Below are 112,951 nucleotides of genomic sequence, written 5' to 3' on the forward strand. Positions count from 1 at the left end.
CAAGGTGCTGGAAATCTTCGAAAGGAAATAAGCGAAGCGCCGTCGAAGAATTCCAGTGCCGCAGGGCCCCGGAGTTTACGGAGGGGTCAGGAGCTTGAGCCGGAGCGGAACCGTATGATCCGCAGGAATCTCAATGATGTTGTCAACGGATTTTTGCGGCTCTTGCCAGACCCGAGGACCCGTCAGCGATACTTGGGCCAGGCAGGGAAACGAGGCCTTCTTTCACGCCGGCGTTCTGGTCCTACTGGCCATTGCAGGGACCGTAGAGCATACTCAAGAAGACAGCCGCACGCGCTGCTCCGCCGTCCTCTCGTGCCCCCAGCAAGGGTTGTTGTCAGGGCCCGAATGAGGAATGAGGCCAAGGCATGGCCGACGAAACACGTCCACAGTCCGCTGAACTCCTCGTGGACCACTTGCAGGACCTTGTCCTGAAAACCGAGGACGTCAAAGACATGCTGGACGAACTGGCCCAGTTCTCCGCCGTCACCCTGGCTGACCCTGCCGTCGCCTTCTGCAGCATCACGCTGATACAGCGGAAGAAACCCGTGACCGTGGCCCGCAGCGAAGAGAGCGCGGTCCGTCTGGACGAAACCCAATACAGTGCCGGCGACGGGCCCTGTCTGTCCGCGATCCGGGAGCAGGCTGTGGTGCATATACCTGACTTGGTGAACGAGGATCGGTGGCCCGCCTTCACCGCCGCCGCGCTGGAGGCAGGAGTGGGATCCAGCCTGTCCGTGCCGCTCATCCTGGAGGGGGAAGCCGCAGCGGGACTGAACCTGTATTCCACGCGCTCCCATGGCTTCAGCGGTGACGATATCAGCATGGTCGAAACGTATTCGTACCATGCGTCGAAGGCCCTTCGCCTGGCCGTCCGGATCAGCCAGCTGACCGAGGCCAAAGCTCATCTGATGGCTGCGATGGAATCCCGAACCACCATCGACCTCGCCACTGGCGCCATCATGGCGCAGAACCGCTGCAGCCAGGAAACGGCCATGAAGATCCTGAAGATTGCTTCCAGCACGCGGAACGTCAAGCTCCGCGACATCGCCGCATCAGTAGTCGAATCCATTTCCCAGGACTCAAAAGTCAGGACGCACTTCGACGCGTAAGAAGCTTGCCGGACAGCGTAAGAGAACTCGTCCGCTGTAGGTGGTGTTCGAGTAGTGCCAGGGACGCCGAAAGACCTCGCTCCAACTGCAGGTACTTCTCAGGCAGCAAACCGCGCGGCTGGAACCGGCACCCGCGTGCAGGTGTAGGTGGTTTTTCCTTCCCGGCGTTTGCGGTCGTAATAGCTGCGGGAGGCCGGACATGACTTCAGGGCCGAGAGCCCGGAGAGGTAAAAGACGCGGAGGAGCCGCCTGTCATAGCGTCTGGGTCGGTGATGGTTGCCGCTGATCCTTCCGGAGTCTCTGGGGGCCGGGGCCAGGCCGACAACGCCAGCGAACCGGTCCGCCGTTTGAAAGACGGTCAGGTCGCCGCCCGTAGCGCCGAGGAACTCCGCAGCGAGGACAGGTCCGAAGCCAGGCATGCTCAACAGCACCTCGGTGTGCTGGTGCTCGGTAACCTTCTCACTGATCAGCGCATCGAGTGTGGCCAGTTCTTCGTTCAAGGTGATGATTTCCTGCGCGAGGGCTGCAACGATTCCCTCCCCCACGTGCTGGGCCGCGACGATGGTGTGCTGGGACTTTGCCGCCGCGACTGCCGCTGCGGCCACCGCGGCGGAGGAGCGGGTGCCGTGTGTCTTCAGCCAGGCGTGGAGCCTGGCCTGACCGGTGCGGCGGATCCCGTCCGGGGTCCGGTGTTTGGTCAGCAGCAGTAGGGCGGCTTTGGAGCGGCTGTAGTCGAAGGCGCGCTCCAGGGCGGGGAAGTATTCGAGCAGTTGGGCCTGCAGGCGGTTGATTGCCCGGACCCGGTCCGCGGATTTGTCGGCCCGGCGGGCGGTGAGGAGCCGCAGACCGGTGCTGATCTCATCCCCGGCCCTCAGCGGCTGTAAGTCACGCCGCATCCTGGCCTGATCCGCGATCACCGCGGCGTCTTTCGCGTCCGTTTTGCCCTCACCGCGGTAAAGCTTGGAGGCATGGTGGACGACCCTGCCGGGGATGTAGAGGATGTTCTGTCCGTGGGCGACGAGGATGGCGATCAGCAGCGCGGGTCCGCCGTGGTTCAGGTCTGTTGCCCAAATGATCTCGTCCCCGTCCCCGAGTTTGAGGACGTTGGCCATGAGCTCGAGCAGGGCCGGTTCGTCGTTGGGGATTTTTTGCGAAAACAGACGGTTTCCGTCGGCGTCGATCACGACGCAGTGATGATGGGCTTTGCCGGCATCGATACCGGCCCACAATTTCGCCAAAACAGCCTCCAGTTCTGTCGTACGGGTGGAACTCGGCAGATAACCGCGCCGTCGTGTCCTTATCCGGCGATCATGTCGCGTCTCTCAATCAGCGGTCGGGTCATCGCGGGGCGGCGGGCGGCCAATCCTACGAAGCCGTCACGCTCGAATCGTCCGGCCACAGCAACAAAGCCATACCCGCCTCCCCTGGGTAGCCACGACCCTACAACGGCCACGAAAAACCACCCGGCAACAACATAAGGACAGCCACAAAAAACGTCGTAGACAAACAGGACCGGGCACGGCGGAGCTCTGCGACGTCGGGACCGGGCCCAACAGCCGGCCACGGAGCGAAGCGGAGTGGACGCCCAAAAGGGTGCGAGCCCTGCGAGCATGCTCCCGTCCTGAGTCTTGTCAGACTGGGTTGGTACTGTGAACGTGTCCCGCCTGGTTTCCCCCAATCCCAGGCGGGACACTTATGTCAGAAGGAGAGGTGGACAGTGGGACTGCGAAACATTCTAAGCAGGCGCCGCAAAACAGTTGGGCCCTCCATGGCTGTGCCGGCCGGCAAATCCGCTGAGCTGGAGGCGGCCTGGGCGGAGCTGCGGCAGACGGTCGATGAGTCCAACGTGACCTCGTTCCGCGCCTGCAGCCGCAACGGGCGCTCTTGGGCCGAAGACCCCGAGGCAGTGCGGGCGATCGCTGCGACGATCGGGCACATCTTGAACGACACGGCCGAAGGTCCGAAGGACAACCCAGCCCTGTAGGGCGGGCCTGACGGGCTAGGCTGGCCGCAATCTTTAGGATGGGATACCTGAATCGTGGAGCTACTCATTGGAAGCTTTTTTGCGGGAGTCGCCGTACTTATCGGTGTTCTCTTGATCGTAAAGCGCAAAGCGCTCAGCAAATTGATGGAAGACTCTCAGCAAGCAAGGTTTGGTAAAACAGGCACCAAGTTGATGGGTCGGCCAGAGCCTGGGTACATGGTCGTCGTCGGGCTAGGTGCCGTCCTCATTGGAGTGGCAATAGCGATTGCGCTGTTCACTCGCTGAATTCGTAGAACGGCTGTTCACTCTGGAGGGGGCTGACGGGGCTTCTTCCCCGAAGAACGAATAGCGGATCTACTTCGAGCCTTACCCGGACGGCGCGGCAACCATAGGAGAGTCGATGGCCGAGTCCATTCCAGTAGCTTTGCAGCCACCTGTTGCCGTCGCCTTGGCCAAACTGGTCAAGGCTTTTCCCGGTCCGGGTGCGTTGCCGGGTGGGGTTTGGATGGAACCCAAGTGGGATGGGTTTATTCACTGGACATTGTCAAGCATTGGGGCCGGGGCCGGGCGCCATGCTTCTCGGCTCCGGCGCCTCAGGGCCGGATGCTGGCCGTCCCGGCCCCTCCGGCATGGTGACGTAAGCTCGTCAGAGCGTAGGAAGGTTTTAGTTGTTGGCAACGTTCGTTCTCGGGCAGAGCTGTAAGCGCCGGTATTCGGGAGCGAAGATGTTTTCACCGTGCCGGCACGCTGTCAGAGTGACTTGCTGAGTTGTTAGGCCATGAAAGCTGTGCCAGATCCGGTTTCTTTGGCGATGTCGGGCCAGTGCTCGCGTAGCTCGCGCCCTATTTCGTCATGAAAGTTTGCGGCGTCCTCGCGAAATCGTGCCGACCACCGCCGGTTTCTGTCTTGCAACCGAATTAAGAGGCGTTGTCTCCTCCTGCGGACGTGCCAAGGTACTGCGGGCAGCAACACAAGTCCTAAGAAGATGCAGAGCGATGCGTAAAAGTCCATTACGTGAACCTTATTCGTTTCCGTTTGAAACTTTTGAACCCACTCTCGCTTCACCTTGCGGGTGGCGGCCCGGAGGTACGCGTCGAGCGTAGAGAACGGCTCGTCCAGGGACATAGATTGGGTTCGCGGGGGCTTAGGCGCGCCAGTCACGCGTTGTTGCCGGCCGCCCGTCGAGCTTTCCGGAATACAGGCCCAGGGCGGTGTTTCATTACCCGTCAAGTGCGGGAACGGCGGTGCGCCGTCTTCAGCGCCGTGTCCAGTGTATGAGCGGGAATCCGGTCAGCGTCCACGGGACAGTAGACCCGTTGAGACTGATGACGCAAGTTGTCGGCGCACTGACCGGTGCTCTTGAGGCGCAGTGTCCTGGAGCGGCGGCTGTCTACGGGTGGCGGGAGTCGCTTTCCTGGGCTGGTCGCCGTGTACGTCGGCGGCGCGCTTTAAGGATTTCGATGATCATCGGCAGCACCGAGAGGAGCACTACGGCGATAAAGATGATGTCGATGTTCTTGCCGATCCATTCGTACTGGCCGAGCCAGAAACCGAGCAGCGTCATCCCCATGCCCCAGAGGAGAGCTCCGACGGCGTTGAAGAGAATGAATGTCCGGTAGCTCATGTTCGCTGCTCCGGCGATGACGGGGGTGAAGGTCCGCACGATTGGAATGAACCGGGCGAGGATTACGGCGCGTCCGCCGTAGCGGAGGAAGAATTGGTGGGCCTTGGTGAGGTGTTCTTGTTTGAACAGTTTCGCGTCGGGCTTTCTGTACAGGGCTGGCCCTGTTCTTTTTCCGATCAGGTACCCGGTTTGGTCGCCTGCGAACGCGCACAGGAACACGATAATCCCCAGAAGGAAGATGTTGACGTTCAGGGTCCCCGTTGCCACCAGCAGGCCTGCGGTGAACAAGAGTGAATCCCCTGGAAGGAAGAACCCAACAAGCAGCCCGGATTCAGCGAAGACGACGCCACCGATGATGACCAGGAGCCAGGGTGCCAGGGCGGGCTGGTGAAGAATGACAGTAGGGTCTGCCCAGTCCGGGAGCAGTCCCCTCCCGGTGCTGCCGGCCCCGAGGGAGGAAAGGGTTCGCGTGATGTCCATGGGGACAGGCTATGGCGGCGCTCCTGAGAGATTCCTGTGGAATTCTCAGGTTCCCTCATGGCCGCCGGCCAGAGGGGCGTCCAGGGAGGTGGCAGTCCCGGGGACCGGCGGTGCTGCTTTCGGGGAGTCCCCACCTGGGGGTGGCGGGGTCTTCCGGGATTTTCGCGTTTTGGACAGTACAGATCGGAGCAGGGTCCCGGCGAGGGAGATTCCTTGTCCGAAGCGCACCTCCGGCAGGTAGGCGCGGGTGACAGCGCTTCCGATGGCCGGCAAGGCTGCGGGGTCGGGGTAGAGCATGTACAGAGGGACGTACCGGGGCTGGAATTTGGCTTTGAAGCCCAGCAGTGACCGGAACCCGTAGACGGGTTCAAGGGTGGTTCCGAGCTGATCAAGCAGCCGGTCCACGGCGGTCGGGACCGGTGGCGGGGCGGCGGTGCGGTCACTATGGGGCGGTTGTGCCAGCGGGGCCCCTGAAAGGCTGATGAATTCGCAGCCTTCCTCTCTGAGGGTGATCGCCGCGGAGGCAATGAGGAACTCGGCGCTGGCGCGCAGGCCCGTGGTGCGTCGGCGGATGAAGTCCAGCGTCCAGCCGATAACGGCGCCGTTGCGATAGACCGGCAACCATGAGGTCACGGCGTGAACTTTCTTGTCGTTGTCGATGGCGATCAGGCAGCGGACTTCGGGGTCGGTGAGTTCATCGAGGCTGCCAAGGGTGAAGCCCATTTCGGGGATTTTTTTGTCGGCGACCCATTCTTCGGAGATTTCCTGGATTTGTGCCTGGACCGGTAGAGGCGCTGCGGGGTAGCTGGTCCATTCGGCCCGGACCCCGGCCTTGGCGGCGTTATTCATGGCCGTGCGGATGTCCTGGAATTTCTTTCCTTTGAAGGTCAGGGTTTCCAGGTCCAGGATGGTCTCTTGGGCTACTTGCGCGCTTGCCCATCCGCTGGCGGTGGCGTGCTCTTTCAGTTCCTGTGGGACGGAGTAGAAGCACGGGCTCCAGCCGTTCAGGGCGCAATGTGCGGTGAATTCGTCAAAGGCCTCTTCCTGTGCTCCGCTGGGTCCGACGGGCGGTCCCAGGGTCAGGGCTATGCCACCGATGACCCGGTAGGCGACGAAGCTCTGGCCGGACGAGGCGAACCAGTAGCTGTTGCCGGGCCACGTTGTCATCCAGGACAGGGAGCCGCCTTCGTGGGCTGTGATGATGGCCCGTGCCCGGGCTTCATCAAGGCTGTACCGGTCGTGGGCCGGGCGGAGGAAGGTCCTGAGCAAGACAGCTCCGGTGATGGCCCAAAAAACAATGCCGACCCCTTCATACAGAACCACCGCCGCAGTGCTTTGAGGAACGAACGCCGGCGACAGGTCGAACATGTACCCAAGCGGCAGGAACCGATCCGGGATGTCAGCCAACAGCTCGCCCAACCCGGGCGCGGGGGTGAAATCCCTGGCCGTGGCCAGGCCTGCCCCGAGATAGACCAATCCCAAGACTAGGGCCAGCGCTACGATCAGGGCCGCCGGGCGCGGGTAGGTCCCGTGCGGGGCGTGGACAGGGAACAGTCTTTGTCTGCTCAGCAGGAGGACCGAGAGCATGACCGGCACCAGCAGGGGCAGGGCCAGGGTGAGGGGATGGCCGTAGACGGCGGCGTCCATGGCCGCGAGGCCCTCGGTGGCGGCGGTGTCCGGGGCAGTGGGTTGCAGAACGCTGATGATGGTGACCAGGGCCATGGCTGAGAGCGCAACTTGGATAAGCAGCGTCCCGGCCCAGGCAAAGCGGCGGCCACGACGGAGTCCATCGGCGAGCAGAAGGAGCAGGAACGAGGGAAGGACTGCCATGAACGTTCCACCCGCCCCGGCACGTAGCTGCAGTTGGGCGGACGCGCAGTCTTTGGCTTGGGCTGGGTCCGTGCACAGGGTTTGCAGGGTTTGCGGGTCAACGGGCTGGATGTTCGTGAAAAGAAACCGCAGCACCGACAACGGGCCGACTGCGTGAGGGGCCAGGCCGGCAACGACCGGTCCGATGGCCGTGATGGCGACCAGCAGGGCGATCAGCACCCGCCCCTCGTGCCGGGAGCTGACAGGATGCGGTGTCCGGGGCTTCCGGCCGGAGAGCACCGGCCCGGCGAGGGCACCCGCGATCGCGGCGAAAAGCCGGACCAGGTCGGCGAAACCGCCGTTGTAAAGGGCAAGCAACCCCAGCAGCGCAAAAACCACGAGCCTGACGCGGCGCCGCCACAGCGTCGTCATGGACGTCGTCGAGGCCATCAGTGCCCCGCAAACCAGGGCGGTAGGTCCCATGAAAAGGTGCCCGCTCATTTGCCGGGTCCAATCACCCATAACCCCTGCAGCAACGGCCACGAAGCCCGTCGCAGCAGCCACTCCGAGCACTTGGCCGGTCACGGCGGCCGCTGCGAACCGCCGGCTGCCGATGCGTCGTTCGACCAGCACCCCCGCCGTGAGCAACAGCATGGTACCGAGCAGGTAGCCTGCCAGGTTCCGGGCCCAGAAAGCCGAGCTGAACAGCACCCACCAGTGCTCCGGGAATGCACGGCCCGTCGCGGCCAGCGGGACCCGGAATCCATCAGCGAACCCGGCCACAGCAGCCCCCACGACCCAGAAAACCAGCACGCAACCCATGCTCACCGGCGCCGCGGCAACGTTGCCCAGGACCCTGCGCCACAGACGCTGCCGTTCCTGGGCCGCGTCCGGGCTGTCCAGATGCGTTGTCACTGGCTTTCCTCTCCGGAGGTCCGGGTGGGGTTATTGGTCCCGGGGCAGTCGACGCTCGGGACGACTCATCAGCGCGGTCCGGGCAAGGCGTGGTGCTATCAGATTGTTCCACAGCGGCAACCACGCCAGGATGGCTGCGGTACTGATGACCACGGACCCTGCCACATCGCTCAGATAATGGACCCCGAGGTAGAGCCGGGAGAAAGCGACCAGAGCCACACCCGCTGCTCCGAGGCCAACAGCAATGATCCTCTGGGCCCGGGTGCGTGCCACAACGATCACAAAGGCCAGGGCCATGGCCATGGCAAAGGCCGTGTGACCAGAAGGAAAGCTATCGAGCCGTGTTTCCGGTACAAGGGCGGTCACAGCCTCACCAGGAGGCCGGGAGCGGGAGACGAGGATTTTGCCGGCAGTTGAACTCAGCCATCCGACGGCAACGACCGAACCAAACGCCGCAGCCTGCAGCGGCCTGCCTTTGCCCCACCAAAGCCAGGAACACAGCAGCAACGACAGGATGATCGCTCCCGGCGGGCTGATCCCGAAATTGATCAGTTCGCTGATGCCGACCAGGGCGGCGCTGCGGCCATGACTTAAGGCGATGTCGAGCCCGAGCTCCGGCGTGAAAGGACCAAAGGATTTGGCGGTCAGTCCCCCGGCGACGGCGGCCGCATAGATGACGATGCCCGCGGGGATCCACCACCAGGACCGTAGTCCCAGGGATGTCCCCGGTTGGCGGGAGGCGGCAAGGTCCACGGCGTAATCCAGACTCTTAGAGGTGTAGGAGGGTGTTGCCTCCACCTTGGCGGCCCGGCGCTGAGAAGATGCTGAGAGAACCTTCCCCGTTTGTTCCTCAGGTTTGGCTCAGGTGGGGTCCGTGATACTTCCTTCCAACGAGGAAAGGAGCCAGGAGATGCGAATCCTGCTGGTAGAGGATGAAAAAATGCTGGCTGAGACCGTCCGCCGGGGTTTGACCAACGAGGGTTTCGTGGTCGATGTCACCCATGACGGGGTCAGCGGGCTCTGGGCAGCGACCGAGAACCCCTATGACGTGATCTTGCTGGATTTGATGCTTCCACTGAAAAACGGCTACGACGTCCTCAAAGAAATCCGGGAACGCAAAATTTGGACCCCGGTGCTGATGCTGACGGCCAAGGACGGCGAGTACGACCAGACGGACGCTTTTGATCTGGGCGCCGATGATTACCTGACCAAGCCCTTCAGCTTCCTCGTCCTGGTGGCCAGGATCCGGGCGCTCATGCGCCGCGGCGCCCCGGAACGGCCAGTGGTGCTCACACTGGGAACGCTGAGCCTGGACCCGGTCAGCCGCAGTGTCCGACGCGGCGACGAACTGATCGGGCTCACGCCACGGGAATACGGGCTGTTGCAGTACCTGATGCGCCGGCACGATCAGGTGGTGTCCAAAAACGAAATCCTGGACAACGTCTGGGACCCCGCGTTCGAGGGCGGCGACAACGTCGTGGAAGTTTACATCGGCTATCTGCGGCGCAAAATCGACGGGCCTTTCGGCGTGCAGACCCTCACCACGGTCCGGGGCATGGGGTACCAGATCACCGCGGACAAGCCCGGCAGGTCAGCGGGCACATCCGGGACCTGACGCGCCCCGGAGCGGGGCGCAGACCACTTTTGAGAGTTTCCTTTTGAGTGTTCGCGGCCCCGGTGCCGGTTACGTTGCGCCGCGGTTCGGGGCACTTTCCGCAGTCAGGACCTGCGGGTGGGGTCGGGTCCGGAAGGGTCGGCCGCGGGGGGCCATGTGAGTTCAAAACGGCAGTTCCCCTCCGTTGTTTCGGTGGCCCGGACCGTCCCATGATGTGATGCCATGATCCCGGCGGCAATGGCCAGTCCGAGTCCACTGCCGCCGCTTTCCCGGGAACGGCTTTCATCGAGTCGGACGAAACGCTCAAAGACCCGTTCCCGCTCCGGCAGAGGGATCGGGGGGCCGTCATTGTCGATAGTGAGCACGGCGCCGGCGGGTCCGGCGGCCAGCCCGATGGCGATGCAGGAGTGGGCGTGGCGGTCGGCGTTGTCCAGTATGTTGCGTACTACCTGGCTTAGGCGTCGGGCGTCCCCGCTCACCCGGGCAGGGCTCAGGTGAGCGGTGATCCGGTGGCGGCTGGTGGAACGGAGTCTCCGGATTTCCTGGTCCATCACGTCATCGAGGTCAACATCGGTGTGCTTTGCCGAGAACGTCCCGTCATTGGTTTTGGCCAGGGTGAGCAGATCCTCGACCAGGTACCGCATCCGGGCTGTTTCCCCGGCCAGGACATCTTTCATTCCGTTCCACGTTTCCCCGGAGGGGTCGGCGGCAGCGATTTCCACCCCGGCGCCCAAGGTCGCCAAGGGACTGCGTAGTTCATGGCTGGCATCGGAGACGAACCGGCGCTGCTCACGGTCGGAGGCTTCGAGCCGCTCAAGCATTTCGTTCATCGTCAACGCCAGGGCATGGATCTCATCTCCGGTCGGTGGCACCTCCACCCGTCCGTCCAGGCGCTGGGCGTTGATTGCTGCGACCTGGCCCCGGATCCGCTCGACCTGACGCAGCGACCGGCCCACGAGCATCCAGACTGCGGCGCCGACAACGGCGAGCAGCACGGGGGTGGCTCCGAGCACGAACCATCCCACTGTCGCGACGGTATCCGCCTGAACCTGGACGGTGGCTGCCACCAGCACGGTATAGGTTCCGGTGCCGTCCTGTGCCCCGCTGGCGATGATCAGGAATTCATCCTCATCACCGATGCTTTGCAGGCTGGTCACGTCCCGGGTCAGGGTTTGTCCGGGGCCGGGCCGTAAATCCGACAGCGGTTCTTTCGTCGCCGCCGGAACAGAGGCGGCCAGGACTTTGCCGGCCGGGTCCAGGATCTGAACAATCTGGCCCGAATGGGCCGTTGAGGCAATGTATTGGGCCGCTTCGGAGACATCCTGATCATTGATCTGGGTAATCACATCCTGGGCCTTTTGCCTGGCCGCGCTCTCCGTGGCGGCGATCAACGAGGTCTGCAGCAACACGAGCAAAATGATTCCCCCCACCGCCAAGGCCGCTGCAACAACTGCCATCGCGGTTGCGGTGGCGCGTTTACGAATGCCCCACCGTTTCCGGGGTTCTGCGTCCCCGGGTGCAGCGGGCGCGGAGCTGTCCTGGTTCATGATCCAAGGATCGGTCACCCCCGTCGTTCGAACAACTTGCGCACAGCCCTCTCTCAGCAAAACCACGAAAGGGTGGGGGTATGAAGAAGCTCCGTGCGACTCTGACCGCCGCTTTGACCCTGGCCGTTGTCTCGGCTCTTGGAATCGGGGCTGCCGCCGGGGCCGAACACTCCCACCACCGGGCCTCATCCGCGGCTCCGGTTTCCGCGACCGCGCCGGTACTTGCCCCCAACGGGGGCCGCGGCCCGGCAAGCCTAGCCCATGGACCTGCTGATCCGGTCATTCCGCAGGGCTTCCCGCAGGAACTGCACCGCGAGGAACGGCTGGTCGATGATGAGCGCGAACATCTTGAGGCGGCCCCGCACACTCTGGGCCGCTTCGACTCCGGAAGCATTTGAGCCCTGGCCTGCGGTTCTCTCAGGGCGCTCTTAGCGGCCCGGTTTTACGGTTGCCGCATGGACATGGCAATCGAAACCACGCAACTGACCAAGAAGTACGGCAGGGACACCGCGCTGAACCCCCTGACCCTTCGTGTCCCCGAGGGCGAGATTTTCGGTCTCCTGGGTCATAACGGAGCCGGCAAAACCACGACGGTAAACATCCTCACGACGCTGCTTCCAGCGTCCTCGGGGTCCGGGCGGATTTGTGGGTATGACATCGACAAAGAAGCAGCCCAAGTCCGCCGGAACATCGGGTACCTACCCGAAAACGTGCAGTTCTACGGAAACCTCACCTTGGAGGAGAACCTGCTCTTCTTCGCCGGACTCTCAGGTGTCGACCGGCCACGGCAGATGGTCGCAGCGGCACTGGAGGCCGTGGAGTTCACCGGTCACGGCCGGGAGCGACTGGGAACCTTCTCCAAGGGAATGAGACAACGTGCAGGGATCGCCCAGGCCATCCTGCACACACCCTCGGTCCTGTTCCTGGACGAACCCACCTCAGGCCTTGACCCGCAGGGCGTGGCGAAACTGCGTGAAATCATCATCAACCTGAACCGGGAATTCGGGATCACAATTTTCATGAACACCCATTTACTAGCCGAAGTGACCAAGACCTGCACCAGCATCGGCATCCTCAGCTCGGGCAACCTGATCTACCACAACTCCGTGGCCGCGACCTTGGATGCCTTCCCGGACCAGGAATCGCTGGAAGACATCTACCTGCACATCGAAGCCGGTGCCCGGCCGTGAACATCTGGACGGTGACTCTCCGACAGGAAATCACCGCGATCTCCCGTGAGCGGCTGCCCCGCGGTGTCCTGGCGGTGTTTCTGGGCATGACCGCGGCGTCGGCGTTCATCGGCTCAAGCGCCAAGACCACCGTCAGCGACGTCTACCGCGAAGTCGCCGCCCAGGGTCTGACAACGGCGCACAACCCCTTCGACGGGCTGCCGGCCCTCTACTACGCACGAAACAACGTCATCTACATCATTGTGATCGGGGCGCTGCTGGCCATCATCACCGGCGTTCAGTCCACCACCCGGGACCGGCGTGCCCGCACCGCCGATCTGGTCCTGTCACGCAACATCAGCCCGGCCACCTACCTGGGGGCCAAACTCACCGGTCTCGCGGCGTTGTTCGCCCTCCTGTTGGCGGCAGCTGCCATCCTCACCTTCACCGGGATCGCCATCGTCACAGGCGCCCCGCCGACCTGGGATGAATCCCTGCGGCTTGCGGGCCTCTACGCCCTGGCGTGGCTGTTCCTGATGCCCTTCCTTGTACTGGGAATGCTCAGCGGCCTTCACACATCATCGACCACCACGGCGCTGCTGGCCCCCATTGTCCTGTGGAGCATCGTGATCTTCATCCTGCCTCTGGCCGGGACCGCAGCGTTGCCGGTGTCTTTGTTGAACCCAGTCCCGGCCCCGGCTGCTACCCCGATGGGTTTCTTCGCGGTCACCAGCGGCTTCACCGGCCCTCTGTCCGTGGGTGAGCAGTTCAAGCACGCCGCCGCGATCATTCTCCAGGATCAGGCCGTGTCCGGCTCCGTGGCGGCTCAGGTGCTGATCCTCGGAGCCGTCCTCGCCGTGGTGTGTGTGGTGCTGTTGGCCACGAACCGGCAACGGATCAGGAGCGAACTTCATGCCTAAGTCCCTGATTCTGTGCGGGAAGGAACTCAAAGACCTCACCCGCAGCCGCGCCCTGGTCTCTCTTATCGTGTTCCTCGCCGCCGTTGTTATGCTCTCGGTCCTGGTCGCAGCAGCGGATTTCCGGATCAAGATCGATGACTACAACAACTATGTGGCCGCGCTGCGCAGCAGCGGCGGGACGGCCGGGACCGCCCCGCCGCAGCTGGCGGCCCTGCAAATGCTCCGGGGCGGCATGGAATATCTGGAAATCGTCGGCAGCCTGTTCGCGGTGATCCTCGGGTACGGGCTCGTGGCGAAGGAAAGGGGCAACGGGACCCTGCAGTTGATCTTCAGCCGCCCGCTGGGCCGCTACACCTTCGCCGGAGGCAAGATCCTGGCCGTTGGCATCCTCTGGACAGCGGTGGCCGGGGCCTTGTTCGCTGTGATCACGGCAACTCTGCTGCTGCTGGCCAACGCGCCCCTGCAAGGCGATGACTACGTCAGACTTGGTGTTGCCGCGGCCCATACCGCCCTGTACCTGACCATGTGGTCGCTGCTGGCATTCACCGTCGCAGCATTAACACGGACCCCTGCCTCCGGCCTGATCCTGGCCCTGGTCATCTGGCTCGTCGTGGTGCTCGTGATCCCCCAGATCGGGGACACCATGGACCCTGACAACCAGATCCCCGGAGGCCTTTTCGCCAGCCTGCAGGTCGATAAGACCCACGAACAGGCCATCATGGCCAACTTCAGCGGATACGAAACAGCCCGGGACCTCATTGAGCAAACCTCCATGACCAAACAATTCGAACGCCCGCTCTTCGCCTGGCTCGGCATCAAAGACCAATACAACGGGCAACCCTTCAACCTAATCTGGGCCGGGACGTTCAACAACACCCTCTGGCTCATGACCGGCTTCATCACCGCACTGACAGGATCCTTCCTCGCAGCCACCCGCACCAAACTACTCAGAAAGGTCACCTGACCATGAAAAAAGCACTCCTCAGCCTGGGAGCCTTCGTCGCGGTGCTGGTGGCCGCCGTCCTGATCATGCAGGCCACCATCACCGGCCCGGCACAGCCCGGAGCAGCGCCCTCGGCCACCCCCTCCGCAGCCACTGTCCTGCCTGTCACCACCAACCCCATCACCGCCACGGGAACCAAAACCGGGCTGACGATCACGGACGTCATGGCCGAAAACAACGTCGATCCCACCACCAAGGCAGCCCTTGCAGACCGGCTCCAGTTCACGCTCACCAACACCAGCACCGCCCCTATGACCGGGCTGGAGGTGTACTACACCATGAAAGACACCACCACCGGCACCACGGAGTCCTACTACCAGAAACTTGACGGGCTCACCCTCACCCCCGGACAGGCCACGACCATCTACTTCGACAACGGCACCGGCACCGGGCACTACCCGGAGAACAAATACAGCCTCTACCGCAGCTCCGCCAACGAAGTGAAGATCAGCATCGAAGCCGCCGCCAGCGGCTACGCCCCCGCCCAAGGAACAGCCACCAAAGCCCAGGGCACCGGCGAAAAAACAGACTGAACCTGAACCCCGGACCCGCCCCCTGCCGGGCCCCAGCCAAAGCAACAGGCGGAACGAAACCGGTGCACGGTTCCCGAGCCGGGGCACAGAACCGGCCGCCACTCTAACCATGAACTCCACGTCCGAAAACGGGCGACTGAAAGGTAGAACCATGAAAGGCAGTCTCAACCTCGTCGGCTACGGCCTGTCCGCCATCGGCGGGGGCATCGGTGTCGGGCTCGTGTTCGCGGCCTATATCAACGGCGTGGCCCGCCAGCCGGAAGCACAAAAAATTCTTCAACCCATCGCATTCCTCGGACTTGCCCTGACAGAAGCACTTGCCATCCTCGGCCTCGTCTTTGCGTTCGTCCTCTGATCCCGGCGACATCGCCCCGACACGGGTACCCGGCGCAGCAAAAAAGGAGACCGCCTGGACGGTGCGGTGACACCAGCCTCTCCTACTGAGCCAGCGCGCTCCTGGCCTCTCATGCGGTTGCCGGCCGCGTGTCCTGAGTACTCTCCGCATGTGTCCGGCTGCCGGGAATTCTCAGGACCCCTCAGCGTCCTCTAAGGGCCCGCGGTCGAGACTGGCTGTAGGCGCCGAAGAAACCACCCGGACCCGGGCGGCGTTGATTACGACTCTCCGAAAGGCACGATCATGGACAACACCTCACCCAAACGCAAGACCCTCATCGGGGCACTTGCCGGGTTGGCACTCGTTGGCGGCACCGCGGTCGTCGGGCTTTCAGCGGCCAACGCCAGCACCACACCATCGCCTCCGGTCACGTCGCCGGCCACCGGCAGCACAGCCGATGGTGGGAAGTCCGATGCCGGCCAGCAGGAACCACAGCTCAAAGGCTCCATTACCGTCCCCGAAACGGCAGGGGAGCAATCCGACGCCCAAGAATCCGGGAACCTGACCGCACTGGCGACCATCGATGCCAAGGCCGCTGAAACGGCCGCTGCGGCTTCCCTGCCCGGTTCCACTGCCACGGCCTCCCACCTCGGTGACGAAAACGGATCCTTGGTGTACGAAGTGACGGTCAAAGACAGCACCGGTGCCGTGCACGAAGTGAAGATCGACGCCGGCAACGCCACCGTACTTGCCACCGAAACGGCCGACTCACAGGAGAACGGTCAGAAGGGTGCCGAAAACACTACCGAAACGGAGTCCAACGAAACACCGGACACCAGTACTCCGGGCACCAAGTAAGGCCTCCGGGCACAGGAAATTGATGAAACCAAACGATGTGGAGGAAGGAAGCGGGGGCGGGCCGGTCTCTGTTCCTTCCTCCACCGCCAGGTACCCAAAAACGACATTGCAGGAGCAGGCGCGGGAACTTATCGATGAAATCTTGGCCGACACCACGGCCGGGGCCGAACGAAACCGGGAGCAGTTGGAGGAATGTGTTTCCCGGAACCCCGACCGGCCCGAAGCAGCGCTGCTGGAGCACCTGATGAACCGCACCGCTTCCTCCGGAGAATAACGACCCTAAACCTGACGGGGTACCGGTTGCCCCATTCCCGACGCCGGCTTCACCTGCCGGTGCCGGATACCCCACTTTCCTGTTGCAGGGAATCCCCTGCAGCACAGTCACAGGGACGGACTTGATGACACACACCCCAGATTCCGCTGGCCCCCGTGGGCCTCATCCGGCGCAGTCAGGCCCCGGCCCTGACCCGTGGGTGTACCCGGGTCAAGGTTCCATCCCGTGGGATGACGCGGCCCATGCCGATCCCTCCCAGTTCGCCCCACCGGTCACTAACCTCCGTCCACCGACGCCCCCGGCTCCCGGCCCGACCGGCAGGAAATGGCGCTGCAGCACCCCCGTCTTCGCCGCCTCACTGGTCATTGCCGCCCTCGTCGGTGGCACGGTCGCAGCCGGCGCCGACGCGCTGTTGGACGGCCCGGCAACGGCCGGGGTGTCCACCTCGCCGGGAACATCCCGGATAGTGGTGAACAACACCGGTACCAGCGATACCGTCGCCACGGCAGCACAGAAGGCCACACCGAGCGTCGTCACCCTCGCCGTCAGCTCAGGCACCACCCGCGGCATCGGGTCAGGGATCATCCTCGACGCCAAAGGAGACATCCTCACGAACGCACACGTGGTCACTCTTGACGGCGCCACAAGCACACCGGTCATTCAGGTACGCAGCAGCGACAACCACGTCTACGCCGGGACCCTGGTAGGCGCGGACCCGCTCGCGGATCTCGCCGTGATCCGCATCCAGGCCCCCTCCCTGATCCCGGCAGTCCTGGCAGACTCGTCAAAAATCAATGTCGGCGACACCGCCGTTGCGATCGGAACACCGCTGGGCCTGTCCGGGACGGTGACGAAAGGAATCGTCGCGGCCCTAAACAGGACCATCAGCGCGGCACCACCACCACCGGCGCAAACCGCCTCGGGAAGCACCGCAAAAATCCCCTCACAGGCGTCCGGCAGCAACCCCAGCCTGGAAGTGATCCAAACCGACGCGGCCATCAACCCGGGCAACTCCGGCGGAGCCCTGGTCAACGCCCGGGGCGAGGTCATCGGCGTAAACGTCGCCATCGCATCCCCCTCCGCCGGCACTGCCGGCACACAGGCAGGCAACGTCGGGATCGGCTTTGCCATCCCGATCGATAATGCCAAGAGAATCGCCCAGGAGATCATCGCATCCGGGACCGCAACCCATGGTCAGCTCGGCATCAAAGCCACCACGGACGCCGCGGCGAAGGGCTCCGTGTTCTCCCGTGGCGCCGCCGTCACCGAAGTCACCTCCGGATCAGCAGCAGAAAAAGCAGGCATCCGGAAAGACGACGTCATCACAGGAATCAACAACCACCCGGTCCAGGACACCGCCGAACTCACTGCAGCAGTGCACGAACAACCCGCCGGCGCGTCGGTGACCGTAACCCTCATCCGGGACAGCCACGAACAGAGCCTGACCGCCACGCTCGAGCCCGTACAGCCCTAAGCCTCAACACCCCCAAGACCCGAAAGCGGCGGCTGTACCCGGCCGATGATCCACGCACTCGAAGCGTCTTCGCCGATGGGAAAAGGCTGTAGGCGGCCTCCCACGGTGGTGCCAGCGGTTGAAGCAGATGTGCCGCAGGCAGCCCCCGGACGGGAACCTCAGCCGGTTCCAACGTTGAACCAGGTAGAGGAAATCACGAGAAAAGGACGTCCGGTGTCCCAGTTTGTCGACAGCATTCTGAACCTCAGCCCGGTGCTGGCGGCGCTGTTGATTTTCGCTCTGGTCTTCGCCGAGGACGCCTTTTTCCTGGGCTTCGTGATCCCGGGGGAAACAGCGGCCATTCTCGGCGGGGTCCTGGCAAGCCACGGGCGGCTTCCGCTGTGGCTGGTGATCGTTCTGGTCGTGGTCGCGGCCATCACCGGCGACACTGTCGGCTATGAGATAGGACGGTTCTTCGGACCTGGAATCATGCGCCTTCGTATGGTTGCACGCAAGGAGCCGCAGGTGGCCAAAGCCCAAGAGCTGCTGCGTCGAAGGGGCGGTACGGCCGTGTTCATCGGCCGCTTCACGGCGTTCTTCCGCGCCGTGATGCCCGCTCTGGCAGGGATGGCGCGCATGCCTTACCTGCGGTTCCTGACCTTCAATGCAGCTGGCGGGCTCATCTGGGGAGCCGGCGCGGTCATGCTGGGATTCCTCGCCGGTAACTCGTACCAGAGCATTGCCCGGCTGGCCGGGCAAGGAACCGCGCTGGCCATGGCGGTGATCGTTCTTGCCGGCCTTCTTCTATGGCACGCCCGCCGGCGCCGTTCCGCCAAGGACGTCTCCGCACCCAAAGAATAGAACACGGCGTGTGCCTGGGGTGCTTGGCGGCGTTTTGTTTGTCGCTATGTGTCGTGACTGCCTATCCGCTGACCGCTGACACTAGTCCGTCCGTGCAGGGGTCATTCGGGGCTGACGTGTCGGGCTAAGGGCCAGTGTCCACCCCGATTATGTGGTCTTTGCCGCGCATTCGAACGGCGACCACCAGGCCGGAGGCGGCTGTGAGTGCAGCGACGGTGGCGATGGCTGAGGGAATCCCATACAAGTCAGCGAGAAGACCTGACAAGAGTGCCCCTACGGCGAAGCCGCCGTCACGCCAGAGCCGGTAGATGCCGACGGAACGGGCCCGCCACGTGGGGTTGGCTACGTCCCCGATGGCGGCAAGGAGTGCGGGATAGACCATGGCCGTTCCGAGCCCGAGGAGGACTGAGGCGATGAGCCAGGGCCCGAAACTGCGGGAGGCGGCGACCAGCGCGAGTCCCGCGGCTTGGACGATCATGCCGGCCACAATGAACCATTTGCGGCCCCACCGGTCTGAGGCGGCGCCGGTGAAGAGCTGCCCGGCTCCCCAGACCGCGGGATAAACGGCGGCAAGGATCCCTATCTGGTTCAGATTTAGCCCGGAGCTGACGAATAAGACAGGAAACAGGCCCCAGGCGAGGCCGTCGTTGAGGTTGTTCACCAGTCCTGCCTGGCTGGCTGCGGAGAGTGAGCGGTCTTTGAAGCTGGTGAGGGTGAAAACCTGGCCTGTGGTGAGGCCGGCATGGGCACTGCTGTGTGCACTGACGTGCTGGGAGGCTTCCGTCCTGGCGTGGTGGTGTGTCTCGCGCACGTTCAAAACTGACAGGCCTAACCCGAGGGCAATGTAGGCGGCTCCGAAGAGGAACGGGCCTGGCCGGAGCCCGTACGCGGAGGCAATATACCCGGTCGCTAGGGCAGTGACGGCGACTCCGAGGTAGCCTGCCGCTTCGTTCAGACCCATGGCAAGGCCGCGCTGTTTCGGGCCGGTCAGGTCCATCTTCATAATCACGGCCGTGGACCAGGTCAGGCCTTGGCTGACACCGAGGAACAGGTTTGCCGCAACGATCCATCCCCACGACGGGCCGAAGATGAGCATGAGCGGGACTGGGATTGCTACAAGCCAGCCCGCGACCAGGACGGGTTTGCGGCCGTACCTGTCAGAGAGCGTTCCCGCGAAGTAATTCGTCGCGGCCTTGGACAGGCCGAAGGCGAGGATGTAAGTCAGAGCACTGGTGTACAGGTCCAGGTTGAATGTCTGGGAAGCGAGCAGGGGCAGCACGGTGCGCTCCTGGCCCAGCGTGCCGCCCACCAAGGCGTTGACTGCCACCAGAAGCATGAACTGTGCCAGGTTTTGCCGAAGGCCCAGCACAGCATCGATGGAAGCGACACTGTTTGCCGCCATTTTTCTGGTCATTCCGGAGCACTCCCTTTCGTGCCGGGGCATAAAGGTGCCCGGGCAGGTGGGGCCCTGCCCGGGCGGTCTTGAGGTGTTCCGGCTGGTCAGGCCGTGGCGACTGAGTTCTGCTGAGCAATCCAGGCTGCGTAGCTGCCGGCGAGTTCGACGACGTCGTATCCGGCCCGGCGCAGGGCACTGGCTGCGACAGAGTTCCGGACGCCTGACTGGCAGTAGGTCACGATGGTTCCGTCAGTGGGGATCTTGTCCAGGTGCCACATGACACGGCCACCGCTGAGCTGGTACGAGCCCGGGATGTTTCCGGCGATGTGTTCGCTGCGGTTGCGGACGTCCACGACCATGGCGGCGTCAAAACCCTGAAGCTCTTCTGGCTGGATCAGCTTCGGCGTAGTCATCGGGAGCCCTTCGATGCTGGTGACGTAACCGGCGATGTTGTCGATGCCGACCCGGACCAGGTGGTCCCACATGTCCATAGCTTGTTCCTGGTCCTGTGCCAGCAGTACCAGCGGGTTCTTATCCGTCTCCGGGTTCACTACCCAGGCGCCGTAGCTGGCCACGGCCTTGGCTGCCGGCACGTTCAGGGAACGGGCTACGGTGCCTTCGTGGACCTCACTGTTGGAGCGGGTGTCGATGAAGGTCAGGGTGTCCTCTGCCAGGCCTGCAGCGAGGATGCCGGTTGCGAGTTCGGGCAGCGGCGTGCGCTCACCCATCACGACGGGACCTTCACGGTTTTCCCGCTTCATCCGGCCGAAGTAGGCGTGCGCGTCGGGCTGGCCGTCGAGGAGCTCATCGATGAAGCCCTGTTCGTCATTCGCGGCGAGGTACGGCCCCCACCAGGAGTAGAGCCGCTCGTAGCCCACGGTGGAGGACGGGATGGCGCCCAGGGCCTTGCCGCAGGCACTGCCGGCACCGTGAGCGGGGTGGACCTGCACGTAGTCCGGCAGAGTCAGGAACTTGTCCCGCAGACTGGCGAAGAGCTGCTTTGCACCTTCGAAGCGGGTGTCGATGCCGCCGGCTGCCTCGTCCAGCAGGTCCGGCCGGCCGAGATCTCCGGAGAAGACGAAGTCCCCGGAGAGCAGGTAGCCGGGCTGGTCACTGAACGCGCCGTCGGTGACCAGGAAGGACAGGTGCTCGGGGGTGTGGCCCGGGGTGTGCACGGCCTGGATGCTGATGTTGCCGATGGTGATCGTGTCGCCGTCGTAGAGGCGTTCGCCGTCGAATTCGTACTGCCAGTCCGGGCCGCCCTCGCCGGAGACGTAGATCTTCGCGCCGGTGGCGGCGGCGAGTTCGCGGGTGCCGGAAAGGTAGTCGGCGTGGATGTGGGTTTCAGTAACGGCACTGATCTTCATGCCGTTCTTCGCGGCCAGTTCCTGGTAGACGGCGATGTCGCGGCGGCCGTCGACAACCACGGCGGTGCCGTTGGCTTGGCAGCCGATCAGGTAGCTGGCCTGGGCGAGGTCTTCATCGTAAATACGCTCGATAAGCATCTGGTGATCTCCTTCGATTGATAAGGCTTGGAGGTTGTTCTAAGTCCAGCATAGATACCCCTGGGGGTATTTTGCAACGAGGCTGCGGCCCCTTCCCCGATCTTCTGCGGAACAGCCTGCAGGAGACTGTGCGGGCCCGCCGGGGCATGGCCCGGCTGTTGCCGTGGCGGGACTGCAGGGGTCAGGTGGTGGGGAGTCCGGCGCGGGTCCAGGCGATCATGCCGCCGGCCATGGTGTCTGCCGAAAAACCGGCATCGTTGAGGGCGTCGGCGACGCGGGCTGAACGGTTTCCGCTCCGGCAGACTGCAATGATGGGGACGGCAGGGTCCAATTCGGACAGGCGTGCCTGCAGCTGGCCCATGGGGATGTGCAGGGCGCCCGGGATCATTGCCTCGGCGACTTCGAAGTCCTCGCGGACGTCCAGGATCCGAGCGGTGGAGCGGCGCTGCGCGGTTTCGGTGATGGTGATTTCAGCCATGGTGGTTCTCCTTCGAAATGGTTTCGGCTGGTGGTTGGGGGTGGTGCCGTCTAGCGGACGGGTTCGCCGGCTTGGCGCCAGGCGGCCATGCCTCCACGCACCGAGTAGGCGTGGTAGCCCTTCGCGGCGAGGAGTTTGGCGGCAGAGGCGGACCGCACTCCCGAGGCGCAGATGGCGATCACGGGGCGGGACTTCTGGATCCCCGCGGTACTGACCTTCAGTCTGTCCAGGGGGACGTGCTTGGCCTGCGGTGCCCGGCCGGTCCGCCATTCCCGGGTGGACCTGACGTCGATGAGTGTGGCGCCGGAACCCAGGAGTTCCTTGGCCTGTGCAATGGAGACCGTTGTGTAGGGCTTGCTGAAGGCCTTCTTCAGCGATTCGATCAGTCCCATGGTGTGCTCCTGTTCTGTGGTGTCAGGCGGTGACGGTGCTGGCGGTGACCCACGCCGCGACGGCGAAGATGAGTACCGCGAATGAGATGCGGATGTGCTTGTCGTGCAGGCGGCGGGCAAGCCGTGCCGCGACGATGGATCCCAGGATGGCCGGGACCGCGAACGCCAGGGTGGTGGCCCAGTCGATGGTGTAGCCGGCGGCGTGAGCGCTGAATCCGGCTGCGGAGTTGATGACGATGATCGCCAGCGACGTTCCGACGGCCTGTTTCATGCGCAGGCCCAGGAAGATGGTCAGCGCGGGGGTGATGAGGAAGCCGCCGCCCACGCCAAGCAGCCCGGTGAGGAATCCGACGAGCAGTCCAACGCCCACCGCCTTCGGGGCGCAGGACCGGAAAGCCCGGTTGGGTCCCGTGCTGCAGATTCCCTCGATTTCGCGCGGTTTGCTCAGCATCCGGACGCCCGCGGCCACCATGATTACGGCAAACGCCAGCATCAGGACGTTCGGATCCAGGAGTTTGCCGACGGCTGCGCCGGCCCAGGCCGCCGGAATGCCGGCGGCCCCTACCAGTGTGATGACGGGCCAGTTCAGGCCCTCCCGGATCCGGGGAAACAGCGCTGCCAGCGACGAAATGCCCACCACCAGCAGCGACGTCGGGATGGCCTGGACGGGGCTCATGCCCACGCCGTACACCAGCGCAGGAACGGCAATGATGGAGCCACCGCCACCCACCACACCCAGGACGATTCCGACGACAAGCCCTAGACCCAGGGCCGGGATCATGCCGCGGCGTCCTGTTGGGCCGGAACGGGAAGCTGCAGGAAGGCGCTTTCGCGGGTGGGCTCCTTGGCAGCCTTGTTCCACGGCATGGCCGAAAGGGCCTTACCCATGGCGCAGGTGTTGGTCGCGGCCGAGAAGGTCAGACCTGTGCCGATGGCGCCGGCGAGCATCCGGACCTTGGGGGAGACAAACTTGCCGCCTGCCAGACCCAGCATTACCAGTGAACCGGCGGCCAGGCGGACCTGGCGCTCCAGGTCCCAGCGGTCGTTGCCCTTGACCACGTCGCCTCCAGCAGCGGCGAAGCCGGGTGTGCCGCCGCTCAGAACATAGGCGGTGTCGATCCCGGCCTTGGCAAGGCGCTGGCGGGCCTGCTCGGCGCGCACGCCGGACTGGCAGACAAGCACAACGCGGGGACCCAGCCGGGCGGCGAGTTCATCGGTGTGCTCGGACAAAAGCGGCAGCGGCACATTGTAGGAGCCGCGGATGCGCAGGGACTCGAACTCGGCGGCGGAGCGGACATCGATCACCACGAGGTCCTGGTGCTCTTTGAACCAGGACGTGAGGGTTTCAGGGGCGAGTGCGGTGACGGCCGGCGCCGTGGAAGGGGGAGTCATGATGGCCTCTCGGAAGGGGGTGGGTGGATACCCCACCGAGTATTTCAGATACCCCCGGGGGTAGTCAAAACACCCTAGGGGGTATACGATGGGGGCAAGCCCCCGACACTTGGAGAATCCCGTGGAACTCAATCCCTCAGAACTCACCCCTGTCATCAATCGTCTGAAGCGAGCCCAGGGCCAGTTGGCCGCTGTCACCCGCATGCTTGAAGAAGGCCGGGACTGCAAGGACGTCGTCACTCAGCTTGCCGCCGTATCGAAGGCGCTGGACCGGGCCGGGTTCGCCATCATCGCCACGGGCCTTGAGCAGTGCATAGTCCAAAAAGACGCAACGATGGACAAGAAGGACCTGGAAAAGCTTTTCCTCTCCCTCGCCTGACCCGTCCCACTTCCGAGCTCCCCAAGGAGAACCATGACGTACACACTCAGCACGACCACCGCTCTTCCGTGGGCCGAAGCCCTGGAAAGTACCCGGAAGGCCCTGTCGGACCAGGGCTTCGGGATCCTCACGGAGATCAACGTCCGCTCCACCTTCGAAACCAAGCTAGGTGTCGAAGCGGCTGACGCTGTCGGTAACTACGTCATCCTCGGCGCCTGCAACCCTGCCCTCGCCAGCCGCGCCCTCGCCGCCGAGCCGGAAATCGGTGCGCTGCTGCCATGCAATGTGGTGGTGCGCCGGAACAAGGATGCAGACGTGACCACAGTGGAAGCCATCGACCCTCAGACCATGGTCCAGCTCAGCGCCGCCCCATCAATCAAAGAAGTAGCCGACGACGCCGGCACCCGCCTCCGGAAGGCCCTCGCCGACCTGGGCAAAGCGTCGAATTAGAGTGTCCTTGCAAACAACGGATCCAGAGGTTCCTCGAGTATGCCGCGGAGGGCGACACTGTCGTTGTTTGGCGGGTCGATCGGCTGGGCCGGTCATTGATCGACGTACTGAACACCGTGAACCCGCAGAGGGAACGCGGCGTCCAGGTCCGATTCATCTCAGAAGGTATTGACCCGGCAACCTCGACGGTCGGCTGATGCTGAACTACCCGCCACCTTGGCCGAGTATGAGAGCGAGCTGACCGTCGAGCGCGTCAAAGACGAGCTCCTCTTCGTTCTGGACCGACACGGGAAACGCCTCGGCCCGCACCCTCGACCAGGCTGACGTCACCGACGCCCAGGCAATCGCCGCAGTAGAATCCATTACCCGTGGCAACTTCCGGCTCCTCGAACGGCCATTCCGACAGATCACCCGGGTCCCAATACCAACCAACTCGAAACCATCACCGATGACGTCCTAGAAGCAGCAGCAAGCATCATCGTCATCGGCACCTAACGACACAGAGCGAACACAAAAAGCCGCCACCTAACGCCAACATCCACGCATGAGACCCGGCCGGACGCTTCGCTGATTACACGCAAGAATGTGGCGTGGGCGTCTTCCGGGCCAGGTGGGTGTCAGTTTTTCCCTAGTCGTTCCCGTTCCGCCAATACAGGGCCCGTGCAGGGCAGTACCGCAACGCCAGTTCCGAGGTGTGGGCCCGCGGGATGGGTCCGTGCAAAACCGGGTATCCCCAGTCATCGAGTGTGATGTGTTCGAAGAGCATGGTCGCACACACCCCGTGCCCGGTGCAGGTGGTCCGGTCCACGGCCAGAACCGGGTACTCCGGAAGAACCTGTCGGCGGAAACGAAGGATCATCTCCGGACCCGGCTCTCGTGGCCAGGGCAGTAGCCTGCGGCATGGGCGCTGAGGTGATCGGTGAAGACCTCCAGCGCGGAGTGCGTGAACACTGCGATCCCGTCAGGGAAGTGACAGGCTCCTCTGCCAACCAGGAATCCCAACCGTTGACGCAGGGCAGTTGCTGCACTGGGTCTGCCGGTGCCTGCGGCCAGTTCAGCGAAGTCTCGGGCAACTGCGGGGAGCCCGAACATGCAGGGCCCGCATTGCCCGGCAGATTCCCCGGCGGCATAGTCAAGCATGTCCTTCACCGTATCCACCGGGCAACGGGAGCGGTCCAGCAGGTGCATGACGCCGGGCCCGAGGGTTGCGCCGACGGTGGCCAGGGATGCAGAGCTGTAATTCAGAGAGTCGATCCTGGATGCGTCGATCCAGGTGCCGCTGAGTCCGCCGATGTTCATCGCCAGGACACCCGGAAGCGGGCCTCCAGCCAGTGAAACGACCCGGCTCAGTGGCAGCCCGGATTCGGTTTCATACACTCCCGGTGCCTTGACGGCGCCAGTGATGGTGATTAGGCGCGGGCCGGGTTCGACCTGGGTGCCGAAGGAACGGAACCAGGCGGGGCCGAAGACCTCGATCTGGGCGATCCGGAGCACGGTTTCGGCGTTCAGGACCAGAACGGGGCGGGTTCTCTTGCCATCGGGGGTGCGTCCTCCCTCGATCAGGCGGCGGCGTTTGGTCATCGGGCGGGCATGAGCCCCGTGATGCAGCGATACCAGAGCACTGGCTTCGGAGGCGACATAGCGGGCCGGCACGGGCAGCACAGAGAGACCGGCGGCGCGTAGGCGCTCCTCGGTCTCTGTTCCGGTGTGGGCTGCGTAGGTCACGTGCCTCAGTCCGGTCAGGGCAGCCCCGTGCCGGACCCATGCCAGACGGTGCCGGATAACATGGGCGTCTTTCAGGGCACTGATTTCCCCGTCGCAGGCATTAACAATTAGTTCGGCACCGTTCTGTCGAGCCGCACCGACTTTACGTGCCGTGCTGAATGCCGAACCGCTGCGCCCGGTCAGGCCGGCCGCTTCCAGTGTCCTGAGGTTCATCGCCATGGTTCTTCCCCGATGGCGCCGCGGCGGGTTTCGTCGGGCTGCCGGTTCATTAGCCGGTAGGCGATGGCCGCCGCCCCTGCGATCAGGCACGCCAGGCCAACGCCCCGCAAGATCCATGCGCTCCCGGTGCCCATCATGATGCCGTGCACGATCGCTGCAGGCCACAGCACGTAGGTCAGGGCGTGGACCGGAGCCCACCACCGTTCCGGGATGCGGTGGCGCAGCACAGAGGTCAGGGTCACGGCCAGCAGGAGATCCAAAGCGATGGCGCCGAGCCCGGTCCAGGCACGTTCGTAGCCGGAGGTGAAGGGCAGCAGGACCGCGACCCATCCGATGTCGACGTAGCCATCGGCCACGGCGGTGAGAACATGGAGCACCAGAAGGAGCATCATCCCCAAAGCCAGGTTGCGGTGAAGGCCAGTCACGACGGTGCTGCCGATGCCTTCTGGGCGGCGCCGTCCTGAGGTCATCACTCCGAGGATGAAGGTCACGGTCAATAAGACGGAGGTCGTGATCCCGCTCGCGCGGGAAAGGAACCAGAAAACTTCGTTGACCGCAGGCATCAGCGGGCCCCGGCGACATGGTGGTCCGAGGGCCAGTTCCCGGTCATCACGGTCGAGCCGTCCATGCCGTGCAGCCGGGCGTCAATGCCGTGAGCGCGCAGCCACGCCGGCGCTCCCAAACCCATGATGACCGCGGCAGTGGACGCGGCGTTCGCTTCCAGGGCGGTAGCCCCGAGGCAGGTCACTTCGGCCCAGATCCGCTCCGCCGGGGCCCCTGTCTGCGGATCAATGATGTGGTGTGCGACCCCGGACCCGCTGGCCCACACCCGGTGCCGGGTGGACGAGGTCGCCAGTGCCTGGTTCGTGAGGGTAATGACCTGGGCGATGCGGTCGCCGTCATATTCAATGCCGACCTGCCAGCCGCCCTCCGGTACGCTGCCGGCCACGGCAATATCCCCGCCCAAGTCGATCAGGAAACCACCGGGCAGGGTCTCGGCCAGCAACCCGGCGATACAGTCGGCGGCGTAGGCCTTGGCGCTGGAGCCAAAATCGAGGACCGTCCCGGCGGAGAGGGTCAGGACCCTCGTTTCCGGGGTGTAGCTGATGTGCCGCCAGCCCGGTGCCGGTTTGGGTTCACCGGCCATTGTCCACCCGTCCCGGTTCTGGACGACGTCCAAGTCATCGTCGTAACCGGCGTGAAGCAGGGCAGCGCCGACGGTGGGATCGACCAGGCCGCCGGTCAGGGCCGCCGTGAGAAACGCAGCGTCAAGGACTTCGCCGAGCAACGGGCTCAGGAGAACAGTCACCGGTTCACGGGCCGAGCGGGTATTGATTGCCCGGAGCTCAGAATCGGGTCGGAACCGCGAAGCGGCCCGATCCAGCCGATCCAGCCACTGCCCGGCGGTCCTAACCGCTTCGTCAAAGCTTCCGGGTTCCGTCGCGTGCACACCGGCAGTCGTGCCAATCGCGGGAAACCATGTGGCCTGGACCGCGTCCATGGCTAGGATGCCCTGGTCGTGGTATGCGGGAGGGCGCCGGCCGGGGCGTTCCGCGCCGGTGCGACGCTCCCGAAAGCCCCTCCCGGGGCCGGGACAACGGGTGCAGCCGGGTTTTGTTGCACGCTCACCGTCTGAGCGGTGGAGGGATTCTGCGCGGAGGCCAGACCGGCACTGATACCGGCGGTCGTCAGCCCTGCCAACACCATCGCCGTCACCGTCCACCGCCGAACCGCATCCACCGCCCGGACCCGTGAATTCACTGCCCTGTCCATGGCTTCTCCCTTCCGTTAGGACCGAGTGTCCCACCGGAGGGATAAGAGCCAGCTGAGAGGAACCCCTGAACCAACACTGAAAACGAATCCGCAGCCGCGGCCGACCTCATTCGGGCCAGCGCGCTGCTGGGCAGGGTTTCGCTTGTCCCGCACTAACCGGTTCCGGAGCCCTTTGCGCCGGCAAGGCCGGCCGTTCGGTGCGGACTTGGGTTGGCTGTTGAGCGTTCCCTGCGGCACAGCACTGCGAAGGCTGCCGCGCCGGCCAGGACCAGCAGGCCTGCGACCCAGGTGTTCACCCGCAGCCCCAGAATCAGGTTGGCGTAATCGGAACGCATCAGTTCGAAGGCGAAACGTCCGGCCGAGTAGCCTGCGACGTACAGGGCGAACACGCTCCCGGCGCCGAGCCGCGTGCGCGAATCAACGGCCATGATGACCAATCCGACGAGCAGGCACCACAGCGACTCATAGAGGAACGTTGGTTGGAAGTACCCCAGCACAATGGGCGCTCCGGAGGGATCCGTTGCCGCCGCGGCAGTCGCGGGGTCCATCCGGTGGATCTGAAGTTTCCACGGCAGCGTTGTCGGATCCCCGTAGAGCTCGTTGTTGAACCAGTTTCCCCACCGGCCCAGAGCCTGGGCAAAGAGGACTCCAGGGGATACCGCGTCCAGGAACGCCACGAAGGATACTCCCAGCCGGCGGCACCCGATCCACGCTCCGAGACAGCCAAAGGCGACGGCGCCCCAGATCCCCAAACCACCGTCCCAGATCGCGAACGCGTTCCAGGGATTCCGGCCGGGAAGGAAGTAGAGTTCCGGGTCCGTGATGACGTGATAGATCCGTCCGCCGATGATCCCCGCCGGCACGGCCCAGAGACAGATATCAAGCACTTGGCCCGGCTGGCCGCCGCGCTGCTGCCATCGCCGGGAGGTAAGCCAGATCGCCAGGATGATGCCCGCCAGGATGCATAGGGCATAGAAATGAATGGTCAGCGGCCCCAGGTGCACGGCGCTGAGGGTCGGTGAGGGAATAAACGAATCAGTGGGGACCAATGCAGCCATGGGATCCTGCCGGAAGAAATGAACGAAGGGGTGCAACAATCTGCCAAGCCTACGGCCCCTTCCTGGCAGGGGCCACAGCCTCGTTCGGTGGCCCACCGGGGCATCAACGTCAAGGAAGTCCGGACCCCGGCGAAGCTCAATGCCGGGTAGAGGCGCCGGTGAAGAAACGGTCTCTTAGAATGGCCGGAGGAAATGGGGGCGGAATGAGCACACGCGGTGCATGTCTGGTCATCGAGGACGACGCCGATATTCAAGGATTAATCAGTCTCATCCTTTCCACTGAGGGGTTCGAGGTCCACACCGTGGAAACCGGGAGCGCGGGGCTGCTGGCCGCTTCACGGCAGCAATTGGCGCTGATTACCTTGGATCTTGGCCTGCCAGACGTCGACGGCCGCGAAGTAGCACGGCAACTGCGGAGCGTGTCTTCCGCGCCGTTGCTCATGATTACCGCGTTCGCCGAGGCTGCAAATGAACTCGCCGGAATTGCAGCCGGCGCCAGCGGGTACCTGATCAAACCATTCCGCCCTACCGAACTCCGGGCGCTGGTGGCCGAACTCTGTCCGCTCCGGCAGGCCAGCGGTTATGCGGGACCTGCCGCACCGGCCCGGCGGGGGAAACCAGGCTCGTGACCGGATCGGATACTTTCGCTTTCACCTTGGTTTATTGCACGACGTTGGGAATTTCCTTTCTGATGTTCCTGCTCCTAGCCCTCGCTGCCCTCATCGTTTTGGCCTTGGCTGGAACTGCGGGCGTCCTGTACGGGATGTTCAGGTCCGCGGTGGCCGTCGCGGCACACCACGGTCCGCCCAGGGAGCCACAGCCCGGGAATGACAGGCCGGCTGCCTGAAGCAGTGCGCGCCTACCCTAACCAGCGCCATCCGGCAGCTCGCGAGGGAGACGGGCACGTAGCTCGCGGGCCGTGACGGCCCCGGTGTGGACAGCTCCCAGGATGATGAGCAGTGGTGGCAGAAGGGTGCCTTAATCGTGGGCCGGTTCTCCGGTCATCAGGTGGTCGGCGTGGTTCATGGTTTCGCGGATAAGCCGGACCAAGTGCCCGTCATGGAGGGAATAGATGATGTGGCGGCCGTCCTTGCGGGTGTCCACCAGTCCGCTGAGCCGGAGTTTGGCCAGGTGCTGGCTGACCACGGTCCGTGGAGCCCCGGACAGGTCAGTGAGTTCGGTGACGGTTTTGGGGCCGTTGGAGAGTTGCCAGAGCAAGTGCAGCCGGGTGGGTTCGGCCAGCATCCGCAGCGTACCGGCAGCCGTTTCGAGCAGCTCCGGATCCGGGGTGATCGGGTGGACCAGGGACGGTTCCCCAGAACCTGCGCCCTGTATGCTGCTAGGGCTCAACGCGCTGCCGGTCCTGCTGCTCAAGGGTCTGCTCCTCAGTGGCTGGGTGTCGGAACGCCGCGGCGGTGCGCGGCGACCAGGACAGAAATGCACCTGCACTACCTATCATCGCAATAAATGTCAGAGCAAGCGCAGCCCAGCCCAGTCCCGCGGCTGCACCGATCCACCCTGCCAGCGGGTAGGTGAGGATGTAGCAGGCATGAGACAGGGAAAACTGCGCAGTGAAAACGTAGGGCCTGGTCTCCTCGGTGGAGGCATCGCGCAGCAGCCGGGATGAGGGTGTGAGGATCGTCGAATTCGCGGCACCGAGCAGGAACCAGAGCGCCAACAGTAGCCACCATCCCACCCCACCGACCCCCAGTAAAGGCAGAAACACCGCGCCGGCCAGCACAGCTGGGATCACGGCGGCACCTGTGAGCATCACGGCCCGGTCCCCGAACCGGTCCAGGACCACGGGCGCGGATAACGCGACAATCATCGACCCGACGCCGAAACAGGCCAACGCAAGGGCCAGATCGGTGTCGGGCCGGTGCAGGACCTCACGGACGTAGACCACAGTGTTGACGAGCACCAGGGCCGTGGGGGCTGCGACCACCAGATTCAGTGCCAGCAGTGAACGCAGGCGCCGGTTCCGCCAGAAGATCCGTGTACCCAAGGTGGTCCGGTGCCACAGGGAGCTCACTGGACCGGCGGGGGCGACAAGGCGGGGCAGGGCCGTGATCGTGACCATGAAAGCGGAGAACACGAACCCGGCAACCGTGCCGAGGAACAGGTTGTTGTAACTGATCAGCGTCAGTAACAGCGCCGCAGCGGCCGGACTGATCAAGGCCTCCATGTCATAGGCCAGCCTTGAAAGGGACAATGCCCGGGTATAGTCGCGTTCACTTTTCAAAATGGTGGGAATCAGCGATTGGAAGGCCGGGGTGAAAGTAGCGGAAGCGGACTGCAGCAGGAAGATCACCACGTAGATCTGCCAGGTTTCTGTGATGAACGGCAGACACAATGCCATCGCGGCCCGGATCAGGTCAGCCCCGATCAGAACAGGCTTTTTCGGCAGTCGGGCCACCAAGGCATTGATCACCGGGGCCAGACCGACGTAGGCCAGCATTTTAATCGTCAGGGCGGTGCCCAGCACAGCCCCGGCGTTCCGGCCGGCCAGATCGTAGGCCAGCAGTCCGAGAGCCACGGTGAGCAGGCCGGTACCGATGAGAGCCACGACCTGGGCGGCGAACAGCCGTCGATAAGTAACATCCCGCAAAACAGATAACATCCCACCACACCCTTTAGGTACATACGTGCACTTATATGCACTAATAATAGGCGACTCTTTCCGTCATCTTCAAGCTCCCGCCTCCGGCAGTACCGGCGGTCGGCTCCGCCTCAGTCCTCCGCCTCAACGGAGGGAATCCGGGCAAAGGGCTTCCATGGCTATAATCTTCATATGAGCGAAGATAAGAACACTTGCAGGCTTAGTGTGGACAGCCAGTATGTAGAGCTTGCGGTCGAGGTATTTGCCATGCTCGCGGATGCTACGCGGGTGCGGATCATCCTGGCGCTCAGGGAGGGCGAAATGTCCGTAAACCATCTCGCGGACATCATCGACAAGTCCCCGACGGCCGTCTCACAGCATCTGGCAAAGCTTCGTCTGGGCAGGTTGGTGAGCGCACGGCAGGACGGCACCAGGGTCTTTTACCGACTGGCCAACGAGCACGCGCGCAAACTGGTGGCCGATGCCGTGTTCCAGGCCGAGCATTCTCTGGGAGGCGAGCCGGCCCATCACAGTATCGATATGACGGTGGAGACACCGGCCGCGGAAGCGACGGTGCGCTCGTGAGCCAGGTGCTTGCCTCTCCTGGCAAGGCTGCTCCGGGCAGGCTTCTGCCCAAGCCGCCGTCGATCTTCCGAACCGGCGCGCGGCTGCCTGAAGTCCGGTGGGCCGCGCTTGCTTTAGTGCTTTTCCTGGCGGGTGGGGTTGCGCAGCTGGCTGGGGCACCGGAGCTTCTGTGGTGGTGCTTCTATTTGGCCTGCTACGTGGCCGGCGGCTGGGAACCGGCTTTGTCAGGTTTGCGGGCGCTGCGGGAGAAGACTTTGGATGTGGATTTGCTGATGATCGTCGCAGCAATCGCTGCCGCGGCCATCGGCCAGATTTTTGATGGGTCCTTGCTGATCGTCATTTTCGCAACCTCGGGCGCCCTGGAAGCCCTGGTCACTCAACGAACCGCTGACTCCGTCAGCTCCCTGCTGGGTCTGGCCCCGGAGCGGGCGACCCGGATTTTGGACGGGACCGGCCTCGAAGAGGAGGTTGACACCGCGGAACTGCAGGTCGGCGATATGATTCTGGTGCGCCCGGGTGAACGGATCGGCGCTGACGGCACCGTCATCCGGGGAGTCAGTGAGGTCGACCAGGCGGCGATGACCGGGGAATCGACTCCGGTCATCCGGCGCGAAGGCGACGAGGTTCTCTCCGGAACTGTCAACGGTAGCGGCGCTCTGTCTGTCAGGGTAGCCAAGGCCGCCAAGGACTCGGTGGTCAGCCGCATCGTGACCCTCGTGGAGGAAGCCTCCGCCACCAAGGCCAAGACCCAGCTGTTCATTGAAAAAGTCGAACAGCGCTACTCCGTCGGTGTCATTGTGGCTACCCTGCTGGTGTTTTTCCTGCCCGTGTCCTTCGGCGAGAGCCTGGAGGCTGCCCTGCTGCGGGCCATCACGTTCATGATCGTGGCCTCTCCGTGCGCCGTTGTCCTGTCGACCATGCCGCCTCTTCTGGCTGCCATCGCCAACGCCGGACGACACGGCGTCCTGGTCAAATCCGCCACCGTGATGGAACAGGTCGGCCGCACCACCGTCGTCGCCTTCGACAAGACCGGTACCCTCACCGAGGGAACCCCGAAGGTCACGTCCGCCGAATCCCTGGACGCCGACCCCAACCCCGCACAGATCCTGGGGATGGCAGCCGCCGTCGAGCAGTACAGCGAGCACCCGCTCGGACGGGCCATCGTCCGTGACGCACGGGAAAAGGGCCTCACCGTGGAGCCAGCAGCAGAATTCAAGGCCGTCCCCGGCCAAGGAGTATCCGGCATCGTCGACGGACGGCAGGTTCGGGTGGAACGGCCCGCCGCGGAGGCCGATGCCACCGTGGCCGGAACCGTCGTTTACGTCATCATCGACGGGGCCACGGCAGGGCGGATCACCCTTCCTGACCGGCTCCGCCCGACCGCGGCCGCAACCGTCACACGGCTCCGGCAGACCACGGGCAACCCGGTTCACCTGCTCACCGGAGACAACCACCGGGCGGCAGCCCAGATCGCCGCCGAAACCGGCATAGACAACGTCCGCTCACGCCTGCTGCCCTCCGACAAAGCGACAGCGGTGCACAAACTGGAACAGGTCGGCCACCGGGTTCTGCTGATCGGCGACGGCGTCAACGACGCCCCCGCCATTGCGGCTGCGAGCACCGGAATCGCGATGGGACGGCACGGCTCCGACCTCGCCCTGGAAACGGCCGACGCCATCATCGTCCGCGACGAGCTCCAGGCCCTGCCGTCACTGATCGCGATCTCAAAACGGGCCCACCGGTTCGTCCTCGCGAATCTCGCCATCGCGGCCACCTTCATCACCGTTCTCGTCACGTGGGACCTGGTTTCCAGCCTGCCACTGCCGCTGGCCGTCGCCGGACACGAAGGCTCCACCGTCATCGTCGCCCTTAACGGCCTGCGGCTTCTACGCTCCCAGGCATGGAAAAACTGACCGGCCGCCACACGCCGGCCGCCCCACTGCTCCTGCTGCCCGGGGAGCAAACCCCAAGGACTCCATGAACACCTTCCCCACGAAGTCACTCACAACTGTGACGGTGCCAGGACACGGCCGCTTCCACGCCACCGCCGAAGCCCTTGAAATGATTGCTGTGTTTGGCGGCTCCCTCCATTGCTACCTGGGTTCCGGCGGCTGCCGCACCCAGGGACTCTACTTCTCCAGAACACGACCAAAAAAGTTCATCGGATGCACGCTCGAAACCCTTGCCGAGGCGCACGGGCCGGCGACCATCTCCGTCAGTTACGAACTAGCTGACCGGATCAATGGCGCAGTCCTGGACTTCGGAAACTACAACCGCATGCAACGTTTCGTCTGGACCGGCCTTCCGGCGGTCAAGGGACCCCAATGCACCTGCCTGCGGTCTATGGGAAAACCCGCTGGCAAACGCTCGCCCTGCCTGGACGACGCCGGCATGGGCATTACGGACCTCTGACCGGGAGCAGTTGCCCTGAACCCGCGGGCTCCGCCCTGGACCCTATCGCATCGACTCCTGACGGAAGAAAGACAATGGGCCACGTGGTGGAAATGTCGCTGCCGGCGTGGTTCACGCGTAGCCCGGCGCGACGCCGGACAGTCACGCCCAAAACTGCAGGCTGCCCCTCCCCCGCCTGCCGAATACCGACCCTTTGCGCACCCCATCCGGACCAACTGATGATGGTTCACTACTTGACTTGCATACCCCCCAGGGGTATCTTTTCATTGTTGTCAGTGAGTGGTATGTCGCGGAGGACCAAATGACTGTTGGCCTCTTTACAACCGTTCAACCACAGCACCCGTCGCATTTTCTGCACATAAGGGAACTGACATGAAAACACCTTCACGCACCGAACTGCCCCTTACTTCTGCGTCCTCCCCGGGCTGCAGCTGCTGCTCCACCGAGGCCAGCGCCACTCCGCCCGCCAAAATGGGTGTCGAATACGACGTGGAAGGACTGACCTGCGGCAGCTGCGTGGCCAGCGTCGAAAAGGCCGTCAAGGCCGTGGATGGCGTAGACGGCGCGGCTGTTGAACTCGTCCCAGGCGGTGTTTCCCGCCTGGTCATTACCGGCTCCGCTGGACCTTCCGCCATCCGGGACGCCATCACGTCAGCCGGCTACAGCTTGACCAACAGCTAGCCCAAACACGTGCGTCCGCACCGCCTCAAGCGATGCCGCGGGCCGCACCTGGAGGAGCACACCATGACAGAGCACACCCATCACCACGATCACCACCTTTCGCCGGTCACCGAAGCAGACCCCGGCCAAGCAGCACCACACCAGACTCCCGGGACGCCTGAATCACCGCATGAGCACCAGGCGCATGCTCAGGGACACAACGCCCCGGACGATCATGCCGTGCACAACCACGGTCAGCACGCCGGACACAGCACGGCCATGTTCAAGGACAGGTTCTGGCTGACCCTGGCTCTCTCGGTCCCGGTGGTGTATTTCAGTCCGATGTTCGGGCACCTCCTGGGGTACATGCCGTTGGAGTTCCCGGGGTCCGCCTGGATCCCGCCCGTTCTGGGAACGGTGATCTTCTTCCACGGGGGCATGCCCTTCCTCAAGGGCGGCATCAATGAACTAAGATCCCGGCAGCCGGGCATGATGCTGCTGATCAGCATGGCCATCACCGTCGCGTTCGCCGCGTCCTGGGCCACAACCCTGAAGATCGGGAACTTCGATCTGGACTTCTGGTGGGAGCTGGCGCTCCTGGTGGCCATCATGCTGCTCGGACACTGGATCGAAATGCGCGCGCTCGGCTCCGCGCAGGGCGCCCTCGACGCCCTGGCGGCTCTGCTGCCGGACGAGGCCGAACGCGTCACTGATGCCGGCGTCGAAACCATCCAGGCCTCTGAGCTAAACCCCGGGGATATTGTTCTCGTCCGGTCCGGGGCGCGGATGCCCGCCGACGGCACCATCGCGGACGGGCAAGCCGAGTTCGATGAGTCCATGATCACCGGGGAGTCCAAAACGGTGCTCCGCGCAGTGGGTGATCCGGTCGTGGCCGGGACCGTGGCCACCGATAACACCGTCCGGGTCGCCGTGACGGCAGTCGGTGACGACACGGCCTTGGCCGGCATCCAGCGGTTGGTTGCTGAAGCGCAGGCCTCGTCCTCGAAGGCCCAGGCCCTCGCGGACCGGGCGGCGGCGTTCTTGTTCTACTTCGCCACCATCGCCGGTGTCATCACCTTCATCGCATGGATTCTCTTGGGTAGCCTGCCCGATGCCGTCACCCGTACGGTTACAGTGCTCGTGATTGCCTGCCCGCACGCCCTGGGCCTGGCCATCCCGCTGGTGATCGCGATCTCCACCGAACAGGCCGCCAAAGCCGGGGTGTTGATCAAGAACAGGATCGCGCTCGAGCGGATGCGCACCATCGACGTCGTCCTGTTCGACAAGACAGGCACCCTGACCAAGGGCGAACCCGAGCTCCGGAACACCGCCACCACCGATGGCAGGACAACCGATGAGCTGCTGGCTCTGGCAGCAGCCGTTGAATCCGACAGCGAACACCCCGTCGCCCGGGCCATCGTCCGGGCAGCGAAGGAGAAAAGCCTCACGCTGCCGCAAGCGACGGGTTTCACGTCCATGACGGGCCGTGGCGTGCAGGCCACGATCAATGGCCGCACCGTCCAGGTCGGCGGCCCTGCACTGCTGCGCGAACTCGGAATCACCGAGCCTGAGACGCTGGCGGCCTCGACCCGTGAGTGGATGGGCCGTGGCGCAGCTGTTTTGCACGTCATCGACGGCGACCGGATCCTGGGGGCAGTCAGTCTCGAGGATGCCATCCGGCCCGAGTCCCGGCAAGCCGTAGCAGCCTTGCAGAACAGAGGCGTGAAAGTCGCGATGATCACCGGGGACGCCACCCAGGTAGCCACGGCGGTCGGTGCGGAACTGAACATCGACGAGGTTTTCGCCGAAGTGTTGCCTGCGGACAAGGACAAGAAAGTCGCCGAACTGCAGGCCCGCGGCCTGAAGGTGGCGATGGTCGGGGACGGCGTCAACGACTCCCCGGCGCTGGCCCGGGCAGAGGTTGGCATTGCCATCGGCGCCGGCACCGACGTGGCCATGGAATCAGCCGGGGTCATCCTTGCAGGCAACGACCCCAGGGCCGTGCTGTCCATGGTGGACCTGTCCAGGGCAAGCTACACCAAGATGTGGCAGAACCTCGTCTGGGCCACCGGATACAACGTCATCGCCGTACCCTTGGCCGCCGGTGTGCTGGCCTTCGCCGGGATCGTCCTGTCCCCCGCCGCCGGGGCGGTCCTGATGTCCATCTCCACCATCGTGGTCGCCCTCAACGCCCAGCTGCTCCGCCGGGTGAAACTGAACCCCAGCCAAGTTCGTTGACCCAACAGTGAACCGGCACCGCTGCCCCCGGAAAGGTATGGCGCCGGGTGCCGGTAGCCTAAAGACAGCAGACCCACAGGGAGGAAGACCCGCATGGCCGCACAACGCACCATGATGAGCTCCGCCCTGCTCACGGCCTCTTTGCTGACAGCGGTCTTGGCCCTCATCACGGGAATCCTTGGCATGCACGTCATGACAGGGACGCACTCTGCACACACGGCCGCCATGGTTTCCGTCGGCATGACGGATACGACCGGGTCCTACCCGGCAATGTCCGAACACCCAACACCCGGACTCCCCGTGTCCGGGCACGCCAGCCATTCGGTCTCACCATCATCGGGACCTGCCGCGCTGCAAAAGCTGTCCGCGGTGAATGCTGCGCCCTCCCCTGCGCAGTGCTCCTGCTCCGGGAATTGCTCAAGCCAGCACTCCATGAGCGCCTCGTGCATCCCCACGGTCGCGACCGGCGCCCTGGCGGCGCCCGTACCGGACGACACGGTCTCCATCACGGCCCAGTCCGCAGCCTCGACAATCGCAGCTCCCGTTCCCTGGTCCTACCGCCCCGGCAGTCCGTCACCGGGTGAGTTGTCCATCAGCAGAACGTAATCGTTCCGCTTGCCCGGGCCCAGCCCAGGGCATTCCTTCCTTTGCGCCCCAGCCCCGCCGCGGCTGATCAGCGCCCTCCTGACAAACCTCACCCCGTTCTGAGGGCGCCTTAGCGCCCCCAAATCCTTAGAAGGACCTGATGAAGATGAATACGAAAAAATTCTTGCCTGTCGCCGCAACAGCGATCGCCGCGGCCATCGCACTGGCCGGCTGCGGTTCCTCCGGTGGTTCCGGTTCCTCCGGGACGCCAATGCCGGGCATGGACCACGGCAGCAACTCCTCCAGCGCTTCAAACCCAGCCGCGGCAGCGGACCATAACGCCGCTGACGTGATGTTCGCCCAGATGATGATCCCGCACCACGCCCAAGCGGTCGAGATGAGTGACATGATCCTCAAGAAGCAGGACATTCCCGCCGATGTCACAGCCCTGGCCACCCGGATCAAGGCCGCGCAGGGACCGGAGATCGAAAAGATGACCGGCTGGTTGAAAGGCTGGGGCGAACCCACCCAGATGTCTACCGGGCACAGCATGGACGGCATGATGGGCGCCGACGACATGACCAAACTGGAGGCCGCCCAGGGTGTTGAGGCCGCGAAGTTGTTCCTGACCCAAATGATCGTCCACCACCAAGGTGCAGTGGCCATGGCCAAGACAGAAACCACGGACGGCAGGGATGCGGAGGCTGTCCAGCTCAGCAAGGACATTGTGAGCGCCCAGGAAGCGGAGATCAAAGAAATGCAGACGCTGCTGGCCGCTCTCTAAACAAACCCTGCGTGGTCCCGGGCCTCTCCCCCTGACGGGAGGCCCGGGGCTTCCGCGTACCCTTCTGACCCAATCTGGAGCTCTCCCATGCAAACTTTCACTTCCGCACGTACGCGCACCGGAGCCCTCGCGGCCGGCGCCGCGGTGCTCCTCGCCCTGTCCGCCTGCACCCCGGCCAGCCCCCCGTCCTCGACGGCTCCGTCTATCGAACTGAGCGACAAGGCCCTGCCCAGCAGTCACGTCCACGGGTTAAACGTCAACGGCGACACCAACCAGGTGCTGCTGGCCACCCACGACGGGCTGTTCGACATCACCAAACAACCAGCCAGCAAGATCGGCGGCACGAACGACCTGATGGGTTTCACCGCCGGCAAAGACGGCGTCTTCTACGCCTCCGGGCACCCCGGCCAGGGCTCCGATATGCCCAACCCCCTCGGACTCATCAAGTCCACCGACGGAGGACAAACCTGGGAGAAACTCTCACGACAAGGCCAATCCGACTTCCACGCCCTGACCACCACCAAATCCGGGATCATCGCGTTCGACGGGCAACTGCGCAGCAGCCCCGACGGGAAAACCTGGAACACCGTGGCGGCCATATTCACCCCGGCCATCCTGGCCGGGCACCCCGACAGCGACACCGTGCTAGGCACCACCACCGAGGGAATCCAGCGCTCCACCGACGGCGGGGCAACCTGGGCACTGGACAAGACCGCACCGGTGGTCCAGTACGCCGCCTTCGCCACTCCGGACGAAGCAGCAGGCGTGGCCCCCGACGGGACCACCTACTACTCGGCCGACGCCGGCAAGTCCTGGACCAAGAAAGGACGAATCGACAGTGAAGTACTGGCCATAGCCGCCCTCAAGGGCGCCGACGGGAACCCCTGGATCTGGGCTGCCACACCCGAAGGGATCATCGTCTCCACCAACGGCGGCACGAGCTACCGCCCGACAGATGTCCTTTGATTTCCTCCGCCTCCGCACAAAGGCTGAAACCGTATCTCGCGGTGAGAATAAATGGCGAAGGCCACCGCCTCCTCGGGCGGATGCGTTAGGTTACGCTCCAAACCGATGCCGAGCCGGAGTGTCCTGTGCACGGAATCAGAAATCAGGAACAGCCCAGCCAGGACTCCGAGTACGGACGTGGCAGGAACTAGCCAACGGGCGCGCAATGCTTGTCCGACGCCACGAAGGGCCGACCACCGGCTTAGCATGGACCAGAATGCACCGAGGACTTGCGCGGCCACGACAAGCAGGAGGACAAGCATCACCATCCGAAAGAAGCTGCCCTGCTTGGCATGGTCTTTGATGAATTCCAAGGCTGGCCGAACATTTTCCAACTGTTCCCTGCCTCTGCGGTCAGAACGGCCAGCAGGACCATACAGAGCCAGCACCACCAACGGCCCCGCAAGGCAATTCCGACTAGTCCGACAGGGCACGAGGGCGACTGCCATCAGCCCCGACAGGGGCGCAAGGACAACAAAGCCATGGATCGGGAGGATGTGGGCTGGAAGGCCGCGGATCTCATCATGGAGACACTCCTGAACAGTGGAGTTCGAGCTTCGCTGGTCCCTAGTTAAACGATCCCGGTGGTGCCTAGCAGCAGGCCAACACCATAGGTGAAGGTCATGGCAAGGACACCCCCGATAACCAGCCGTAGGGTTGCTCTTCTCTTGGAACTACCACCAATGTTCGCACTGACCGAGCCGGTGATCGCGAGGGCAATGACCACGGCCACAAACGTCAGCGGAATACGCACCTCCGAAGGGAGTAGAAGGATTGCCAGCAACGGAAGAATGGCGCCTACGGTGAAAGCGGTAGCGGAGGCAAACGCTGCGTGCCAGGCGCTGGCAACTGCCTCCTCGTCCATCCTGAGTTCGGCGTCCAAATGCGCCTTTAGAGCATCGTGGTCCGTCAGTTCCCGGGCGACTGTGCGGGCGGTCCCCTCGGTCAGCCCTTTTGCCCGGTAAATCGCCGCCAGTTCTTCCAACTCGCCTTCGGGATCTTCCCGGAGTTCTTGGCGTTCCTTCTCGATCAAGGCGCGTTGGCTATCACTCTGGCTGCTGACCGAAACATACTCGCCCAAAGCCATGGAAACTGCGCCGCCCACCACCGCCGCGGCACCCGCCACCAAGATGGGCGCGACATCATTGGTCACGCCGGCTACGCCTACGACGGTTGCGGCCACTGAAACAATTCCGTCGTTGGCCCCAAGAACCCCGGCCCGCAACCAATTCAGCCGGGCTGCAATGCTCTCGTCATGGGGCTCGTTCGGGTGCTGCTTCAGCAATTCAGACATATAGGAAGTAAAACACCGGACCACCAACCCCGCTACGCAGGTTTGCATACCCTACCCTCCCGTAGCGCCGCGGTTCCCCTGGTCACACAGACCTCAGAGCCGTATGACAGTGCCCTGGCCGGAATTGAAGGGATCACACTAGAGCGGAGATAAAACTGAGCGCCGCATGGGCTAAATACCGAACCCGCGTAAGGCCTGACCTCGGGTGCGCATGTCGCTCACGACACATACTGCAACCGCAAAACGCCACCAACATCCACAACGGATGACCACTGCGACGTGCCCACAGTTCTGGTACGCCCGGGTGTCCCACTTCCTTAGAAGTGGGACACCCCCCCCAGCGGCACGCTCCCCCACACATCCGAATTGTCATTTTCAGGAGTCCGCTGCACCAAATACCCCGTCAGATAGCGGTCTTTTCACAGAGCTAGATGATGCGCCTTTGGAGCTCGCGGTACACAGTCGTCCGGACATGTCGAACAGAGCCTGCGGCGCCACACCGGCGGGCGCCACCACCTCCATCTACGATGCGAACGGCCACACAACAGCAGCCGGCGATCTCGAGCTTCATATCCGACGGCGGCTGGTCCACTCAGTATGTTAGACCGGGTACTTTCCAGGGCTATGAGGTCGAGCTCTTGACCTGCTTGGGGGTGCCGGCATGCTGGGCTGTGCCGCACCTCCATATACGCCCCACGACTACAGGAAAGTTAGGGAACTCGCACACGCAACGACCACGGGAAAGTTAGGGAATGTTTGTTGTACACTGAACGTGAGCTTCCATCCCGAGGGGTGGAAGAAGTGAAGCCAGGACCCCCGCTGTTCATAACGGGACCTGGCTTTCGCGTTCACTAGAGATTTATCCGCGAGATTTTGACGTCATCAAGAATGGTTTTGAAGTATCTGGGCTCTCCAGCTTCAGCGTCCCCTATGGCACCTAGGACTTGATCGGCGATCCAAAGCATTGGGTCCTCGGAGCCCCTAAGCCAATCGACTCGCAAGCCGACGGGCAGGGCGCCTTTGCCCCTCAATTTGGGGATCAGTTGCCGATCGCGTTGGTTCAGCGATTGGGTCCGCGCTTCGAACGTCACGCTCGTACCGCCCAGGTCCTCCACCTCCCAGCAGAGCCTTTCAATGCACTTGGCACGTGCGCGCTCCTGCCGGCGAGGATCCAGAGGGCTGGCGATAACAACAATATGGTCCAGGCTCAGCGATGCGACAGCTTCGACAGACAGCGTCTTGGCTCGTGGGTCCAGATCTCTCCAATGGAGTTTCGGACCCTTCTTGTGAATCCCTAGCATGGCCTCGCGAGCTTGAACTGCCGTCACCTCGTCCGCAAGGGCGGCACCAAGCAAGTACATGGGTGAAGGCACCTTTGTAAGGCGCATACTTTCATCTCCCCATGCCCCAATGTTTTTCGATTCGCCTCCCGTCACCCCACCCACGCGCTTTATACCCTCCCTGCTGCAGCCACCCCGCCTCACAGCAGGCTTCTAATCACCATCGAGAATAGCATGATGTGTACCAGTGAAACATAATGCCGTATATTGTGTTTTCATGACACAAATTTCGATGGGGATCGGTCGGCGTATCGGTACTTTCCGTAGGCGAGAGGGTCTATCAGCCCAAGATCTGGCAGAAGACTCAGGAATGTCCCGGTCGGTCATAGCCAATATCGAGACAGGGCGGCGCGAAGACATCACGGTTAGCGAGCTGATGGCCCTATCCAAGGCCTTGCGGGTACCCCCCGTCGCTATTCTCTTTGACGTAACGCGGCCGCTCGCACCAGTACCAGCTTCGAGCGATGGTGAGCCTGAGATTATGCCTATGAGAACTATCGATCTCGTGGACTGGTTTGCAGGCATAGACGGTCCGGCGGAGTGGAGCTACGATCGTGCGGCCATGGAGGAAGAACTCGCAGTTAATGGACCGGCGGTGATGCCGGTGACCGGTCTGGTCTTGGAAGCCACCTATAGCGACAGCGGGTGGGACGCAATCCGGCTCTTAACGGTCGGGCGGCAGCTTCGAACCGCCAGAGAGACCCATGCCGAGCTGATCCGGGACTTCGCATTTGATGTAAAGACGGGGAGTTTCGGTTGGGAACCCGCCCCGGACGAGCATCGGCATCTAATGGACGCCGTGAGTGATCTGGTTGATATCGAAGTGGCCATCCCGCTGGAAGAATTCGTGAACAAAGTTAAAGAGATTGCTCCCGGCAAGGCCTCTGATGCTGAGACAGCGGTGCGACGTCTGCGCTCCTCCGCCCAAGACCTTCGCCGCTTCAAGGGTCTACTGAAATCCCTGGGCGGAGACGCGGGCGAGTCCCCTCTAAAGACAGATGACGAGCACTCGTTTCCCTCCTTCGGCCGAGAGCAGATCCTCACGCTGTGGACCCGGATGAAGTTTCAGTTCATGCGGGATCTCGTGGACGGCGACTTCAATCCCAAGAAGCACCGGACATACGATCAAATCCAAAGGGCAATCAAGACAGGAAAGCTACGCCGCAAACCGGAACAATCCCAATAGTCAGATCCTTCAGGTGAGATGAGATCTAGCCTTCTTGCGCCAGCTCAGCCCCGGGGAAGCTGCCCATCAGCCAAAGGTACGGTTCTTTCGAACTCCACCCACTGCCTTGTGATGGGCTCGAGAAGCTGCGGAGGGAACCATACTGCCGCGCGAAAAGCGGCGCCATCCATCGGGTCCATCGTTGTGATGTCAATTCCTCCCTCACTGTAGGCGGCACTGTCCATCAGTTCCATCGTTTTCCGCACGAACTTGCACGCCTGGTCGTAGTCGGCAAATACGATTTGGGAACGGTTGAAGTTCAGTAAGGGCTCGTGGGCGGTGTAGTGGTCAGCGTCTCCCTGGCACGAAAACTGCGTCTCCAGCCCCAAATCCCAAAGTGCTCGAAGTAAGGGTGCCATCAAATGGTCGACCTCAATGCCGTCAATCTCCGACTGCGGATGACCAGCAAGCCCTGGTTTCGAGGATTTCGTCAGTCCCCGGGAACCATGATCACGCCCAATGCTGTACCCGGAGTCGAACCCTGCGCGGAACCGACGTCGACCGTAACCGTCGAGTTGGAGTTTCGCGAGCTGCATGTTGAAAGAAACAGTTTGGACCAGTTCACTGGCGAGTTTTTGGAACACCGAACCATAATGCCAGCCGCATACGACATTTTAAGGAAACTCTGCATCCTCGTGACTTGCCGGTGCGATACTGTGCCCGTGTCATCGCTGCTGGAGATAATGGGCCGCTACCAGATGACGGCTTCAAGAGGCGCGGCCTGCTCGCCAAAGAAGCTATTCAGACGCTCGATGCGTCCTTCCCCGGGTGGCTGGACGGCATCTCGCTCAACGTCGAACGCCACTGGCAAAAGCGGGCCACCGACTATATCGAATGGGTCAAGGAGAACGGAAGGCGCCCGCACCGCAGCGCCTGGGACCCCAAAGAACGGGCACTGGCCGGTTGGGTCGCCAGACAACGGCTCCATGCAAAGAAGCGCCAATACCCTCACCGCATCAGGGAACTCAACGCACGTCTGCCCGAATGGAACTGCCCACCCTAGATCCGGACGACACCGTGCAGGGTTACTTCGCGGCCCAGCGTTCGTGCGCAGCTTGGCGGCTGATCCCAGCGGCCCGGCCAATGTCGGTCCAGGAGGCACCGGCTGCCTTCGCGGCCGCGACAGTCTTATCCAAGCGGAGTCCGGCCTGTCGGTGCTCCTTCGCAGCTGCCTCAACACCGAGGATCGCCTCAGACGGTGCGATATGGACAAGCCATTCCTCTCGGACGGCTTCCTCCACCTCGCCCGAAACGTCGGCAAACTCGCCGCTTGGAACGTACTCCTTGCGGGTAGCAAGGTCAGCGTCGGCAGCCGTAGGAACTCTTTGCCACAGCTCTCCTTGCCAGCCGCATGTGCAGGCGCCGCGCCAGCTCATGATCAGGTCGTTAGGAACGATCTCCTCATCAGGATTGAATTCCCCTGCATGCGGGTATTCGCCGGTGATCCCGTGGAAAAGTACTCCTGCTCCGGTCGAACTCCCTGAGAGCCGCCCGTCGGGTGCGACAAAAGCCACCCAGCCCTCATGGTTGTAGTCGTTGGATGTCCATCCCATGCGCGTACACCTTCCTGTCAGGGTTTCCTGACAGGAAGTCTTTCAGGGACCACAGACAATAACCAGAGCCGTCCAGTTGACTCCACCAATGAACGCGGCGACCCGGACTATAAACGGGAGATGAGTATCCGTTCCCGTTGGTTGGCTGGCCTCTAGGGGCTACCTCAGTGTTGTACGGATCTCGATTTCCTGTTCCGTTCCCGCGCAGCTGAGGGTAATCCTGCCCCAGTTGTCCTCAATGTTGTAGTGCCGCGATTGCAGAGCCATTGGTGGGTTTAGGTATGGCGAGGTAAGCATGGCCAGCAGCTCGTCAAACTGGTCCAAGGAGAACGCCTCAAAGGAGAGCTCGACGCAAATTCCACCCGGAAGGTTGTGCCAGGTTCGCACCGACTTGGGATTTTGGACGCCAAAGAGGCAGATACGGCGAAGCAAGGCACTTTCAACGGTAGAGGCAGCGCCAAGAGTGGAACCGTAGTAGGCCGCAAACGTGCGCTCCTCCATTGCCCACTCATCAGGCATGGCCGTGGCGGCGCAACGCACCTGGCTGTGCGGCACACTAAAGCCCGCATGGTGAGCTTGTTCGAACTCTTCCGCGGTAATTCCAGCGAGGACAATCCTTGCGTCAATTCCGGGACGATAGAGACAGAGCCCCAAAGGATGTGCGGTAGCGCGAAGTCCAGGGATCCCGTGGACCTCAGCGTCGGCGCCCGGTGAGGTGATCACAGGTAGAACCTGGACGGCGAGATGCGTCAGGCTGGTTGACGGGCTAAGGAAGACGGTCAACTGCTTGGTTTCGGCGTGAAGGCGCTTGACGCCAAAATTAAGCCGATTCCAAGCCTTTTCGCTGCGTTCGACATACATGGTTTCCAGCTTGTTGATGAACAAGGCCTCCAGTTCCTGCTGTGCCGGGGAGGGAATAGCAGGCAATAGCCCCGAGCTGGGATTGCGCTCGACTAGTTGGTGGAGAACAGCGTTGTAGCTGTGACCGGTGGCTTTCGATTGGATTCTGGCGATGTGGGCAATCCGGGACGCTGGCATGATGCTCCTTCGTAGACCCCGCCGACTCGGGATTACTGGCAACATGACACGCGCACAACAAACACAGCTACAGCGCCACGAGTCAGAGCCAAGCTCTTTCACAGTCAGGGATCCAGTCGGTGATCCCTGCCATCGGATAACTCGCGTACCCGCCTGAAAAGATCATAGGCCATGACGGCGGACACAGGATTCATTTATTTGTCGGTTGCTTGCTGATGCTGAACGAGTACTTTCGGTGCTTCCTCGGCGAGGTTACTTGCCCCTCGCCCACAGGGGCACGGCAAAAGCTCAACCCTTCGGGCTTTTCCCGCACCCAGGTGGACGACGGGACCCACCTGACCGCCTGCACCCAAAGCCCACCCTCACCTTGAGTTCTTCGTCCCACCACTGGTGAGCGGACAATGGGCACAGCCTTGTGCAGCGGAGGTGGCCTACTGCACCTCACCGGCGCTGGCGTGCCGCCCGCACGTTTCGGCCACTACATTCAACGCCGCCGTCTTCTGCGAATTTGAAACCACGAGCCCAGGCCCTGCTGGGCTCCAAGATCCGACCAACCTAGGCAAAGTTGAGCCTTCCGGGGACATACCCTGCGTCGGTTAGCTGAGTCCTGCCCGCCTCCGCAGCTCGTCGTTGGAGTGCTGGACCAACCGTAAACGTTGCTCCTGCGTGGTTCTTTCCTGTTCTTCCCATTCCCGGTGACGGTATTCATTGACGACGTCCCAGAGAGCCCTTCTGCTGCGCGGCGGAACCGCTCGCCATACTTGCCCGCCGTCGATTCTGATTTCATCGGCGCCCCCGAGAAGGGCAAGGACCTGGGTGGCGTGCCTGTTCGGAAGAACAACTAGTGAGATCTGTCCGTGAGGGCGGCGGACTTCAATTCCGGCGCCAACTGCCGCCACCTCTAAGGGAGGTGCAAGCGCCCCGCGTGCGGTGCGGACGAAACGCGCTCTGCCGATGTAGCGGCGCCAGTTGGTCGCGACTGCACCCGGGAGAGCGGGAAAAACCAGACAGAGCAGACATACCAGCAGGACGACAAGCAGTGCTGCGGTCACCGCAGGAACCATCGCGTCTTCCAACGCTTGCATCCGAGCCCTTTCTTCCCAGAGAGTCACCGAACTGCCCCGTCACTCGCGGCTATAGCTGCCTCAATCTGGATTGTTTGCTGGTGACGATAGAGGGTCGCCCGGCTCCACCCCACCAGGCCAGCGGCTTCTGCAGCTGTTTTACCCTTCGCCCGGGCCTCCTTGACGATGGCCAGCTTGTCGGCCACAACCGCAGGGTCCATCACTGGCCGGCCGAACCTCGTCCCCCCGGCCCGGGCAGCGGCAATGCCGGCATTCACCCGCTCGGTGATCAGTTCGCGTTCGTATTCTGCCAAAGTGGCCAGCATATTCAGCATCAGCCGGCCCGTAGTGGTTGCCGGGTCGATGCCATCAGAGATCGAGCGGAGCTCCACTCCCCTGTCGCGCAGCAAATCCACCGTGTTCAATACATCCACCAAGGAACGCCCCAAACGATCGACCCGCCACACCACCACAGTGTCTCCAGTCTGAGCGTACTCAAGGAGTTTCTTCATCCCCGGCCGTTCCCTTGCGTTCTTGCTGCCGGAAGTCACATCAGAGAAGATGTCACGTCGTTGCACACCCGAGGCGGTGAGCGAGTCCAGCTGCAGCTGCGCATCCTGGGACGCCGTGCTTACCCTCGTGTACCCCAGTAATCTCATGCGCCTCATTCTGCCTTGAAAATACCCCTACCTAGCGGAACTAAGACGTTTCACGGTGAGGCATCTTTAAGAGACAAAGCGCGTCCTGAGTTTCCGGCATTCATCGATGACGTTTCCCGGCATCTACGGCTGTCTCGGAAATCTTTAGATTTCCAAGACAACAGTCCGCCCGCGTTGCGCCGAGAAGACTTGGGTCGCTGTCAGGATATCCTGACCGCAAGCAACAGTAGGAGAACATGCAGTGCAGTGGGACTTAGGCGATGGCCGCCACGAGGGTACGGCCTCCATGGTCGCGCCAGACGGACGTCTGTCCCATGAAGTGGGAGAATCTGGCCTTCTCGTTTCAGGCATCACCGGAAGGTTTCCAAGAGACGCCGAAAAGCGCGACCATGAAGTTATCGATGACGACCATGTTGTTGGATGGCAGGCGTCCTGCAATTGCGGGTGGAAGGGCAGGTTCTGGACGAGAGTCGCGACCAAGTCGGAAGCGAATCTGGCTGATCACAGAGCTTACGTTCCATTCCTGGGATTCGCCACTCCCCCGGTCGCCGCCGAAGATGCCATGAAGGTGGAGTGGCGGGCTCACGCTGAAGCGTCGTCGGTCATCGATGAATTGCTGGCTGCCCAAAGGTCTATTCGAACGGCCAAAGCAAGGCTGGACAACGCTGTGAGCAAGAGTCGCGCCGTGGGACTTCCTTGGTCCGCAATTGCTTCCACTCTGGAAATCACCCGGCAGTCGGCTCACGCCAGATGGGGAAAGACGGACCCCTGAGTCCAAGTTGGATCCTCACAGAGAGAAGACGGCTGTCTTTCACTACCCAAGAATTAATGGGCAGGTATGGAAAAGCGGCCCCCGATCCGTTATGCCATAACACGTGCCATAAAGACTATGGGAATGCTCGCCTCGCGCCTGAGCGAGGTTCAGACTAATCGGGGGCCTGCCTTGCCCATCGACTGATCTGGATCGTCTCTAGGGAGTCAGACCTCTCTTCCTGGCACCCGAAGCGGCCTTACTGACTACGTAGCCTGGCAGGCCATCCGGGTGTACATGAGCAGTCATGCCATAACGACTGCCATAATTCTTATGGGAACCCTCGCTTTTCCTCGAACGTAAATACTTGCAGTTAAATAAAGTGTTAGTGTCAGCCAGCAACCTATGCGGTGAGCAATGGGATCTATAGATGACCCTAAAACGAGTTCTACGGCATGTCATCCCACCGAAAAAACAGCATAAAACTGAATAGATTTACCAGCTTGTCGTGCAACTAAAGAATCCATTTATAAATCCACGTTGCACAAAATGAGTAAGAGTACGGAGTGCATCACGTGATGCAAGGTAGTGCTGCTAGCTTTTGACATCGCAGGAGCAACAACCGAACGACAGACTGGGTAAAACGCGTGTGTCACTGCCCTGCCGAACAGGGTGCAACCCATAGAGTGGAAGGCAGAGTGCCAGACCAGTAGGAGAGTTAGAACAAATGCCACGATCTTCGCTACACGCACCGGCAAACTTCACACAGAATCGAGCACGGGCAATTGAACGTGTGATCTCTTTCGCCAACGGCAAGGGGGGAGTAGGCAAAACTACTACCGCGGCCAACGTTGGTGGCTACGTAGCGCTTGCAGGCTCAAGAGTCCTAATGGTGGACCTGGACCCGCAGGGAGATCTGGCCAGGGACCTTGGATATGAGCGACAGAACGGACGCGAGCTGTTCCAAGCGTTGATCGCAGGCACCACTCCGCTTGTACTTCACAACGTCCGAGAGAACCTCGACGTTATACCGGGTGGTCAAGAACTAGAAGACATCCAGGGTCTAATGGTTTCCCGTTCCAGTCGCTCGGACGCAGCCGACTTCGGTGACATGCTCTACGCAGTGTTGGCGCCGTTGGCCGACGATTATGACCTTATCCTGATTGACACCCCACCGGGGGAGAGGGTGTTGGTCGAGGGAGCATTCGCCATCTCAAGCGCCGTCGTGATTCCAACGAAGTCAGATGACGCCAGCATTGACGGGGTAGAACGTATCGCACGGCGGTTCATGGCCGTGCGGGACCGGAACCCAGCGCTGCAGCTAGCCGGCATTGTGCTCTTTGGCGTCGGACCACGGTCGATGAGACTTGAGCGCAGTGTAAGAGACACCCTCGCTGAGATGCTTGGAGAAGTAGCCCCAGTATTCGAAACAAGGATCCGTAGTCTTGAAAGTGCAAGTGCAGACGCCCGGCGTAAGGGGTTACTTTTCCACGAACTTGAGGGAGCAGTTACGGATGCTCAAAAGAAACGCCTCAAGGCACTCCGGGCGGGGGAGAAGCCCACGGATGGTTTCTTTTCCCGTAATGCTGGGGGACTGGCAGAAGAGTTCGAGCAGCTGACAGGCGAAATCCTGGCACGACTGAACACGATCGAAAGCGAGGAGCTCGTATGAGCAGCAATCGGCCAAACCTCGCAAGCGCATTCGCGCCCTCAGCACCTCGCGGCGCGAAGCTCGAAGGAATCCTCGCCCCTAAGCGGCGGAAAGCTCCGGATACGCCAGAAATTCCAGACCGGTCTCTGGAGTCGACGCGCATTTCGGTAGTTCCCGAACTAGCCCAGGAGTCCGAGGCCGAATCAACCGCTCCTTCCTCGGAATTCATGTCTACGGATCATGTCGGTGCGATCGAAGGAATGAACCGGACCCAAGAACCAGCATCCAAAACAAGCCAGGCCTCGACGAGTCAACGCAAGGACGTCTCATCAAGTTCAGGTACCAAAGCCTCCGAGGTCGTTTTGGGCGCCCTGCGCAATGTGGGCGTATATCTGGCCCCGGATCTCCTAGCCACCGTGAAAGAAGCCTTGCACTCACAGCGAACAACATACGCAGATCTTCTTCTGGACGCCTTCGACTCTGTGTCGGAAGCGAGTATCGCTAAGGAGTTCAGGCCTGAAACTACTCCGTCGCTGTCAGGCATGCCCCGCCGGGTGCCTCGCCGACGCGGGGAAGCCGGTATCCAGATCCAAGTGCGACTGGATGGGCATCAGACTGCTTGGCTTGATGAGAAGGTCGTCGAGTTCAATGCGCCGTCTAGGAGTGCACTCGTTTCCACCGTCTACAGACTCTATCTCAAAGACTAGCTTCATGGCCGGTCGCCAGGGAAGGGACAACCCGCTCTGCCGACCGGCCTACGTTTCTATCCTGCTTCGATTATGGTATGCATTCCAATGGAATTTATGGCGTCCCTTATGGCGCGAAAATACTGGGGTACGAGTAGCTTTACCGTCTTGTTTTCCTGAACAGGAGCCGATTCCTGCGTCACGTCGCTCTCGTGAAGGCCATGTCGGCTAGGCTCCACTCATCTGGTGGCCCTTCAAAGGTTTCCCATGGGTAATCGTCCGTGGGGGAGAGGAACTCCGCGACTGTGTTCACGTTCTTTGAGAGCCACTCCCGCCAAACGATTCGTTCAATACGATATCTCTGAAGTTGGGCAGCTACAGCGTCCACCACACCGAAGCATTCTGCAAGCTCTTGGAGAGAGGTCGTGGCAACGATCATCCAGGCTCGGGCGCCGTTCCTGGAAATCATGTTCCAAGCTGCCAGGACCTCGAGGCTTTCGCTCACGGCAGTTCTGGACAGCTTTGTCTGAACGACCAATTCCGTCGTTGTGAGCCCTGGCGTGCTCTCCAGCGCTTCGTAGACGAACGCTGCGGGCAAGCCCAGCTCCCTGAAAACCGGCCTGAGCGAGTGAATCTTTCCTTTTCGCCACGTTAGATCCTCGGCTGCTGCACGGAGGCCTTCAGGGATCGTCAACATGTACAGGTCACCTTTGGTTCCCCGGCCACGTTCTACCAACGTCACCAACGGATCACTCTCAGCACGCAGAGCCCTCAAATGAGAGCCGACGGTCGTATGATCCAGCCCTGTCGCCACGGCAATTGAGCGGTCACCGAACTCAACAAATCGGGATGCTGTCATATGGGCTGCCGCTCCCAGAGCTCTTAGAACCATTCGACGTGCCAGACCAGTTCGGGAGCTAGCGTAGGCGGGCTCCCGCAGTAGCAGGGCGTTTCTCCAGGATCGCAAGTAGCGGTGCTCGCTGCCGGGATCTAAGTCTGTCGAGGTTCCTAGTGGGGGCTGTGTACTTGGCTGGCTTGTGGGGGATTTACGGGCATTGTTATTCCCTGTCCTTGAGCCTTGGTTTTTTCGTAGGTAGTCGACCGCGTTGTTCCAGTCCCGTTTCAAGGATGGGAGACGGTGATGGGAGGTGTAGCGGGCGTAGAACGATGCCAGTCCGGGCCAAACACCTTGGAGGACCCGTCGTTGTACGTCGACGAGTTTCATTCCTGCGGCGGCCGCGGCTGTCAGGATAGCCTGACGGGCTTCTGAGTCGGAGGCGTACCGGTTCGCGTCGTAAAGGCCCGACAGCGCCATCTGCTGCATTGCCCTGGACATCCGCCCGATCATCTGCGGTGCTCCCGGATCTCTATTGTCCGGGGATGACGGCCGCTCCAGTCTCAGGGCCCGTACGCTGGTGATTTCATCGTTCAAGTCTTGGCGTATTGCTTCCCAGACCTGAACCTTGTTTGGGCGTCGGGCAACGTCGTACGCCATGCTGAGGCTCATGGCGAGTTCTTGGTGCCCGCCACGTTTGTGGGGTGATCCTGGTGTGCGCATGCACCCGTGGAGAAGGTTTTGGTGTGGTGATTTATCCAATGTCCGGTATCGCGTGCCAAGTGCCTCGACAACGTCACGGGCCTCGGAAAAGGAAACCTTTGTCTCCAGGGGTATGTAAACGTGCCGGCCACCATTGGGGGAGTGATCTTCAATCCACCGGGCGCCACAGTTGTGAAGCCACGATTGGAGGGACTTCACATCCGCTTCTACCCAGTCGATTCCTGCAATAGAGGAGTCGAAGTCAAGGAAGATGGCCGAGCAGGTGCCGTCTTTTCCGAAGATCCGGACCGCCGCAGGAAAAGTGGGGAGCGTCTCAGTCAGCGCGCGTTCGTGCTTTTGGGGATAGGTCTTACCGCCGTCTCGGGACAGCCGAATACGGGGTTGACCTGCGAGAAGAGGCGCAAGCGCGGCCCACGCTTGGGCGGCTTCGGAGGCCAGGGAATGGTCGCGGGACACGCCAGCAGGTTTGCCTGCTGGCAGCACGCGAGCGTGCTGTTGTACGATGAGAACAATCCTTTCGAGGAGGTCCTGTCAGAGGGACAACAAAGGGCCGGCCCGCCAAGACCGGTTTCATAGCAAGACAAAGGTAGATCTGAAAGGATCAACCTTCACGATTTACAATCTGAGCGCCGGGAAGCAATCCAGAATGTAAATCACTAGCTTCGAAGGCCCGCCTAGTGCGGGCCTTCCTCGTTATGAGGCTAAGCGCCCTAGCGGGAACTCCTCCTGCTGGGGAACTGCGTGCAGCTTGGTGTTGGCCAGGCGTTCCTCAACCAAATCGGACAGCCAGTCGCTTACATACTGGTAACCCTCCGCCTTTGCAATCTGGTCCATTGCATCCGCTTTGGGAGTTGCGATGCGGAATCCGACGAATTTGCGGTCGCCTTTGGAGCGTCTGCCTGTACGTGTAACTGGAGCCATCATCCCTGTCCTTTGAACTGGGCCGCGGAAGCCGCCGCTACTTCAATAGATTGGTCGAACCAAGTGCCACCTGGCCCTAAGTTGGCGGCTGCTGTACAACCGGCCATCTCTGAAACTGAAACTACCATCGCGCGCCTTCTGGCAGTGGCATTGAAACAGAAACACCCTCCGGCGTGTTGAAGAAACAGAGTTAAGTGGCGGAGCCCTTGCATGGAGGTTTGCCATGACGCCAGAGCGTCGGCGTGCCCGATGATGGACAGCTTGGGATGCGGACCCGCATTGGGCATGCCACCGCCAGCTTCCATGCGCCGGAGCGCGTGACGGTGACTAAACCGCGGTCGCCGACGATCGCTGATGCTAGCAATGCATGCCCATTGCCTTTCATGTGAGGCGTGCGGCGCGTGGTGGCCACTCTGCTAGCTCGAAAAGCTGGCAAACCCATACGCGTCAATCCAGCCTGCTTTTGCCGTAGTTAGGATGTGACATATGTACTTCCTCATTTCCATACTAAGTTGATCATGATTGTTAAGAGTTAATCATGCTCAAGACAAATCCTATTGCATCATCCAGTCAGTTTGCAGAGCGGCACCTTGGCCGCCTCGGGAGATTCGCCTCCTCTGGGCTGGATAGGCGTCGAGCAGCCCGCAGAGTATCCGCTTTCACCCGGATACTGGAACTGCCGTCGCCTCTAAGCCTGGACAAGCTCCTGCGGTTTGTTGAACTGGTTACGGAGAGGCCCATCCAGCTCTCGCGGAGGGATGACCTGCTGGATGTGGACATGTCAGGTTTTTGGCATGAGGGCGAGGACGTAAACCGTCTATTTCATGTGGGCGACCGATCAGAATTCGCCGGCGAGATGAACATCCTGCACGAGATCTCGCACGTTCTGCTTCAACATGATCCTGAGCCTCTCACGGGGGAGGAATTGGCTGTCGTTTTCCCGGATCTAGACCCGCGGAAGGTGCTCCATGGATGGAGGCACACCAAGCTCCGGACCGGGATCGAAGCAGAGGCGGAGCTGCTGGCGGACCACCTCTATGCCCAAATCCGCTCCGGAAAGAGGGAAGAAGAGATCTTGGGCTTTGGAGATGTAATCGGTTGACCCTCGCTGGTGTTGTCCTGATCATTGCCGCCTTCGTTCTTCTGCTGTCGTCCGCGGCGATGTATGTTTCCCGGGGTCTCCGGATGCATGGTTCGTGGATCTACGGCAGCTTCTTTGGCTCGCTCACCGCCATCTTCCTTGTCGAGCCGATTTTTTATGCCGTGGATGCAGCCCTGGGAGGTGTGAACTACCTTGCCTTGGCCCAGCGGGCTTTCCTGACGGCGACCCTGCTCTCAATGCATATAGGCATCTGGCGGGCCATGGCCCCTTCGCAACTAAAGCGTCCCGTCATTTTTGCTTGCGTCATAGCAGCGGCCAGCTATGGCGGCCAAGTGATGCTGTTCATCCTGGCAGCTCCGTCGTTTAGCAGTTCGGGTATGCGGCAATACGAAAGCAATCCGTTGGTCGCCACCTATAGCCTTCTGATGCTTGCGCACCTTGCCACAGTGGCCTTTTCCGCGATGCGCCTGAGTGTGCGCTACAGACCGCGTCTCAAGTCTTTGCGCCGGCGTCGGTCGCTGGCATTCGTAGCCCTTGGGTCCGGCTTTGCCCTAGCCGTCGCGCTGATCCACGCCACAATCACCTTGACCGATCTGGTTGGATCCCCACCCGACATCCTCGGAACGCTGGAACGGATCTTCACAGCCAGCGCCGCCATTGTTTTCGCTTTGGCCATCGGGATCCCCACGTTTCCCCGGTGGCTGGGCTCCGCCAGGAAGGACTTCATCGCCCGGCGGGAGCTCTGGAACCTCTGCCCGGTGTGGGCCAAGCTGCAACCGGAAATTGACCAGTACGTCATCTGGCCGTACCGCGGCCGGCTGATGGAAATCATGAGCCGGGACCCCGCCATGCGAAGGCATCGAAGGGGCGTCGAAATACGTGACTGTTTTGAATCGGATGCAACCCTAGAAGGTAGACTCTCTGAAGCCGAACTGGCGACAATTCGAACGATGGAAGTTAACACACATGCTTGACCAGCAAACCAGCCCAGGACCTGCGGCAGAAGCCGTTAGCCGGATTCTCCACCCTGCGGTCTTGCTCCTGGCGGCAGCGGTTGCAACGGCCATCAGCGCTCCAGGATCCGTTCCCGCCCTCGTCTCCACCCTGGCGGCACTGGCAGTCGTGATCCTCCTTGGCGTATTGGTCTTTCCGCGGATCGGCAAGTCCTTGGGCTGGCCAGAAGAGCGCAGGAAGACGAGGAGCTTCATGGCTTGCGCGGGCGTGCTTGGCCTTGGCCTGATCGTGACGGCCCTGTTGGGAGCCCCTGCGCTGCTCATCGCCAACGGCATCGCCTTCTTCGTCGGAGCAACGCTCATCGCTCTGGGCCGGTCACGGTGGAACATTTCTGTGCACACCGTCATCTTCACCGGCATCGTGCTGGGCCTCGGAACATCGCTGTCTCCACTGTGGTTCGCGGCTTTGATTGTGCTGCCGGCCCTTATCTGGTCACGAGCAGCCTTGAAGCGCCAGAACGTTGCCCAGTCGCTCTGGGGAAGCGCCATTGGAGTCGTCGCATGGCTCGCATACCTGCTTAGCCTGTCGTTGCTCGGAGCATAACGGTGGCGCCCAACCTCAACGAAGCGCGGGACGCCTGGCGTCAGACCCTGTCGGAGCGGCTGAATCTCCTGCTCGACGTGATGGTGGCCAGTGGGGGAGAGCCCTACGAGTTTGAAGACATCCGGCGAGGCCTGCAAGAGCAAGGCGTGACTCTGTCTCGCTCGCGCTGGCTGTACATGCGTGACGGCACCGGAGCCACCGTGACGGATGAACGACTGCTCACGGCCTTGGCCAACTTCTTCGGGGTGAACCCCGCGTACCTCAACGACTTCGAGACCGAGATTCCCGAACGCATCGAAAAGCAGCTCAAGTCGCTAAAGACGCTCCGCGAGAAGAGAGTGAAGAAATTCGCTGCCCGTAGCCTCAAGGGCGTCTCACCTGAGAAGTTCCAAGCGATAGCCAGAATCCTGGACGAAGACGACTAGAACACTCACGGCACACTCATGTTGAGCATGCTTTTTTATCTTGAGCATGCTCAAGGTAGGCTATTGGCGTGCCTACGATCCAGCAATTTGATTTACCCCCACCCGGCGGTCAGGGGGCGGCGCTCTCGCGCGAGCGGATGCCTTGCCTGTGGTTGGGATTCGCTCGCGCCGCTAGTCCTCAGGTTGGACTTCGTCGAGGCCAAGTGCCCGACCCAGGATGGAGTAGCGTCGGGCCACCTCATCGGCGTCGACGGTGTACCTGACCCGCTGGCCATTCCGCTCTTCTGAGGCCGGCGGATCCGCCATTAGTACCCCCTCGGCCTCCAGTTGCACCAGGTTGTTCTGTGCCGTCGGGACCCCAATTTCCAGCCCCTTGGCCACTTCACCCCTGGTGGCCGGCCCCGATTTAGCAAGGTAGCCAACAATGGCCACTTTTGTTGAGTTGCTGAACACGCTAATTGCCCGCTCTGTACTGGATGGGATTTTAGGGCGGGAGTAGCGGGGCATGGTTCTTATTTTGCCGCATCCCCACCCAAGAGACCTCATCAGATTAGCGGTTAGTTAAACTATTCGCTAGTCTGGAGCTATTCACCCACATTCATCTCCGGCCCTCACCACTAAGGAGGCGTTATGCGGCCCACTGTTCACTTGCTAGATCCCAGGCACCCGTTCGACGGCGTAGCTGTAGAGATGCCAGTGAATGGGAAGCGCGCCCAGGCTCCTTTACGAGAACAAGAAATACAAGCCCGGCCACGGCATCCCAACTGGGCAGTTTGACAGGCGCTACTAGTGCAGCTGGGGGCAGTAGATATGGAAGCAGTACCCAGGGGATGGATTGTGAAGAACACGTTCGGTGCAGTGTGGACCGTGAATGCTTTGCTGTTTACACACGACGAGGACGGCCTGGAGCACTTCCGTCTCTGGATGCCTGCAGCTGGAGCCCCTGATGCGGCGTAAGTCGCTGGGTCTCCTGGCTCTTATTGCCGTCCCCAGCCTGTTCTTTGGGCTGATCTTCTCATTCGTCCTGCTGCTGGCACCGGCGAAACCTGCTGCAGCTGATTGCGGCCCGGTGTCGGTTGTCGTTGACGGCAACACGAAGGTTGATGGGTATTCAGCGGAGCAGTTGAAGAACGCCGCCGCTGTCATGGGAGCAGGCAAGGCGCTGAACCTTTCAGTGAAGGGCCAGACCATCAGCATCATGGTTGCCCTGGGGGAGTCGGGGCTGCGTGTCCTGGACTACGGGGACGGTCCCGGCCCGGATTCCCGTGGCCTGTTCCAGCAGCGCGACAACGGCGCGTGGGGCTCCTACAGGGACCGCATGGACCCGACCATCAGTGCCACGAACTTCATCAAGGCCCTGCAGGCTGTACCGGGCTGGGAGCTGTTGGAACCGACCATCGCCGGTAACAAGGTCCAGCGCAACGCCGACCCGTACCACTATCAGAAGTACTGGCCCGAAGCGGTCAAAATCGTCCAGGCCCTCTCGGACGGGAAGTTCTCCGTTGAAGGAAGCGACTGCGGGATCCCGGGCAAGTCCGGAGCCGGAGATGACTACCCCTGGAAGGACTCTCCGACCTGGTTGCAGGTCGGGGCAGGCTCAGCTGCTGCCTCGCCTTTGGGCATGTTCTACCGCGAGTGCGTGGACTTCGCCTTGTGGCGGGTGAACCAGCAGATGGGTTCCACCAGTGCACCGTTCAAGTTCCTCAACGGGACCTTCCGCCCGGACGGGCAGGGTCTCGGCTCTGCTTTGACGTGGAAGGCCGGCTGGGATGCCAAGGGCTGGCCCTCCGGTAAGACACCCCGCGTTGGCGCTGTCGTCTGGTACGCCCCGGGCACCGGGGGATCGGACCCGACGTTCGGCCACGTGGCCGTGGTCAAGGAAGTCAAAGACGACGGGACCTACGTCGAGGAAGGCTACAACGGCAACCCGCCCCCGGATGACCACAACTACTACACCCGGACCGTCAAAAGCAGTGTTCCCTCCGCGTTCCTGTACCTGCCCAACCAAGAGGAGAAGAAGTGAAAAAGCCCCTGGCCCTCATTGCAGCGGTAGCTCTGCTGTGCGCCGGATGCGCACCAGCGTCTAACACCACACCGGCACCGACGGAGACCACGGCCACGCCCTCAGCTCCGGTCTCATTGAGCGTCGACAGCGGCCCACAAGCACCGGGCGGGACCGTCCCTCCCACCATTGGCATCTCCTGGGATCAAGCCAGCAAGGATCAGGCCGTGGACGTCGCGCAGAAGGCCATGGCCGACTTCGCCCGCCCGACGGCCAAGGAACAACAGTGGGCCAATGATCTTGCCCGCTGGCTCACCCCGCAGGCCACCGCCGACTACTCAGCGGTGGATCCGGCGAACATTCCAGCCAGCCGCGTCACCGGCCCGGCCAAGCTGACCGTCGATGAAGCCAACGGCTACGGCGTCATCGCCACTGTCCCGACCGACGCCGGGACCTACACATTGCAGCTGCTCCGCACGGGGAAGGACGCCCCGTGGAAGATCAATCGGCTGACACCACCAGCGTCCTAGAGGTAACCCCTCTTCACCTCTCACACGTAAAGGAAGAAAGTTCATGAGTACTGCATCAACTGAGGTCCTGGCCTTTCCCAACATCAAGGCCATCGTCCGCGACAACGGAACCGCCGAAGTCGTCGTCGCCGGTAACTCCCGCGTCGTCCCCGACGGGGATACCCTGCAAGACCTCCGGAACAACGCCCTCGCCCTCGTCGTGGGCGAAGCACAGACGCTGCAGCGCCCGGTACGGGTCCAGATCGAGGATCCCGAAGGACACGGCGAACTGATCGTGCACCCGGACAACAAGATCGAATCCGTCTCTTACGAGCCGCGCCCGGCACGCCGCCGGGCCCAGGCCCCCGCGACCACGCCCGAGACCGTATCACCGGCCGTCATTGAAACAGTCCCCGTAACGGCCCCGGAACCGATCCCTGCTCCCGCACAGCCCGCCACCGTCGAAGCTACGGCAGCGGCAGTGGACCGCCAGCCGTGGCCGCCCACGCCCGTAGAAGCCGATGTAACGACGGATATCCAGGTCAGCTCCGGGCCTGCCAGCTCAACCACGCAGCGGATCATCGATGCAAAAGAACCGCAGGCCGCTGTGACCGGTCCTGAGGAACCGGCAACACGGCGCAGCTTGAAGGAAACCTCGTTCCTGGTCAGCGCTCCGGTCCTGGAGCCAGCCACACAGGGCTGGCGGGGGACACTGACCCGGCTCGGTTTCCGCATGGACCCCTCTCCTGAAGAGCTGTCCGAACGCGAAGATATCCGCACCGTGAGCCAGCACTGGCCCGGTCCCCGGACCATCGCCGTGGTCAACCGCAAGGGCGGGGCAAACAAGACACCCACTGTCGTGATGCTCTCTGCCATCCTTGCCCGCTACAGCGGCGCGGCCACCGTCGCCTGGGACAACAACGAATCCCAAGGCACCCTGGGCTGGCGCACGGAAAAGGGCGCGCACAACCGCAGCGTCCTGGACCTGATCGATTCCTCCACGGAACTGCTGTCCCCGTCCACGAACGCAGCCGAAATCGCTAAGTTCGTGCACCACCAGACGGCAGACAAGTTCGACGTGCTGCGCTCAGATGAGAACGAAGAAGGCGACCACGAAGTCACCGCCGAGGAAGTCGACATCGCCCACCAGGTGCTGACCCGTTACTACCGGCTGGTGGTCATGGACTCCGGTAACACCGCCCGGGCTGCGAACTGGCGTCGGATGATCGACCACACCAACCAGCTGGTCGTTCCGGTCACCGCTATCGAGGACCGCGCAGAGGCCGCCAGACTGACACTGCAGACTCTGGAATCCCGTGGTGGCCACGACGCTGAACTGGCCCGCAACGCCGTCGTCATCGTCTCTGAATCGACCGATGCCAAGCGCAGCATGACCGGCGACGCCCTCAAGCGAGCAAAGGCCGAAGCCCAACGGATCGCTGACGGATTTGAGCCGTTCGTCCGGACAGTCGTCCGAATTCCCTACGACCCCGCCCTGGTCAACGGCCCCATCCGCTACGAAGCCCTCCAGCCCGCAACCCAACGGGCATGGCTGGCCGCAGCTGCCGCCGTCGCCGAAGGCTTCTAAACAGTCACTACCGAACGGAAGGAAGGAGGAACCATGCAACTGTCCCTGAACCCCTGGGTCACCAGCCCGGCCGAGAGCATCGAAGAAGAAACACCTGACGTGCACGTCCCGCCGGCTGCCGTGATCAGCACACCGCTCAAGGGCATGGTCGAACCTGACACCGCAGATCGTCTGGCCAGCCGCACCATCACCGGCACCGCCGCTCTGTGGGTCGTCGGGAGCCATGGTGGAGCCGGTGAAAGCCGCACCGCTGACCTGCTCGAGGGAGCACGCCCGACCGGGCACTGCTGGCCTGTCCTGCAGGACGGCAGCAAGCCCCGCGTGCTGTTGGTTTGTCGTGCAGACATGCGCGGCCTCACCGCCGCTCAAAGCGCTTTGACGCAATGGGCCTCCGGTGCCGCCCCTGCTGTGGAGTTGCTCGGCCTCGCCGTCCTCGCGGACGCGCCGGGAAAGACACCCAAAGCGCTCCGCGATTTCACGGCCATCGTCGGCGGGGGAGCGCCCCGTCTCTGGACTCTTCCCTGGGTCGAGGCATGGCGGCACGGAGACTCCACCACAACACCAACGGCCCGCGAATACCAACGCTTCATCACCGACGTAACCGCCCTGGTTACCGAAACCAGCCCAAGCACCAACCACTGAAAGGTCACTCATCATGAACTCGATCACCGCAATCACCACCAGCACCATCCCGAACCCGACACCGGTCGTACCCGCTGAAGCCGGCGGACTGCTCACCGTCCTGAACTGGGCCTCCGGTATCGGCCTCGTCCTAGGTGTTCTCGGCGTCATCATCGTCGGCATCACCATGGTCATCCAGCTCCAGCGCGGAGAAGGCGGCCAGTCCCTGGCCAAGCTTGGCTGGGTCCTGCTGGGCTGCATCATCATCACCGGTGCCGCAGGCATCGTCCGCGCCTTCGTCTAATCCAGCACCAACAACGGGAGGTTCACTATGAGCCAGTCAACAGAGAGCACCACCGAAAGCAATCCGTTCACCAAACCCGGTTTCATCATTGCTGCCGCGCTGGTGGTCGCGCTGATCGCAGCAGCCGTCGTGATCTTCCTGCTCCCCAAAGGACAGGGAAACGCCCTACCAGCCCCGGCAGAATCCAGCAGTGCCGCCACAGCTGAACCCAGCGTATCCGCCGTGTCCGGCAAGAGTGTCTGCGGACTGCCAGCGTCCGCCGAAACGGCATTGGGGAAGGCTCCGGCGAGCAAGTGGGAACTCGTTGGAACTATGGCGGCCCCGACAGATCCCAAAGTCGGCCCGGGCAAGACCGATGACCAAGGCATGAGGTCTTGCTTCGCCCACTCTCCGCAAGGGGCGCTATACGCCGCAGTGAACCTCTGGGCCCTTGGCAGCGATCCCTCAAAAGAACGCGCCATTGCTGACCAGCTCGCAGCTAAAGGTCCTGGCCGAGACGCAGGCATGAAGGCTTCGCAAACGGCCGCGCCGCCGACAAACGTAAAGGTTCAGATTGCGGGGTTCAACGTTTCATACACAGCGAACCAAGCGGTGGTAGAGCTCGCATTCAAAGCTGACACCGGCGCTCTTGCATCCGTCCGTACAACCCTTCTCTGGCAGGACGGGGACTGGAAGGGCGTCGTCGCTGACAACGGTGCACCCCTGGAAGAACCGCGCCAGATCCGCGATCTTTCAGGATTCATCCCTTGGAGCGGCGCATGAGGCCGGTATGGAACCCGGTTGGAGATTGGATCTCCGGTCTCACTGATGACGCCATGGGCAACATGGCCAAAGCCATCCTTGAGGGCATGAGCCAGATGGTCACAACTCTGTCCACCTTCTGGGTTTCAACTCCAACGGTGAACCTGACCAGCCAAGATGGCTCTACAGCCAGTCCTGTTGTTTCAATGGTCAACAGCGAGTTGATGCCATGGACGTTGGCTCTGGCAGTCCTGGCCGTCATCCTCGGCGGTATCAGGCTGATTTGGGAGCAGCGCGGAGCACCCCTAAAGGACCTGCTCCGTTCCTTGGTCACGCTCACCTTGGTATCCGGCCTGGGCCTAGGAGTGATTTCGATCCTGGTGATCGCGGCGGATGCCTTTTCTGCCGCGATCATCAACCGTTCCACGGACGGCAAGGGCTTTGCCGAGTCGATGCAGCTGTTGATCTTGACGAATCAGACAGGTGTCGGGGTTTTCATCCTGATCGTTCTGGGTCTCATCGGCCTGCTCGCGTCTCTCGTGCAGATCGTACTGATGGTCGTTCGCAGTGGCATGTTGGTGATTCTGGCGGGCATTCTTCCGACCACATCCGCGTTCACGAATACGGAGATGGGAAGGCAGTGGTTCCAGAAAGCAGTGGGCTGGACCATCGCTTTCATCCTCTACAAACCAGCCGCAGCCATCGTCTACTCCGTCGCATTCCTGCTCATGGGCGGCAAGGGCCAGGACGCCTTGATCGGCTCCATCACTGGTTTCACGTTGATGATCGTGGCGTTGTTCGCGCTGCCTGCTCTGATGCGATTCGTTACTCCCATGGTCGGGGCCGTAGCCTCCGGCGGAGGTGCCGGTGCGGGAGCAGCCGTCGGTGCCATTGCCACAGGGGCCGTCTCCCTTGGACGCGGGGGCAGTGGCAGGGGCAACGCGTCCCCAACCCCTTCATCGTCAACAAGCACATCGAACACCCAGAGCACGCAAACCGGCAGCTCGCCCAAGGGCAGCGATGGAACATCCGGCCCACGAGGAGGGGGAGGGCAACCTACCCCGGGCGCTACGGGACCGGGCGGAGCTGCTGGAACTGCTGGAGCAGCCAAGGCAGGCACGGCAGGAACCGCTGGATCCGCAGGAGCGGCAACTGGTGCCAGTGCAGGGACGGCCGCAGCCAGTGGGGGAGCAGCGGCAGCTGGCCCGGCTGGTGTGGCTGTAGCTACAGGAGCAAAGGTGGCGTCCGCGACGTCACAGGCAATCGAAAAGACCGCGCAGGATTCAACCGGGGAGGGCCCCAGTGGCAGCAATTAACACCGAATACAAAGAACCGTCCTACGGCAACTGGCGCGTACCGCGCTCAGCCGGGCTGGCCAACCTCAGCGCGCTCAGTACAGTCATCTTCTTTGGCGGGTTGTTGGCGGGCATTATCAGCTTCGCTATTTGGGGCCTGTTCGTCGGCCTGGGCGTCCTTGCCTTTGCCGGTCTCAGCTTGCTGTTGCTGACAGTCAAGGACAAGCATGGCCAGTCCGTTGTTGACCGTGCCGGCACTCGTTTGGCTTTCAAGATCTCCCGTTCCTCGGGGACGAATCTCTACCGTTCGGGTCCGCTCGGCGTAACGCCGTGGGGCATGTACCAGCTCCCCGGGTTGGCCGCGAAGTCGACCCTGTACGAGTTCACTGATTCCTATAAGCGCCCGTTCGCACTGCTGCACGTACCCACCACGGGCCACTTCACCGTGATCTTCTCCACCGAACCTGACGGGGCATCACTGGTTGACCCTGAGCAAGTCGATGCGTGGGTCGCGAACTGGGGCGGCTGGCTCGCCGGACTGGCCGATGAGGCCGGGCTGGACGCCGCAGCTGTCACGATCGAGACCGCCCCGGACTCGGGGTACCGCCTGCGCAACGAAGTGCTGATGAACATCGACCCGGAAGCACCCGCGTTCGCCCGGGAGATGCTGAACGAGGTTGTGGCCACCTACCCGGAAGGATCGGCCACGGTCCGCGCCTGGGTGTCGTTGACCTTCAACGCCGCGATCCGTACAGGTGCGAAGAAGCGGACGCCGGAAGAAGTCGCCCGTGACCTGGCCTCCCGGATCCCTGGCCTTTCGGCACGGCTGCAGTCCACCGGGGCCGGGATCGCCCGTCCGACGACAGCGCAGGAGCTCTGCGAGGTCGTAAGGATCGCCTACGATCCTCCCGCAGCGCTGATCATTGATGAAGCCCATGCGGCCGGTTCCCCGGTGTCCCTGACCTGGGGCGAGGTTGGCCCTACCGCGCACCAGTCCAACTGGGAGAACTACCGGCACGATTCCGCGTTCTCGGCGTCCTGGACCATGACAGGTGCCCCGCGTGGATCGGTGAATTCCTCGGTCCTGTCCCGGTTGCTGGCCCCGCACGGGGACGTTGACCGCAAGCGCGTGTCCCTGCTGTACCGTCCGATGGATTCGGCTCGGGCCGCTGCCGTGGTGGAACAGGATCAGAACAACGCCAACGTTCGTATCACCTCCGGAACCCGGCCATCAGCCCGTGCCTTGGTGGATGCCCGGTCAGCGGCACAGACCGCGCAGGAAGAAGCCCAAGGTGCCGGCTTGGTGAACTTCGGTGTGGTCGTCACCGCGACCGTGACGGATCGGGAACGCCTTCCAGACGCTGTGGCTGCTGTGGAACAGAGTTCCGGTAGCGCCAGGCTGTTGCTGCGTCCCGCGTACGGTGCGCAGGACACTGTGTTCGCCGCGTCCCTGCCTTTGGGCTTGGTGCTGCCCGAGCACAGCATGGTCCCGTCCGAGATTAAGGATGCACTGTAATGGCCCTCCTGAAACTCTTCACCCGCTCTTCAAAGCACAGCACTACTCTGGTCAAAGCTGAGCCGAAGAAGGCTGAGAAGTCGCCTCGCCCTGCCGGTCCTGGTGCCCGTGGCTGGCCCGGTCGCGGCGGTGGCATGGCCCAGCTCGTCCCCTCCGTGAAGCAGTACCGGGGAACGACGGTTCAGGTCTGCGGCCTGTGGCCGTTCTCCTCCGGTGCGTCCTCGCCCATGATCGGCGTCCCGCTGGGGCGCCACGAAGAAACACAGGCCACGGTCTGCTGTGACCCGATCAGCTGGTTCCAGCGCGCACGGCTGATTTCCAACCCCTCGGCCTTCATCCTGGGCAAGCCCGGGTTGGGGAAGTCCACCGTGGTGCGTCGGATGTTCATCGGGCTATCCGCACAAGGTGTTCACCCTCTGATCCTTGGTGATCTCAAGGGCGAGCACGTCAAAGCCGTCCGGGCCCTCGGTGGGCAGGTCATCCGGCTCGGTCGCGGTGTCGGGTACCTGAACATCCTTGACCCGGGCCAGGCTGTTGAAGCCGCCCAGCTCCTTGAAGACAACGGCCACCCTGAGGACGCCGCGCGCGTCCGTGCCGACGCGCACGGCCGCCGCCTGACGATGGTCGTTTCGCTGATCACGATCAGCCGCAACAACCCGCCCACCGATCAGGAACAAACGATCCTGGACCGGGCCTTGCGGGTCCTCGATGACCGCTTTGACGGTATCCCGGTGTTGAAGGACCTTCTGGATGTGATTGTCTCCGCTCCTGACGAGCTGCGACAGGTCGCCCTGGACCGTGGCGACATGAACATCTACCTGCAGGAAACACGGGCGCTGGAGGCAACCCTGCTCGGTCTGACCGGTGGCGGGAAGCTGGGAGAAATCTTCTCCCGCCAGACCAGCCAGCCAATGAAGCGAGACCGTGCCGTGGTCTTCGACGTCTCCAGCATTGACGAGACCGAGACAGACCTGCAGGCAGCCGTCCTGCTTGCGTGCTGGTCCTACGGTTTTGGCACGGTCAACGTTGCCAACGTTCTCGCGGACGCCGGTCTGGAACCGCGCCGGAACTACTTCGTGGTCCTGGACGAGCTGTGGCGGGCGCTTCGTGCCGGTAAGGGCATGGTCGACCGTGTGGACGCTCTGACCCGGTTGAACCGCTCCGTAGGTGTTGGGCAGATCATGATTTCCCACACCATGTCTGACCTGCTGGCCCTGCCGGCAGAAGAGGACCGGATGAAAGCGCGCGGCTTCGTCGAACGCTCCGGCATGGTCATCTGCGGCGGCCTCCCTGCCTCTGAGATGCCGCTGCTGACCTCGGCCATTCCGCTGTCCCGGCAGGAGCAGCAGAAGCTCATTGGCTGGCAGGACCCGCCCGCGTGGGACTCTCGCGGCGTCGACGTTGAACCTCCGGGCCGGGGAAAGTTCCTGATCAAGGTCGGTGGCCGTCCCGGGATCCCCGTCCAGGTCGGTCTCACGTCCTTGGAGAAGGGCCCGGAAGGCGTCAACGACACCGACGGCAAGTGGCATGCTGCCCCGGAAACCCTGCTGGAGACGGCAGCACCAATTCTGCCCATGGAAGGAGGCGCCCTGTGAGCGCACCAAACCGCAAAGGGATGGGCATGGGTGAAGCACTGCTGGTGTGGCTGGCCATCGGGTTCATCGTCGTCTTCGGCGGCGGAACCTACGGTGCCTTGCATCTCGGGTCGTGGATGGCAGGCATCGCCGCCCCGCCAGCCCATCCCATTGATCTGATCGCCGGATTGGCCAAGGGCCGTGTGCCGTGGCCCACGGAGGCTACGGTTGTGGTCTGCTTGCTGGCTGGCGTGGTTTTGGCCCTGACCATTGTTGTCCTGGTGGCCTGGCGGAAGGGTGCGTCCAAGCGTGCCCGGGTCGATAAGGCCGCCCGGTACCTTGGACGAGGTAAGTCGCTGGCCGCGTTCTCGGAGAAGGGAGCGAAGGCGACCGCTGAGCGTCTGGGTGTCACTGATACTCCCGGCATCGTGGTCGGCAAGGTCGTCTCCACGGGGCAGAAGTTCATCCAGTCCTGGGAAGACCTGTCCCTCGATATCTGGGGTCCCCGTACCGGTAAGTCGACCTCACGGGTCATGCCCGCCATTCTGGACGCACCCGGTGCCGTGGTTTCAACGTCGAACAAGCGCGACGTCGTGGACGGCACCCGTGGCGTCCGCGAGGCCGTCGCCCCGGTGTGGGTGTTCGATCCGCAGAAGATCGCCCAGGAAGAACCGAACTGGTGGTGGAACCCACTCTCTTACGTCACCGACGAGGAGAAGGCGTACAAACTCACCCAGCACTTCTCGGTCGGCTCCCGCGTCCCCGGGTCCAAGCCCGACGCCTACTTCGACCCCAAGGCCGAAGACATTCTGTCCTCGTACTTCCTCGCCGCCGCACTCGGCGACCTGCCCATCACCCAGGTCTACATCTGGGTCACCGAACAGGTGAACCGCGAACCGATCAACATCCTGAAACAGCACGACTACGAGCTGCAGTACAAGGGCCTTGAATCCACACTTGAACTGGCTGACAAGCAACGTGACGGTATCTTCGGCACAGCCGAGAAGATGATCCAATGCCTCAAGAGCCGGAACACGCTGCGCTGGGTCGCTCCGACCGGCGGGACAACCGTGGCCACGGATGCCCGCCGCCAATTCAACCCACATGCTTTCGCTGCGTCGCAGGAGACGATCTACATCCTCTCCAAGGAAGGTGCCGGCTCAGCCGCACCGCTCACCACAGCGCTGACGGTGGCCATAGCTGAGGCCATGGAAGAGCGAGCCGAGCGGAGCGGCGGCCGGCTCCCGAAGCCGGCGCTGTTTGCTCTCGATGAGTTGGCCAACGTCGTCCGCTGGGCATCCCTGCCGGACCAGTTCAGCCACTACGGCTCCAAGGGCCTGATTGTCATGGGGATTTTGCAGTCCTGGTCCCAGGGCGTGGAGCTGTGGGGAGAGGCGAACATGCGGAAAATCTGGTCAGCGGCGAACGTGAAGGTCTACGGCGGCGGCGTCGCAGAAGAAGGCTTCCTCCGTGCTCTCTCGGACCTGATCGGAGACTACAGCTACATCAACGTCTCCACTTCCTCAGGCAAGTCTGGTTCCAGCCGCTCCCGCCAGGAGGGCAAGGAACGCATCTTCGACGTTTCCAACCTCGCCGAACTGGACCGTGGCCGCGCCGTCGTCCTCGCCTCCGGCGCACCCGCCACGCTCGTCCGCACGACGCCCTGGTACACCGGACCCCACAAGGAAACGGTGGAGGCATCCATAAAGAAGTACAGCCCTCGGCCCGAAGAACCCGCCGACCTAGTGCCAGCTGCACCGGCAGCCAATCCCTGGGTCACGAAGTAGGAAAGGGCACCCCACGTGGCAACTGATTTTGACCTCTACGACACGGACACACCGGCCCCGGCTGCAGCTGCAGCTGACCAGAGCGCGGAGAAAGAACCGGAGCTCGTCTACGGCTCAGCCGAAGAATTCCTCCATGAGCAGCTGCTACCCACCTATGTCCGCAGCGTCACGGGAAAGTCCGCCAAGTGGTGCATCGACTGGTATTTCCACCCGGAAGCCGTCTCCCGTGTAGCGGCTCTGTGGCGTTCATGGGAGCACCTGCGCCTGGATCCAGCGACCGGTATGAGTGTCTGGTGGAGGGATCATGCAGATCACCACATGCGCGTCCTTCTGGACCCGCAGGGACCCTTCTACAACTGCGACATGAAAGAACACCGAGACCCCGAACACCTCGAACCCCGCAAAGCACCCCACGGCTGGTTTCCCGACGTCAGAACGACCCAGCCATAACCCTCAAAGCTCCATCGCTGGAAGATGAGCATCCCGTCAGGACAAGGAAGTGATGCGAAGCCCATAGTGCCACAAGCTGCGGCACATTGGCCGAAGCAATCGTCCAAGGAACTTTGGACTATGACGGCAAAAATTGAAGTCGCAGGGGGGCATGGGACGCTGCTGCCGGTCACCGGCTACCAGGGAAAGATCCTGTTGCGGCCCTGCTGTCGACTCGCCCGCCAGGAAAGCTTTTCCAGATAGACAGGATCCCTCGGGGTTACGATGTGCTTGCTGGGACACGAGTCGAGTAAACGGCCGTTGGTTTGAATCATGGGAAAGGTCTCCCGTTTCCCTCCATGATCAAGCGCATCTGACGGCGGCTTACCCGACTCATATTTATTGTGGGCAGTTGCAGGAGCGGACACAACAGAGGGGTCGCTCGGGCAGCTGTTCTTCTCAGCCTTGGGAGGTAGTTGATGAGCAACAAACCAAACCCCTTCATCCGTTGCACGGTTGTCACGTCCTTGAGCCTATGTCTTTGGGCTACAGGCTGCACTAACGGATCCGGCACGTCCCCGCAGACATCGCCGCCGACAAGCACCGTTCAACCCACTCCGCCCACCGAAAGCGCACCGACCACCGCAGCAGCGACAAGCACAAGCGCCGCCCCGTCACCGAGTGCATGGCCTGATGTCGTTGCTGATGTCCAGCCCGGCGTGGGCCAGCTCTCTGTCACGACGTGTGAATCCTGGCGTACAGGAACTGGTTTTCTTATCGAACCTGACTTGGTGGTTACTGCAGCGCACGTTGTCCAGGATGCTACCTCGATCAGCGTAGCCTTCGGGAGAACATCGGTGAATGCCACCGTTGTTGGCACGAATGATGTAGCGGATATCGCTCTTGTCAGAACCGACCGGCCGATCCAAGGCCATCAGTTTCAGCTCAGAAGCAGCGAGCCCCCGGTCGGGACCGATGTAGCAGCCCTGGGGTTCCCGTTGAGCCGCCCGTTCACCTTCACCAAAGGAACAGTCAGCGCCCTCGACACCGAACAGGACATAGGGGACCGGGTTCTCCGAAACCTGATCCAAACAGACACTGCTATCAACCATGGCAACAGCGGAGGACCACTCATCACCCAAGACGGCCAGGTAGCCGGCATTGTTGTAACCATCGAATTTGATGAGTACACCAGGGCCGAAGGCATCGCCTACGCGGTAACCGCACCCCGTGTTGCCGCGGCCGTCAACGAGTGGAAATCCAGGTCCACCCCTGTGGCGTTCAAGGATTGCGGAAACGCTCCGGCGCCAGGTTCCGGATTCTTTCCCTTTACCGTCTCGGCAGACCATGACCAAGCCCGCAGCGTAGGCCAAAGCCTGCTCCTTCACGGTCAAGGCATCAATCGAGCCGCCTACACAGCAGCCTTCAAACTCCTCACGCCCGAGCTGCAGGCCACTTTCGGGGACGCCTCGACATGGAGCAAGGACCTCGGTTCCTCCTACTGGACGAAAGCTGAGGTCATTGATGTCACCGGCACGCCGTCAGCCGACGATCTGAACGCCGATGTGAATCTTCAGACCATCCAGAACGCGGCCGATGCCTACCGCGGGACCGGCCAAACATGTTCGAACTGGAAGATCCGGTACTCAATGCACTGGGACGGAACACATTGGCTCATCGCCGGCACCTCCCTGCCTTTCGGCGACCCAACCGCCTGCTAGAAACCCGTAGGCTCAATTGTCCAGACAGCGTCTGGACAATTGAGTCCACCGTGCCTGTCGGTGGCTCGCATTAGGGTGGAATGATGACAGACTCGCGCGAACTGGACCTGCCCGCTGGCTACGTGGAACTGCTCGAGGACCTAAAAGCGACCGTCAAGGCAGCCAGGACGACGGCGCTCCGAACCATTAACACCCAGCTGATCGAGCTGTATTGGACGATCGGCCAGGGCGTCCGGCGGCAGCAGGAACAGCAGGGCTGGGGGAGCGGAGTTATCAAGAAGCTGTCCGAGGACTTGCGCAGAGAGTTCCCGGAGATGAAAGGCCTTTCGCCGCGCAACATCCAGTACATGACCACGTTCGCCGGAGCCTGGCAAGGCGGACCAATTGCGCAACAAGCTGTTGCGCAATTGCCGTGGGGCCACGTCACTGTCCTGCTGGACAAGGTGGACACACAGGAAAAACGTAATTCGTACGCTGCAGCAGCCGTCCAATACGGGTGGTCCAGGAATGTCCTGCTGAACATGATCATGAACCGAACCCTTGAAAGGACCGGTGCAGCTCCGTCCAACTTCGCGCAACAGCTTGTTGCGCAAGACACCGAGCTTGCCCAACAAATCGCGAAGGACCCTTACAACTTCGAATTTTTGGGCTTGTCGGGGGAGGTCGCTGAACGCGAACTGGAACTGGCTCTGACCAGTCGAATCACCGAAACCCTGCGCGAACTCGGACCAGGATTCGCTTTCGTTGGGCGGCAAGTCCACTTCGACGTCGACGGCGACGACTACTACGTCGACATGCTGTTCTTCCACATGGACCAGAACAGATACGTCGTCATCGAACTCAAGACAGGGAAGTTTCAGCCAGAGTTCGCCGGCAAACTTAACTTCTACGTCGCCCTCGTCGATGACATGCTCCGCCGCGAGCACCACAACGAAACAATCGGCATTCTCATCTGCGGCGCCAAGAACGAACGCAGCGTACGCTACAGCCTCGGCCGCTCAACCTCACCGATGGCGGTCGCTGCCTACACCTACGACAAACTCCCGGCAGACGAGAAGCGTGTCCTGCCCAATGAAGGCCACGTCGTGGCAGCACTCGAATGGGCCGAACCCGGCATAGAACCAGAAGACTGAGCTTTCCGAACGCCCGCAACGCCGATAAGCACCCATATGTTGGGTAGTAGTCTGCGTACGTCAGCAGTCAGAAACGGATGGCAGATCAGGAACGGTCGGCCTGGCGGAGGTATTGATACACCGTTTCCCGGCTGATTCCATAGTCCTTCGCGAGGACCGATTTAGGTGTTCCATCGGCTGCCCTCTGCGCCAGCTCGGTGGCCCGCTCGGGTGTAAGCGTCTTTTTGCGCCCGCGGTAGGCACCTCGCTGCTTGGCTAAGGCAATGCCTTCTCGCTGGCGTTCCTTGATCAGGGAGCGTTCAAATTCAGCGAAGGCCCCCATGACCGAGAGCATGAGATTCGCCATAGGGGAGTCCTCGCCACTGAAGAGCAGGTGCTCCCTGACGAACTCCACCTGCACGCCTTTTCCGGTGAGCGCTTTGACTACGGAACGCAGGTCATCCAGATTCCGTGCCAGCCGGTCCATGCTGTGCACTACAACAGTGTCTCCCTCACGGGCGAAGCGCAACATTTCTGTCAGCGCAGGGCGGGCGGTGTCCTTGCCCGAGGCCTTATCAAGGAAGATCCTGTCGAGAACCGCTCCATCGAGCTGGCGTTGTTCATTCTGGTCCAAGGTGCTGACTCGTACATACCCGATTCGCTGTCCAGCCATGGCATCTCCTACTCCGTGTCAGGTTTGAATCTAAGAACCTCCACACCGAGTGTCAAGAAAAGCGGAACCGTAGCCTATTCTGACGAGTATAAGCCAGCCGTCTGACGTCAGATTGGGGTGTACGGTTTTCTGCGCACGATTCGGCCGGAAAGCTCCTCATCTTGCAAATACGGATTGACCATCGTCTTCGGTGCAGGCGCACCAATAGGCAGGGGCAGAATCGCGGAGTCCCGATACTGGCTTTCCAGGGCTTTTAGCACTCACTTGTGAGGTCACCCCGGAAGTTCAGCCCGAATGGTCTTTGTGGACTTGCCACCTGGGATGCCGCACCGTCTCCGCTACACGCCGAACGCTTACTTCCCTCAATTGATCCGCGTTGCTGTGAGGCCAAACCAGAACGGTCCAACCGGGCGACTACCCTCATGGGACCGCTACGGCATTTAGAGTAGACCTGAGTCCAGGGGCAAGGAGACAAGTTGCGTATTTCCACGGTGGATCGTCGCCAACAGCTCATCGACGCAGCTATTCGTGTAATTAGGCGGGATGGAGTCGAAAGTGCCAGCCTAAGAACGATAGCCAGCGAAGCGAAGGCTTCTCTAGCAGCCGTGCACGTTTGCTTCACGAACAAAGATGAGCTCATGCAGGCAGCTGCCGCAGAGCTGCTTCAGCAACTGGTCCGGTCCATTCCGCGCGTGGTCGACGGCTCGGAGGACGTTCGAGCTATCGCGCATCGGGTCATGGACTTGTTTTGGGCCCAGATGGTTTCAGACGAGTTGAATATCCTGGCCCAATTTGAAATAGGGATCTGGGCGAAGCGTAACCCGCATCACGGTGATCTGTCCCGCACCGTTTACAGCGACTACGAAAAGGAAATCTCAAAACTGCTGGTCGCCGCCGCAAAGCGACAGAAGCAGACCATAGCTGCTCGAAACGTTGCTAGGGCGCTGATTGTGATCATGGATGGATGCAGTCTTCAGTACTTTGCCGACCCATCCGACCCTCGCCACAAGGACCTCTGCGACAACCTCGTAGATGCATACCTCGATCGGGTAGGACTATAACCCTTGCTCCTTATGGGGATGCGCCCCTTTCTGCCGACGTCTTTTTCCGCTCAGGCTATTGGGCCGAGTGCCTCTTGTAATCAGCAACTTTAGTTGCCTGGAAGCGCCACCGGACCCAGTAAAACAGGCCGCCGAGAAGAAGTAGGAGGAGGGCGATGAGGATTTCCATTCCCTGGCCACCGGCGGCAAGACCCGGATTGAATGCGCCGGCTATGAGGATGGTTGCGTTGAAAGCTGTAACCGCGACTGCGACAGGGACCCAGTAACGTCCCAGTTTGATGGGGCGCGGAATGTGAGCGTGAGTTTTGCGCATGATCAGGAAGCCGGCCGTGGCAAGGGTAACGGAAATCATGTAGCCAAGGTTGGCGGCGATAATAATTGCCACTATGTTGCCCACAAAGAAGAGCACAACGAGGTTTACGACCAGTGTGAAGACCAATGCGCCAGATGGAGCACCCCGCCGGTTCGTGTGTGCGAGCTGACTGATGGTCAGCTTCTCCTGGGCAAGGCCCTTCAGAGCGTGGGAGGCATCCGCCGAAGAAGACAAGAGTGCGGCAAAGGTGGCAACAACCAGAATGACCGCTACTACTCCGCCTGCGGGCTCACCGAGCATCTGCGAGTAGAAATTGACACCGAAGTTCACCGGATCGGTGACGACTCCCTGCTCCCCAATCGCGCCGGCGGTGATTACCGGTACAAGTGCGTAGACCAAAATATAAATCATCGCCATGGTCTTGAGCGCACGCTTGACATCACGCACGGGCCGGCGGTACTCGGGGGCAAAAGTGGCGCATAGCTCGCTGCCGTAAATCGACCAAGCACCCACGTACATCCAAACCAGCACGGACACTACGCTGCTTCCTTCGCCGAGAAGATTAAAGCTGAAGCTCGCTGTCGACCATTCAGTGAAGAACACCGGCAGTACGAGCAATCCCGCCAGGACGAAGACCATGGCCGCGGCGACCACCTTATTCAGGTTTACGGTTGCGTTCAGTCCCAAGAGGTTGGCACCCACGGCCGTGATCATAACTGCTGCCGCCAGTATCTGGGGTAGACCTATGGAGGCAATACCCAGATTAACGTCGAGGTTCGTGGCTGCGGGGAACCATTGCGCTGTGACAATTTGACCGATCTGCAAAGAAGCCAGAGACAGAGACAGCCCCCAGCCGCACCAATAGCCAAACGCGGCAACCGATGCAAGCAATGGAGAGAATTGTTTCCAGGCTTCCGCTGCGAACAGAGCGACCCCACCTGGTTTGCCGGGGAACATTGCAGCCATTTCTGCAAAAAGATAGTTCTGCAACAGTGATACCACGGCAAGCACAATGCACACCACTGCGGCGCCCCAAATGCCGAGTGCCCCGGCCGTTGACCCAGCGACGACAAAAACGACGTTCAAGAGGGGTGTACACATAGCAACGGTGTCGCGGGCCCGCAGGCCCTTCCGCCCAGGAAGAGTTAACGAGGACTCAGACATAGGTATCACCTTCTGTATGTAGAGGGGAAAGCTTTTGTTTAGTCAGCTCAAGTGCGACGCGCCATTCGGCGGCAGGGCTTACCCGCCGCTCACCCGCATGGAGGCCTGCCGTCAGTCGTAGAAGACAGGATCTGATGCACGGTCCCTTTCACAAGACGAGCCACCAGATCTGAAACGGCGACATCTGCGGCCGGGCTCTCCATGCTTCTAAGGTCAGACGCTGCTCAGATGCCAGAACGCTACAGCTTTTGGTAGCCCGTTCCGTGCAGGTTGTGCCAGGGGTAATGAAGCCTGAACGGCAAAGTTAGCCGGCACTATGGCTTACCTTCAGTGAAGGTCGCTCCTCGCGCTTAAATGATCACACTAGCTAGGGCGTTTCAATGGTGTGCATGGCCAGCGGTATAACTGCGTTCAGCATCGCAGGAGACGGCATAGTTTTCCCGTAGCTCCCACTTCTTCTTAATCCGTCAAAGCACCCGCAGTCAGTGCAGTGGCGGTGGGGCTGTTTCAAGATCCCTCGGGATCTATATTGTAGTTGTGACGAAAACGGTTCTCAGGGTCGTATTCACCTTTGACTGCCGCAAGACGACAATAAACTTCCGGCTTATAAACTTCGGCGACCATCTCTGCTGTGACCTCTGAGTTGTTGTTTAGCAGTCCAAACCCAGAAGTCGTCACGCCTGCGCGAAGGAGCGCGGCGTCCAGTTCACGTGCCAACTCGGGGTACTTTTCACTTCCAGGAGCCGCCCCGCTCCATTCCGCCAGGGCCAGCACGCCCATCGCATCGCGATGTCGAGCGGGCGTCCCCTTGGGGTTTCCGAACGGCATTCCCTCGATCTCCAGTTTGACGGAGCCTCCGCTTGCGGGTTCACTAACAAACTTGTCAAGATTGCCTGCAATCGCTTCGGCGAAACGAGCGTTCGGCATCGCGATCTCCCGGTCGATCCAGAGATTGGACATTCCGTCCTCGAAACTGCCCACCTCAGCGTTAAGAGCCACTACCTCGTCATATGATCGGACGGCGATCGAATCGGACACCGTCCGACCCAGACTCCGAAGCCGTGCTATGTCCCGTTCAGCGATATCGAGCCCTCCGAGGTGCCCCACGCATACTGTAACGGAAGGTGCCCTGTTTTCGTCCACGCCGACAAAAACGCTGGGGTAGATGTGATCCGCCATTTCATTGAGCGCATCAAGGAGGGATGTCAGGAGCCCTGCGAGTTCGCTGACCGAGGGGGCCCAGGTAATGAATCCGGCGAGCATCTTCCTCGGTAGCTCGTAGAGCTGGACCTCGACCTCTGTGACGACACCGAAGTTGGGGCCCGCACCTCTGACCGCCCAGAACAATTCCGGGCGTTCATCATCAGAGCAGTAGATAACGTCACCAGTTGCGGTCACCAGAGTCGCTCCCAAGATATTGTCACTGGCGAGACCATATTTGGGGGTGAGGAAGCCGACGCCCCCATTGAGCGCTAGTCCACAGAACCCGACCTTGGGATGCATGCCGGTGACTGCCGCTAGACCGAATTTGGCCGCCTCCTTCACGAGATCGCCAGCGATTACGCCACCCCCGATCCGCGCGCGACTCCCGGCGGTGTCGATGTGGATGCTGTTCATGAGTCTGAGGTCCAAGACGATGCCACCGTCGTTGGTCGCATAGCCATTCGGATTGTGGCCACCGGATCGAACCGAGATCTCCAGGCCGTTGTCACATGCGTAGCGGATGGACTTTGCAACGTCGCCCGCACTCAGACACCGGGCAATTAGCGACGGCCGCTGCAAATGACGGCCGTCCCAAATATTCGCGATGGCATCAAATCCGCTGTCATCAGGGTAAATAACTTCACCTTGAATACTAAGGGGGGTGGCTAGTTTTGATGACACCAATTCCAACTCCTTTGTCTGCTGACAATCAGCATTCTCGTCTTCGAGAGAGTGATCACCCTATTGATACATGGACAGCTGTCCATGTCAATGGGGTTTATTTTTTGCGCGACTAGGGGGGCCGGAACACATCGCACTTTGTCCCTGACATGGACACTTGTCCTTGTCAAGGCCATGTCCAGTCAAAATGATGGAAAAATTTTATCCTGCCGTCTATGGCGATTCCTTGCCCAAAAAAAAGAAGATCATGAGTCAGCGGCTTCCCTTGGTCTTTGGTGGGGGAGCACGACAACTTTACGTCAGCGCTTTTTCGCCGTGTAGCGAATGCTGCGGTTATAGAGGGCAGGCATCCAGTTGAACAGAAGCAGGCAGGGCTGCAAAGGGCGGGCGATCTGCTCGCTGGGCATTCAAGGCCGCGGCGCCTAGGCCGGTCTTCCTTCGGGGTGCTAATGAGTCATGGAGGACTCCCCGGGAGGATGTGTTGAAGGTGGACGAAAAGGCACTTTCCCAAATCTCGCAGTCGATCACCATCTGCTGTCGAAACCTCGAGTATGGTGGCCAAACGGCTCCTCGAGCTATTTGAAAGGCGTATTGCATTGCAAGTTTCTTCTTCTGAGAGCCAGCGAGAGGCCGTTGGTCCCCAAACAGGCAGGACGGGGGGTGATATTGCCAACCCTGGCCTGCAGTTAGGGCATTTAACCGGACGTCAGGTGATGGGCCTTTCTATAGCCTCTTTCGTTCCAGCTGTAGGTCTGGCACAAGTGCCGGCATACCTTGCCGCTTACTCCGGGCGGTCCTCGTGGCTGGCGATGGCCGCCTCGGTGGTGGCATTCACCCTCATTGGCCTGTTCATTACCGTGTTCGCCCGACGCTTCATTGGAACCGGGTCGCTTTACTCCTACATTCGCCACGCGTTCGGTTCATGGAGCACCCTCGTCATCGCCGCCGCGATGATCCCGGGCTACATTGTCGCGATCATGTCGCTCATCGTGGGAGTGGGGGTCTTTTTTGGAAGTTTCCTAGTGTCGGTAGGGGTCGCAAACGCGGCGGGACCAGGAATTCAACTGTTGATCTACGTGGTAGCAACATTGGTAGCTATGACCATTGCATATCGGGGGATTGACCTTTCAGTCCGATCCAGCGTTATTCTTACTGTCATCTCCTTGCCGGTGATGCTGGTCATCACGATAGCCACCGCGTTCAGCGGAAACGTCGACTTGGCGGGACAGTTCAGCCTCAACGACTTCACGCTCAACAGTTTCCTCCAGGGCCTGGCGATCGGTTCGGCATACTTCATCGGCTTCGAGGGCAGCGCCGCGCTCGGCGCCGAAACCAAAAACCCCAACCGCAACATACCCCGCGCGATCATAGTCATTCCCGTCGGCATAGGTCTCTTCTATCTGGCCGGCACGGTGATTCAGGTACCGACCCTTGTTAGTGCAGCCGACAAACTCGCCCTGGGCATCTCCCCCAACGCAGTACTTGCAGAAGCGGCAGGCGTTGGATTTCTGTCCAACGTCAGCGACCTCGTTCTGGCAGTAGCCATCTTCGCCAGCCTTATCGGATTCTTCAACTACGGATCCCGCGTAGTTGTCAGCGCCGCATCCGATGGACTCCTGCCATCTTCACTAGTCAAGGTCAACAAGCTACACAAAAGCCCCGGCGCTGCCATCGCTTTCATCGGGGTTCCCTCATTGATCGGACCAGCCTTGCTGCTTTGGCTTACTCCAGCGAGCCCATTGGAAATCAACGGCTACATCGCGACATTGCTGGTCTATTTCTGGGTGATCCCTTACTTCCTCATTTGTATTGGCGGCGCCATTCTACTGAACCGGACCAAGGGCAGTAGATCTTTCATCGTCAACGTCGGAGCAGCATTAGCCTCAGCAACTGTTTTGTGGCTATACCTCAACGGCATAATAAATCCCGGTCCTGCACCTCTGAACGCACTGCCGTACGTCATGATCGGCACGTTCGTGGTCTTTCTCATCGCTTTAGTAGTATCTATCCGTTCCAAAGAGAAGAAACGAGTGCTGGCACAGCGGTAAGAAACTTCGGTAAGGCACCCGCTCTTTCGGCAATGATCGAGGGGACCTGCTCCAAAGTCGAGCGGGTCCCCTCGGTAGATGCATTTTTATGGCTGGTGGACGACCAAGGTTGTGGCGCAGCAAAAGGGAAAATTCCGAATCCCTTAGCGGGTCTTACGAAACCGACTCCCTTCTGTGCCACTCTTGTTTCGTTTACAGGCCCGCAACTAACCTTAAGAACCTACTAACCGTTCGTGGTAGAGGTGGATCCTTATGAGGAGGTCGCATGATAACCGTCGTTAGCACTATGCAGCTTGAATCGAACTCAGAGAAGGAGTGGGACCAACTAATCCGAGAGCGCTTCAGATCAGCCCGGGATAGGGTGGGGTGGATCTCCGGTCAGTTGCTCGCCCCCTCTGACGCACCTAACACTCGTGTCATCATCGGGACTTGGAAAAGCCGACAGGACTGGGAGGCTTGGCATGAGGATCCTGCCTTTCTCACGTCGCGGAGAAGGCTTGACGAACTACAGCATATAGACCATCAGACCGCACTGTACGACGTAATAGAGGGCGCCCAGGCCAGCAACTAGTTTGGCCAACCAAGACCCCAGCCGTATTTTTCCCTTCAAATCGGGCCGAGCATTGTCGGGCGGGAATCGGTTCAGAAACAGGATTTCGACGTGCCTGTGATCGTTTGGGTTCTAAGAGTCGACAGGGGGCTAACCATAGGCCACTTTGCGCGTACCGAGACTGCAATATATCTGAGTTCGCGCTTGTCCTAAAGAAGCTAAAAGCCTGCCGCAACACCCTGCGCACTCGTCCGACGTGTCACGACGACCGCCGTCTACCGCCGCGAGGCGCTCAGTCATACCCTCCGGCTGTGCCTGCCGAACCCCGACGGGTTTCGGGTCATTACGTTGTGCCGTCAGGTTTTGCTAATCTCTCGGGCTCGTCAGTTGATGATCGTCGGACGAGTTCCGTGACGAACTCGTAGCGGCGGATATCGACGTGTTCGCCTTGAATTTTACGCAGTAGTAACTCAACCGCGTAGCAACCCATCTCTTCGTAGGGCTGCCGGATTGTGGTTAATTGCGGATCGACCAGGATGGCGGCGCGCTCATCGTCAAAACCTACGATCGATACGTCTTCTGGCACTTTCAACCCGTGGGCACGAAGGGTCCGTAGGGCGGCAGCCGCCATAGTGTCTGCAGCGCAGAACATGGCGTCGATTCTGACGCCTGTCGAAAGTTCGGCTTCCAGTTCCCTCCAGTGCTTTCGTGTTTCGTTGAAGGGATCAGTGCAGTCGATAATCAGCGATTCGTTGAAGGCAATTCCGGCCGAATCCAGGGCGTCCCGGTAACCCAGGGTGCGGTGGTCAATGAACAGCCCGTCACCCCAGTTGTCCGTCTCCACTCCGATGTTTGGTCGCAGCAGCGCGATCGACCGTCTGCCAAGAGAAATCAGATGCTCGACCGCAAGTCGGGCACCCTCCCGGTTCTGTGCAGAAATCGTCGGAAACCGGACAGTGCGACTTGTATCATCAATTGCGATAGCAGGTAGTGCGATGCGGTCACATGCTTCGCACACGCCATCTTGATCCGGCACCCCGATTACGATTACGCCGTCGGTGGGTACGTTGGCAAGTGCCTCGACAATCGCGGCGGCTCCACCTTTAGTGCCGGCGACGGGATGGGCCATGAGGTAGTAGCCCACTTCGGCGGCGGCTTTGAATGCAGCACGAACGACCGGCTCAGCCGCATGACAGTCGCTGAAAAAGCGGCCTTGATGTTTCACCCATCAACCACGCCAGGTGATGGTGGCCTACTCGCTGCTGCGGAACTTTACGTTGGCAACATCGGCATCACCCACTTCAATGTGCTCGCCGGCGAAGACAGTCTCTCCGTTGCGGAATGGCACAATACTCTACAGGAGATTGCCGAGGGAACCCGGCTAGCTATCCCAGTCACCCTCTCGACAGACCCCCGGCATGGCTTCCGTAGTAATCCGTTTACCGGGCAGGCGCTAGGAAGTCTTTCGCGCTGGCCGGAGACCACCGGAATCGCCGCGACTGGAGAACTTACCACCGTCCGCAGTTACGCCGACACTATGCGCCAAGAATTGCTGGCCATGGGAATCCGCGTCTTCCTCGGGCCTATGGCAGATATTTTCAGTGAACCACGGTGGTCACGCGGTTCGGGGACTTTTGGCGAGAACCCCGAACGCGTCTCCGAGCTCACCGCAGCGTTCATTGAGGCCTTGCGGGGAGGGCCCCATCTGGGCCCGCAGTCGGTGGCTGCCGTCGTGAAACACTTCCCGGGTGCAGGCCCTCAGCTCAAAGGGGACGACGCCCACGATCCGCGATATCCGGAACAGGTGTACCCCGGGGGAATGCAGGACCTGCATCTGGCCCCGTTCCGGCGCGCATTTGCGGCAGGGGCATCGCAGGTTATGACGTACTACGGGAAGCCGATGGGAACATCCTGGGAAGAAGTCGGCTTTGCATTCAATGCCCCTGTTGTACAGAACATCCTGCGAAAGGAACTAGGTTTCGACGGCGTCGTTCTAACAGACTGGAATTTACTTGAGGCAGAGCAGATCGGCGGGCTGTCGTTCGGTCCAAATGGCTGGGGACTTGAGCATCTCGACCCGAAGGAACGCGCTGCCATCGCAATAGACGTCGGCGTGGACCAGTTTGGTGGCGACCGCAACCCAGCCCTTATCGAGGAGCTCATCGACTCCGGCCGCATAACGGAAGAACGCATCGACCAATCAGTGCTGCGGCTCCTGCGTGAGAAATTTCGGCTGGGAGCCTTCGAACACCGGCGTGTGGATCTGGAAAGGACCCTGGAAGTGTGTGGTTCGCCAGTCTTCGTCGAGAGAGGAGTTGTAGCTCAAAAAGATTCGCTGGTGCTGCTCACTGCAGACGAGGCCTTACTGCCCATTAGGCACGGAAGCCGTGTGTATCTTGACGGGTTGTCAGCCCAAAATGTAGGCAACGAGCTAATTGTCGTTGACAATGACGTGGACGCTGAGGCCATTGTGGTGAGGCTTGACGCGCCCTTCGAACCCGGTCGCGGCTCGCTCGGCGACTTCTTCCATGGCGGGACCCTCGAATTTTCCCAGGAGACGGTGGAGCGCATTGACGCGTATGCCAAAAAAGCCCCGGTCTACCTCGCGGTATACCTGGAACGCCCGGCAGTGCTCACCCAATTTATCGGCGTTGCGTCAGCCATTATCGGTGAGTTTGGCTGTAGCGACGAGGTTTTGCTGGATGCACTTACTGGACGTACCGCGTTCAGGGGAAGCCTTCCTTTTGACCTTCCGTCGTCCATGGCCGATATCGAGGCCTCACGGGAAGATGTGCCGTTCGACATGGCGGTTCCGCTCTTCCGCGCCGGCTTTGGACTGAAGCTAAATGCGGGCCTAACCCCCACGTCACTCAGTTAGCCTCTCCCAACCCGTCTAATGCCCGCTAGGCGTTGACGGCAGCACGGCCCTCGCGAAAGGAATCACGCAAGTTTGATTACCCGCCGACCTCACAACGACAAGAAGGATCTACCATGCCGGGGGCCACGAACAACGGTCTTTACCTTCAAAGCAGGGCTTCTGATCCGAGAAGGCAGGATGCCCCAACTGTCCGGAACGAAGATTCAAGGTCTCCAGGAATGCTTGAGGTAACGGTAACCGAGGGTGCCGAAAAGGGGCGAGCAGTTGATGCCGCCATCAATCTGGTGGCTCAGGCCGCACAACGCAACGCCATGGGGATCTTGGTCACTGATCTTGGAATGGGTCAGTACGTAGTAAGGGCACATCCAGCAGTCCCCGTTGACCTCGTGCGCCATCAGGGATGTGGGGCGTGATCTTTCCAGCCTGCTGACTCCACGGGTACGGTGCTGGAAATGTCGTCAGACCCAGGAGTTCGGTCGAGTGCCTGCAATGATTATTCTTCTCTCGTAGCGGAAGTCGTCCGCTTGGATAGTCACTGTTCGAACTAGCTGGTCACCGATGTATCCAAAAGGGTCCAGGGAAGTTCGCCTCCGGAGTGGAACCAAGCGTTAACAAGTGGCAAAGGCAGGGAGAGAAGCCCCTATTCACCCAACCGGTGACTCGCAAGAATCCATAAATAGCTCACGTAAAAGGCAGATGTGACGAGCTCTTGCCACGGCACAGGGTGCTTTCTTCGCCTGCCGCAATGATGCATATCATGCACCTGGCGGGAAGTAAAGGGTTCCTCGACCCTGCCAGAACGACAAATATGACGGACGCGTCTAAAGACGCTCAGCCACGCTGAGGCTATCGTGAATCCATCACTGGTCGAGGGGGCGCGTTCATAGGTTGAGCATTGCCAACCAGAATTTCCCTGTGAAACGCAGGTTCATCAAGAACGCCCTTCAGGGAGGGCCGAAGGAGGATTAGATGACTTCTAACGATACGAAACCAGCAACGTCGTTTCCAGCGCCGTGTGAGGAGGTCTATCTTCCTCCCGGGGGCACAGATCCGGACTTCTACATCCCCGCTGAAGGGGAGCGGAGAGAGCGCCGTTCAATTCGATGGATTCGGAGACACCTGAGGTTTTTCCGCCGAACGTCGGAATCGAGCCGTGCGACTTGAAGAGGTCCGCGGCGCCTCCTTCCTCTCATAGCGGCCATCAATATTTCTTTACGGCAAAAGGGCACTATCACCGTCAGCTGACATCAAAGCCTCCGTCAGGGAGCCGAGAGATCGTTAACAGGCTAAGGGTCATGCAGGTGGGGCTTTCATGCGGCGGAGTAACGGGTCCTGCGGCGACCGCGAAGGCAGACCATGAAGTGATCGACTCCGTTCTCTGAAGGCAGTTGTCTGAAACGGAAGGACCAGCAGCCAAGATATAGCCGTACCTTGCCGCGCTTAGTGCCGGTGTTGTGCGCCATTACTCACCGCAGGCGTACTCTCTGGGAGCGTGTCGCCATCGCATAGGAGCAGCACTGTGGCGGGGAGAAGACGGGGCTTTTGCATGTCTTGTGTGCTACGCCGGATAGACGGCTATGGCCGTGGCCTTGATGACGAAGTAGACGGTCATCCCGGGCATGAGCCCTAGGTCTGCCGAGGCCGCCGGGGTGATGTCTGCGGACAGGCCGCCTGCGTGGACGCGGATCTGGTCGCCTTGGGGTTCCAGCTCTGTGATGTTCACGGCGAACGAGTTCCGAGGGCTTCCGTGCTTGGCGCTCGGGAAGACCGAAACTGCGGTCGGCGAAAAGACGGCGACGCCGTTCTGGCCGGGGACGGCCCCGTCCTCGGGATGCGCGGTAATGTCCAGTCCGCCGTCGGATGTGAGCCCATAGCCGGTGATGGTTCCGGGGAGCAGGTTCATGCCCGCGAGTCCGGCAGCGAACTTGCTGCGCGGTTTTTCCAGAACCCGGCGGGTGGGGCCTTCCTCGGTGATCCTCCCGCCTTCGAGGACGATGGCCCGGTCGGCGAGCACGAGCGCGTCCAGGACATCGTGCGTGATGATGATGGCACGGCGGTTGCTTAGGACACGCTTCAGAAGGCGACGCAGCATAGGAGCGGCGTGAATATCGAGGGCCGCCATGGGTTCATCGAGCAGCAGCAGCTCGGGGTCCGTAGCCAGGGCACGCGCGATGGCGACGCGCTGCGCCTGGCCCCCTGAGAGCTGGCCGGGCCGCCGATCGGCGAACCCCGCGGCTTCCACTTCTGTAAGCCAGTGCCGTGCCGTCTGCAGAGCTTTGGACCGGTTCGCGCCGGCCGCCCGCGGCCCGAAGGCTACGTTCTCCAGCACGCTCATGTGCGGAAACAGCAGCGGTTCCTGGGCGAGCAGTGCCGTTCCCCGGGTATGAGGCGGCAGGAAGTGGTTAGTGCCTCCGTCGAGCTTGAACAGCCGTTTCCGGCCGAGCATGGCGTTCCCGCTATCCGGGCGGATGAGCCCGGCGAGGATCCCGAGAAGCGTCGACTTGCCTGCCCCGTTGGGACCCAGCACGGCGACTGTTTCCGTGGCCTCCATTGTGAAGGCAACGTTGAAGTTGCGCGCGCGCAGCGAGGCGTTGAAGTCCAGGGTCATTCTGATTCCGCCTCTTCCGCCAGCGGCCGGGGCCGGGGGCGGGAAAGCCCGACGACGGCTACCGCCACCGCCACCAGCAGCAGGGAAAGCGCGACAGCGGCATCGGCGTCCGTTTCGCGCTGAAGATAAATCTCTAACGGCAGGGTGCGGGTGACACCCTGCAGGCTGCCGGCAAAGGTGAGGGTGGCGCCGAATTCGCCCAGACAGCGTGCGAAGGACAGCACGGATCCGGAGGCGATACCGGGCAAGACCAGCGGGATACTGACGCGACGCAGCACCGTCGTGGGATGGGCGCCGAGGGTCGCCGCGACCGCCTCGTACTTGATGCCGGCGGTGCGCAGAGCACCCTCGAGGCTGACCACCAGGAACGGCAACGCCACGAACGTTTGCGCGAGGACGACGGCGGTGGTCGAGAACGCGATCTGCATCCCCGCTAGTTCCAGGGTTCGCCCGAGCAGGCCCTGGCGGCCAAAAGTATAAAGCAGCGCGATGCCGCCGACGACGGGGGGCAGGACCAGGGGCAGCAACACGAACGCCCGGAGCAGGCGCTGGCCGGGGAAGCTGGCACGGGCCAGGACGAGGGCCAGCGGTACCCCGAAGACGATGCACAGCACCGTGCCAGCAGCCGACGTCCGCAGGCTAAGGCCGAGCGCCGTCAGCGAGGATTCCGACGTGATGAGCGGGATGAACTGCCCCCAGTTGATCCTGGCCACCATCGCGGCCAGCGGCAGCAGGACAAACAGCCCTCCTGCTGCCGCGAGGGCGAAAACCCACGGCGGGAAACCGGTGTAGCCGGTGTTCTGCCCGTTTGTCTTGCTGGCTGTCCAGCGTTTCCTACAGGGCACCGAAACCGGCGTCACCGAGGACCCTCTTGCCTTCGCTGCCGGTGACCATGGCGATGAAGGCATTGGCCAGTTCCTTGTTCTTGCTGCTGCCCATAGCGGCGATCGGATATGTGTTCACGGCCTGGTCCGACTCGCGGAACGTGATGCCCTTGACCCTATCGCCCGCGGTCTTGACATCGGTGACATAGACCAAGCCGGCATCGGCTTCCCCGGAGGTGACCTTGCCTAGGACATCGGCAACGGAGGATTCCTCGCTGACAGGCATCAATGTCGTTCCGGCAGCCTTTTCCACCTTCCGTGTGGCGGCGCCGCAAGGAACCTGCGGTGCGCAGACAACAACTTTGATGCCCGGCTTCGCCAGGTCCGCGAAGGATGAAATCGATGCCGGGTCCGCTGACGAAACTGCTATCGTCAGGACGTTCGTGGCGAAGTTGGTCGGCGTTCCGTCAATGAGGCCGGCGGCGGAAAGCTCGTCCATGTTCCTACTGTCGGCGGAGGCGAATACGTCGGCCGGAGCGCCTTGGGTGATCTGCGAGACCAGGGCTGAGGACCCAGCGAAGTTCAGCGTAACCTTCGTGCCCGGGTTGGCGGCCTCGAACTTGGAAGCGATCTCGGTGAAGGGCGACTTCAACGACGCGGCAGCGTAAACCGTCACGGAGCTGGCGGCCGCTTTGCGTCCGTCCGTGCTCGCGCTCGGGGCTTTGTCCGGGGTGGAGTTAACGCACGCAGCCAGTCCTGCTGCAACGACGCCTGCGGCCAGCAGCGCGCCGGTGCACAAGCGGAATAAATCAACCTGCGACACCGGCACCGACCCATTCCACGGTTCCATCGGAAAAGAACTGTTCCTTCCAAATGGGTACCTCTTCCTTGATGCGGTCAACCAGTTCCGAACACACGGCGAATGCCTGTCCCCGGTGTCCGGCGGCTACAGCACAAACGAGTGCCGCTTGCCCAATTTGGAGTGCGCCCACACGATGCGCCGCCCAGATTCGCACGGGAACGCCTTCCTCCGCCTCGTCACTGAACGAGTACTTGGCAGCAACCGCTTCCAAGACGTCGCTTAGGGCCTGGTGTGCCGTGGGGTGAGCGGTGTAGCTAAGTCGGTCGACTGCTTTGCCGCCGTCGTGATCGCGCACCACTCCACAAAAACTCACCACTGCTCCAGACGTACGTGAATCCACAGCCGCAATGGCCACGTCGACGGAAATTGGCTGATCGCTGAGCGCGGAATGGACGACGGCAAAGGCTTGCCTCATTGACTGCCCTCCGGTGGCGGATTCCCCGGTACCCCTAGGCTGGACAGCGCTCATTTCCGTCCTCTCAATAGATGGCAGTCCCCTCGTCCGATAAGTCCACTGGTGTTTGCAGTCACGCTCTCTCCTCATAGGTTCCCAGGTCCCAATCCCCACTCTTGCCGCCACTCTTAGCCAGTACTCGAATGTCGGTGAGAACAGCGTGCTTATCAATAGCCTTGAACATGTCGTAAAGGTTCAAAGCGGCGACGCTCACTGCAGTCAGTGCTTCCATCTCTACACCTGTCACACCGCGTGTTTTCACGGTTGCAAAGAGCTGCACCCTGTCAGACCCGAGCACGAAGTCGACAGTCGCCTGAGAAACAGGCAGGGGGTGGCACAGCGGAATCAATTCGGACGTCTTCTTAGTCGCCAGGATGCCCGAGATCCGGGCCACGGCCAGGGCGTCACCCTTGGGCAATCCGTCTGATGTGAGCAGCAGCAGAACTTCACGAGTTGTACGAACTGTTCCCGTAGCTGTCGCCTCCCGGGTGGACTCAACTTTTTCTGATACATCGACCATGTGGGCAGTGCCGTCCGTTCGCAGGTGGGTGAGGCCTGGAGACCAACTTTCCAGCCTCATACCGCCCATACCTCCACTTCCGATCCCTTGGCCAGTTCCGAAATTCCCTCTGGGATGTGCACCAGAACGTTCGAGCGTGCAAGTGCTCCCAGCAAATGGGAACCTTCGCCGCCCTCCAGTCGTATAGTGCCGTCCGCTGAGAGGACGCCCCTTCTGACCTGGTGCTTTTTTGGGGGTGACGTCAGGGGATGCGAAAGGGGGGCGCGGAAGGAGAGTCGAGGTGTGGGCGCTGCAAACATTTCGCTGAGGAGGGGACGCAGGAACATCTCAAACGAGACAAAGCAGCTCACCGGGTTCCCGGGGAATGCGAGGACTGGAATCCCCTCGAAGGTGCCGACTCCTTGAGGACCGCCAGGTTGAATGGCTACATGCGAAAACTCAACGTCATGATCTATCATGGCCTGTCTAACGGGCTCGTAGGCACCAGCGCTCACGCCGCCACTGGTCACAATCAGGTCGACATGCGCGGTATGGCTTCTCAAGAGTTTCGAGAGAGCCCCCGGTTCATCCTTGACTATCCCGGCCCTGATGACGTTGAGCCCCGCCTGAAGCATAGAGGACTGCAAGAGCGTGTTATTTGCATCGAAAATCTTGCCCAGGGCGAGTTTCTCTCCGGGCTCAAGGACCTCGTCCCCAGTGGTAGCCAGCAGCACCGTCAACTTCTGATTAACAACTACTTCAGTGATGCCCAACGCGGCGAGCAGACCAAGCTGACGCGGGCCTAGAACGGTTCCAGCGGACAGCGCGCATTCGCCTGTAGCTATATCGCTGCCGGCGCTGCGGATGTACGTTCCGGCGGCTATCTCAGGAAGCCGCACTGTCACATCCAAACCGGGAGGAGGGAAATGGTTTGGCTCTGCGCGCTCAACGGGGACGACAGCATCGGCTCCATCGGGTATTAAAGCCCCCGTCATGATTGGAGCAGCCGTCCCTCCAGCCAATGGGGCCGGTACTGCGCCCGCCGGGATGGGCGCTGCCACACGCAAACCTCCTTGGCCGTCTCCTGTGTCGCGGGATCTAACCGCATAGCCATCCATTTGGGAGTTAGTAAAGGGTGGCAAGTTTGTCGGTGCATGTATGGTTTCGGCCAGGCCGCGTCCCATTGCTTGCATTAGAGGTATTCGCTCCACCCGCGGTGGGGTCAACAGCGGAAAGAGAACATCCCTGATTGCCTGCCTGTGTACTGAAACGCTTCGGTGTTCATGTTCCGGCAGTGACTTTCCAATGGTCCCCACGCCGGGCCGCTTGCCAGCCAGTCCGGTCAGCTGCTCTTCTTGCCTTTGCATGTCCTGCTTTCGGGTTGCCTTTGCATGTCCTGCCTTCGGGAGATTTTGTCGGTCCTGCTCGGCCATGCCAACCTGATTTATTTCCGACAAAGCTATTGACGATAAGCAAACTCTGTTGTTTTCGTGTGCGCCTTCCGTCCGCCGCACCGCGCAAACGTGTTCTCCTGAGTGCAAAATGATTCCAGCAGGAAAGCGGCGCTTCGGGCTATAGCTACTTGCCACAACTGGCTGCCGCAATTGTCAGTTCCAGCACAAACGCACCTGGCCTGCTTTCGCGTAGCCTGAATTCATGACTGTCCAGCTAGGCATACCGCAACCCCGGGAGGGCGCAGGCTTGTCCGTGCCCGCCGCTCGGTCTGCAGACGCGGGTGTCGGGCTGGTGGACCGTTACGGCCGCCGTGCCACGGACATGCGGCTGTCCTTGACGGATAAATGCAACCTCCGCTGCACGTACTGCATGCCGGCCGAGGGGCTTGAGTGGTTGTCCAAGCAGGCGGTGATGTCGGCTTCGGAGATCGTCCGGATTGTCGGGATTGGCGTGGGGCGCCTGGGGGTCCGGGAATTGCGGCTTACCGGCGGCGAGCCGCTGGTGCGGCACGACCTGGTGGACATCATCGCGGAGTTGCGCCGCAACCATCCTGAGCTGCCGATTTCCATGACCACCAATGGCGTGGGGCTCGCCAAGAAGGCTGCGCCGCTCAAGGCTGCCGGGCTGACCCGAATCAACGTGTCGCTGGATTCGCTTCATGAGGAGACCTTCACCAAGCTGACCCGTCGGCCGTTCCTGGACCAGGTCCTGGCAGGGGTGGATGCGGCGTGGGCAGCCGGGCTGGGCCCGGTCAAGCTGAATGCGGTGCTGATGCGGGGGATCAACGACGCTGAAGCTCCTTCGCTGCTGACGTGGGCAGTGGAGCGCGGCTACGAGTTGCGGTTCATTGAGCAGATGCCGCTGGACGCCGACCATGGCTGGACCCGGCGCAACATGATTACCGCGGCGGAGATCCGCGATCTGTTGTCCACTGATTTTGTCCTCACCCCGGACCCGCGGGCACGGGACGGTGCCCCGGCCGAGCGGTTTGAGGTACGACGCCGGGTGGCGGGGTCCGGTGCCGGGCTCGGTCCCGTGCTTGGGACGGTTGGCATCATCGCGTCTGTTACGGAGCCGTTCTGCTCCGATTGCCGCCGTACCAGGATTACTGCCGAGGGCAAGATCATGAGCTGCCTGTTCTCCCGGGAGGAGTTCGACCTGCTGGGGCTCCTGCGTTCGGGCGCCTCCGATGATGATCTGGCTCGCCGGTGGCAGGATGCGATGTGGCTCAAGCCAAAGGCCCACGGCATGGACCACGTGGGACTTGACGCTCCGGACTTCGTCCAACCGGACCGCAGCATGAGCGCCATCGGAGGCTGACCTGTTATGAACGTACGTTACTTCGCTGCCGCTCGCGCTGCTGCGGGACTTGAGGAAGAGAAGTTCGACCTGCCGGAGGGAACAACCGTGGCCGGGCTTTTGGAGGCCATCCAGTCTGTGCAGCGGCCGGAACCTCCGGCTGGCACTCCTCCGCTCCCCCGGATCCTGGCGCGGTGCAGCTTCCTTCTCAATGAGGTTGCCGTCCGCAACCAGGCGACGGTGCTGGGGCCGGACGACGTGGTTGACGTACTGCCCCCCTTCGCTGGGGGATAAGCCGGTTCTGTCCTCGTGCATCCGGCCGACACCTCGCTGTTACCGAGAGTAACTGTCTGAGTGAACTCCACTGAAGGCCTGCTTTACGCACGACGCCGTAGTTAAGGATCGTCGATAGCTACTTGGACCCTAGCCCTGATGAAGAGGCAGCCTGTGGATCTTTGGAGTTGTATTGACCACGGACGTTAGTGACGCTCGGCGTGGTTTGGTGACATGAAGAAGACCTCCGGGTGGAGTGGGGCTTGTCTAGAGTCCTTTTCCACACACGGAGGTCTTCGTGTCCCACCCTAACGCTTTCCTCACTCCTCGTGGCCGGTTGCAGCTCGCGCAGTGCGTTGTTGATCAGTGCTGGAGCCTGCGCCGTGCCGCGGAGCGGTTTCCGGTCTCGGTCCCGACCGCTGAACGTTGGGCGAAGCGCTACCTCGAGGAGGGACCCGAACCGCACCATGCTCGAGGAATGGGCCTATATCCGCCCCTACCGCTCAGAAGCCGAGCGGGTTGCTGCTTTCCCCGACTGGCTCCATGCCTACAATCACCATCGAGCCGCCACTGCGCTCAAAGGTCAGACGCCAGCCAGCCGCGTCACCAACCTCTCAGGTCAATACAACTAGTTGCTGCCGGGGCTTTTTGTGGACTTCCAATGGTTGCCCAACAAGAGAGGCTCGCTTGGTGTCTACCTCAGGAGTATCAGTACTCGTACCTTCCTCAGAGGGTGCTGGGTAGAAAGCTACTTCCTCCGGTGACGGGCGCAAATGGCATGCGACAAAGCCGCACCACGGCTTCCGGCTGGTGAATTAACCGGCGCTCTAACAGGCTGTGCCGGGAAAGAACCCAAGGGACCCAGGAATGCCCGTCCAGACGTGCCTAATGAAACGGTTCACGACGTTCAAATGGAACCATTGTCCTGCGCACCTCTGCCCGGTCTATCCCCGAATGTCGGACGCGGTGCTCCTTATGCGCACTTCGACAAATGGTGCGATGGAGTTGTTCTTCCATGTCATGCAAGAAGCCCCGGCGAGTAGGGGAAGATGAAGGTCATTCGAGGGAGTGAAGGATGAAACTACCTGCTATCAGATACGCATCACCTGCATCTATTGAAGATGCCTGCGATCTACTGTCAACCGACGAGGACTCCAAGATCATTGCCGGAGGCCAAAGTCTTTTACCTGTCATGGCTATGCGACTAGCCCAACCGTCCGTCGTTATAGACCTCGGGAACGTTCCTGGCTTGACTAGACTGGAAGAAGTCGGAGACTACGTCCGCTTCGGGCCTATGGTCACCCATGCAACAATCGTAAATTCGCCTGCCGTTGCCAAGCACCTGCCAATGATGGCGACAGCTGGTCGCCACATAGCCCATCCCCAGATCAGGAATCGGGGGACCCTGGGTGGTTCCTTGGCCCATGGCGATGCAGCCGGGGAATGGCCGCTCGTGTTGCTTGCCCTCAACGGAATGGTGGAAGTCCAAAGCGTAAGAGGACGTCGCACCATTGAGGCCGATGACTTGTTCGTCGGTCCGTACATGACAAGCCTGGCCGCTGATGAGATCATCACTGATGTCTGGATACCGTCACGGCCCAATGGCTGGGGCTACGGGGAGTTCGCCAGGCGATCCGGGGACTATGGGCTCGCCAATGTCGCAGTCGTTCTATCGACTGCGGATTCGCGAATTTCTGATGTCCGGATTGCCGTAGGAGGCGCTGTCGGCAAAATACAACGAGTGCCCGATGCAGAAGACGTCCTCAACGGATCCGAACTGTCACCGGAAAGGGCTGAAGCCGCTTCAGAAGCTGGAGCGAAATCGCTCTCGTATATCTCAGACATCCACGGATCGGCCGAATATCGGCATGGCCTGGTGCAGGAGCTGATCCGCCGCACCATAGTTGAAGCAGGAGCACGTACGTGACAACACCATCGCCATCAGATCGCGTCGAAATAGACGTGGAAGTAAACGGACGTCGCCGCACTGTTGCAGTGGACGCGCGGGAAACTCTGGCCGACCACCTGAGGAATGACCAAAAACTTACGGGTATTAAGCTCGGATGTGAACACGGGGTTTGCGGTGCGTGCACGATACTCATGGACGGGGCAGCCGTACGATCTTGTCTGACTCTTGCCGCTCAGGGCGATGGGAGGAGCATACGGACCGTCGAGGACCTATCGGACGGAGCCCTCAGCCCGCTTCAGGAAGCTTTCAAAAGGCACCACGCCCTCCAGTGCGGTTTTTGCACTGCAGGCTTCCTCATGTCGGCTACGGAGTTGCTCGAGGCAAACCCAAGCCCGACAAAAGAGGAAGTTATCGAGGCTCTTTCCGGTAACTTATGCCGTTGCACCGGCTACCAGACAATTGTTGAGGCCGTCCTGGACGCAGCGGGCCAGATTGGAAACAAAAATGGATAACCCACACTATTACTCTCCTCCCATAACAAGAAACGTCATCGGTAAGCGAGTTCCGCGAACTGAGGACGCAAGACTTCTGACCGGGCGCGGGAAGTACCTGAACGACATCAACGTCGACGGCCAACTGCATGCTTGTTTCGTGCGCAGCCCTGCTGCTCATGCTCAAATAACCGGCATTGATACGTCGGCCGCCTCAGAAATGCCTGGCGTTCACCTTGTCTGGACATCCGCCGACATTGAGCAATACTGCGCCGGCATCGAAGCGCAGTACACTGCTGAGGGATGCGAAGCTATGACCATGCCGCTCTTGGCCAAGGACGTCGTACGTTACGTTGGAGAACCGGTTGTATTGGTAGTCGCCGAGTCGCGAGCGGCTGCAGAAGATGCCTGTGATCTTGTAGGCCTTGAGCTTGAGCACCTCGAGGTAGTGCTTGACCCGCGCAAGTCGATTCAAGGGGGCCCCGTAGCGAATGGCGAACGCCCCGACAATGTAGGCATTCGCGGGCGGGCTTCTTTTGGGGACGTGGATGAGGCTTTTAGCAATGCTGAGCATGTGGTTTCCGCCCTGTATCACCCTGGTCGGGTGGCCGCCGCACCGATGGAGACAAGGGGGTGCCTAGCGGACTACGAATGGACTGAGGACCGGCTTAAACTTTGGGTGTCGACGCAGATGCCCCATTACGTAAAAATGTGCCTCAGCCTCTTTCTTGGTTTCGATGAGTCCCGAAGTGAGGTCATTTCTCCCGATACGGGTGGAGGCTTTGGTCAGAAGGCGCACGTATTTCCTGAGGAAATGCTCATGCCCTTGGCCTCGAAGCACCTGAAGACGCCGGTGAAATGGGTAGAGGATCGCCGGGAAAATCTTCTGGCGGGCTCACACGCCCACGAACAGTTCGTCACGATCCAATATGCGGCCAACGCTGAAGGACGAATAACCGGCGTTCGTACGCATGCCTTAGTTGATGGAGGCGCCTACCACATGCCCCCGCAGACCATGGCTGTGGAATGCTGGGCGACCGCCGCAGTCACGCCAACTGGTGTATACGATATCCCGGCCGCTGAGTACGTCTACGAGGGGGCCGTTACCAACAAGTGCCCCATGGGTGCCTTCCGTGGCGTTGGTTACACGGCGGGAACTCTTGCCAGAGAATCCCTCATGGATGATTTGGCGCGAAAGATGAAGGTGTCTCCTTTTGAAATCAGGAGACGGAATGTTGTCAGGGAGTTCCCCTGGACAAATCCCCAGGGCGTCGTTTATGAGGAGGGATCCTTTCTTGAAGTAATCGATGCGTTGGAAGAAATGGTCGATTACCCGGCCTTTCTTAAGCGACAGGATGAAGCCCGCAAAGCCGGAAAGTACCTAGGGCTGGGAATCAGCGTTTTCGTCGAAAGTAGCGGCGAGAGCACCGGCATGATGCAGGCTCACGGCGCAACGGATGTATTTCATGACACGGCTACCGTCAAGATGGATTCAACCGGGTCGGTCACTATAACATCGGGATTGAACTCACAGGGTCAGGGCCATCAAACCACGCTCGCTCAGGTAGCGGCGGACGTGTTGGGTATTCCTTTTGAATCGATCAGTGTCGATGCGGGGACCTCCACTAAGGGGGCCTATGGCAGCGGTACCATTGGAAGCCGAGCGGCTGTCATCGCGGGCGGGTGCGTCAACCGTGCAGCTTATGCCATTCGACAGAAACTGGTGGCCGTAGCTGCGAACATGCTCGAATCTTCTGAGGAAGATATCGTTTTGGAAGACGGCTTCGCGTCCGTCATAGGCGCTGCGGAATCACGAGTGAGCATCGCCGACGTGGCCATGGCAGTCTACTGGGACTCATCCAAGTGGCCCGCCGGTTTTGAACCTGGTTTGGAGTTCACGAAGGCGTGGGACACATCCCGGCCGATGTTTTCGAACGGCGGCCATGCCCTTATTGTTGAACTGGATCCTGTCACCGGATTTGTGAAAGTCGAAAAGGTTTATTCTGTAGAGGACTGCGGCGTTATTATCAACCCCACAATTGTTGAAGGTCAAATTCGAGGTGGGGTCGTACAAGGAATTGGTATGGGCCTCTTCGAACAGCTGGCTTATGACAACGCAGGAAACTTGTCTACGACATCTTTCCTGGATTACCAGACGCCGACTATGGATGTTTCTCCGCCATTTGAAATCAGGCACATTGAAACACCGTCCGTGATGACAGCATCTGGGGTGAAGGGCATGGGGGAGTCGGGTCTGATTTCGGCGCCGGCTGCGGTGCTGAACGCCGTAAATGATGCGCTATCTCCGTTTGGTTCTGTCCTCTATGAACTCCCTGCCACTCCGGAGAAGGTTGTTCGTGCAACGAAAGGCATCATTGACCTGCAGGGCCCCCAAGACTGGTCAGAGCTATGGGAACGGGCAGGGGTACCCGCGCTTGATCGCGGCCCTATGGACAGGGAGTAACGCATTGCTCCTGCATCTTTGATGCAGCTCAAAGCGCCCGAGCTAGAAACTTGAAAGAAGGAAAACTTTGTATGACGCGATTGTGGTTGGTGGGGGTTTCAGCGGGCTGAAAGCAGCACGCGATCTTACCAACGCCGGCAAGAAGGTACTTCTGCTTGAAGGCGGTGAACGTCTGGGAGGACGGGCGTATTCCCGGGAGTCCCGGAATGTACCTGGCCTGCGGGTCGAGATCGGTGGAGCATACCTTCACCGGAAGCACCACCCGCGTTTGGCAGCTGAATTGGACCGGTATGGAATTCCCACTGCAGCTGCAAGCGAGTTCACCTCGTTTAGGCATCGCCTTGGACCGACCGCAGTAGACCAGGCATTTCCTATTCCTGGCTCAGAAGCAGTTGCGGTGGAAGCAGCCACCTACACATTGCTGCGTGATGCGCACAGGATAGATCTGGAAAAGGGATTGGAAAACCAGGACCTTGAGGACCTGGACATCCCACTGAACGAGTATGTTGACAAACTCGATTTGCCCCCTGTTTCTAGGCAGTTCTTGCTCGCTTGGGCATGGAACATGCTTGGCCAGCCGGCTGACCAAGCATCCGCGCTTTGGATGCTGCAACTTGTTGCAGCGCATCACTACAGCATCCTAGGTGTTGTTCTCTCGCTGGATGAAGTTTTTTCCAATGGTTCCGCTGACCTTGTCGATGCAATGAGCCAAGAAATTCCTGAAATCAGACTGCAGACTGTCGTGACCGGAATAGACCAGTCTGGCGATGTAGTGAACGTGACGGTCAAGGATGGGCATGCCTTCCAGGCTCATTCCGTGATTGTTGCTACTCCAATGAACACTTGGCGAAGGATCGTTTTCACCCCCGCACTTCCTGAACGGCGCAGGTCAGTAATCGAGGAAGGGCATGGAGGTCAGGGTCTGAAAATTCTTATCCACGTGCGTGGAGCCGAGGCAGGAATTGAATGCGTCGGAGACGGAATATTTCCCACTCTCTACGATTATTGCGAGGTGTCGGAAAGCGAACGACTGTTGGTGGCTTTCACGGACTCAGGATCCTTCGATCCGACCGATATCGGCGCAGTCAAGGACGCGGTGCTTTACTACTTGCCGGAGGTTGAAGTTCTGGGTATCGACTACCACGACTGGATCGCAGACCCGCTTTTCGAAGGGCCCTGGGTAGCACCGCGCGTGGGACAATTTAGTCGAGTGCATAAGGAACTTGGAGAGCCCGCTGGCCGGATTCATTTCGTAGGTTCCGATGTTTCGTTAGAGTTCCCCGGATATATTGAAGGCGCACTGGAAACCGCTGAATGCGCGGTGAACGCAATTCTGCATTCGTAGAACCTGCAGCCTCACTTATGCATTCCTCGGCGCTCTCGGATGACTTCGGCCCAAGACAGCATTACTAAGGCAAGCGGTACCTCCCAGATACAGGTGACCGTCTGCAGCGTACGGGTTGACGCCGGCGCCTGCTGCAACCACGACAGCAAGCAGTTGCACTGAGTCTGATGAACGTCACCGGCCGTTAGGAATGGCGGCCGGTGGCCTTCTGGTTGTCAAGGGTCGCCCCGCTTGGGCTTCGTGGTCATCGGATTTTGGTTCAAGGACTTGATACAGGGTATTTCGCATAACTTGGTGCCGCTACGGTGCCCAACGCCTGTTTCTCCTGCTCCAGCGGGTGTCTGGCAGGAGCCATAAGTATCGGCCGATTCTCTCGTGGCACGCTGCCGTCAGGTTTCAGGCTAACCAGGTGGCTTTGGTGCGTAAAAGGCTGCTGTCTCGCCTTGTTGCCTTAGGATTCGCCGGCACCAAGGCCAGCGCTTTCAGTGCCACTCTTTCCCCGTCATTGCGGGCACCTTTGTGCTCACACATCAATCTTGTTGGAGATGAATCTATGTCTGTTGGTGCTATCGCCGGGCTGATTGCCGCTGGGGTCTTTGCACTCCTTGTCCTGCTGTTGGCGGTGCCCATTATGAAGCTAGGCCAGGTACTCGACGAGGTGCGAATGGCAGTCAGATCATTAAGTGACGGCACCGCACCGATGTTGGATGAGGTGACAGCTATTGTGACCACCACACACCACCAACTCAAGAAGGTGGACACCATAGCGACTAACGTTTCTGACGCCAGCGCCAACGTCTCCGCCCTGTCCTCTCTCGTCGCTGCCAGTATAGGGTCACCGTTGATCAAGGTATTGGCTTTTAGTCACGGTGTCAGAACGGCCTTGGTGAATCACTCCAAACCCGCCACCGGCCGCCGAAGCCGCTGATTTCCGGAGAGAAGCATGAAACGACTTGTTTGGATGGGAATCGGTGTGGCTATTGGAATCATTGCCCTTCGGAAGGTGGATGAAAAAAAGTCCGGATTGGGGCATGAAGGCCTAGAGCGGGCAGTAGCCGGCATTACTCAGGGAATTTACGATTTTGCCGACGCCGTCCGCGCAGGAATGCGCGAACGGGACACGGAGCTTCGCGTCGCGCTTAAGGCAAGTAGCGCGGTCCAAGTGCCAAGCGACCTATGACCATCGAAGCCGGCTGTAGGGACAGCGCAACTGTCTCTTCCAGAGCTCGTTGGACACAAGCAAATATCTGGGCCGTTTCAAGGACCATCTTTCGGGAAGTGACCGGTACCTCGCCTAGGGTGCTGACCATGGCTCTTATTCGGGATTAGTCCGTTCTTCGAACAGAAGCCCTGGACTGACACTGTGGTGGAGTGGAACTGGGGCGACAGCCTCGGTATAGCGCACCTGACAGCATCTTGCTCAAATCGTCGGCCGTATGCCTCACCGGATGACTGGCCGGACATTGGCCGTCGGAATCCAGTGCCCTACCTGGCGTTAAATCTCCGCTGGAATAAAACACTACGCCGCAGGAACGAGGTCTACGGGAACTGGTTTGCCCATTGGACTCATCCCCCGCCCTCTGGGAGCAGGGTCAGCTCCACCACTCCCGCCCTCTGGAACGCATGAGTACCTGCGACAAGGCAGACCGCAGGCTTCACAACTTCGTTCAACTGTCTTGCTGCGCCACCCATAATGCCGGCAGGCGACCGCGGAAATGTTTCTCGCCTTGTTGACTGACAGTTTCGGACGATCTCTACGGCGCCGCTGCAGGTTTCGTCCACGGTGGCGGCCTACGGATGCAACCCGGCGAGGATATGTGAGCTCAAGCATCAAAGAATATCTTGCAGGCCCGTCTTGACCTACCTGCACAGCGGTACGTGGTTTGTCGACAGTGCGCAGGATTACACCCTGCAAACCGCGTTATGCGGTCATCGGGCTCAAGACGAGAATCATCACGCGATAGAGTCCCCCCGGGGCCAAGTTCGCTTGACCGGTGAGGGCGCGCGGCAGACATCCAATCTGTCCGGAGTAGTGTCACTGTAAGAAGGCTGCGGGGAATGCAGATGCTGCATTCCCCGCAGCCTTTCATGGACGGTGAATTCCGAGCCAGGAGGAGTCGTGTCTGGCCCGGAAACATGAAGGCCAAATAGTGCTGTTTAGCCTGGCGCTCGTGTTGGCGGGTGACGGATAACCAGCTTCAGCTCATTTTCGTTCTTGTACCCTTCTATAGACACTCAGCCATGAGGCCAGGATTCCCACATCGAGACATGCTCAGGATCTCGATATGCGGACGCCGCGCTGACAAGTATCTTCTGCAAAGAAGCTGCTTGCCAGTGCCCCTCGCTCGGTTGGTTCGGTCCGGCCGTGTCGTCATCGCGCTTCATCAAGTGCTGTTGCATCATCACTTTCGAAATTCTGTATTCCTACAGACCCCTCATGGGATTTCTGAAGGTCAATCGCAAAATACTCGCGCGATCGGCGCGGGAATTGCCATGGTTAAGGCTGGCGGTCTACAAGTAGAGCAGCGAAGGGGCCCAGATCCTCGTCAGTCGTTGTGATCTCTGCAATGGAAGGCATCGACTGTCGCTTCCACAATTTGCTGGTATCCGGTACATCGGCAAATATTTCCCGAGATAGCTTCACGAGCAGATGTCGCATCGAGGGTGACGTCTTCGTCATCGTAAAGAGGCTTGAGCGTCATCAAGAACCCTGACGTGCAAAATCCGCACTGCAGGGCATGGCACTTAGAAAACGACCTCTGCAGCGGGTGAAGCTGTCCGTCCTTCTGCAGGCTTTCGACCGTTTCAATCCTGGAATTATTGGCCTGTACGGCCAGCACGGTGCAGGATCGAACGGGCTGACCATCCAATAGGACAGTACAGGAACCGCATACGCCGTGTTCGCAGCCTACTCGTGTACCCCTGAGGTGCAGGTCGTCTCGTAGGAAGTCCGCAAGGAGCCTACGAGGCTCCACGTCCGTTGCGTGGGTGACTCCGTTTACTTCAACCGTGAGGCGAAAGGCGTTCATCAGTGATCCATGCTTTCCTTTGTCGGTCTCGCCCGGTGCAGTGCTTTGGCGAGGGTTCGTTCGACCATTGTCCGAATAACTTGCGCGCGATATTGGGCACTTCCATGCACCGTGGGCACGGGGTCAAGCCCCTGTACCGCGGCGTGCGCAGCTGCGGCAATATCATGGCTGGAGAGAGTGCTATCAATTAGGATGTTTTCCGCCTCCTGGCAGCGGATGGCGGTGGACCCTCCACCCAGGACAGTAATCCTCGCCCGCGAACACTTGCCCTGCTCATCCAAGGTAACGATGGACGCAGCGCCACCTATGGCGTAGTCCCCATGCCGACGAGAAAATTCATCAAATGCAGCACCGCTCCCGTGAGGCAATTGAGGTACGTTTACCTCCACAATGAGCTCGCCGGGAAGGATGCTTGAGACGAAATGTGAGACCAATAGTTCCTTGAGAGGAATCTTCCGCTCACCTTGCAAAGACTGTGCGGTGACGTAGGCGTCAAGGGCTAGCAGGACTACGGGCAGCTCTGCGGCAGCATCAGCGTGTGCAAGGGAGCCACCGATCGTTCCTCGGTTACGAATTTGAGGGTGCGCGATCCACGCCGCCGCTTCCGACAGGATTGGAAGGTTTTGCGAAATGGTTTTGGAGGTTGTTAGCTTCGCATGACGTGTCAGCGCGCCAATCGCAATGGTTTGATCTGATTTCCTGATGTTTGCCAAACCGGGAACGCGGTTTATATCAACCAAAAGGGACGGGCGGGACATCCGGAAATTTAGGAGCGGGACTAAACTCTGACCGCCGGCAATGATTTTAGCGTCATCGCCCCCGTCCGCCAGCAGGCGGAGCGCATGCTCAACCGAATCGGCAACAACGTAATCGAAGGAAGGTGGCTTCACGGGCAGTACCGCCGGCCGCGCTCATTGTTCATGTCACCACTTTGCCCCTTTGGTATGACTTTGCGCTCTGCGTCATGGGACAAATCAACACCCCGACCTATCTAGAACAGACAATCCCGCGACGAACCAGCCCTGACGCTCCCGTTCGCTACAGGATTTCGGTCTCGGCGATTGACTTCAGCAAGCCATAAAGTCTTAGGGCTACGAGGAGCTCGACATGACGTTCTGCAACGCTTATGCCAAGCCGTTCTTCAATGGATCTGAGCCGGTAGGCAACGGTGCGCTCATGAACCTGGAGTGCTGCTGCAGCCGCTACGGCATTGCAACCAGCAGAGAAATAGGCCCGGAGAGTGTCGCAAAGTATGTCTTTGCGGGGGTCAGCAAGCAAAGGGCCCAACTGCTGCAAGACCAAGTCACGCACCGCCTGCATATTTGTAGCGAAGACAGCTTCGAGAGCCACGTCCGTGTACCGGGTTATCCGTGCGCCGGTCAAGCGGCCAACTTTATAAGCCCTCCAAGCACGCTGGTGACTGCGCCGGAAACCGGAGAACCCCTTATCAATGGACCCTAGAGCCAAATGTGCACCGTCGGGAAAGTCCCCTTCAATGACTTGCGCGTCGGCATTCTGTCCATCCTTTACCGCCAACCAGCCCAGAAAGGCTCCGCCGGTGCTTTCGAGTACCAAAGGTACTTCGCTGTTGATCAGCGTGGCGGCGAGGTCGATGGTACCCTTTGGATCATTTCCCCAGGCCACCACGGATAAATGTTGTCCTTCAAAGGGGTACCCCGTGTTTGGTCGGGCAGTGCGCCGTCCTGCAATGAAATCCCGCAACTCATTTCTAAGCCGGTGATCCTCCGACTTGTAAAAGAACCGATGCTGTTCTGAACGATACGCGTCGATGACGTTGGCAACTACAACGTCATGCCACCGATGCTGCAACTGAGAGACCCATTTTTGAATTTCCAATTGCTGTGATGCATCCGGGATAAGAGTAGTTGTAAGGTCCAGGAGCACATCCCAGGTCGCAGACTGCAGCACTCGATAGGTATGGATGAGCTCGAGTAGATCCACGCCGGCCTGGGCTGTCTCGCGAGCCTCCAAGGTGGCCTCGGCAAGAAACTTGTCGTCTGGTTCCTCTGACCCGGACAAGGCCCTGCTGATAGATAGCAGGGCCGCGGCCAGCCGCTCAGATCTCCGCTGCGCCAGTGCAGGGTCTAAGCCCACACCAGCCTGAACATCATCATGGAGTCGACGGACCATAGAGTCGGACAGTTGATTTATGTCCGATGTAATGGCGACCGATATTGCCGATAGATGTTGTGTCTGGATCATGTTCCTAAATTCATGCGCCGCCTGAGTCTCGGCGCAGGCGAGCTCTGTTGATAGTCTCAGTGTATGACCATTGAGGAAGGACTGGATGAACTTTCCGTTGCCGTGAAGGCAAGGATTCCCGAAATCTATGACTGTATACGGGCGAGACTGCAGTATGCGTACGAAGACTATTCGACCGCGACACGTAACGCCTCTCTTACCGAGGCGGAATCGGAAACCATCACGGCTTCCTTGCGCGATGTCCTCGAATACATCGGTCAGGGGCGCGTAGGAGCCACTAGGGCTTCCAACGAAACTCTTCGCGAGGTGAGGCTGGCTGCGCGGGCGGGCGTCGACCTTCATCATCTGCTCAGGGGATCTAGGGCGGCCCAAGCCACTTTGTGGGAGTTTGTCTTGGAAGAGGCGCATCGAATCATCGCCGATCCCGTCCGACGGTCAAAGGTTCTGCGGCACGCCAGTGCAAGCCATTTCGCTTGGAACGATAAAGTTTCCGCTTCCATTATTGAGACGTACCAAATGGAGAGCACCGCATTTTCAAGGCAGAGCCAGAACCGGAGGAAGCTATCGACGCTGAGGGCTCTCCTCGCTGGGCTGCCAATCGATTCGACGGTTTTTTCTTATAACCTTTCCGGCCGGCACCTGGCAGCCGTGGTACCTGGCGAAAGCACGGAGGCTGTTGCTCGGACACTGGGCACTGCCTCTCGGATCCGCCCCCTTGTTATCACGGCCGAGGATGAGACCGGCTATATTTGGGCGGAGTGGTCGAATCGGCTGCCCTCACCGCAAGTTGTCCTCGCAAACGCCTTGCCGAAGGACACCAGAATTTCGTTTGGGACTCTGAGCGAAGGTGTGGACGGATTTATAGTTTCCCATAGACGGGCGTTGGAGGCCGATTCGGTTGCCCAAAAACTGGGCACTCAGGTCACTTGGTATGAAGATGTCATGCTCGAGGCGTTGGCTATGCGCGATCTCGCTGCCGTAACCACATTCATCTCCGACGAACTGGGGGGTCTCGGATTGCACCAAGACCCCCCAAGCAGGTTAGTGGAAACCCTCGAAGCCTATTTTGCTTCGGGTCAGAATGCGGCGTCCGCGGCACAGCGCCTCGGAGTGCACAGCCGAACTATCGCCTATCGACTGAAACTCATCGAGGGCAAAATTGGTGCAAGGGGAGTGCTGCGAGATGAATTGCCCGTTGCCATCAGACTTTCGCGGATGGTCGAGGCCATGAAGCTCGAGCTTACTGGGTTGGAGGAATCTCCCGGCCTCCCGCAACCTGCACCGTAAATGAACCTGCTCACGGCGTCGCTGCTAACATCTCCTATTCCACCAAGAACCAGATTTCCTTGAATGGCTCGTGAAACTCCCAGGTAGATGTGTGCCCCTTCGGCAGAAATACCAAATCGCCGGCAGTCACGGAAACCGGCTCTTGGGATGCAAGTGTGAGCGTTGCTGAGCCTTCGACAACGTAGATAATCTCGTTGTCAGTGAGTTCATAGGTTGTTGTGCTCGGCTGCGAAGTGAAGATACCCGTGCCGAACTGGGGAGAGGAAGTGCGTTCGAAAAGCGTGAACCCATGACCATTGGGATTTCCCTCATGGACGGTTACACCGTCCGGCTGCCAGGATTCAAGCGGCGCGGTCGCGGTACTGATCTTCCTGATCTTATCCATTGAGGGGCCACCCTTTCATTGTTGGGGCGACCTTCTTTCCGGCAACCAGAACATCATAGAGCCAGTCTGCCATTTCAAGCCGGGGACGGATTCCAAGGTTGTGGCAGCAGTGATCACCGTCCTTTTCAACCACTAGGTTCAGGTGTTCTGCCGGCACCAATTCGAGGACGGTATCCACGAAGGACAGTGGAACCTCGTCGTGCACCCCGTGCAGGATGTACGTCGGGCATGCGATCTGGGAAAGGACGTCCCGGGTCTCCAAAGCCGCATGGACGTGCAGCCTTGCTTCCTCCAAAGTGTCAACCTTGGAGACGTACTTCCAGCTTTCCTTTGTCAGGGGAGTTTCGAGGTCCCAGTAGTCCAGGTCTGAGAATCCGCCCCAAGAAATGCATGCGGCCAAACGCGGTTCACAGGCGGCAGATTTGAGAGCGTAATTACCGCCCAGGCTCCGCCCCAGCACTCCGATAGCATCATTCCGAATCGCTTCAAGTTTGGTGAGCAGATCCACTACCGCGGACGTGTACTTTTCGTAATCACCCGCAATCCGCTTGTACTCAAACATCTCGCCCTGGCCGGGACCGTCAAATGTGGCAGTAGCCATTCCCCGATCGAGCACAAGATTTTCCATCTGGAAACTTTCCTCTTTTGTGCTCTCAAGACCACCAAGCATGATCACAGCGGGGTGTGGTCCCGGTCCCTCCGGAATGCGCACATAGACGGGCATCGGGATACCGTCGACGACTAGCTCGTGACGCTCTGCAGGCGGGGACAACAGTGGAGCTGCCTTCTGATACAGCTCAACTTTCCGAGCTTGGCCCTTCTGCCGGCGCTCGTCGAACCAGAGGAACTGAGCGTACTGGGCACAGAGTGCGGCTGACATCAGGAGTTCACCGGCGGACAGGTCATGGCCCAGTGCCACTTTCCTTTCCGCTTCCTGCTCATACTCATTTGCGAGACTCATCCAGTAGTCAAACCAGGTGATTTCCTTGGGCCTATCGCGAGCACCCACCATGTCTGAGTAGGAAACGCCGTCAAGGATAAGACGCCCCCAGTTCAGCATTTCATCTTCAGGTTTCACCTGCGAAGTTACAGTCATACCGTTATCTCCCTATAGTCAGACTTCCGTGACCCCGCGCAAGGGGTCTGCGAAATGATCATGCTATGGAAGCTGCGCGAGGGCGCCTACTAACTGCGGAGACTTAGGCCGCGTTTTTGTCAATGCCTGAACATCCAGGCTGGACGGCCCGATGACATACTGAGCGCATGATGGCAAAGGCTAAAGCGCTCATCCCTGACAACGGTAGAGCCGGCGCGGACGAGGGCAACAGACAGGCATGGATAGGCCAGGAGGTTCTGCGGCGGGAGGACCGCCGGCTACTCACTGGAACAGCAACATTTGCTGGCGATCTGGGAGTGCCCGGGCAATTGCATATGCGCATTGTCCGTTCAACACAGGCTCATGCCCGGATCGTGTCCATAGACGCCACTGAAGCTGAAAAGACTCCAGGCGTACGAATGGTTATCACGTCTGAGCACACGCGGCACCTGGGTTCGGTTCTCTTGGAAGAGCTGGGATATCACGAAATTTATGAAAACATTGAGGACTTCAGTCACCCCGTCCTAGCAGTAGACAAGGTGCTATATGTGGGGCAGCCGGTGGTTGCTGTACTTGCTGTTGATCCTTATCTTGCCGAAGACGCAGCTGAGCTTGTCTCTATCGAGTATGAGCCGCTCCCGGTCCTCTTGGATCCGGAAGAAGCATTGACCGGTAAGGTCGAGCTCTTTCCGGGGCGCGGCAATGAAGGTGCGCGCATCAAAAAGGCCTACGGCGATATTGATCGCGCCTTCGCTGAAGCAGAGCACGTCATTCGCCACAAGTACGTCACGAACCGCCATTCCGGTGTACCTATGGAACCGCGGGCCGTAGTGGTACAGCCCGACCCAGCAAGGGACACGCTGTTCATCTGGGGCACCGTGCATGTGCATGACAACCGGAGGATCATCGCCAAGATGCTGAATCTTCCCGAGGTCAACGTACGGATGAAACACGTAGAGATCGGCGGCAGTTTTGGCGTGAAGGGCGGAGTCTTCCCAGAAAACGTTGTTGCAGCATGGGCAGCCCGTACGTTGGGAGTCCCGATCAAATGGACTGAGGACCGAGTCGAGCACATGACTTCCACGTCCCATGCCCGGGAAATGGTGCATAAGCTCGAACTCGCGCTCGATGCTGAGGGCAGAATCCTGGGTATGAAGGACGAAATTTTCCACAACCATGGTGCCTATTTCAGGCAGGCGGAGCCGCTAGTCAGCGACATTACTGCCGGCATTGTGTTCGGCCCCTATCGGGTCCCTGCCTACGATGCTACTCTGCACGCCGTCTTCACCAACAAAACACCTGTCGGAGCTTACCGCGCGCCTGGACGCTACGAGTCCACTTTCGCTCGAGAGCGGATCTTTGATCTGGCGTGTGAAGAAATCGGTCTCAGCAAGACGGAATTTCGCCGACGAAACCTTCTTACGGCTGAAGACCTCCCTTGGACACCGGGTCTTGACATCGTCCACGAGCCCTACCACTTCGACTCGGGAGACGTAGTTAAGCATTTCAACGAAGCTCTGGAGGCAGCAAACTTCTCGGAGTGGCTTGAGGAATCCAAACGACTACGGGCGGATGGCCGAAAAGTCGGCGTAGGCCTCGGCGTGCTGATGGATAAGGCAGGTCTGGGGCTTTTCGAAACCGGCGGCGTTGAAGTCAGCCGTGCCGGCCGCGTTACGGTCAAAACCGGAGGTTCCTCGGTCGGGCAGGGAATCGAAACGGTTCTGGCCCAGATTGTCGCCGAAGAGCTACAGATCGCTCCCGAAAACATTGACATCGTCCATAGCGATACAGAGCTTATTCCGGACGGTGTGGGTTCCTGGTCCAGCCGTTCAACTGTTCTTGCTGGAGGTGCTGCCCGCAAAGCTGCGCTTGCAGTTGTGGAAAAAGCCAGACGCTTGGCCAGTGAGATGCTGGAAGCTGATCCGGACGACCTCGAATTAACTGCAGGCAGTTTTAAGGTCAAGGGCACTGATCAGCAAATCTCGCTGTACGAGATCGCAGCGGCGAGGGACCCCTTCACGGCGAGGGCCGACAATGATGAACCCGGCCTAGCAGCGGACGCGGTCTACATGAACAACGCCATGAACTATCCATACGGGGTAACACTCGTACAAATCGAACTAGATCCTGACACAGGCGGGCATAGGATTCTTCGCTTTTCCACTTCCACGGAAGCAGGAAGGGTAATCAACCCCCTGACCACGAGGGGCCAGATCATAGGTGCGGCGGTTCAAGGCATTGGAGGCGCCCTGTACGAGGAGTTCCTCTACGAAGAGGATGGACAGCCGATTACGACGTCGTTCATGGACTACTTGTTGCCAAGCGCTCAGGAGATGCCGAACGTCGACTGTTTTGTAACTGAAGATGCCAAGTCACCGGACAACCCCTTTGGCGCCAAGGGCCTTGGGGAAATTGGCATCATTGCGGCCGGCGCGGCAATCGCTTCAGCTATCGATGATGCCATCGCCGATGGCGTACATACTGACCGTTTGCCAGTCACCCCCGAGCAGATCTTCAGCCGCTGTCAAGGTTTGAACAAAGCAGAACGGTAACTTGTGCAATCCGCCAGTGGGACAACTTCGCTGCTCTTACCAAACTGAACAGACACAACCCGGCGGGTAATCCAAGACACACATGAGAGGTCTACTGATGACTAAGGTTCGACACGTATTTGCATGGCGCGTAGCTGAAGGCAGCAGCCAGGAGGAAATTGTTGAAATTCTCAACACTCTTCCCCCGCGCCTAGGTTTCATTCAGGGCTGGGAGATTGGCACTCACTCTGGCGACCCCGGGGATAACGGTGCGCCGTGGGACGGAGTTCTGATTTCTGACTTTGCAAGCTGGGCTGATCTGGACAAGTACTCCACGGATCCCTTCCACCTCGAGGTAGTCGCCACACTTATGCCGATGTTCGCGGACAGGGCTGTGGTTGATTACGAAGTCGAGGCCGTCTGATGAGCCAGACTGCAGACGTAAAGGTCGGGATGAGCCCGTGGGGCGCCGATGACGAGCGGGGCGCACTAAACCTCCTTGACGAGTCTGTACGCGCCGACGTCCTTCACCGGGCCGACCCGTCTCGGGTCTATGACCTCAGTGTTGACTACTTCGTAGGCATGCCCAGCTTTCAGGGAGCCGGTGACCCTAGCTACCAAATTTTCATGAGCCACACCCCTCAAGGCACGGTGGTGGATAACCTCAACGGCGTCGGCGAGGATGTCAACAGGCACGTGTGCTACTCGGGTGACGTCGTCTTCATGTATACCCACACCGGGACGCATATTGACTCGTTGAACCACTTCGGTGTCGACGGACAGATCTACAATGGGTATAAGCCGGAAGAGAATCTGGGCAGCCGGACCTGGACCAAGGGCGGGGCGGAGACGATCCCGCCAATCATCACCCGCGGCGTATTGTTGGATATTGCTGGTCTCAAGAACGTTGACTGCCTCCCTGATTCCTACGCGATCACTGTTGCAGACATCGAAGAGGCACTGGATAAAGCCGGCCTCGTACTGCAGACGGGGGATGTGCCCTTGGTCCGTACCGGACGTATGCGTTACTGGCCGGACGGAACCAAGACTCTTGGAAACCCTCCAGGCCTAAGCCTGGATGCTGCCCGATGGCTCACCAGCCAAAACATTTCCGCAATCGGTGCTGACCAGGAGTGCGTAGAGGTAGGTCCGTCGGAGCATGAGGACAACTGGCTTCCCGGGCATACCCACTTCCTTGCCGAAGCCGGTGTGCCCATGGTGGAACTGTTGAATCTGGAGGAACTGGCAGCGGATGGAGTAAAGGAATTTTGCCTAATCGCTGCTCCTATCCGTCTTCGGGGAGCGAGCGGTGCCCCGATGCGCCCGCTCGCCATGGCACTAAGGAATAACGCATGAGTCCCACGACCGACCGTATCGCGGTAGTTGGTGGTTCGATATCTGGGCTGACAGCAGCGCTGATGCTTCGAGATGCTGGCGTTGACGTCGATGTCTATGAGCGATCACCTCAGCCCCTCTCAGGCTTCGGCACAGGCATTGTCGTCCAGCCGGAGCTTGTTCATTACTTGCTGGAGCAAGGCGTTGAGCTGGACTCCATCAGCGTGCCGTCATCATCCATGGAATATGTGGACGCACTGACTGGAGAAAGAGTCGGATCCGTTCCTGCAGACTGGCGCTTCACTAGCTACGACTCGATATACGGGGGGCTCTACGAGCTGTTCGGACCCGAGCGATACCACACCAGTAAATGCCTGGTCGGCCTAAGCCAAGATTCCGAAACAGTGCAGATGCGCTTCTCAGATGGCACAAAGGCCGAAGCGAACTGGGTGATCGGCGCGGACGGCGGAGCCTCGGTAGTTCGCAAGCGCCTGCTGGGTATTGAGCCCACATACGCGGGCTACGTCACCTGGCGAGGCGTGCTTCAGCCGGGCGAAGTTGCCGACGACGTGTGGAACTACTTTAACGACAAGTTCACGTATGGACTTCTGGACGATGGCCACCTCATCGCTTACCCGATTCCAGGACGGGAAAACGCCGAGTCCCCGCGTCTGAATTTTCAGTGGTACTGGAACGTCGCTGAAGGACCGGACCTCGACGAACTTATGACAGACGTTCGCGGCATCAGGCTCCCGACATCGGTGCACAACAACTCGCTGAATCCCCACAATCTCCGTCAGTTCCACAGTAAGGGCGAGAGCCTCTTCAAGCCCTTCAGGGACCTCGTACTCAACGCCTCCTCCCCATTCGTGACTGTTGTTGCAGATGCCACCGTCGACCGCATGGTTCATGGCCGTGTCCTGTTGATCGGAGACGCGGCGGTGACTCCAAGGCCCCACGCCGCTGCGGGGGGTGCTAAAGCTTGTGATGACGCACGAACCCTTGCCGAAGTCTTCACAAAGAACCATGATCTGCGGGGGTCCCTGCAGAGTTGGGAAACCAGACAGCTGCAGCAGGGACACGCTTATCTCAACAAAGTGAAAAAGATGGCGTCCCGTCTGCAGCACGGGGGAAGCTTTGAGCCCGGAAACCCCGCGTTTGCTTTTGGGCTCCCTAAAGTGGATGAACCATCCGTCGTCACTAATTCTTAATAAGGAAAAACCATCATGGAGATGACCAACACTTTTACCGTGCCCGTACCCCCGGACGAGGCGTGGCCGGTTTTGCTGGACTTGCAGCGAATCGCCCCCATGCTTCCCGGAGCATCCATCACCAGTGTTGACGGTGACGAGTACGAGGGCAAGGCAAAAATCAAGGTTGGGCCCATCACGGCCGAGTATGTCGGCGTTGCCCGATTCATTGAGGTCGATGAAAAGGGCCGCCGCGCGGTAATTCAGGCCCGTGCGAAGGATGCTCGCGGGCAAGGAAATATGTCCGCAACTATCACCGCCCGACTTGAGCCGGAAGCAAACGGCGCCACCGTCATTGTTCAGACCGAGCTGGACATGACAGGTAAAATCGCTCAGTTCGGGCGAGGTGTAATCAATGAAGCGGCCACGGCCATCCTCGGAGTATTCGCCCAACGGTTGGCTGTAGAGATGACTTCAGGAAGCGAGAGCAGCAGCGAAGCATCTGAGCTCTCAAAAACTGAAGCAGCCCTCGGAAGAGAAGTAAAGCAACCTCTTCAGGCAGAATCCGAAGTACTGGACCTCATCAAGCTGGCAAAGGACACGCGGGCCGCCAAAAAGGGCCCTGGCACTCAGGTCGAAGTTCCCGCAGTTGGACAGTGGCTGCCCGCAATCGTTTCCATCGTAGCTGCGCTGATTGCGGTCTTCTCGGCCGGTGTTGCCGCAGGAAGCAACCGAAGGTCTTGAACCTGATGGAAGTGCGCGAACTAGCACCAAGTAGAGGGCAACTTGACGTAGCAGCTGTTCAGGTGAAATTTGACTCAACAGAGCTGCTCGAGGACAGGATTTCGCGTATCCAGGACTTGGTTTCTGGCGTCGGCAAAGCGGACCTGATCGTCCTGCCTGAACTCTGGCTTCATGGCGGGTTCTCCTACGACAGCTGGCGAAAGAACGCCATTTCGCTGGAAAGTGAAGTGTTCACTTTCCTGTCCGAAGTGGCCAGGGACAAGAAGGCCTGGTTTCACGCCGGCTCTTTCATGGTCACGGAACCAAGCAGCGCTGCTTCTGACATGTGGAATACATCGGTTCTTTTTGACCCGACCGGATCCCTCCGGGCGACCTATAAAAAGATCCACCGCTTCGGCTTTTCCGACGGAGAGCCAAAGCTGATAGCAGCGGGAGATGAACCCAGGGTGGTGGAGCTGCAGACAGAACGAGCCACTGCCATCACTGGGCTCAGCACATGCTACGATCTTCGCTTCCCCGAACTATATCGACACATCTCAGCAGAAGGTACGGCGCTCAATGTGATACCAGCATGCTGGCCACTTACGCGAATTCAGCATTGGCAGACTCTGGGTCGCGCTCGAGCAATCGAAAACCAATCCTTTGTCGTGCAATGCAACATGACGGGGGTTGACCAGGAGGTGGAGCTGGGTGGTCACAGTCAGATTGTGGATGGCAACGGAGATATCCTCGCTCAGGCAGACAAAGAGGAAGCCGTTCTCCGTGCAACTCTCAATTTCGATTCACTGAACGAACTGCGAAGTTCGTTCCCGGTGCTGAACGACCGGCGGGCAGATATCTGGGCTGCTAAGGGCAAGACCGTGATCGCAAGCCACTTGTAGGAATAGTAAGGGTCTAATCCGAGCAGACTCGGCCGGGATGTCCTGCCGATTCGGGTAGGGCGGGGCATCCCGGAATCGGCTGTTCTTACGGTTGGTACGGCCGGTGGACGCCCTTCTACTGGCGGTATTCAGCACCTGCATAAGTAGACACCGCAAAAAGCCGCAATGCCACACCTCGAAAACCGACTAGCAAGGCGAGACAATGAGTAACGACAAAGTGACCAAACCGGAAAGTCCCGGTGAGATGGCTGCGCGGCTCAAGGCTGTCAACTATTTGGCTGACGAGGGTCTATCCACCACCGTCTTTCTATCTGTTGCGATGAACAAGCCGCTGCTTGTTGAAGGTGCTCCAGGCACGGGAAAAACGTCCTTGGCCGAAGCAATAGCTAAGATGCTGGCAATCCCGTTGATCCGACTGCAGTGCTACGAGGGCATCGAGTCCACCCAAGCGCTCTATGACTGGGATTTCTCACGTCAGATTCTTTACTTACGCTCACTGGAGGCAGCAAATTCGACAACGAGTGCGGAGGAACTAGAGCAGTCCCTATATACCGAACGTTTCCTGCTGCCTCGTCCGATTCTTCGGGCCTTACAAAGTGGACCGGCCGTTCTCCTCATCGACGAGGTTGACCGAGCTGACGATGAATTTGAAGCGTTCCTCCTGGAAGTGCTCGCATCAAACCAAATATCTATACCCGAGTTGGGTACTATCACCGCCAAAGTTCCACCCATCGTGATCCTGACCTCCAACCGGACCCGAGAGTTACACGAGGCTCTGAAACGGCGATGCTACTTTCATTGGATAGACCACCCAGAACCGGCCCGTGAGTTGGAGATCATCAAGACACGGCTGCCCGGCGTGGATGAGAAGCTAGCGCAGCAGGTGGTGGACGTAGTCCAGTCCTTGCGCAATCAGGGACGTTTGCGACGCTCCCCTGGGGTAGCCGAAGCGCTTGACTGGGCCCAGGCTTTGAACCGCCTTGGCGGAAGTGACATCGACGCCGACAGTGCCAGCCTGACAATTGGCGCCCTCTGCAAAGACCAAGACGA

The 112,951-nt window shown here is 60.7% G+C and carries 113 protein-coding genes and 3 pseudogenes (1 of these 116 cut by a window edge); 72 read left to right on the top strand and 44 right to left on the bottom strand.

The features are described 5' to 3' along the window. Positions 1-365: 365 nt before the first annotated feature. Positions 366-1,109, top strand: a complete 744-nt coding sequence (locus HAV21_RS16930; RefSeq protein WP_166842556.1) for a GAF and ANTAR domain-containing protein — start codon at positions 366-368, stop codon at positions 1,107-1,109. A gap of 98 nt (positions 1,110-1,207) precedes the next feature. Here HAV21_RS16930 and HAV21_RS16935 read toward each other — a convergent pair whose 3' ends face one another. Continuing rightward, positions 1,208-2,347, bottom strand: coding sequence for an IS110 family transposase (locus HAV21_RS16935; RefSeq protein ID WP_166842557.1), 1,140 nt, complete (start codon positions 2,345-2,347; stop codon positions 1,208-1,210). 479 nt (positions 2,348-2,826) lie between these two features. Here HAV21_RS16935 and HAV21_RS16940 point away from each other — a divergent pair, with 479 nt between their 5' ends. Beyond that, the gene (locus tag HAV21_RS16940) at positions 2,827-3,093 is read left to right on the top strand and encodes a hypothetical protein (RefSeq protein WP_166842558.1); all 267 of its coding nucleotides are present in this window, start codon (positions 2,827-2,829) and stop codon (positions 3,091-3,093) included. A gap of 1,390 nt (positions 3,094-4,483) precedes the next feature. Here the strand turns inward: HAV21_RS16940 and HAV21_RS16945 are convergent. The 3 genes from HAV21_RS16945 to HAV21_RS16955 are packed head-to-tail and all read right to left on the bottom strand — an operon-like array spanning position 4,484 to position 8,719. Further along, entirely contained in the window at positions 4,484-5,197 is a 714-nt protein-coding gene (locus tag HAV21_RS16945) for a VTT domain-containing protein (RefSeq protein WP_166842559.1), read from the bottom strand. Positions 5,198-5,242: 45 nt separating this feature from the next. Continuing rightward, positions 5,243-7,921 carry a rhomboid family intramembrane serine protease gene (locus tag HAV21_RS16950; protein WP_347877670.1) on the bottom strand — a complete coding sequence of 893 codons (2,679 nt, stop codon included), beginning with the start codon at positions 7,919-7,921 and terminating at the stop codon, positions 5,243-5,245. Between the two features lie 30 nt (positions 7,922-7,951). Further along, positions 7,952-8,719 carry a phosphatase PAP2 family protein gene (locus HAV21_RS16955; RefSeq protein WP_347877671.1) on the bottom strand — a complete coding sequence of 256 codons (768 nt, stop codon included), beginning with the start codon at positions 8,717-8,719 and terminating at the stop codon, positions 7,952-7,954. 112 nt (positions 8,720-8,831) lie between these two features. Between HAV21_RS16955 and HAV21_RS16960 the strand changes: the two genes are divergently transcribed. Then, on the top strand, positions 8,832-9,536 hold the full coding sequence (locus HAV21_RS16960) for a response regulator transcription factor (protein WP_142940397.1): 705 nt from the start codon (positions 8,832-8,834) through the stop codon (positions 9,534-9,536). A 104-nt stretch (positions 9,537-9,640) separates the two neighbouring features. On the opposite strand, the gene HAV21_RS16965 is transcribed toward HAV21_RS16960, so the two are convergent. After that, entirely contained in the window at positions 9,641-11,083 is a 1,443-nt protein-coding gene (locus HAV21_RS16965; RefSeq protein WP_142940396.1) for an ATP-binding protein, read from the bottom strand. A gap of 80 nt (positions 11,084-11,163) precedes the next feature. Between HAV21_RS16965 and HAV21_RS16970 the strand changes: the two genes are divergently transcribed. The 10 genes from HAV21_RS16970 (at position 11,164) to HAV21_RS17015 (ending at position 18,488) form a co-directional block, all read left to right on the top strand. After that, positions 11,164-11,481 (top strand): hypothetical protein, encoded by a 318-nt coding sequence (locus HAV21_RS16970; protein WP_166842560.1) that lies wholly within the window; start codon positions 11,164-11,166, stop codon positions 11,479-11,481. A 57-nt stretch (positions 11,482-11,538) separates the two neighbouring features. Beyond that, positions 11,539-12,273: an ABC transporter ATP-binding protein gene (locus HAV21_RS16975; RefSeq protein WP_238703518.1), complete on the top strand. Its 735-nt coding sequence runs from the start codon at positions 11,539-11,541 to the stop codon at positions 12,271-12,273. An 11-nt stretch (positions 12,274-12,284) separates the two neighbouring features. Continuing rightward, complete coding sequence (locus HAV21_RS16980) at positions 12,285-13,172, top strand: ABC transporter permease subunit (RefSeq protein WP_347877672.1); 888 nt, start codon at positions 12,285-12,287, stop codon at positions 13,170-13,172. Beyond that, on the top strand, positions 13,165-14,136 hold the full coding sequence (locus tag HAV21_RS16985) for an ABC transporter permease subunit (RefSeq protein ID WP_142940393.1): 972 nt from the start codon (positions 13,165-13,167) through the stop codon (positions 14,134-14,136). The genes HAV21_RS16980 and HAV21_RS16985 overlap by 8 nt, the downstream gene beginning before the upstream one ends. Before the next feature lie 2 nt (positions 14,137-14,138). Continuing rightward, positions 14,139-14,708 carry a hypothetical protein gene (locus HAV21_RS16990; RefSeq protein ID WP_142940392.1) on the top strand — a complete coding sequence of 190 codons (570 nt, stop codon included), beginning with the start codon at positions 14,139-14,141 and terminating at the stop codon, positions 14,706-14,708. A gap of 151 nt (positions 14,709-14,859) precedes the next feature. After that, entirely contained in the window at positions 14,860-15,063 is a 204-nt protein-coding gene (atpE, locus tag HAV21_RS16995) for an ATP synthase F0 subunit C (protein ID WP_142940391.1), read from the top strand. A gap of 282 nt (positions 15,064-15,345) precedes the next feature. Beyond that, a complete protein-coding gene (locus tag HAV21_RS17000; protein WP_166842562.1) occupies positions 15,346-15,900 on the top strand; it encodes a PepSY domain-containing protein in 555 nt (184 codons plus the stop codon). Positions 15,901-15,922: 22 nt separating this feature from the next. Further along, entirely contained in the window at positions 15,923-16,174 is a 252-nt protein-coding gene (locus tag HAV21_RS17005) for a hypothetical protein (RefSeq protein ID WP_142940389.1), read from the top strand. Between the two features lie 124 nt (positions 16,175-16,298). Further along, positions 16,299-17,648 (top strand): trypsin-like peptidase domain-containing protein, encoded by a 1,350-nt coding sequence (locus HAV21_RS17010; protein ID WP_142940388.1) that lies wholly within the window; start codon positions 16,299-16,301, stop codon positions 17,646-17,648. 213 nt (positions 17,649-17,861) lie between these two features. Further along, positions 17,862-18,488, top strand: a complete 627-nt coding sequence (locus tag HAV21_RS17015) for a DedA family protein (RefSeq protein ID WP_187697284.1) — start codon at positions 17,862-17,864, stop codon at positions 18,486-18,488. Between the two features lie 124 nt (positions 18,489-18,612). Here the strand turns inward: HAV21_RS17015 and HAV21_RS17020 are convergent, their stop codons facing one another. From HAV21_RS17020 to HAV21_RS17045, 6 genes are all read right to left on the bottom strand, one after another. Then, positions 18,613-19,902 (bottom strand): MFS transporter, encoded by a 1,290-nt coding sequence (locus HAV21_RS17020; protein WP_142940387.1) that lies wholly within the window; start codon positions 19,900-19,902, stop codon positions 18,613-18,615. Between the two features lie 86 nt (positions 19,903-19,988). Beyond that, complete coding sequence (locus HAV21_RS17025; RefSeq protein ID WP_142940386.1) at positions 19,989-21,389, bottom strand: MBL fold metallo-hydrolase; 1,401 nt, start codon at positions 21,387-21,389, stop codon at positions 19,989-19,991. 181 nt (positions 21,390-21,570) lie between these two features. Next, complete coding sequence (locus HAV21_RS17030; RefSeq protein ID WP_142940385.1) at positions 21,571-21,867, bottom strand: rhodanese-like domain-containing protein; 297 nt, start codon at positions 21,865-21,867, stop codon at positions 21,571-21,573. 50 nt (positions 21,868-21,917) lie between these two features. After that, complete coding sequence (locus HAV21_RS17035) at positions 21,918-22,259, bottom strand: rhodanese-like domain-containing protein (RefSeq protein ID WP_166842563.1); 342 nt, start codon at positions 22,257-22,259, stop codon at positions 21,918-21,920. A 22-nt stretch (positions 22,260-22,281) separates the two neighbouring features. Continuing rightward, entirely contained in the window at positions 22,282-23,040 is a 759-nt protein-coding gene (locus tag HAV21_RS17040) for a sulfite exporter TauE/SafE family protein (RefSeq protein WP_142940383.1), read from the bottom strand. Further along, complete coding sequence (locus HAV21_RS17045) at positions 23,037-23,651, bottom strand: rhodanese-like domain-containing protein (protein WP_142940382.1); 615 nt, start codon at positions 23,649-23,651, stop codon at positions 23,037-23,039. Before HAV21_RS17045 ends, HAV21_RS17040 begins: the two co-directional genes overlap by 4 nt. A gap of 121 nt (positions 23,652-23,772) precedes the next feature. On the opposite strand from HAV21_RS17045, the gene HAV21_RS17050 reads away from it, so the two are divergent. The 4 genes and pseudogenes from HAV21_RS17050 to HAV21_RS22330 form a co-directional block, all read left to right on the top strand. Continuing rightward, the gene (locus HAV21_RS17050) at positions 23,773-24,030 is read left to right on the top strand and encodes a metal-sensitive transcriptional regulator (protein ID WP_011777016.1); all 258 of its coding nucleotides are present in this window, start codon (positions 23,773-23,775) and stop codon (positions 24,028-24,030) included. Between the two features lie 33 nt (positions 24,031-24,063). Next, positions 24,064-24,480, top strand: coding sequence for a DUF302 domain-containing protein (locus HAV21_RS17055; RefSeq protein WP_142940381.1), 417 nt, complete (start codon positions 24,064-24,066; stop codon positions 24,478-24,480). Positions 24,481-24,500: 20 nt separating this feature from the next. After that, entirely contained in the window at positions 24,501-24,677 is a 177-nt protein-coding gene (locus tag HAV21_RS22325) for a recombinase family protein (protein WP_347877674.1), read from the top strand. Between the two features lie 61 nt (positions 24,678-24,738). Then, positions 24,739-24,975: pseudogene (locus tag HAV21_RS22330) on the top strand (ATP-binding protein); the annotation flags it as partial. A gap of 133 nt (positions 24,976-25,108) precedes the next feature. Here HAV21_RS22330 and HAV21_RS17065 read toward each other — a convergent pair. The 6 genes from HAV21_RS17065 to lgt form a co-directional block, all read right to left on the bottom strand. Then, positions 25,109-25,339, bottom strand: a complete 231-nt coding sequence (locus tag HAV21_RS17065) for a ferredoxin (RefSeq protein ID WP_142940380.1) — start codon at positions 25,337-25,339, stop codon at positions 25,109-25,111. Continuing rightward, positions 25,336-26,424 (bottom strand): NADH-ubiquinone oxidoreductase-F iron-sulfur binding region domain-containing protein, encoded by a 1,089-nt coding sequence (locus HAV21_RS17070; protein WP_166842564.1) that lies wholly within the window; start codon positions 26,422-26,424, stop codon positions 25,336-25,338. Before HAV21_RS17070 ends, HAV21_RS17065 begins: the two co-directional genes overlap by 4 nt. After that, positions 26,415-26,987, bottom strand: a complete 573-nt coding sequence (locus tag HAV21_RS17075) for a ferric reductase-like transmembrane domain-containing protein (protein ID WP_166842565.1) — start codon at positions 26,985-26,987, stop codon at positions 26,415-26,417. Before HAV21_RS17075 ends, HAV21_RS17070 begins: the two co-directional genes overlap by 10 nt. Beyond that, positions 26,987-27,925, bottom strand: coding sequence for an FAD:protein FMN transferase (locus tag HAV21_RS17080; RefSeq protein ID WP_166842566.1), 939 nt, complete (start codon positions 27,923-27,925; stop codon positions 26,987-26,989). The genes HAV21_RS17075 and HAV21_RS17080 overlap by 1 nt, the downstream gene beginning before the upstream one ends. 2 nt (positions 27,926-27,927) lie before the next feature. Next, entirely contained in the window at positions 27,928-28,197 is a 270-nt protein-coding gene (locus tag HAV21_RS17085; RefSeq protein WP_166842567.1) for a hypothetical protein, read from the bottom strand. A 152-nt stretch (positions 28,198-28,349) separates the two neighbouring features. Further along, positions 28,350-29,255, bottom strand: coding sequence for a prolipoprotein diacylglyceryl transferase (gene lgt / locus HAV21_RS17090; RefSeq protein ID WP_166842568.1), 906 nt, complete (start codon positions 29,253-29,255; stop codon positions 28,350-28,352). A gap of 203 nt (positions 29,256-29,458) precedes the next feature. On the opposite strand from lgt, the gene HAV21_RS17095 reads away from it, so the two are divergent. Next, entirely contained in the window at positions 29,459-29,884 is a 426-nt protein-coding gene (locus HAV21_RS17095) for a response regulator transcription factor (protein ID WP_166842569.1), read from the top strand. Continuing rightward, complete coding sequence (locus HAV21_RS17100; protein WP_166842570.1) at positions 29,881-30,102, top strand: hypothetical protein; 222 nt, start codon at positions 29,881-29,883, stop codon at positions 30,100-30,102. The genes HAV21_RS17095 and HAV21_RS17100 overlap by 4 nt, the downstream gene beginning before the upstream one ends. A gap of 131 nt (positions 30,103-30,233) precedes the next feature. On the opposite strand, the gene HAV21_RS17105 is transcribed toward HAV21_RS17100, so the two are convergent. After that, positions 30,234-30,605, bottom strand: coding sequence for a metalloregulator ArsR/SmtB family transcription factor (locus HAV21_RS17105; RefSeq protein ID WP_208097061.1), 372 nt, complete (start codon positions 30,603-30,605; stop codon positions 30,234-30,236). After that, positions 30,595-31,875, bottom strand: a complete 1,281-nt coding sequence (locus tag HAV21_RS17110) for an MFS transporter (protein ID WP_166842571.1) — start codon at positions 31,873-31,875, stop codon at positions 30,595-30,597. The genes HAV21_RS17105 and HAV21_RS17110 overlap by 11 nt, the downstream gene beginning before the upstream one ends. 171 nt (positions 31,876-32,046) lie before the next feature. Between HAV21_RS17110 and HAV21_RS17115 the strand changes: the two genes are divergently transcribed. The 8 genes from HAV21_RS17115 (at position 32,047) to HAV21_RS17150 (ending at position 40,084) form a co-directional block, all read left to right on the top strand. Then, positions 32,047-32,439 (top strand): metalloregulator ArsR/SmtB family transcription factor, encoded by a 393-nt coding sequence (locus tag HAV21_RS17115; RefSeq protein ID WP_166842572.1) that lies wholly within the window; start codon positions 32,047-32,049, stop codon positions 32,437-32,439. After that, positions 32,436-34,352: a heavy metal translocating P-type ATPase gene (locus tag HAV21_RS17120; RefSeq protein WP_347877673.1), complete on the top strand. Its 1,917-nt coding sequence runs from the start codon at positions 32,436-32,438 to the stop codon at positions 34,350-34,352. The genes HAV21_RS17115 and HAV21_RS17120 overlap by 4 nt, the downstream gene beginning before the upstream one ends. A gap of 64 nt (positions 34,353-34,416) precedes the next feature. Then, a complete protein-coding gene (locus HAV21_RS17125; RefSeq protein ID WP_208097037.1) occupies positions 34,417-34,851 on the top strand; it encodes a peptidase in 435 nt (144 codons plus the stop codon). Between the two features lie 372 nt (positions 34,852-35,223). After that, positions 35,224-35,532, top strand: a complete 309-nt coding sequence (locus HAV21_RS17130) for a heavy-metal-associated domain-containing protein (protein WP_142940371.1) — start codon at positions 35,224-35,226, stop codon at positions 35,530-35,532. A 63-nt stretch (positions 35,533-35,595) separates the two neighbouring features. Further along, entirely contained in the window at positions 35,596-37,749 is a 2,154-nt protein-coding gene (locus HAV21_RS17135) for a copper-translocating P-type ATPase (protein ID WP_166842573.1), read from the top strand. A gap of 93 nt (positions 37,750-37,842) precedes the next feature. Next, positions 37,843-38,355 carry a hypothetical protein gene (locus HAV21_RS17140; RefSeq protein ID WP_166842574.1) on the top strand — a complete coding sequence of 171 codons (513 nt, stop codon included), beginning with the start codon at positions 37,843-37,845 and terminating at the stop codon, positions 38,353-38,355. A 145-nt stretch (positions 38,356-38,500) separates the two neighbouring features. Beyond that, positions 38,501-39,118: a DUF305 domain-containing protein gene (locus HAV21_RS17145; RefSeq protein WP_166842575.1), complete on the top strand. Its 618-nt coding sequence runs from the start codon at positions 38,501-38,503 to the stop codon at positions 39,116-39,118. Between the two features lie 87 nt (positions 39,119-39,205). Beyond that, complete coding sequence (locus HAV21_RS17150; protein ID WP_166842576.1) at positions 39,206-40,084, top strand: F510_1955 family glycosylhydrolase; 879 nt, start codon at positions 39,206-39,208, stop codon at positions 40,082-40,084. Positions 40,085-40,694: 610 nt separating this feature from the next. On the opposite strand, the gene HAV21_RS17155 is transcribed toward HAV21_RS17150, so the two are convergent. Both HAV21_RS17155 and HAV21_RS17160 read right to left on the bottom strand, forming a co-directional pair. Next, positions 40,695-41,417 carry a VIT1/CCC1 transporter family protein gene (locus HAV21_RS17155; RefSeq protein WP_142940366.1) on the bottom strand — a complete coding sequence of 241 codons (723 nt, stop codon included), beginning with the start codon at positions 41,415-41,417 and terminating at the stop codon, positions 40,695-40,697. Between the two features lie 851 nt (positions 41,418-42,268). After that, positions 42,269-42,778, bottom strand: coding sequence for a hypothetical protein (locus HAV21_RS17160; protein WP_166842577.1), 510 nt, complete (start codon positions 42,776-42,778; stop codon positions 42,269-42,271). Positions 42,779-42,974: 196 nt separating this feature from the next. Here HAV21_RS17160 and HAV21_RS17165 point away from each other — a divergent pair, with 196 nt between their 5' ends. Then, positions 42,975-43,943, top strand: a complete 969-nt coding sequence (locus HAV21_RS17165; RefSeq protein WP_166842578.1) for a helix-turn-helix transcriptional regulator — start codon at positions 42,975-42,977, stop codon at positions 43,941-43,943. A gap of 44 nt (positions 43,944-43,987) precedes the next feature. On the opposite strand, the gene HAV21_RS17170 is transcribed toward HAV21_RS17165, so the two are convergent. Beyond that, complete coding sequence (locus HAV21_RS17170) at positions 43,988-44,566, bottom strand: hypothetical protein (protein ID WP_142940363.1); 579 nt, start codon at positions 44,564-44,566, stop codon at positions 43,988-43,990. Positions 44,567-44,622: 56 nt separating this feature from the next. On the opposite strand from HAV21_RS17170, the gene HAV21_RS17175 reads away from it, so the two are divergent. Beyond that, positions 44,623-44,985, top strand: coding sequence for a hypothetical protein (locus HAV21_RS17175; protein WP_166842579.1), 363 nt, complete (start codon positions 44,623-44,625; stop codon positions 44,983-44,985). A 22-nt stretch (positions 44,986-45,007) separates the two neighbouring features. Here the strand turns inward: HAV21_RS17175 and HAV21_RS17180 are convergent, their stop codons facing one another. From HAV21_RS17180 to HAV21_RS17195, 4 genes are all read right to left on the bottom strand, one after another. Further along, positions 45,008-45,535, bottom strand: a complete 528-nt coding sequence (locus HAV21_RS17180; RefSeq protein ID WP_142940361.1) for a hypothetical protein — start codon at positions 45,533-45,535, stop codon at positions 45,008-45,010. Between the two features lie 159 nt (positions 45,536-45,694). Beyond that, on the bottom strand, positions 45,695-46,573 hold the full coding sequence (locus tag HAV21_RS17185) for a hypothetical protein (protein ID WP_166842580.1): 879 nt from the start codon (positions 46,571-46,573) through the stop codon (positions 45,695-45,697). A gap of 596 nt (positions 46,574-47,169) precedes the next feature. Further along, positions 47,170-47,658, bottom strand: coding sequence for a hypothetical protein (locus HAV21_RS17190; protein ID WP_160147685.1), 489 nt, complete (start codon positions 47,656-47,658; stop codon positions 47,170-47,172). Between the two features lie 23 nt (positions 47,659-47,681). Beyond that, positions 47,682-48,296 (bottom strand): recombinase family protein, encoded by a 615-nt coding sequence (locus tag HAV21_RS17195; RefSeq protein ID WP_142940359.1) that lies wholly within the window; start codon positions 48,294-48,296, stop codon positions 47,682-47,684. A gap of 241 nt (positions 48,297-48,537) precedes the next feature. On the opposite strand from HAV21_RS17195, the gene HAV21_RS22055 reads away from it, so the two are divergent. The 3 genes from HAV21_RS22055 (at position 48,538) to HAV21_RS17210 (ending at position 51,405) form a co-directional block, all read left to right on the top strand. Beyond that, the gene (locus HAV21_RS22055; RefSeq protein ID WP_208097039.1) at positions 48,538-49,068 is read left to right on the top strand and encodes a hypothetical protein; all 531 of its coding nucleotides are present in this window, start codon (positions 48,538-48,540) and stop codon (positions 49,066-49,068) included. A gap of 772 nt (positions 49,069-49,840) precedes the next feature. Next, positions 49,841-50,719, top strand: a complete 879-nt coding sequence (locus HAV21_RS17205; protein WP_165450224.1) for a ParA family protein — start codon at positions 49,841-49,843, stop codon at positions 50,717-50,719. Beyond that, a complete protein-coding gene (locus HAV21_RS17210; protein WP_142940357.1) occupies positions 50,716-51,405 on the top strand; it encodes a hypothetical protein in 690 nt (229 codons plus the stop codon). Before HAV21_RS17205 ends, HAV21_RS17210 begins: the two co-directional genes overlap by 4 nt. A gap of 178 nt (positions 51,406-51,583) precedes the next feature. On the opposite strand, the gene HAV21_RS17215 is transcribed toward HAV21_RS17210, so the two are convergent. Continuing rightward, complete coding sequence (locus HAV21_RS17215; protein ID WP_238703515.1) at positions 51,584-53,398, bottom strand: MarR family transcriptional regulator; 1,815 nt, start codon at positions 53,396-53,398, stop codon at positions 51,584-51,586. A 237-nt stretch (positions 53,399-53,635) separates the two neighbouring features. Continuing rightward, on the bottom strand, positions 53,636-53,866 hold the full coding sequence (locus HAV21_RS17220; RefSeq protein WP_243753352.1) for a hypothetical protein: 231 nt from the start codon (positions 53,864-53,866) through the stop codon (positions 53,636-53,638). 535 nt (positions 53,867-54,401) lie between these two features. On the opposite strand from HAV21_RS17220, the gene HAV21_RS17225 reads away from it, so the two are divergent. The 4 genes from HAV21_RS17225 to HAV21_RS17240 are packed head-to-tail and all read left to right on the top strand — an operon-like array spanning position 54,402 to position 56,947. Continuing rightward, the gene (locus HAV21_RS17225; protein WP_142940355.1) at positions 54,402-54,965 is read left to right on the top strand and encodes a hypothetical protein; all 564 of its coding nucleotides are present in this window, start codon (positions 54,402-54,404) and stop codon (positions 54,963-54,965) included. Continuing rightward, positions 54,962-55,939, top strand: a complete 978-nt coding sequence (locus tag HAV21_RS17230; protein WP_142940354.1) for a hypothetical protein — start codon at positions 54,962-54,964, stop codon at positions 55,937-55,939. The genes HAV21_RS17225 and HAV21_RS17230 overlap by 4 nt, the downstream gene beginning before the upstream one ends. Continuing rightward, positions 55,932-56,522 carry a hypothetical protein gene (locus tag HAV21_RS17235; RefSeq protein WP_142940353.1) on the top strand — a complete coding sequence of 197 codons (591 nt, stop codon included), beginning with the start codon at positions 55,932-55,934 and terminating at the stop codon, positions 56,520-56,522. The genes HAV21_RS17230 and HAV21_RS17235 overlap by 8 nt, the downstream gene beginning before the upstream one ends. A 2-nt stretch (positions 56,523-56,524) precedes the next feature. After that, positions 56,525-56,947 carry a hypothetical protein gene (locus tag HAV21_RS17240; protein WP_142940352.1) on the top strand — a complete coding sequence of 141 codons (423 nt, stop codon included), beginning with the start codon at positions 56,525-56,527 and terminating at the stop codon, positions 56,945-56,947. Positions 56,948-57,118: 171 nt separating this feature from the next. Here HAV21_RS17240 and HAV21_RS17245 read toward each other — a convergent pair whose 3' ends face one another. Beyond that, the gene (locus HAV21_RS17245) at positions 57,119-57,400 is read right to left on the bottom strand and encodes a helix-turn-helix domain-containing protein (protein ID WP_142940351.1); all 282 of its coding nucleotides are present in this window, start codon (positions 57,398-57,400) and stop codon (positions 57,119-57,121) included. Positions 57,401-57,757: 357 nt separating this feature from the next. Between HAV21_RS17245 and HAV21_RS17250 the strand changes: the two genes are divergently transcribed. The 14 genes from HAV21_RS17250 to HAV21_RS17315 all read left to right on the top strand — a co-directional run bounded on the left by HAV21_RS17250 (position 57,758) and on the right by HAV21_RS17315 (position 72,167). Beyond that, on the top strand, positions 57,758-57,904 hold the full coding sequence (locus HAV21_RS17250; RefSeq protein WP_160147684.1) for a hypothetical protein: 147 nt from the start codon (positions 57,758-57,760) through the stop codon (positions 57,902-57,904). Beyond that, a complete protein-coding gene (locus tag HAV21_RS17255; protein WP_142940350.1) occupies positions 57,894-58,970 on the top strand; it encodes a CHAP domain-containing protein in 1,077 nt (358 codons plus the stop codon). The genes HAV21_RS17250 and HAV21_RS17255 overlap by 11 nt, the downstream gene beginning before the upstream one ends. Beyond that, on the top strand, positions 58,967-59,479 hold the full coding sequence (locus HAV21_RS17260) for a hypothetical protein (RefSeq protein WP_142940349.1): 513 nt from the start codon (positions 58,967-58,969) through the stop codon (positions 59,477-59,479). Before HAV21_RS17255 ends, HAV21_RS17260 begins: the two co-directional genes overlap by 4 nt. A gap of 43 nt (positions 59,480-59,522) precedes the next feature. Beyond that, a complete protein-coding gene (locus tag HAV21_RS17265) occupies positions 59,523-61,046 on the top strand; it encodes a chromosome partitioning protein ParA (RefSeq protein WP_142940348.1) in 1,524 nt (507 codons plus the stop codon). A gap of 33 nt (positions 61,047-61,079) precedes the next feature. Beyond that, positions 61,080-61,688, top strand: a complete 609-nt coding sequence (locus HAV21_RS17270; RefSeq protein ID WP_142940347.1) for a DUF6668 family protein — start codon at positions 61,080-61,082, stop codon at positions 61,686-61,688. Positions 61,689-61,701: 13 nt separating this feature from the next. Beyond that, a complete protein-coding gene (locus HAV21_RS17275; RefSeq protein WP_011777317.1) occupies positions 61,702-61,971 on the top strand; it encodes a hypothetical protein in 270 nt (89 codons plus the stop codon). Positions 61,972-61,998: 27 nt separating this feature from the next. After that, positions 61,999-62,733, top strand: a complete 735-nt coding sequence (locus tag HAV21_RS17280) for a hypothetical protein (protein WP_142940346.1) — start codon at positions 61,999-62,001, stop codon at positions 62,731-62,733. Next, positions 62,730-64,028: a hypothetical protein gene (locus HAV21_RS17285; RefSeq protein WP_142940345.1), complete on the top strand. Its 1,299-nt coding sequence runs from the start codon at positions 62,730-62,732 to the stop codon at positions 64,026-64,028. The genes HAV21_RS17280 and HAV21_RS17285 overlap by 4 nt, the downstream gene beginning before the upstream one ends. Then, entirely contained in the window at positions 64,015-65,523 is a 1,509-nt protein-coding gene (locus tag HAV21_RS17290) for an SCO6880 family protein (RefSeq protein ID WP_142940344.1), read from the top strand. Before HAV21_RS17285 ends, HAV21_RS17290 begins: the two co-directional genes overlap by 14 nt. Then, a complete protein-coding gene (locus HAV21_RS17295; protein WP_166842581.1) occupies positions 65,523-67,118 on the top strand; it encodes a DUF87 domain-containing protein in 1,596 nt (531 codons plus the stop codon). Before HAV21_RS17290 ends, HAV21_RS17295 begins: the two co-directional genes overlap by 1 nt. Then, entirely contained in the window at positions 67,115-68,884 is a 1,770-nt protein-coding gene (locus tag HAV21_RS17300; RefSeq protein WP_166842582.1) for a type IV secretory system conjugative DNA transfer family protein, read from the top strand. The genes HAV21_RS17295 and HAV21_RS17300 overlap by 4 nt, the downstream gene beginning before the upstream one ends. A gap of 15 nt (positions 68,885-68,899) precedes the next feature. Beyond that, a complete protein-coding gene (locus HAV21_RS17305; RefSeq protein ID WP_142940237.1) occupies positions 68,900-69,334 on the top strand; it encodes a DUF4913 domain-containing protein in 435 nt (144 codons plus the stop codon). Between the two features lie 458 nt (positions 69,335-69,792). Beyond that, on the top strand, positions 69,793-71,034 hold the full coding sequence (locus HAV21_RS17310; RefSeq protein ID WP_142940238.1) for a serine protease: 1,242 nt from the start codon (positions 69,793-69,795) through the stop codon (positions 71,032-71,034). A gap of 83 nt (positions 71,035-71,117) precedes the next feature. Beyond that, the gene (locus HAV21_RS17315; protein WP_142940239.1) at positions 71,118-72,167 is read left to right on the top strand and encodes a PDDEXK nuclease domain-containing protein; all 1,050 of its coding nucleotides are present in this window, start codon (positions 71,118-71,120) and stop codon (positions 72,165-72,167) included. Positions 72,168-72,252: 85 nt separating this feature from the next. Here HAV21_RS17315 and HAV21_RS17320 read toward each other — a convergent pair whose 3' ends face one another. Further along, positions 72,253-72,819: a recombinase family protein gene (locus tag HAV21_RS17320; RefSeq protein ID WP_142940240.1), complete on the bottom strand. Its 567-nt coding sequence runs from the start codon at positions 72,817-72,819 to the stop codon at positions 72,253-72,255. Between the two features lie 476 nt (positions 72,820-73,295). Between HAV21_RS17320 and HAV21_RS17325 the strand changes: the two genes are divergently transcribed. Further along, complete coding sequence (locus HAV21_RS17325; RefSeq protein ID WP_016359483.1) at positions 73,296-73,880, top strand: TetR/AcrR family transcriptional regulator; 585 nt, start codon at positions 73,296-73,298, stop codon at positions 73,878-73,880. 55 nt (positions 73,881-73,935) lie between these two features. On the opposite strand, the gene HAV21_RS17330 is transcribed toward HAV21_RS17325, so the two are convergent. Beyond that, positions 73,936-75,357 (bottom strand): APC family permease, encoded by a 1,422-nt coding sequence (locus HAV21_RS17330; protein WP_082038892.1) that lies wholly within the window; start codon positions 75,355-75,357, stop codon positions 73,936-73,938. A gap of 507 nt (positions 75,358-75,864) precedes the next feature. Next, on the bottom strand, positions 75,865-77,241 hold the full coding sequence (locus tag HAV21_RS17335; RefSeq protein WP_031217263.1) for an FAD-binding oxidoreductase: 1,377 nt from the start codon (positions 77,239-77,241) through the stop codon (positions 75,865-75,867). Positions 77,242-77,792: 551 nt separating this feature from the next. Here HAV21_RS17335 and HAV21_RS17340 point away from each other — a divergent pair. Both HAV21_RS17340 and HAV21_RS17345 read left to right on the top strand, forming a co-directional pair. Further along, complete coding sequence (locus HAV21_RS17340; protein WP_225740123.1) at positions 77,793-79,289, top strand: APC family permease; 1,497 nt, start codon at positions 77,793-77,795, stop codon at positions 79,287-79,289. Positions 79,290-79,554: 265 nt separating this feature from the next. Beyond that, positions 79,555-79,860, top strand: coding sequence for an antibiotic biosynthesis monooxygenase (locus HAV21_RS17345; RefSeq protein WP_021474522.1), 306 nt, complete (start codon positions 79,555-79,557; stop codon positions 79,858-79,860). Between the two features lie 322 nt (positions 79,861-80,182). On the opposite strand, the gene HAV21_RS17350 is transcribed toward HAV21_RS17345, so the two are convergent. After that, positions 80,183-81,064 (bottom strand): substrate-binding domain-containing protein, encoded by an 882-nt coding sequence (locus HAV21_RS17350; RefSeq protein ID WP_021474521.1) that lies wholly within the window; start codon positions 81,062-81,064, stop codon positions 80,183-80,185. Here HAV21_RS17350 and HAV21_RS17355 point away from each other — a divergent pair. Next, positions 81,056-82,717, top strand: a complete 1,662-nt coding sequence (locus tag HAV21_RS17355; RefSeq protein ID WP_243753354.1) for a glycoside hydrolase family 3 N-terminal domain-containing protein — start codon at positions 81,056-81,058, stop codon at positions 82,715-82,717. The two genes, HAV21_RS17350 and HAV21_RS17355, sit on opposite strands and share 9 nt — an antisense overlap. Before the next feature lie 1,558 nt (positions 82,718-84,275). On the opposite strand, the gene HAV21_RS17360 is transcribed toward HAV21_RS17355, so the two are convergent. From HAV21_RS17360 to glp, 6 genes are all read right to left on the bottom strand, one after another. Next, entirely contained in the window at positions 84,276-85,325 is a 1,050-nt protein-coding gene (locus HAV21_RS17360) for an ABC transporter ATP-binding protein (protein ID WP_017200503.1), read from the bottom strand. Beyond that, positions 85,322-86,170, bottom strand: coding sequence for an ABC transporter permease (locus tag HAV21_RS17365; protein WP_166842613.1), 849 nt, complete (start codon positions 86,168-86,170; stop codon positions 85,322-85,324). The genes HAV21_RS17360 and HAV21_RS17365 overlap by 4 nt, the downstream gene beginning before the upstream one ends. Continuing rightward, entirely contained in the window at positions 86,160-86,999 is an 840-nt protein-coding gene (gene modA / locus HAV21_RS17370; protein WP_082038923.1) for a molybdate ABC transporter substrate-binding protein, read from the bottom strand. Before modA ends, HAV21_RS17365 begins: the two co-directional genes overlap by 11 nt. Then, positions 86,959-87,426, bottom strand: coding sequence for a molybdenum cofactor biosynthesis protein MoaE (locus tag HAV21_RS17375; protein ID WP_017200506.1), 468 nt, complete (start codon positions 87,424-87,426; stop codon positions 86,959-86,961). The genes modA and HAV21_RS17375 overlap by 41 nt, the downstream gene beginning before the upstream one ends. 112 nt (positions 87,427-87,538) lie before the next feature. Beyond that, positions 87,539-88,045 (bottom strand): cyclic pyranopterin monophosphate synthase MoaC, encoded by a 507-nt coding sequence (moaC, locus tag HAV21_RS17380; protein ID WP_017200507.1) that lies wholly within the window; start codon positions 88,043-88,045, stop codon positions 87,539-87,541. After that, complete coding sequence (gene glp, locus HAV21_RS17385; RefSeq protein WP_082038922.1) at positions 88,042-89,397, bottom strand: gephyrin-like molybdotransferase Glp; 1,356 nt, start codon at positions 89,395-89,397, stop codon at positions 88,042-88,044. The genes moaC and glp overlap by 4 nt, the downstream gene beginning before the upstream one ends. A 223-nt stretch (positions 89,398-89,620) precedes the next feature. On the opposite strand from glp, the gene moaA reads away from it, so the two are divergent. The 10 genes and pseudogenes from moaA (at position 89,621) to HAV21_RS17435 (ending at position 98,380) form a co-directional block, all read left to right on the top strand. Further along, on the top strand, positions 89,621-90,739 hold the full coding sequence (gene moaA, locus HAV21_RS17390; protein WP_031217253.1) for a GTP 3',8-cyclase MoaA: 1,119 nt from the start codon (positions 89,621-89,623) through the stop codon (positions 90,737-90,739). Positions 90,740-90,745: 6 nt separating this feature from the next. Next, complete coding sequence (locus HAV21_RS17395; RefSeq protein WP_017200510.1) at positions 90,746-91,012, top strand: MoaD/ThiS family protein; 267 nt, start codon at positions 90,746-90,748, stop codon at positions 91,010-91,012. Between the two features lie 277 nt (positions 91,013-91,289). Then, positions 91,290-91,451: pseudogene (locus tag HAV21_RS17400) on the top strand (leucine zipper domain-containing protein); the annotation flags it as partial. Continuing rightward, a pseudogene (locus HAV21_RS17405) lies at positions 91,450-91,623 on the top strand (integrase core domain-containing protein); the annotation flags it as partial. The pseudogenes HAV21_RS17400 and HAV21_RS17405, both read left to right, overlap by 2 nt. A 443-nt stretch (positions 91,624-92,066) precedes the next feature. Next, a complete protein-coding gene (gene ndhA, locus HAV21_RS17410) occupies positions 92,067-92,918 on the top strand; it encodes a 2,6-dihydroxypyridine 3-hydroxylase subunit NdhA (protein WP_166842585.1) in 852 nt (283 codons plus the stop codon). Beyond that, a complete protein-coding gene (ndhB, locus tag HAV21_RS17415) occupies positions 92,915-93,412 on the top strand; it encodes a 2,6-dihydroxypyridine 3-hydroxylase subunit NdhB (protein ID WP_026005772.1) in 498 nt (165 codons plus the stop codon). The genes ndhA and ndhB overlap by 4 nt, the downstream gene beginning before the upstream one ends. Beyond that, the gene (gene ndhC / locus HAV21_RS17420) at positions 93,405-95,855 is read left to right on the top strand and encodes a 2,6-dihydroxypyridine 3-hydroxylase subunit NdhC (protein ID WP_071416792.1); all 2,451 of its coding nucleotides are present in this window, start codon (positions 93,405-93,407) and stop codon (positions 95,853-95,855) included. Before ndhB ends, ndhC begins: the two co-directional genes overlap by 8 nt. A gap of 67 nt (positions 95,856-95,922) precedes the next feature. Beyond that, positions 95,923-97,200 carry a (S)-6-hydroxynicotine oxidase gene (locus HAV21_RS17425; protein ID WP_016359462.1) on the top strand — a complete coding sequence of 426 codons (1,278 nt, stop codon included), beginning with the start codon at positions 95,923-95,925 and terminating at the stop codon, positions 97,198-97,200. 553 nt (positions 97,201-97,753) lie between these two features. Beyond that, the gene (locus tag HAV21_RS17430; RefSeq protein WP_166842586.1) at positions 97,754-98,128 is read left to right on the top strand and encodes a DUF948 domain-containing protein; all 375 of its coding nucleotides are present in this window, start codon (positions 97,754-97,756) and stop codon (positions 98,126-98,128) included. 15 nt (positions 98,129-98,143) lie between these two features. Next, positions 98,144-98,380 carry a hypothetical protein gene (locus tag HAV21_RS17435; protein WP_016359460.1) on the top strand — a complete coding sequence of 79 codons (237 nt, stop codon included), beginning with the start codon at positions 98,144-98,146 and terminating at the stop codon, positions 98,378-98,380. Between the two features lie 1,366 nt (positions 98,381-99,746). Here HAV21_RS17435 and kdhB read toward each other — a convergent pair. From kdhB to HAV21_RS17450, 3 genes are all read right to left on the bottom strand, one after another. Then, on the bottom strand, positions 99,747-100,229 hold the full coding sequence (kdhB, locus tag HAV21_RS17440) for a 6-hydroxypseudooxynicotine dehydrogenase complex subunit beta (RefSeq protein ID WP_016359457.1): 483 nt from the start codon (positions 100,227-100,229) through the stop codon (positions 99,747-99,749). Further along, on the bottom strand, positions 100,229-101,119 hold the full coding sequence (kdhA, locus tag HAV21_RS17445) for a 6-hydroxypseudooxynicotine dehydrogenase complex subunit alpha (protein WP_016359456.1): 891 nt from the start codon (positions 101,117-101,119) through the stop codon (positions 100,229-100,231). The genes kdhB and kdhA overlap by 1 nt, the downstream gene beginning before the upstream one ends. A gap of 148 nt (positions 101,120-101,267) precedes the next feature. Beyond that, positions 101,268-102,452, bottom strand: coding sequence for a helix-turn-helix domain-containing protein (locus HAV21_RS17450; protein ID WP_166842587.1), 1,185 nt, complete (start codon positions 102,450-102,452; stop codon positions 101,268-101,270). Between the two features lie 63 nt (positions 102,453-102,515). On the opposite strand from HAV21_RS17450, the gene HAV21_RS17455 reads away from it, so the two are divergent. Then, positions 102,516-103,739: a helix-turn-helix domain-containing protein gene (locus tag HAV21_RS17455; RefSeq protein ID WP_016359454.1), complete on the top strand. Its 1,224-nt coding sequence runs from the start codon at positions 102,516-102,518 to the stop codon at positions 103,737-103,739. Between the two features lie 34 nt (positions 103,740-103,773). Here the strand turns inward: HAV21_RS17455 and HAV21_RS17460 are convergent, their stop codons facing one another. After that, on the bottom strand, positions 103,774-104,124 hold the full coding sequence (locus HAV21_RS17460) for a cupin domain-containing protein (protein ID WP_016359453.1): 351 nt from the start codon (positions 104,122-104,124) through the stop codon (positions 103,774-103,776). Further along, positions 104,117-105,220 carry a 2,6-dihydropseudooxynicotine hydrolase gene (locus HAV21_RS17465; RefSeq protein WP_016359452.1) on the bottom strand — a complete coding sequence of 368 codons (1,104 nt, stop codon included), beginning with the start codon at positions 105,218-105,220 and terminating at the stop codon, positions 104,117-104,119. Before HAV21_RS17465 ends, HAV21_RS17460 begins: the two co-directional genes overlap by 8 nt. A gap of 167 nt (positions 105,221-105,387) precedes the next feature. On the opposite strand from HAV21_RS17465, the gene kdhC reads away from it, so the two are divergent. From kdhC to HAV21_RS17500, 7 genes are all read left to right on the top strand, one after another. Next, a complete protein-coding gene (kdhC, locus tag HAV21_RS17470) occupies positions 105,388-107,772 on the top strand; it encodes a 6-hydroxypseudooxynicotine dehydrogenase complex subunit gamma (protein WP_017200522.1) in 2,385 nt (794 codons plus the stop codon). Between the two features lie 97 nt (positions 107,773-107,869). After that, positions 107,870-108,175: a Dabb family protein gene (locus HAV21_RS17475; RefSeq protein ID WP_017200523.1), complete on the top strand. Its 306-nt coding sequence runs from the start codon at positions 107,870-107,872 to the stop codon at positions 108,173-108,175. Further along, a complete protein-coding gene (locus HAV21_RS17480; RefSeq protein WP_016359449.1) occupies positions 108,175-109,107 on the top strand; it encodes a cyclase family protein in 933 nt (310 codons plus the stop codon). Before HAV21_RS17475 ends, HAV21_RS17480 begins: the two co-directional genes overlap by 1 nt. Then, positions 109,104-110,297 (top strand): 2,6-dihydroxypyridine 3-monooxygenase, encoded by a 1,194-nt coding sequence (dhpH, locus tag HAV21_RS17485; RefSeq protein WP_016359448.1) that lies wholly within the window; start codon positions 109,104-109,106, stop codon positions 110,295-110,297. The genes HAV21_RS17480 and dhpH overlap by 4 nt, the downstream gene beginning before the upstream one ends. Before the next feature lie 15 nt (positions 110,298-110,312). Further along, entirely contained in the window at positions 110,313-111,020 is a 708-nt protein-coding gene (locus tag HAV21_RS17490; protein ID WP_016359447.1) for an SRPBCC family protein, read from the top strand. Positions 111,021-111,025: 5 nt separating this feature from the next. Next, the gene (locus HAV21_RS17495; protein ID WP_021474599.1) at positions 111,026-111,901 is read left to right on the top strand and encodes a carbon-nitrogen family hydrolase; all 876 of its coding nucleotides are present in this window, start codon (positions 111,026-111,028) and stop codon (positions 111,899-111,901) included. 202 nt (positions 111,902-112,103) lie between these two features. Further along, positions 112,104-112,951: the 5' portion of a MoxR family ATPase gene (locus HAV21_RS17500; protein ID WP_016359445.1), read on the top strand. It continues 46 nt past the right edge of the window; the window shows 848 of its 894 coding nt (coding positions 1-848); its start codon is at positions 112,104-112,106; its stop codon lies off the right edge, out of view.

The organism is Paenarthrobacter sp. MSM-2-10-13 (genome assembly GCF_011605365.1).
In the GTDB taxonomy this organism is placed as follows: Bacteria; Actinomycetota; Actinomycetes; order Actinomycetales; family Micrococcaceae; genus Arthrobacter.

What these genes read in the sequence shown, in the direction of transcription:
- HAV21_RS16930 (WP_166842556.1), top strand. Translation starts at nt 366, where the DNA reads ATGGCCGACGAAACACGTCCACAGTCCGCTGAACTCCTCGTGGACCAC.
- HAV21_RS16945 (WP_166842559.1), bottom strand. Translation starts at nt 5,197, where the DNA reads ATGGACATCACGCGAACCCTTTCCTCCCTCGGGGCCGGCAGCACCGGG.
- HAV21_RS16960 (WP_142940397.1), top strand. Translation starts at nt 8,832, where the DNA reads ATGCGAATCCTGCTGGTAGAGGATGAAAAAATGCTGGCTGAGACCGTC.
- HAV21_RS16965 (WP_142940396.1), bottom strand. Translation starts at nt 11,083, where the DNA reads ATGAACCAGGACAGCTCCGCGCCCGCTGCACCCGGGGACGCAGAACCC.
- HAV21_RS16970 (WP_166842560.1), top strand. Translation starts at nt 11,164, where the DNA reads ATGAAGAAGCTCCGTGCGACTCTGACCGCCGCTTTGACCCTGGCCGTT.
- HAV21_RS16975 (WP_238703518.1), top strand. Translation starts at nt 11,539, where the DNA reads ATGGACATGGCAATCGAAACCACGCAACTGACCAAGAAGTACGGCAGG.
- HAV21_RS16985 (WP_142940393.1), top strand. Translation starts at nt 13,165, where the DNA reads ATGCCTAAGTCCCTGATTCTGTGCGGGAAGGAACTCAAAGACCTCACC.
- HAV21_RS16990 (WP_142940392.1), top strand. Translation starts at nt 14,139, where the DNA reads ATGAAAAAAGCACTCCTCAGCCTGGGAGCCTTCGTCGCGGTGCTGGTG.
- atpE (WP_142940391.1), top strand. Translation starts at nt 14,860, where the DNA reads ATGAAAGGCAGTCTCAACCTCGTCGGCTACGGCCTGTCCGCCATCGGC.
- HAV21_RS17000 (WP_166842562.1), top strand. Translation starts at nt 15,346, where the DNA reads ATGGACAACACCTCACCCAAACGCAAGACCCTCATCGGGGCACTTGCC.
- HAV21_RS17005 (WP_142940389.1), top strand. Translation starts at nt 15,923, where the DNA reads ATGAAACCAAACGATGTGGAGGAAGGAAGCGGGGGCGGGCCGGTCTCT.
- HAV21_RS17010 (WP_142940388.1), top strand. Translation starts at nt 16,299, where the DNA reads ATGACACACACCCCAGATTCCGCTGGCCCCCGTGGGCCTCATCCGGCG.
- HAV21_RS17020 (WP_142940387.1), bottom strand. Translation starts at nt 19,902, where the DNA reads ATGACCAGAAAAATGGCGGCAAACAGTGTCGCTTCCATCGATGCTGTG.
- HAV21_RS17025 (WP_142940386.1), bottom strand. Translation starts at nt 21,389, where the DNA reads ATGCTTATCGAGCGTATTTACGATGAAGACCTCGCCCAGGCCAGCTAC.
- HAV21_RS17030 (WP_142940385.1), bottom strand. Translation starts at nt 21,867, where the DNA reads ATGGCTGAAATCACCATCACCGAAACCGCGCAGCGCCGCTCCACCGCT.
- HAV21_RS17035 (WP_166842563.1), bottom strand. Translation starts at nt 22,259, where the DNA reads ATGGGACTGATCGAATCGCTGAAGAAGGCCTTCAGCAAGCCCTACACA.
- HAV21_RS17040 (WP_142940383.1), bottom strand. Translation starts at nt 23,040, where the DNA reads ATGATCCCGGCCCTGGGTCTAGGGCTTGTCGTCGGAATCGTCCTGGGT.
- HAV21_RS17045 (WP_142940382.1), bottom strand. Translation starts at nt 23,651, where the DNA reads ATGACTCCCCCTTCCACGGCGCCGGCCGTCACCGCACTCGCCCCTGAA.
- HAV21_RS17055 (WP_142940381.1), top strand. Translation starts at nt 24,064, where the DNA reads ATGACGTACACACTCAGCACGACCACCGCTCTTCCGTGGGCCGAAGCC.
- HAV21_RS17065 (WP_142940380.1), bottom strand. Translation starts at nt 25,339, where the DNA reads ATGATCCTTCGTTTCCGCCGACAGGTTCTTCCGGAGTACCCGGTTCTG.
- HAV21_RS17070 (WP_166842564.1), bottom strand. Translation starts at nt 26,424, where the DNA reads ATGGCGATGAACCTCAGGACACTGGAAGCGGCCGGCCTGACCGGGCGC.
- HAV21_RS17075 (WP_166842565.1), bottom strand. Translation starts at nt 26,987, where the DNA reads ATGCCTGCGGTCAACGAAGTTTTCTGGTTCCTTTCCCGCGCGAGCGGG.
- HAV21_RS17080 (WP_166842566.1), bottom strand. Translation starts at nt 27,925, where the DNA reads ATGGACGCGGTCCAGGCCACATGGTTTCCCGCGATTGGCACGACTGCC.
- HAV21_RS17085 (WP_166842567.1), bottom strand. Translation starts at nt 28,197, where the DNA reads ATGGACAGGGCAGTGAATTCACGGGTCCGGGCGGTGGATGCGGTTCGG.
- lgt (WP_166842568.1), bottom strand. Translation starts at nt 29,255, where the DNA reads ATGGCTGCATTGGTCCCCACTGATTCGTTTATTCCCTCACCGACCCTC.
- HAV21_RS17095 (WP_166842569.1), top strand. Translation starts at nt 29,459, where the DNA reads ATGAGCACACGCGGTGCATGTCTGGTCATCGAGGACGACGCCGATATT.
- HAV21_RS17110 (WP_166842571.1), bottom strand. Translation starts at nt 31,875, where the DNA reads ATGTTATCTGTTTTGCGGGATGTTACTTATCGACGGCTGTTCGCCGCC.
- HAV21_RS17115 (WP_166842572.1), top strand. Translation starts at nt 32,047, where the DNA reads ATGAGCGAAGATAAGAACACTTGCAGGCTTAGTGTGGACAGCCAGTAT.
- HAV21_RS17125 (WP_208097037.1), top strand. Translation starts at nt 34,417, where the DNA reads ATGAACACCTTCCCCACGAAGTCACTCACAACTGTGACGGTGCCAGGA.
- HAV21_RS17130 (WP_142940371.1), top strand. Translation starts at nt 35,224, where the DNA reads ATGAAAACACCTTCACGCACCGAACTGCCCCTTACTTCTGCGTCCTCC.
- HAV21_RS17135 (WP_166842573.1), top strand. Translation starts at nt 35,596, where the DNA reads ATGACAGAGCACACCCATCACCACGATCACCACCTTTCGCCGGTCACC.
- HAV21_RS17140 (WP_166842574.1), top strand. Translation starts at nt 37,843, where the DNA reads ATGGCCGCACAACGCACCATGATGAGCTCCGCCCTGCTCACGGCCTCT.
- HAV21_RS17145 (WP_166842575.1), top strand. Translation starts at nt 38,501, where the DNA reads ATGAATACGAAAAAATTCTTGCCTGTCGCCGCAACAGCGATCGCCGCG.
- HAV21_RS17150 (WP_166842576.1), top strand. Translation starts at nt 39,206, where the DNA reads ATGCAAACTTTCACTTCCGCACGTACGCGCACCGGAGCCCTCGCGGCC.
- HAV21_RS17155 (WP_142940366.1), bottom strand. Translation starts at nt 41,417, where the DNA reads ATGTCTGAATTGCTGAAGCAGCACCCGAACGAGCCCCATGACGAGAGC.
- HAV21_RS17160 (WP_166842577.1), bottom strand. Translation starts at nt 42,778, where the DNA reads ATGTACTTGCTTGGTGCCGCCCTTGCGGACGAGGTGACGGCAGTTCAA.
- HAV21_RS17165 (WP_166842578.1), top strand. Translation starts at nt 42,975, where the DNA reads ATGACACAAATTTCGATGGGGATCGGTCGGCGTATCGGTACTTTCCGT.
- HAV21_RS17180 (WP_142940361.1), bottom strand. Translation starts at nt 45,535, where the DNA reads ATGGGATGGACATCCAACGACTACAACCATGAGGGCTGGGTGGCTTTT.
- HAV21_RS17185 (WP_166842580.1), bottom strand. Translation starts at nt 46,573, where the DNA reads ATGCCAGCGTCCCGGATTGCCCACATCGCCAGAATCCAATCGAAAGCC.
- HAV21_RS17190 (WP_160147685.1), bottom strand. Translation starts at nt 47,658, where the DNA reads ATGCAAGCGTTGGAAGACGCGATGGTTCCTGCGGTGACCGCAGCACTG.
- HAV21_RS17195 (WP_142940359.1), bottom strand. Translation starts at nt 48,296, where the DNA reads ATGAGATTACTGGGGTACACGAGGGTAAGCACGGCGTCCCAGGATGCG.
- HAV21_RS17210 (WP_142940357.1), top strand. Translation starts at nt 50,716, where the DNA reads ATGAGCAGCAATCGGCCAAACCTCGCAAGCGCATTCGCGCCCTCAGCA.
- HAV21_RS17220 (WP_243753352.1), bottom strand. Translation starts at nt 53,866, where the DNA reads ATGATGGCTCCAGTTACACGTACAGGCAGACGCTCCAAAGGCGACCGC.
- HAV21_RS17225 (WP_142940355.1), top strand. Translation starts at nt 54,402, where the DNA reads ATGCTCAAGACAAATCCTATTGCATCATCCAGTCAGTTTGCAGAGCGG.
- HAV21_RS17235 (WP_142940353.1), top strand. Translation starts at nt 55,932, where the DNA reads ATGCTTGACCAGCAAACCAGCCCAGGACCTGCGGCAGAAGCCGTTAGC.
- HAV21_RS17250 (WP_160147684.1), top strand. Translation starts at nt 57,758, where the DNA reads ATGGAAGCAGTACCCAGGGGATGGATTGTGAAGAACACGTTCGGTGCA.
- HAV21_RS17255 (WP_142940350.1), top strand. Translation starts at nt 57,894, where the DNA reads ATGCGGCGTAAGTCGCTGGGTCTCCTGGCTCTTATTGCCGTCCCCAGC.
- HAV21_RS17265 (WP_142940348.1), top strand. Translation starts at nt 59,523, where the DNA reads ATGAGTACTGCATCAACTGAGGTCCTGGCCTTTCCCAACATCAAGGCC.
- HAV21_RS17270 (WP_142940347.1), top strand. Translation starts at nt 61,080, where the DNA reads ATGCAACTGTCCCTGAACCCCTGGGTCACCAGCCCGGCCGAGAGCATC.
- HAV21_RS17275 (WP_011777317.1), top strand. Translation starts at nt 61,702, where the DNA reads ATGAACTCGATCACCGCAATCACCACCAGCACCATCCCGAACCCGACA.
- HAV21_RS17280 (WP_142940346.1), top strand. Translation starts at nt 61,999, where the DNA reads ATGAGCCAGTCAACAGAGAGCACCACCGAAAGCAATCCGTTCACCAAA.
- HAV21_RS17285 (WP_142940345.1), top strand. Translation starts at nt 62,730, where the DNA reads ATGAGGCCGGTATGGAACCCGGTTGGAGATTGGATCTCCGGTCTCACT.
- HAV21_RS17295 (WP_166842581.1), top strand. Translation starts at nt 65,523, where the DNA reads ATGGCCCTCCTGAAACTCTTCACCCGCTCTTCAAAGCACAGCACTACT.
- HAV21_RS17310 (WP_142940238.1), top strand. Translation starts at nt 69,793, where the DNA reads ATGAGCAACAAACCAAACCCCTTCATCCGTTGCACGGTTGTCACGTCC.
- HAV21_RS17315 (WP_142940239.1), top strand. Translation starts at nt 71,118, where the DNA reads ATGACAGACTCGCGCGAACTGGACCTGCCCGCTGGCTACGTGGAACTG.
- HAV21_RS17320 (WP_142940240.1), bottom strand. Translation starts at nt 72,819, where the DNA reads ATGGCTGGACAGCGAATCGGGTATGTACGAGTCAGCACCTTGGACCAG.
- HAV21_RS17330 (WP_082038892.1), bottom strand. Translation starts at nt 75,357, where the DNA reads ATGTCTGAGTCCTCGTTAACTCTTCCTGGGCGGAAGGGCCTGCGGGCC.
- HAV21_RS17340 (WP_225740123.1), top strand. Translation starts at nt 77,793, where the DNA reads ATGGTGGCCAAACGGCTCCTCGAGCTATTTGAAAGGCGTATTGCATTG.
- HAV21_RS17345 (WP_021474522.1), top strand. Translation starts at nt 79,555, where the DNA reads ATGATAACCGTCGTTAGCACTATGCAGCTTGAATCGAACTCAGAGAAG.
- HAV21_RS17355 (WP_243753354.1), top strand. Translation starts at nt 81,056, where the DNA reads ATGTTTCACCCATCAACCACGCCAGGTGATGGTGGCCTACTCGCTGCT.
- HAV21_RS17360 (WP_017200503.1), bottom strand. Translation starts at nt 85,325, where the DNA reads ATGACCCTGGACTTCAACGCCTCGCTGCGCGCGCGCAACTTCAACGTT.
- modA (WP_082038923.1), bottom strand. Translation starts at nt 86,999, where the DNA reads ATGGAACCGTGGAATGGGTCGGTGCCGGTGTCGCAGGTTGATTTATTC.
- HAV21_RS17375 (WP_017200506.1), bottom strand. Translation starts at nt 87,426, where the DNA reads ATGAGGCAAGCCTTTGCCGTCGTCCATTCCGCGCTCAGCGATCAGCCA.
- moaC (WP_017200507.1), bottom strand. Translation starts at nt 88,045, where the DNA reads ATGAGGCTGGAAAGTTGGTCTCCAGGCCTCACCCACCTGCGAACGGAC.
- glp (WP_082038922.1), bottom strand. Translation starts at nt 89,397, where the DNA reads ATGGCCGAGCAGGACCGACAAAATCTCCCGAAGGCAGGACATGCAAAG.
- moaA (WP_031217253.1), top strand. Translation starts at nt 89,621, where the DNA reads ATGACTGTCCAGCTAGGCATACCGCAACCCCGGGAGGGCGCAGGCTTG.
- HAV21_RS17395 (WP_017200510.1), top strand. Translation starts at nt 90,746, where the DNA reads ATGAACGTACGTTACTTCGCTGCCGCTCGCGCTGCTGCGGGACTTGAG.
- ndhA (WP_166842585.1), top strand. Translation starts at nt 92,067, where the DNA reads ATGAAACTACCTGCTATCAGATACGCATCACCTGCATCTATTGAAGAT.
- ndhC (WP_071416792.1), top strand. Translation starts at nt 93,405, where the DNA reads ATGGATAACCCACACTATTACTCTCCTCCCATAACAAGAAACGTCATC.
- HAV21_RS17430 (WP_166842586.1), top strand. Translation starts at nt 97,754, where the DNA reads ATGTCTGTTGGTGCTATCGCCGGGCTGATTGCCGCTGGGGTCTTTGCA.
- HAV21_RS17435 (WP_016359460.1), top strand. Translation starts at nt 98,144, where the DNA reads ATGAAACGACTTGTTTGGATGGGAATCGGTGTGGCTATTGGAATCATT.
- kdhB (WP_016359457.1), bottom strand. Translation starts at nt 100,229, where the DNA reads ATGAACGCCTTTCGCCTCACGGTTGAAGTAAACGGAGTCACCCACGCA.
- HAV21_RS17450 (WP_166842587.1), bottom strand. Translation starts at nt 102,452, where the DNA reads ATGATCCAGACACAACATCTATCGGCAATATCGGTCGCCATTACATCG.
- HAV21_RS17455 (WP_016359454.1), top strand. Translation starts at nt 102,516, where the DNA reads ATGACCATTGAGGAAGGACTGGATGAACTTTCCGTTGCCGTGAAGGCA.
- HAV21_RS17460 (WP_016359453.1), bottom strand. Translation starts at nt 104,124, where the DNA reads ATGGATAAGATCAGGAAGATCAGTACCGCGACCGCGCCGCTTGAATCC.
- HAV21_RS17465 (WP_016359452.1), bottom strand. Translation starts at nt 105,220, where the DNA reads ATGACTGTAACTTCGCAGGTGAAACCTGAAGATGAAATGCTGAACTGG.
- kdhC (WP_017200522.1), top strand. Translation starts at nt 105,388, where the DNA reads ATGATGGCAAAGGCTAAAGCGCTCATCCCTGACAACGGTAGAGCCGGC.
- HAV21_RS17475 (WP_017200523.1), top strand. Translation starts at nt 107,870, where the DNA reads ATGACTAAGGTTCGACACGTATTTGCATGGCGCGTAGCTGAAGGCAGC.
- HAV21_RS17480 (WP_016359449.1), top strand. Translation starts at nt 108,175, where the DNA reads ATGAGCCAGACTGCAGACGTAAAGGTCGGGATGAGCCCGTGGGGCGCC.
- dhpH (WP_016359448.1), top strand. Translation starts at nt 109,104, where the DNA reads ATGAGTCCCACGACCGACCGTATCGCGGTAGTTGGTGGTTCGATATCT.
- HAV21_RS17490 (WP_016359447.1), top strand. Translation starts at nt 110,313, where the DNA reads ATGGAGATGACCAACACTTTTACCGTGCCCGTACCCCCGGACGAGGCG.
- HAV21_RS17495 (WP_021474599.1), top strand. Translation starts at nt 111,026, where the DNA reads ATGGAAGTGCGCGAACTAGCACCAAGTAGAGGGCAACTTGACGTAGCA.